The following is a 113,492-nucleotide window of genomic DNA, read 5'->3' as shown; positions in this document are numbered from 1 at the left end:
ACGCCGGCTCGTGCGCAAGCCCGCGCTGCGCGAAACGAGGACTTCCTCGAACGGCGTTCGCTTTTTTCACAATACGAGATACAATCGGCCCAACTCCGCTTGACGCGTCAACCGATTTCTCCCCCGACATGAGCCAACCCACCCCGGATTCAAAAACGTCGATCCAGGTGATCGAACGCATGATGCGGCTGCTGGACGCGCTCGCCGCGCACAGTGACCCCGTCAGCCTGAAGGAGCTTGCGCAGCGCACGGAGCTGCATCCGTCGACCGCGCACCGCATCCTCAACGACATGGTGACCTGCCGTCTCGTCGACCGCTCCGATCCCGGCACATACCGCCTCGGCATGCGGCTGCTCGAGCTCGGCAACCTCGTGAAGGCGCGCCTGTCGGTACGCGACGCGGCGCTGATGCCGATGCGCGAGCTGCACCGCCTCACCGGGCAGACCGTGAACCTGTCGGTGCGCCAGGGCGACGAGATCGTCTATATCGAGCGCGCATATTCGGAGCGTTCGGGAATGCAGGTCGTCCGCGCGATCGGCGGCCGCGCGCCGCTGCACCTCACGTCGGTCGGCAAGCTGTTCCTCGCGGCCGACGAAACGTCGCGCGTGCGCGCCTATGCGACGCGTACGGGGCTGTCCGGCCATACGCAGAACAGCATCACCGACATCGCCAAGCTCGAGCGCGAGCTGACGATCGTCCGCCAGCAGTCGTGCGCGCGCGACAACGAGGAGCTGGAGCTCGGCGTGCGCTGCATCGCGGCCGGCATCTACGACGATTCGGGCAAACTCGTCGCGGGCCTGTCGCTGTCGGCGCCGGCCGATCGCCTGCAGGATGCGTGGCTCGGCCAGTTGAGCCGCACGGCCCTCACCATCTCGGAATCGCTCGGCTACCGGCCGGCGCCGACGAAGGATGCGGACGGGCTGCAGCGGCAGGCGTAAGCCGCCTTCACCGCTCCGGTTCTCTCCAAAGAAAAAACCCCGCGATTGCGGGGTTTTTTCTTGCAGCCAATCGGCGCGGCGGCGGACCGCCGCAGGCGATCAGGTGCCGCCGTTCGGCGTGTTGGCCGCCGTCAGGCGCTCGCCGCCGCCGGCATCGAGCCAGTTGCGCAGGCGTGCCGCGTCGGCGAAGCGCGAATACTTGCCGTACGAATCGAGCAGCACGATCACCATCGGCCGGCCGTGGATCGTCGCCTGCATCACGAGGCACTCGCCCGCTTCGTTGATGAAGCCGGTCTTCTGCAGGCCGATGTCCCACGAGCCGTTGCCGCGGATCAGCGCGTTCGTGCTGTTGTAGGCGAGATTGCGCTTGCCCGTGTACACCTCGTAGCTGCGATCGGTCGAGAACTGGCGGATCGTCGGGTACTGATACGCGGCATTGACCATCTTCACCAGATCGCGCGCGCTCGACACGTTCGAGCTCGACAGGCCGGTCGAATTCTCGAAATGCGTATCGGCCATGCCGAGCGCCTTCGCCTTCGCGTTCATCGCGGCGATGAACGCCGGACGGCCGCCCGGGTAATAACGCGACAGCGCGGCGGCCGCGCGGTTTTCCGACGCCATCAGCGCGATATGCAGCATGTCCTCGCGTGAAAGCACCGAGCCGACCGACAGGCGCGAGCCCGTGCCCTTCTCGTAGTCGCGGTCTTCGTCGGTGACTTCGATCTGGTCGGTCATCGGCGACTTCGAGTCGAGCACGACCATCGCCGTCATCAGCTTCGAGATCGACGCGATCGGCACGACGGCGTGCGAATTCTTGTCGAACAGCGGCTCGCCGGAATTCTGGTCGACGACGTACGCGACGCTCGAACGCAGCGCGAGCGCATCCGGCGTGTCGTGCAGGCCGAACGCCTGGCCGACCGTCGGCCGGCGCGGCTGGAACGCGACCTGGCGCACCGCGCCGCGGTGGCCGCCGCGCACGCCCGCCGCGAGCGTCATGCGCTTGCGCGACGCTTTCGCGCGCGGCGCATCGGCCGCGGCGACCTTGGCGGATTGGCTGGATGCTGCCTTGACCGACTTCTTCTTCGCGGACGAAGCAGGAGCGGCGGCCTTTTTCTTGGCGGCTTGTTGGGTCTGCGCAGTGGCGGCAAAGGCGTCAGCGGGCGCGACGGACGCGGTGGTCGCCAGCAAGGCGACAGCGACCGACACAGCCGTGCCGAGCGTCATGCTCTGCAACAATCTGCGCGGTGAAAACGATTCGGCTTTCATTGGGGTCTGGACAAAGCGGCGGGAGGTTTCCGCAAGTGTAGTTAAAGCTTAAAAAAAGAGCAATATTAGGCACTTACCGATCGTCGTTAAACCGGAATGTAAGGGTCGGCCAACCTCAGGCCAATCGACCCTCCCGCTTCCATCGAAAAAAATCATGGCAAGCACTGCCCGACAGCGCCCGTCTCCCGATTACCACACGGTTAATTGAGATAACGTCACTTTCGGGGCAATTTAAAGCGGGGAAACTACGTATCCGGCGCCCGGTGCGCCAGGCGCGCCGGTCACGACCATGGCGGCGGCACGTCGCCACGGCACGCACATCGAAACGGCGCGTTTTCGACAGGAACAGGAGCATAACGTTCCACAGGCCTGTCAGGTTTACCTGTGCTTGATCATGGTGCGCCGCGTCTGCCCCGCGGTCGTGCGCACCATTTGGGAATGCGCGTGAAACCGATTCCGAACGGCCGCGATAACTCGTTGTTTTATCGATAATTTGCCGCGATTGTGCAATGCACAAAAAATACTTGACAACGGTTTTCTCTGCCCTAAAATACGTTTTATTGCTGCGTTGCACAAAGCACGCACATCCGAGGTTCCCCAGCGTAGTGCCCTTTACCCTGCGATCGACGCGATCGCTTTTCAGGAGCTTGACATGTCCTTGCTGACCCCCGAGCAAATCGCCGCCGCACAGAAAGCCAACCTCGAAAGCCTGTTCGGTCTGACGACCAAGGCGTTCGAAGGCGTCGAAAAGCTGATCGAACTGAACCTGCAGGTCGTGAAGTCGACGCTGACCGAGGGCCAGGAAAACGCCCAGCGCCTGCTGTCGGTGAAGGACGCTCAGGAACTGATCGCCCTGCAGGCAAGCCTGTCGCAGCCGGTCGCGGAAAAGGTGCTGTCGTACGGCCGTCACCTGTACGAAATCGCATCGTCGACGCAAGCCGAGTTCGCGAAGGTTGCCGAAGCGCAATTCGAAGAGCAGAACAAGAAGGTCCAGGCACTCGTCGACAACGTCGCGAAGAACGCCCCGGCCGGCTCGGAAACGGCTGTCGCCGCGCTGAAGTCGGCACTGAACGCTGCAAACACCACGTACGAAACGGTTCAGAAGGCAACGAAGCAAGCCGTCGAGATCGCCGAAACGAACTTCAACGCCGCTGCTGCCGTCGCAACGAAGGCTGCCACCGCCGCTGCTGCGCGTCGTTCGAGCAAGCCGGCCGCGTAAGCGTCCCCTGCTCCTGAAAGAGCCGCGCCCAGCGCGGCTTTTTCGTTTCCGGCGCCGGAAACTGCGTGAACCGGCCGCCGCTCGCTACGCTGGAACAGCCGTTGATCGCCGCGCCGGCCGCGCGCAAAAGAAAGCGCCGCCGCCCGGATTGCCCGGGCGGCGGCGCTTTTCATGACCGGCGCATGACCGGCCGTGCCGGTCGCGTTACTTCTTGCGTTGCGGCGGCAGGTCCGTACAGACGCCTTCGTACAGTTCGGCGGCCATGCCGACCGATTCGCCGAGCGTCGGGTGCGGATGGATCGTCTTGCCGATGTCTTCCGCGTCCGCGCCCATCTCGACGGCGAGGCACACTTCGCTGATCAGGTCGCCCGCGTTCAGGCCGACGATCCCGCCGCCGATTACGCGATGGGTTTCCTCGTCGAAGATCAGTTTCGTGAAACCTTCGTCGCGGCCGTTCGCGATCGCACGGCCCGAAGCGGCCCACGGGAACACGGCCTTGCCGTACTTGATGCCTTCGGCCTTGCACTGGTCTTCCGTCTTGCCGGCCCACGCCACTTCCGGATCGGTGTACGCCACCGACGGGATCTGCAGTGCGTCGAAGTACGCCTTCTCGCCGTGCGCGGCTTCCGCTGCGACGTGGCCTTCATGCACGGCCTTGTGCGCGAGCATCGGTTGGCCGACGACATCGCCGATCGCGAAGATGTGCGGGACGTTCGTGCGCATCTGCTTGTCGACGTCGATGAAGCCGCGATCCGTGACGGCGACGCCGGCCTTGTCGGCGCCGATCTTCTTGCCGTTCGGGCTGCGGCCCACCGCGACGAGCACGAGGTCGTAGCGCTGCGCTTCCGCCGGCGCCTTCTCGCCCTCGAACTTCACGTAGATGCCGTCTTCCTTCGCTTCCGCGCCGACCGTCTTGGTCTTCAGCATCACGTTGCCGAAGCGCTTCGCGTTGTACTTTTCCCAGACCTTCACGAGATCGCGGTCCGCGCCCATCATCAGGCCGTCCATCATTTCCACGACATCGATCTCGGCGCCGAGCGTCGCGTACACCGTCGCCATTTCGAGGCCGATGATGCCGCCGCCGATCACGAGCATGCGCTTCGGCAACTGGCGCAGTTCGAGCGCGCCCGTCGAATCGACGACGCGCGGGTCTTCCGGCATGAACGGCAGCTTCACGGCCTGCGAGCCCGCGGCGATGATCGCCTGCTTGAACTTGACGACCTTCTTGCCGTTTTCGCCCTGCACTTCCATGTGATACGGATCGACGAATGCGCCGACGCCCGTGACGACTTCGACCTTGCGCGCCTTCGCCATGCCGGCGAGGCCCGTCGTCAGCTTCTTGACGACGCCGCCCTTGAAGTCGCGCAGCTTGTCGAGATCGACCTGCGGCTTGCCGAACGTGATGCCGTGCGACGCGAGCGCCGCAGCTTCGTCGATGACGAGCGCCGTGTGCAGCAGCGCCTTCGACGGGATGCAGCCCACGTTCAGACACACGCCGCCGAGCGTCGAGTAGCGTTCGACGAGCACCGTCTTCATGCCGAGATCGGCTGCGCGGAATGCGGCCGAGTAGCCGCCGGGGCCGGCGCCGAGCACGAGCATGTCGCACTCGACGTCGACTGCGCCGGCGTAGCTGCCGGCTTGCGGCGCGGGTGCCGGGGCGGCTGCAGCCGGTGCCGGAGCCGCTGCTGCGGGCTTGGCCGGTTCGGGTGCTTTCGCGGGTGCGGCGGCGCCTGCCGATGCTTCGACGATGGCGATGACGGTACCTTGCGAGACTTTCTCGCCGGCCTTGACCTTGACTTCCTTGACCGTGCCGGCGACGTCGCTGGGCACTTCCATGGAGGCTTTGTCCGATTCGAGCGTGATGAGCGTCTGCTCTTTTTCGATCACGTCGCCCGGCTTCACGTTGACTTCGATGACATCGACGCCGCTGAAATCGCCGATATCCGGAACCTTGACTTCGATGAGACTCATTACTGTCCCCTTCTTGATTAGCTGCAGACAGAGGGGGAAGAAACTCGCGAACGAACTACGGCCTGACAAAAGAACGGCGACTTGGGGCAGAACCACCTTTGCCGTCCGCCCAAGGACGCGCCTTTCTTTTGGTTACTTTTCTTTGGAAGACAAAGAAAAGTAACCGCCGCCCCGCGCAGGGGCGACGCTAGCAGACCGTCATGAAAACAAGTTCAACGACGAAGCGTGGATAACCAACATAAACCCCACGCCCCCGCGAGCACCTCCCCGCTCATCAAAGAACGATGCGACGGAAATCGCCGAGCAACGCACCGAGATACGCATTGAATCGCGCGGCTTCCGCGCCATCGATCACGCGATGGTCGTACGACAGCGACAGCGGCAGCATGAGACGCGGCACGAACTGCTTGCCGTCCCACACCGGCTTCATCTGCCCGCGCGACAACCCGAGGATCGCCACTTCCGGCGCATTGATGATCGGCGTGAAGTTCGTCCCGCCGATCCCGCCGAGCGACGAGATCGAGAAGCAGCCGCCCTGCATCTGGTCCGGCTTCAGCTTGCCTTCGCGCGCGGCCTTCGACAGGTCGCTCATTTCCTTCGCGATGTCGACGAGACCCTTCTTGTCCGCATCGCGGATCACCGGCACGACGAGGCCGTTCGGCGTATCGGCGGCGAAACCGACGTGGAAGTACTGCTTGAACACGAGGTTGTCGCCGTCGAGGCTCGCGTTGAAGGTCGGGAATTTCTTCAGCGCGGCAACGACCGCCTTGATCACGAACGCGAGCATCGTGAACTTCACGCCCGCCTTCTCGTGCTCCTTGTTCAACTGGACGCGCAGCGCCTCGAGATCGGTGATGTCCGCTTCGTCGTTGTTCGTGACGTGCGGGATCATCACCCAGTTGCGATGCAGGTTCGCGCCCGAGATCTTCTTGATGCGCGACAGCGGCTTCGCCTCGAACGGGCCGAACTTCGAGAAGTCGACCTTCGGCCACGGCAGCAGGTTCAGCTCGCCGCCGCCTGCCGGCGCGGCTGCTGCAGCGCCCGGTGCTGCGCGCTGGCCCGTCATCACACCCTTCACGAAGCCCGTGACGTCGTCCTTCGTGATGCGGCCCTTCGGCCCCGAACCCTGCACGCGAGCGACTTCGACGCCGAGTTCGCGCGCGAACTTGCGCACCGACGGCGATGCGTGGCTGGCGCGGTACTCGCCCGACGGCGCTGCGGCCGGTGCCGCGGCGGCAGCCGGTGCCGGCGCAGCCTTCGCGGGTGCGGCGGCAGGCGCCGGAGCCGCTGCAGCAGCGGCCGGTGCCGGTGCGCTCGCCTGCGGTGCGGCAGCCGGTGCGCCTGCGGCTTCGAGCAGCACGATCAGCGTGCCTTCCGACACCGAATCGCCCACCTTCACCTTGATGTCCTTCACGACGCCGGCAGCCGGGCTCGGCACGTCCATCGTCGCCTTGTCCGATTCGAGCGTGACGAGCGACTGCTCCTTCTCGACCGTATCGCCGACCTTCACGCCGATCTCGATCACCGGAACGTCCTTGTAGTCGCCGATGTCGGGCACCTTCACTTCGAGCGTGCCGCCGACCGCTGCCGGTGCGGCAGCCGGTGCAGCCGCAGCCGGTGCCGGCGCTGCCGCCGGAGCCGGGGCCGCCGCCGGCGCAGCCGCGCCGTTCGGCTGTGCGGCCGCGCCGCCTTCGAGCAGGATGATCAGCGTGCCTTCCGACACCGAGTCCCCCACCTTCACCTTCACTTCCTTGACCGTGCCCGCCGCGGGGCTCGGGACGTCCATCGTCGCCTTGTCGGACTCGAGCGTGACGAGCGACTGCTCGGGCTCGACCGTGTCGCCTGCCTTCACGAGCACTTCGATGACGGGCACGTCCTTGTAATCGCCGATATCCGGCACCTTCACTTCGATCGCTTGACTCATCTGTATCTGTCTCCATGGCCGCGCGCGCTCCTCGCGGAAGCGACGCGCGACATCACACGGCGTGTGCGTTAAACGGTCATCGGGTTGGGCTTGGACGGATCGAGGTTGTACTTGGCGATCGCGTCCGCGACCACCTTGCGCTCGATCGTGCCTTCGTCGGCCAGCGCGTTGAGCGCGGCGACGGTGACCCAGTGACGGTCGACCTCGAAGAAGTGACGCAGCTTCTCGCGGGTATCCGAGCGGCCGAAGCCGTCCGTGCCCAGCACGACGAAGCGGCGATCGATCTGGCCGCGAATCTGGTCGACCAGCGCGCGGACGTAGTCGGTCGATGCGATGACCGGGCCCTGCGTGTCCTTCAGGCACTTCTGCACGTGCGACAGGCGACGCTCCTCGGTCGGATGGAGCAGGTTCCAGCGCTCGACCTGGTGGCCTTCGCGCGCAAGCTCGGTGAAGCTCGGCACGCTCCACAGGTCGGCGGCGACGCCCCAGTCGTTCTTCAGCAGGTCGGCGGCAGCGATCACTTCGTTGAAGATCGTGCCCGCGCCGAGCAGCTGGACGCGCGGCGCCTTCTTGTCGGCGTCGGCCTTCCTGAACGCGTACATGCCCTTGATGATGTCGGCCGCCACTTGCTCGCCCTGCGGAATCGCCGGGTGCTCGTAGTTCTCGTTCATCACCGTGATGTAGTAGTACACGTCTTCCTGGTCCTGCACCATGCGGCGCAGGCCGTCCTGGATGATCACGGCCAGTTCGTAGCCGAAGGTCGGGTCGTAGCTCACGCAGTTCGGCACCGATGCCGCCCACAGGAGCGAGTGGCCGTCTTCGTGCTGCAGGCCTTCGCCGTTCAGCGTCGTGCGGCCCGCGGTGCCGCCGAGCAGGAAGCCGCGCGAGCGCATGTCGCCCGCGGCCCATGCGAGGTCGCCGATCCGCTGGAAGCCGAACATCGAGTAGAAGATGTAGAACGGCACCATGATCTCGCCGTGCGTCGAGTACGACGTCGCCGCCGCGATCCAGTCGCACATGCCGCCCGCTTCGTTGATGCCTTCCTGCAGGATCTGCCCGGTTTCCGATTCCTTGTAGAACATCAGCTGGTCGGAATCTTCCGGCACGTACTTCTGGCCCTGCTGGTTCCAGATGCCGATCTGACGGAACAGGCCTTCCATGCCGAACGTGCGCGATTCGTCCGGGACGATCGGCACGACGCGCTTGCCGAGCGCCTTGTCCTTCAGCAGGATGTTCAGGATCCGCACGAACGCCATCGTCGTCGAGATCTCGCGGCCTTCACCCGTGCCCTTCAGCAGCGGCTCGAACGCGTCGAGCGCCGGTACCGGCAGCGACGTCGCCTTCTCGCGGCGGTGCGGCAGGTAGCCGCCGAGGTCCATGCGCTGCTTGCGCATGTATTCGAGTTCCTTCGAACCTTCCTCGAACTTCAGGTACGGCACGTCGGCGATCTGCTCGTCGGTGATCGGCAGGCGGAACTGGTCGCGGAACTTCTTCAGTTGCTCGACCGGCAGTTTCTTCTGCTGGTGCGTGATGTTCATCGCCTGGCCCGACTCGCCCATCCCGTAGCCCTTGATGGTCTTCGCGAGGATGACGGTCGGCGCGCCCTTCGTGTTGCTGGCTTCGTGGAACGCCGCATAGATCTTGTGCGGATCGTGGCCGCCGCGGTTCAGCGCCCAGATGTCGTCGTCCGACCAGTCGGCGACCAGCGCCTTCAGCTCGGGCGAGTTGAAGAAGTGCTCGCGAACGAATGCGCCCGATTCCGACTTGTAGGTCTGGTATTCGCCGTCGACGACTTCCATCATGCGGCGCATCAGCGCGCCCGTCTTGTCGCGCGCGAACAGCGCATCCCAGCGGCTGCCCCAGATGACCTTGATCACGTTCCAGCCGGCGCCGCGGAATTCCGATTCCAGTTCCTGGATGATCTTGCCGTTGCCGCGCACCGGGCCGTCGAGACGCTGCAGGTTACAGTTGATCACGAACACGAGGTTGTCGAGCTTCTCGCGGCTCGCCATCCCGATCGCGCCGAGCGATTCCGGTTCGTCCGTCTCGCCGTCGCCGAGGAACGCCCACACCTTGCGGCCTTCCGTCGTCGCGATGCCGCGCGCCTGCAGGTACTTCATGAAGCGCGCCTGGTAGATCGCCATGATCGGGCCGAGACCCATCGACACGGTCGGGAACTGCCAGAAGTCCGGCATCAGCCACGGGTGCGGGTACGACGAAATGCCGTTGCCGTCGACTTCCTGGCGGAAGTTGTCGAGCTGCTCTTCCTTCAGGCGGCCGAGCAGGAACGCGCGCGAATACACGCCAGGCGACGAGTGGCCCTGCACGAACACGAGATCGCCGCCGTGCTGGTCGGACGCTGCGTGCCAGAAGTGGTTGTAGCCGACGTCATAGAGCGTCGCGGCCGACGCGAACGATGCGATGTGGCCGCCGACGTTCGTGTCCTTGCCTGCACGCAGCACCATCGCCAGCGCGTTCCAGCGCGTGTACGAACGGATGCGGTGCTCGATGTCCTGGTCGCCCGGAATCTTCGCCTGGGCTTCGACCGGAATCGTGTTGATGTACGGGGTATTCGCGGAAAACGGCAGGTGCTCGCCGTGCATGCGGGCGAACTCGATCTGCTTTTCGATCAGGTAGTGCGCGCGGCCGGTGCCCACGGAGGAGATCACGCCATCGAGCGACTCCAGCCACTCAACGGTTTCTTGCGGGTCGTCGTCACGTTCGGCGGCGACATATTTCATCACTTCGTTCGGTACAGCGGACATTCTCGTCTCCTGGGTCCTGGAATGTGAGGATCGCTCTCGTGCAGACGACGCGACGCGACCGGCTGCGGGCAAGCTCCAGCGGATTGTAATGAGCGTGCGCGGGCCCGCGCAACAAAATTTTCGAATCGTGAGATCTTTTCTCGTAATGCGGAATATTGCTGCGCCGCACCCATGCTTCGGGGCTCCGCGGCACGTCCCGGCGGCATAAATCCGTTTCCGTTCAACATATCCGGTATGGGTTTTCCATGTATTGCGCTGCGCTACAATCCTGCCATGTTGACCGATCGGCTTTTCGCACGCTCGGCGCGACCGTCGGGCCCGCCGGCGGAGTCGCAGCCGTCCCGTTGGCACCACGGACCGTGGTGGTCCAATTCCTATTTGCTGACACCGCTGCTGTCGATCCTCGTGTTCCTCGTGGTGATGAGCCTCATCCTGTGGAGCCTCAATCGCCGCGAACAGCAGCAGCAGGAAGACACCCTCTTCCGTAACGTCGCGTGGGCGCAGCAGCAGATCCGCCTGTCGATGACGGGCGCGCAGGAGCAACTCCAGGCGCTGTCGCGCGATCTCGCGTCGGGCCGCCTCGACCAGAACGCGTTCCAGATGGCCGTCGCGGACGTGATGCAGACGCATCCGGAAATCCTCTACCTGAACTGGTACACATCGCCCGGCGTGCAGCGCTGGCCGGCCGTGCATCCGCCATTGCTCGGCCAGCGGCTCGCGAAGCCCGGCGACGCGCAGATGCAGGACGCCGTGCGCGGCGCCTATGACGAAGCGCGCAGCACGCGCCGCCAGGCTTATTCGCCGCTGATCTACGACGACTTCGGCAACGGCTTCATCACGCTGCAGACGCCCGTGATGCGCGGCGACCGCGAATATCTCGGCTCGATCGCCGCGGTGTTCTCGGTCGAAGGCATCCTGAAGCACGACATCCCGCAGGAGCTGTCGTCGAAGTACAAGATCTCGATCACCGACTCGAACAACCGCGAGCTGTCGTCCACGTCGACGCGCCCGCGCCTGCCGCGCGACTCGCACTACGACCTGCCGCTCGATCCGCCCGGCCAGGGGCTGACCGTGCGCGTGTACGCGTTCCCGCAGCTCACGAACCTGACCAACAACACGCTCGTGTGGCTCGTCGCGGGGCTGTCGTGCTTCGTGCTGTGGAGCCTCTGGAGCCTGTGGAAGCACACGCGCCAGCGCTTCGAGGCGCAGCAGGCGCTGTACGCGGAAGCGTTCTTCCGCCGTGCGATGGAAAACTCGGTGCTGATCGGCATGCGCGTGCTCGACATGCACGGCCGCATCACGCACGTGAACCCCGCGTTCTGCCGGATGACCGGCTGGGACGAAACCGACCTCGTCGGCAAGGTCGCGCCGTTCCCGTACTGGCCGCGCGACGCTTACCCGGAAATGCAGCGCCAGCTCGACATGACGCTGCGCGGCAAGGCGCCGAGCTCGGGGTTCGAGCTGCGCGTGCGGCGCAAGAACGGCACGCTGTTCCATGCGCGCCTGTACGTATCGCCGCTGATCGACAGTTCCGGCCGCCAGACGGGCTGGATGTCGTCGATGACCGACATCACCGAGCCGAAGCGCGCGCGCGAGGAACTCGCGGCCGCGCACGAGCGCTTCACGACGGTGCTCGAAAGCCTCGACGCCGCGGTGTCGGTGCTGGCCGCCGACGAGGCCGAGCTGCTGTTCGCGAACCGCTACTACCGCCACCTGTTCGGAATCCGCCCGGACGGCCATCTCGAGCTGTCGGGCGGCGGCTTCGACCGCGCGCAGGCATCGTCCGACTCGATCGACATGGTCGACGCGTTCGCGGGCCTGCCGGCCGCCGCGCTGACGAGCAGCACCGCCGATGCGCAGGAGGTGTACGTCGAGAGCATCCAGAAGTGGTTCGAGGTGCGCCGCCAGTACATCCAGTGGGTGGACGGCCACCTCGCGCAGATGCAGATCGCGACCGACATCACGACCCGCAAGAAGGCGCAGGAACTCGCGCACCAGCAGGAAGAGAAGCTGCAGTTCACGAGCCGATTGATGACGATGGGTGAAATGGCGTCGTCGATTGCTCACGAATTGAACCAGCCGCTCGCCGCGATCAACAACTACTGCTCGGGCACGCTCGCGCTCGTCAAGAGCGGCCGCGGCACGCCCGAGACGCTGCAGCCCGCGCTGGAAAAGACCGCGCAGCAGGCGCTGCGCGCGGGGATGATCGTCAAGCGGATCCGCGAATTCGTGAAGCGCAGCGAGCCGAAGCGCCAGCCGGCGCGCGTCGCGGACATCGTCGCCGACGCGGTCGGGCTCGCGGAAATCGAGGCCAGGAAGCGCAGGATCCGGATCGTCACGGAAATCCTCGCAAGAATGCCTATTATTTATGTCGACCCCGTGCTGATCGAGCAGGTGCTGATGAACCTGATGAAGAACGCGGCCGAGGCGATGGCCGACGTGAAGCCGGCGTCGGCGGACGGCGTGATCCGCGTCGTCGCCGACATCGATGCGGGATTCGTCGACATCCGCGTGATCGACCAGGGTCCGGGCGTCGACGAAGCGACCGCCGAACGCCTGTTCGAACCGTTTTACAGCACCAAGTCCGATGGCATGGGCATGGGGCTGAACATCTGCCGTTCGATCATCGAATCGCATCGCGGGCGTCTGTGGGTGGTCAACAACGTCGAGCCGGATGGCCGCATTTCCGGCGCGACGTTCCACTGCAGCCTGCCCATTGGGGAACCCGCTGATCTCGGCCAAGGGGGGCGCGAGGCATCGGCATCACATACCGTAACGGGAGAACTATGAATAGCCCTGTCACCACCACTCAGGAAACCGTCTTTGTCGTCGACGACGACGAGGCCGTACGGGACTCGCTGCGCTGGCTGCTGGAGGCGAACGGCTATCGCGTGCAATGCTTCTCGAGCGCCGAGCAATTCCTCGATGCATACCAGCCTGCGCAGCAGGCCGGCCAGATCGCATGCCTGATCCTCGACGTGCGGATGTCGGGCATGAGCGGCCTCGAACTGCAGGAACGCCTGATCGCCGACAACGCCGCGCTGCCGATCATCTTCGTCACGGGGCACGGCGACGTGCCGATGGCCGTGTCGACGATGAAAAAGGGTGCGATGGACTTTATCGAGAAACCGTTCGACGAAGCCGAGCTGCGCAAGCTCGTCGAGCGGATGCTCGACAAGGCCCGAAGCGAGAGCAAGAGCGTCCAGGAACAGCGCGCCGCGAGCGAACGCCTGTCGAAGCTGACCGCGCGCGAGCAGCAGGTGCTCGAACGGATCATCGCGGGCCGCCTGAACAAGCAGATCGCCGACGACCTCGGCATCAGCATCAAGACGGTCGAAGCGCACCGCGCGAACATCATGGAAAAGCTCAACGTCAACACGGTGGCCGACCTGCTGCGCCTCGCGCTGTCGAAGAAACAGGCCTGAGCGTTCGCCGGCCGCGGCGGCACTGCCCGCCCGGCCCGCTGCCGCCCCGCGCGATGCGGCCCACTCGCGCGGCGGCGGCCTTTCCTCCCGGCACGCGAGCGCCGCGGCCATGACGCTTTCCGCTTATTCGCTGTCGGACGGCAGCAGGCGAACGGTATAATTGCGTGTTTTGCTGCGGCGCTTCGGTGCCGTACGCACGCATTCCAACTTCCCGGCAGGACCCACCACCATGACAGCCCTCCTCATCGACGGCAACGCCCTTTCGAAGACCTTGCGCGCGCAGGCCGCCGAACGCGCCGCCGCCCTGACCGCACGCGGCCACCAGCCCGGCCTCGCGGTGATCCTCGTCGGCGAGAACCCGGCGAGCGAAGTCTACGTGCGCAACAAGATCAAGGCGTGCGAGGACAACGGTTTCTTCTCGCTGAAGGACGCATATCCGGCGACGCTGTCGGAAGCCGACCTGCTCGCGCGCATCGACGAGCTGAACCGCGACCCGAAGATCCACGGCATCCTCGTCCAGCTGCCGCTGCCCGCGCACATCGACAGCCACAAGGTGATCGAGGCGATCGCGCCGGAGAAGGACGTCGACGGCTTTCACGTCGCGAACGCCGGCGCGCTGATGACCGGCAAGCCACTGTTCCGCCCGTGCACGCCGTACGGCGTGATGAAGATGTTCGAGGCGCACGACATCGCGCTGCAGGGCGCGAACGCGGTCGTGATCGGCCGCTCGAACATCGTCGGCAAGCCGATGGCGATGCTGCTGCTCGAAGCGGGCGCGACCGTGACGATCTGCCACAGCAAGACGCGCGACCTCGCCGCGCACACGCGGCAGGCCGACGTCGTGGTTGCCGCGGTCGGCAAGCGCAACATCCTGACGGCCGACATGGTGAAGCCCGGCGCGACGGTGATCGACGTCGGCATGAACCGCGACGACGCGGGCAAGCTGTGCGGCGACGTCGACTTCGCGGGCGTGAAGGAAGTCGCCGGCCACATCACGCCGGTGCCGGGCGGCGTCGGCCCGATGACCATCACGATGCTGCTGATCAACACGATCGAAGCCGCCGAGCGCGCTGCCGCCGCGGCTGCCTGACCCCTGCCCGTTCAGCCGGCGCGCGGTTCCGTGCGCCGGCGTCTCGCCAGCCGCACCGCGCCGGCTGCACCACGTTGGCCACATGTTGCCCGACGGCATTCCCCCGCATCCGACCCTGCGTCAATCGCGCCGTTAGAAACTAACGATTGGAAAGCGCACGATGCGCCCCAATAATGTCGGTATCGGGCGCCATCGCGCCGTTACTCTTTTCATCCCGGTTCATCCGGCAACAGACAGGGAGTCTTATGTCCGCCAGCGCCAATACCAATCCGCTCCTCGACTTCTCCGGCCTGCCCCGCTTCGGCGAAATCCGTCCGGAACACGTGACGCCCGCGCTCGATACGCTGCTCGACGCAGCCAACCGCGCGGTCGAGGCCGCGAGCGCGCCCGCGACGCCGTCGACCTGGGCCGCCGTCGTCGAGACGGTCGAGCACGCGACGGAGCCGCTCGGCCGTGCGTGGGGCATCGTCGGCCACCTGAACGCGGTCGCCGATACGCCCGAGTTGCGGGCCGCGTACGGCGAGAACCTGCCGCGCGTGACGGAATTCTGGTCGAGCGTCGGACAGAATCTCGCGCTGTACGAGAAGTACAAGGCGATCGCCGCGAGTGCCGAATACGCGACGCTGTCCGCCGAGCGCAAGAAAATCCTCGACAACGCACTGCGCGATTTCCGCCTGTCGGGCGCCGAGCTGCCCGAGGACCGGAAGCCGCGCTTCGCGGAGCTGCAGGAACAACAGGCCGCGCTGTCGAAGGCATTCTCCGATCACGTGCTCGATGCGACCAACGCGTACGCGTACTTCGTGCAGGACGAGGCCGAACTGGCCGGCCTGCCCGGCGACGCGATCGAGGCCGCCCGCGAAGCCGCGCAGAAGGACGGCAAGGACGGCTGGAAATTCACGCTGCACTTCCCGTCGTACTTCCCGGTGCTGCAATACGCGAACAACCGCGCGCTGCGCGAGACGCTGTATCGCGCCTATGCGACGCGCGCGTCGGAACTCGGGCCGCAGTACGGCGACGGCAAGGCCGAATGGGACAATACGGCAATCGTCGCCGACGAGTTGAAGCTGCGCCGAGAAGAGGCGCAGATGCTCGGCTACCGCAACTTCGCCGAAGTGTCGCTCGCGCCGAAGATGGCCGAATCGCCGCAGCAGGTGATCGCGTTCCTCGAGGATCTCGCGACGCGCGCGCGCCCGCACGCGGACAAGGACTGGGACGAACTGCGCGCGTTCGCCGCGAAGGAACTCGGCCTCGCCGAACTCGCGCCGTGGGACGTCGCGTACGCGGCCGAAAAGCTGCGCGAGCAGCGCTACGCGTTCTCGGAAAACGAGGTCAAGCAGTACTTCCCCGAGCCGGCCGTGCTGAAGGGCCTGTTCACCGTCACCGAGACGCTGTTCGGCGTGCGGATCAAGCCGGACGACGCGCCGGTGTGGCACAAGGACGTGCGCTTTTTCCGCGTCGAGAATCGCGACGGCTCGCTCGTCGCGCAGTTCTATCTCGACCTGTACGCACGCGAAGGCAAGCGCGGCGGCGCATGGATGGACGACGCGCGTTCGCGCGCGAAGCGCGGCAGCACCGTGCAGACGCCGGTCGCGTACCTGACCTGCAACTTCTCGGCGCCGGTCGGCGGCAAGCCCGCGTGCTTCACGCACGACGAAGTCATCACGCTGTTCCATGAGTTCGGCCACGGGCTGCATCACATGCTCACGCGCGTCGACGAGCTCGGCGTGTCGGGCATCAACGGCGTCGAATGGGATGCGGTCGAGCTGCCGTCGCAATTCATGGAAAACTTCTGCTGGGAATGGGACGTGCTGTCGTCGATGTCGTCGCACGTCGACACGGGCGCCACGCTGCCGCGCGAACTGTTCGACAAGATGATCGCCGCGAAGAATTTCCAGAGCGGGCTCGGCACGCTGCGCCAGATCGTGTTCTCGATGTTCGACATGCTGCTGCACGTCGACTTCGACCCGGCGGGCTCGACCGGCGTGACCGCGTTCGCGCGCGAGATCAACGAGCGCTACCACGTGATCCCGCAGGCGGCGTTCTCGCGCTGGCCGAACACGTTCAGCCATATCTTCGCGGGCGGTTATGCGGCCGGCTACTACAGCTACAAGTGGGCCGAGGTGCTGTCGGCCGACGCGTACGCGGCATTCGAGGAAGCGGCCGCCGCGAGCGGCAGCGTGCTCGACGCGGCGACCGGCACGCGCTATCGCCGCGAAATCCTCGAGGTAGGCGGCAGCCGCCCGGCGATGGATTCGTTCAAGGCGTTCCGCGGCCGCGAGCCGGAAATCGATGCGCTGCTGCGCCACAACGGGATGGCCGCGCCCGCGCACTGAGCGCGCCGCCCCGCCCGGCCCTTCGGGCTGCATCGACAGGCACCGCTTCGGCGGTGCCTTTTTTCATGGTGCGGGCGAGTCGTCGTCGAACAGCGAGAACTGCCCGTGACGCTCGGCCGTGTCCTCGTCGATGCGCACGCCGACGCCGAGCAGCCGCACGGCCTGCGCGCGCCGCTGCAGCCCCTTCGCGAGCAGCGTGACGGCCGTATCCGCATTGGTCGCGTCGGCCACGCACTCGACCGTCGTGCGCTGGAAATCGGCGAAGCGGATCTTCACGTACAGCTTGCGGATCGACCGCGCGGCGCCGGCGCGCTCGACACGCGCATCGAGCTGCACGACGAGGCGGCGGATTTCCTCCGCGCATTGCTCGAGCGTCGTCAGGTCGGTCACGTAGGTCGTCTCGACGCTGACCGACTTGCGCTCCTGGTCGGCCTGCACGGGCCGCTCGTCGATTCCGCGCGACAGTTCGTACAGCCGCCGTCCGAACGCGCCGAATTCGCGATGCAGGTCGATCAGCGGCCAGTCGCGCAATTGCGCGCAGGTCTGGATGCCGAGCCGGTCGAGCCGCGTGGCCGTCACCTTGCCGACGCCGTGCAGCTTGCGCACCGGCAGCGCCGCGACGAACGCGTCGATCTCGTGCGGCCGCACGACGAACAGGCCGTCGGGCTTGTTCCAGTCGGATGCGATCTTCGCGATGAACTTGTTCGGTGCGACGCCGGCCGACACGGTCACGCCGACCGTGTCGTGCACGCGCTGGCGGATCTCCCGCGCGATCAGCGTCGCGCTGCCCTGGCACCGCTCGGACCCGCTGACGTCGAGGTACGCCTCGTCGAGCGACAACGGCTCGACGTCGGGCGTGTAGTCTCGATAGATCGCCATGATCTGCCGCGACGCCGCGCGGTACTTGTCCATCGCGGACGGCAGGATCAGCAGGTCCGGACACTTGCGCATCGCCAGCGCCGACGACATCGCCGAATGCACGCCGTAGCGCCGCGCCTCGTAGTTGCAGGTCGCGATCACGCCGCGCTGGTCGGGGCGGCCGCCGACCGCGAGCGGCCGGTTGCGCAGCGACGGGTCGTCGCGCATCTCGACCGACGCGTAGAAGCAGTCGCAATCGCAGTGAATGATCTTGCGCATGCGCGGCAGCGCGTCGCCCGGCGGCGGTGCGTGCGGATCGGCAGGCGGAATGGTGGTCGGGTTCACGGTGCCGATACTGTACAAAAACACAGTGCCGGTTTCAACTGTTGCGTGCGCCCGCCATCGGCCGCCCGGCCCGGCTGCGCCGTACCGGCCCGCTTTGCGCGGATCGTACCGGCCGTGCGCGGAGAGCGGCGCCTATACTCGTCTGCCGCGATACACGAAACGCAAAGGTGACGAATGAAGACGATCGGACTGATCGGCGGAATGAGCTGGGAATCGTCGGCCGAGTACTACCGGATGATCAACCGGCACTCGAAGGCGCTGCATGGCGGACACCACAACGCGAAGAGCGTGCTGGTGACGGTCGATTTCGCGGAGATCGAAGCGCTGCAGCGCACGCACGACTGGGCCGCGCTCGGCGAACGAATGGCCGGCGCCGCGCGGCAGCTCGAAGCGGCCGGTGCCGATCTCGTCGTGCTGACGACCAATACGATGCACCGCGTGCACGACGCGATCGAAGCCGCGGTGACGCTGCCGTTCCTGCACATCGCCGATCCGACCGGCAGCGCGCTGCGCGACGCGGGCGTCGAGCGCGTCGCGCTGCTCGGTACGCGCTACACGATGGAGTTGCCGTTCTATGCGGAACGGCTGCGCGGCAAGTTCGGGATGGAGGTGCTCGTACCGGACGAACGCGGGCGCGACGACGTGCACCGGATCATCTACGACGAGCTGTGTCACGGCGTCATCTCGCCCGAATCGCGCGCGACCTACGTGACGATCATCGAAGAACTTGCGCAGCGCGGCGCGCAGGCCGTGATCCTCGGCTGCACGGAAATCACGCTGCTGATCGGCGCGGACGACTCGCCGCTGCCGGTATTCGACACGACCGCGCTGCATGCGAAGGCGGCCGTGGAGTGGGCTGCGCAATAGCAACGCGCAACGACACGCGCGCAGAAAACAAAAAACCCGGCACGGGGCCGGGTTCCTGTCGACGAAGCGCGCATCGGTCACTTGCGCTGCACATCGTCTGGTGTGCTTGGTTGCGGGGGTAGGATTTGAACCTACGACCTTCGGGTTATGAGCCCGACGAGCTGCCAGACTGCTCCACCCCGCGTCAGAGAAATAAATTATAGGGTGAGGAAGTACTCACGTCAACACTTTTGTCACAATTTCTTCTCCCCTCCCCGCTATGGCGACGCGTGAGACCTTCGCCGCGTCGCGCATCGCGCGCGTTCGCACCGCGTGCTCGCGGTAAGATGGCGGCCTTCGCATTCACGCCGCACGCATATTCCCGTTCATGAAAATCGCCACCTGAAATGTGCATGCGCATAACGGGCTGTCACGATCGATCACGCGCGATCATCAGGATTCATGCTCAAACACCTGATATTTCAAGCCTTTTCACGCTCAGGCGGCGGATTTCGAGTCCTGCCCTGGGGTTTTGAACCGGTGCAAATTTGGGGTATCTTTGGGGGTATCGAAGCCGAATACCCCCTCCGACGGTACCCCCAAAATGGACAATATCTCCCGCGCGCTGACCGACGTGGAAGTGCGCAAAGCGAAGCCTGCAGATAAGCCCTACAAGATGACAGACGGCGGCGGACTGTACCTCCTGGTGCAGCCGAGCGGCGCGAAGTTATGGCGCATGAAATTCCGCCTGCACGGCAAGGAAGGGCTGTACTCCATCGGCGCCTACCCCGACGTGTCGCTGGCCGCTGCCAGGAATGAACATCGCGCCGCCAGGGAATTGGTGGCCGCCGGCACCAACCCCGTTCACGCCCGTAAGGCAGATCGCGAAGAAGCCGCCCAGGCACAACTGCGCGCCAAGGTTGGCGAGTTTTCCGCCGTGGTGGACAGCTGGAAGGAAGCGAACAACCCGAGGCTGGCCCCGCTGTCGATCAAGCAGCGTGACCGCGAGGTGAAGAATTATCTGCTGTCTGAATTCAAGGGCCGCGCCATCGAGCGCATCACGCGGCTGGATATCGCGCCGATGCTGAAAACGGTTGAAAAGCGCGTTCCGGAAGTGGCGCGCAACCTGCGCAATTACCTTTCCGCCATCTTCGAACACGCTATCGACCTGGGCCTGATTGCCGCGAACCCGGTTCCCCCTCCCCGCACGATCAAACGTAGAGCTTCCGTGTCGCACGCAGCGATGGACATGGGGCGCATCCCCGGCTTTCTGGCGGCAGTGAACGCGTCGAATGCGAACCCGGAAACGAAAACGGCCATGCAGCTGGTGTTGCTGACCGCGTGCCGCAAAAACGAAGTCACCGGGGCGCGCTGGGATGAATTCGACCTGGACGCTGCCGAATGGATCATCCCGCCAGAGCGCATGAAAGCGCGGCGCGAACACTTCGTGCCGCTCCCGCAGCAGGCTGTCGCGCTGTTGCGCGAACTGCGTGAACTGTCGGATGGCGAATTCCTGTTCCCCCACCGCAACAAGCCGAACCATCCCATGGCTGCGAACTCGCTGAACGCCATCATGGGGCGCATCGGCTACGGCGACGCGGCGACGCCGCACGGCTTCCGCAGCGTGTTTTCAACCCACTTCAACGGACTGGGCGAAAACCCAGACGTGATCGAATCGTGCCTAGCGCATGCGCGCAAGGGAGTGCGCGGCGTGTACAACAGGTATGAGTACCGCGACGAGCGCCGTGCACTGCTGCAGAAGTGGGCCGACCACCTGGATAGCTTGGCTGCCGCTCGCGCCGACACCGCGATGGCCGCCTGATCCACCAGCGCGTTTAAACGATACACACACGCCCAGCCTAGTGCTGGGCGTTGTTTTTTTGCGACATGCCATCATGAATTTTAGAGTCTCCACTCTAAAAACTGATGATGCATCGTGAAACCGCGTGAATTCTGATTATCGGCAATTAGATTTAATTACTCGCCGTTAAAATCGAGCCCTTTTGCCAATCATATTCGCCGATGTTCTAATTCAACCATCGAATTACGAACGGACTTTCCGAATATGAGCGAGAAACTTATTTTGCGCGGCGACGAAGTTGCGCGAATGGTCGGACTGGAAAGCGTGCAGACGCTAACCAATCTGGCGAAGCGCGGGGAATTCCCCGCCCCCATCAAGATCGGGCCGCGCATCAACGGCTGGCTGGTACAAGAAATCCATGACTGGCTTGAGGCGCGCAAGGCCGCACGTGGACAAGAAAAAGGCGGCGCAGCATGAACGCCCGCACCGCCCAGAAGAACACCACTCACCACAAAAACCGTAATTCAAATTATATCACTATGCTCAATTGCTTTATTCGCATTTTCACGGACTGCGACCGTCCGTTTGGCCTGTTCGCGGTGCTTGTCCTGATCGCAATTTCGAACGGGGGCCTGTGATGGGCGAAAACAACAAGGCTGCATGGGAAGCCATGATGCAGAAAATCCGCGAGCGTGAAGCGCGCGAGAAAGCGGAAATCGGAGCTGCGAGCCATTCGGTGGACGATATCCGGGCCATGACGCCGGCCGAGTTTAAGAACTGGATCGCCGCAAACGGCGCAGCCATTCTGGAAGCTCAGAAAAAGGCGCGCGACGCTGCTGCCAAAAGGGCGATGGACTACGCGCAAACGCGCGTCCTTCAGGGCGCGAGCATCCAGGACATAGGAGATAGTTATTTCCGCGATTGCGTGAACCGCAAATACTGGCCTGCAGTCTACGTAGAAGTGGCGCGCGAACTGTTCCGGCAGATTGGATGGGTTGATCGTAAGGGGGAAGAATGACCTTTACGGATAACGCTGATCTGGATGCGGTCTACCGGAAAATCATGGGCCTGGATGCCGCACCGCCAGTACCGGCATCGCAACCGAAGAAAAAGCCGAAGCCGCCACGCGCCCCGAAGCCTGAAGGACTGCTGCGATGGGAAGATGAGCAACGGGAAAAGCGGAAAGCGGCGAATGACGGCCAGCGCGAAGAAGCGCCGCCACCCGACGATGAGACCGTCGATTCCGACGTTCGCATTTCGATGATGCTGGCAGACCGCATGGCCGGCGCGTTCCTGTATGAACACGGCGGCAAGGGATGGCGCGTCTATCTCGATGGCCGCTGGATGGCGTGCGCTACCGGCGAAGAAACCGAACTGGCCAAAGTCATCGGGCCTGCGATCTTGAAGGAAGCACTGGGCAGCACCGCCAGCGACCCTGACGCTGCTGGACGCATGATCCGACTGGCAAAGCGCGCCATGTCTGCGGCCGGCGTTAGCGCGGCGCTGCAGCTGGCCCGCTCTGACCGACGACTGGCGGCGCGGCCGGATGAGTTCGACCAAGACCCCGACTTGCTGAACGTCGCCAACGGCGTCATCCACCTGCCAAGCGGCGAACTGCGCCCGCACAGCCCTGATATGCGGATGGTTCGCCAATCGCCCGTCGAGTACAAACCGGACGCGCGGGCGCCGCAGTGGCTGAAGTTCCTGGATGAAATCAGCTGCCACGACGCCGACTGGGTCGATTACCTGCGGCGCGCGCTCGCGTACACGCTTAGCGGTCGCGTGAATGAGGAAATGCTGTTCTTCATGCTGGGACGCGGCGCGAACGGCAAAAGCGTGCTGGTGAACGTGCTTCGTTCCGTGCTGGGTCCGTTCGTCGGCAGCGTGCCCACCAGTTTCCTGGCCACGTCGAAGAACGACGACAAAGAAGGCGCGTCACCGGTAAAAGCGAGCCTGCAGGGTTTGCGGATGGCGCTGGCGAATGAGGTTGAGGCCGGATCGAAACTCAGTGCGCAAACGGTCAAGGAAGTGACTTCCACCGAAGCGATTGCTGCGCGCCACCTGTACAAAGACCTGTTCAATTTCACACCGACGCACAAGCTGTGGGTTCGAGGCAACCATAAGCCCATCATCATGGACAACGATGAAGGCATCTGGCGCCGCATCGCGTTGATACCGTTCGAACGCAATTTCTCGCCGGATGAGCAGGACAAGCGACTGGAAGAACGGCTGCTGTCAGAGCGCGAAGGCATCCTGGCGTGGCTGGTGGGCGGCTATGCGGAGTATCAGCGCCACGGGCTGCGCCCCGCCAGGCGCGTTGCGGCGGCCAGTGCAGCGTATCGAGCGGAATCCGACCTGGTGGGCCAGTGGCTGGACGAAGAGGCGGAAATCGTCCCCGGCATGACGTGCCTGAAGGACGACGCCTACCAGTCGTACGTCGATTGGTGCCGTCGTGATGGCTTGGACCCGAAAACCAAGACCACGCTTACGCGCATGCTGGACGAGCGCGGGATAACGTCTGGACAGGCAAATACGGCGGGACGGCCACGCATCTACAAGGGTATGCGCCTCAAGAGCGAGAGCCGCCCGTTTTGAACTGCACGACTTGCACGACTTTGCGAGCGATTTCCGGTAAGTCTCTGAAAATTTATTACATGGGAGAACTTAGCTGGAATCGCCTCAAAACCCGTGCAAGTCGTGCAGATGCCCAAACATGCCCCACTACACCAATCCATCGAAACCATGCGCGCCCTGTCATGGGCATTGTTGAGAGCGCGCAGGTTTGGTGCGCGTGCTGCTGATGTGCTGATCCTAATGGGCGTGATGATCGGCGAGGCTGAAGGCAAGCCGCTGAGTGCATACAAGCTGGCTTACCTGGTGGGCATGCCGCGCCCGACTGTGATACGCAGGCTTGCTAGGCTCACGCGTGACGGGCTGGTGATGCGTGATCATCTGAAGAGATACACCCTGACCGACAAGGCTCGCAGGCGGGCTGCTGGCGTGGCGTGAGTGCGGCAGGTACGTGCATCGCGTCGGGTCGGTGCCGCGCACCACGACGGTGCGGGCCGTGTTGTTTCTGCGCAACAACGGGTCCTTCCGCACCGGGTGACCGTTCGGGGGCAGTCCTCCCGCCCCTCTCCATATCTGCGTGCGTTCGAAATGCGAACTTTATGATTGCGTTTGTTGCGTAAAAGCAACGCCGCACAACGAATGTTGCAACCCGCAGAAGTAAACAACAGCCCCGCCGCCGCATTACATCGACCGTTCGCAGGCTGCTGGCGAGCATCTGCCGCCGCGACCTGACGGCGCGTCGTAGATACCGCGTCACCCGCCCGCCCATCGTGAAGCGCAATGAAGCTGCGTGAGTCCTGAAACATTTCGTTACAAATATCGCGCGCAACTATTCACGTTCGTGAATACTTTTCCCTTTAAAAACAATGACTTATTATGTGTTTGCCGGTATAGTTCACGTAAACCCTGCATCAACTAACCGGACACCGACCACATGGACGAAAACCTGATTCCCGAATCGAAGCCGCTTGGCTTCATGACCGACGAGCAAGTTAGCGCCGCATTCGAACGCACTTTCAGCGGCACGCGCGGCCACGTTGAAGGCCGAGCCGTGCGGATGAACCCGCTGCACGGCGCATTCGGCGATGCCGGCCGCGCCATGCCGCCGGTCTATCAGCAAGGCAGCGGTGAGAACGCAAGATTCATCCATGTGGGTGGAGAGGCCGCGACGATGGTGCGGCTCAACCTGGCCGACTTCATCAGCAACACGATCCAGGCCGATAACGTCTATACGACGAACGCGCAGCAGGCCGGCGAAGCGCATGTGGTCGATCCCGTTGCCGAGATTTCGGCGCGCAGCGTGGCCGTGCAAGCTGGCGTGCGTCTGGTGCTGGCGCACCCGCGCAACGAAGCGATGGTGGTGGCAAGCGGCGACAAGCTGTCCGGCCTGGCGGGCTTCTATCGCGACACCGCGCTGGTGCGCCGTACCCTGCCGGCGAATTTCGCGGACGTGGCGGACGGCGCCGCAGCAGCATCGCAGGCGCTGCCCTTCAAAGACGCTCAGTACGGCTGGCCGGACGCCCCCAATGCGGCTTTCACCACGACCGTGACGCGCGCGATGGATCGCGCAGTCGGCGGCGGTGAAACCCTGTGGGCGTGCATGCTGGACGCGATCCTTGGTGGTCTTGCGCAGTACGTGGACCGCGTTTTCTTCGCGGCCCTGGCGGCGACGAACCCGACCGCGTTCAACTTCAGCAAGGTGGCCGCGCAATTCCTGCAGGAAAGCGACATTCGAGCCGTCACGAACGGCACGGGCGCGGGCTATCGCGGCGATGGCGTGTTCAGCGTGCAAGGCGTGCCGGCGATGCTGTCGGCGCAGGCTGGTGCCCCGTACATCTTCGCACCGGGCACCTGCGTGGCCGCGCTGTGGCATGACGTTGATATCAAAATCAACCGCCTGAACACGCAAGGCGACGCGCAGGTTACGTGCTTCACATCGGCGCAAGGCATCGTGCCGGATGCGAACGTGGTGTGGACGGCCGCGTAATGCTTACCCGCCTTCGCGCCCTGGTGGGCGGGCGAAAGCCCACCGCAGCGCCGGTCAACGATGAACCGCCGCTGGAGCTGCAGACCGTCATTGCCGGCGCGAGCGTCTACGAGCGCGCCAGCAATGACCCGGAGTGGAACGGCGCGCAGCGCCTGATGGTTCATACCGCGCGCGGCGCGTTCTTCGCGGACAAATCCGATGCGTGGCTGCAGTCTGGTTGGCCGACGATGACGGACGTGCAGCGCGCCCGCGCCAAGGCGATGCTGAAGGCGCACATCGCACGCTGGCAGCAGCGGCAGAGCGCCGACGCCGCAGCAGCCGGCCGTGGCCGAACGAACTACGCAAAGGATTGGTAATGAACCGACCGAAACGACAAACGATCACGCTCGCAATCGAGCAACCGACTATCGAGCGCATCGCGGCCTGGCAGGCCGAACAGCTTGAACGGCTTGGCCTGCGCTTGAGCATGAACGCCGCCGCAAACGCGATGCTTCGCGCCGGCCTGGATGCGCAAGTGCAGCGAACCGAACCCACGCAGGGTAGCGTGCCGGTCGCGTCGTAACCGGATGCGGTGGCCGACCGGCCGCACATGGGAAAACGGTCGGACTGTTTTCGTGGGAGCCTGTGATCGCCAGGTAATGTACGCGATACGCGCCACGATCTACAGCGCGCCAACAATTGATCGCACGCCGTACCGGATGCGTGTTCAAACCGGTGCCGCGCTCGCATACCGCCGGGAATAGTATGCGGTCTTTTTCGGATTACTAAATGAGCACACCCCAACTTGCGATTCAAAACGCGTCGAGCATATGCACGACGACCGCCCGCGCGCTGCTGGCGCACGGCGAAATGCTCGCGTGCGCCCGTCCAGATTCGGCGATTGTCCGGCAAGCGCAGATTAGCCTGCGACGCCTGGCTGTCGAACTGGACAACGCCGCAATTGGCCTGCAGCAGGCGCGACTGCTGGGAGGCGACGGAGAATGAAGGCCGCGCTGATAGCCCTGCTCAGGGCAGCATTCCCACCGGCTGAACCGGTCATCGCGCCGCAGCCGCGCACTGCTGGCGGCAAACGGAAGCTGAACGGCAAGCGCAAACGTCCGATGCCGAAGGGCGCGGTACGCGGCGATATCAATGGCAACCTGATCGAACAGGCCCGCCAGGCTGGGGGCGTCAAGCAATGAACGGCGTCGATCCGAACAACGTTTTTGCCCTGATCGCCGCTGCCATGGCGACGGCCGACGCGATAAACCAGGACACGCGCCAGCCGCTGGATAGTCGCGACGGCGCTGGCCGGTTGCGTGACGCGCTGCGCAGCTGGCGCGGCGTCGCCTTCGACCTGCGTGGCTGGACGCCCGCAACGCCGACCGCATCCGCAACGACTGGGGTATCCAAGCAATGAGCGCGGTACGCCTTCCGTTTGCCGCAGAGGATGCCGGCCGCGCGGTTTTCCGCCGCGACAAGGATGGGCCAGACTGGGCGGCCCTGGTGGATCGCATTTTGGGTCCCGTCGTAACCGAAGCGGACCGCGAACGGCGGCGCGCTGATGCGCTGGCGTTGTCGGCAGCCGCCATGAAAGCTGCCGAGCAAATCAAGCACTCGTAAATCTGCAATGAGCATCAACGTACTCGTATCAAACCTTGCCCGCGCGCACGCCGCGTTCATTCATAACGGCCTGCAGCCGCTGGCACTTCATCCCGACGAGCCGGACGACGAGCTGGCCCGCGACATCGAGCAAGCTGTCCAGCGGCACGCCGAGCGCCTGGGCGTGCGGTTGCCTTACTGACTGAAAGTCAACGTTTAAACGCATCTAGCTATGCGTTACCCGCCCATGTGGCGGGTTTTTCATTTGTGGGCCGGTATCGTTGACACAAGCCGAATCAGCTAGCTTCCCCTGGGCGTGGGGAGTGTGATGCAATGAACACGGCGGTTAGGCGGCTTCAGTCGGATGCAAAAGCGACTATGGCCCGTCAGGACAATCTTGCCTTTATGCGGCCTTTGAAAAGCGAGTCGATGCAGCTGATCGTGACTTCGCCGCCGTACAACATCGGGAAGAAATACGAAAAGAAATCGCCCCTGGATGCTTACGTCCAGGCCCAGGCGCAGGTGATATCCGAGTGCGTGCGCCTGCTGCACCCGCGCGGCTCGCTCTGCTGGCAGGTGGGAAATCACGTTCAAAAGGGCGAGATATTTCCGCTGGACACCGTGCTGTATCCGGTTTTCCGCGAACACGGCCTAAAGCTGCGAAACCGCGTCGTCTGGCACTTCGAACACGGCCTGCATTGCACGAACCGCCTATCCGGCCGGTATGAAACCATCTTGTGGTTCACGAAAACGGATGACTACGTTTTCAACCTGGACCCCATCCGCGTGCCGTCGAAATACCCCGGTAAAAAATACTTCAAGGGGCCGAAGGCTGGCCAGCTGTCCGGCAATCCATTGGGCAAGAACCCTGGTGACGTGTGGATTTTCCCGAACGTCAAAAACAACCACGTCGAGAAAACAGACCACCCCTGCCAGTTTCCTGTCGAGCTGGTTGAACGGCTGGTGCTATCGCTGACCAACCCCGGCGATGCGGTATTCGACCCATATATGGGCGTCGGTTCATCGGTGGTTGCGGCGGTCAAGCACAATCGCTTTGGCTACGGCTGCGACGTGGTGAAAGAGTACGTTGATATCGCCTGGGAGCGTGTCCACCAGCAGCGCGCCGGCACGCTCAAGACGCGGCCGATGGATAAGCCCGTCTACGATCCGACGAAGCCATATGGCGGCCACAAGGAACCCGGTGGCGGCGGCCAGCTGGCGTTCCTTTCGCCTGCGAAGGCTTGAGGCGGCGCGTGAAAATCGTTGAGCAGTACTCGCACCTGAACGGACTGGAATTCCTGCTGGTCCACAAGCCGAAGCTATGGGCAGAGATTCAGAGCGTCATCAAGTCGGTGGACGCGTCGAAGTGCCGGACAAAGGTATCCAAGGAAAAGCGCACCGAAGGCGTGATGCTCTACTCGCCGCGCGCGATGAACGCGGCCATTGACGAGGGTTTCTCGAAACACGGCTGGGGCGAGCGTCGAATTTCGTATTGGGTCACGTCAGACGCGAAACTAGTTCGCAAAACGCTTTTCATGGGGGCCGCGCAGCAGAAAGCGGAAATCGAAGGCGCCGGCCTGAAGCCGCTGGCGTCCTCCAACCAGACGGACTTCGTGAAAGAGCGCGTGGCCGTGGAAGTCCAGTTCGGCAAGTACGCATTCGTGGCCTATGACCTATTCGTGAAGCATCTGGCGTTCTTCGTCGGCGACGTGATCGAGGTGGGTGTGGAAATCCTGCCGATGAAAGAGCTGCAGCAGCAAATGTCGTCGGGCGTCGGCTACTACGAAGGCGAGCTGTACAACCTGATCCGCGAAGGCAGGGGCGTGCCGGCAGTCCCGCTGATACTGATCGGCGTCGCGCCCTGAGCCAACCCGCGCGCCTGCGGGCTATACTCGCGGCTTCCGTGACGGGCTATGATCGCCCGTGAAGTAGCGTGAAGCCATGAAATATTGGGGTATCCTTTGGGGTATCAGCTTCAACGCAGACCAAATAGAACCAATGAAATCAAGAGCTTACGCCATTGATTAAGATAGCCACCTGGAACGTCAACTCGCTCAACGTCCGCAAGCAGCACGTGCTCGACTGGCTCACGCAAAGCGGCACCGACGTGCTGTGCCTGCAGGAACTGAAGCTGCCCGACGAGAAATTCCCGCGAGCCGATCTCGAAGCGGCCGGCTACCGCAGCTGGTTCACGGGCCAGAAGACCTACAACGGCGTCGCGATCCTCGCGCGCGACACGCTGTCCGTCGACGAATCGGACGTCGTGCGCAACATCCCCGGCTTCGACGATCCGCAGCAGCGCGTGATCGCCGCAACGGTCGACGGCGTGCGCATCGTGTCCGCCTATTTTCCGAACGGCCAGGCGCCCGACTCCGACAAGTTCGTCTACAAGATGCAGTGGCTCGATGCGCTGCACGCGTGGCTGAGCACCGAGCTGCAGCGCCACCCGAAGCTCGCGCTGCTCGGCGACTACAACATCGCGCCGGAAGACCGCGACGTGCACGATCCCGCGAAATGGGAAGGCCAGAACCTCGTATCGCCGCAGGAACGCGCGCACTTCGCGAAGCTGATCGAGCTCGGCTTCGTCGATGCGTTCCGTCGCTTCGAACAGCCCGAGAAGACCTTCACGTGGTGGGACTACCGGATGATGGCGTTCCGCCGCAACGCGGGGCTGCGCATCGACCACATCCTGCTGTCGCCTGCGCTCGCCGCAACCTGCACGTCGTGCGAAGTCGACCGCACGCCGCGCACGTGGGAACAGCCGTCCGACCACACGCCCGTCGTCGCGGTCGTCGGCTGATCGCGCAGCCCGCGCGCTTAGCGCCGCGCGGGCGCCGGCCCGAGATGGGCCCACAGGAACCCGAATTCGGCCGCGTCGGATTCGGCGCGTTCCAAATCGTCGGCACTGCCGTGGCCGCCGTCAGTGTTCTCCCAGTACCACACCCGTTCGTGACCGAGCGCATGCATGTGCGCGGCCATCTTGCGCGCATGCGCGGGATGCACGCGGTCGTCGCGCGTCGACGTCGTCAGCAGCAGCGGCGGATACGCAACGGCTTCGCGCACGCGGTGATACGGCGAATACGCGGCCAGCGCCGCGCCCTCGCGCGGATCGTCCGGGTCGCCGTATTCGTCGAGCCACGCGGCGCCCGCGTGCAGCTTCGGATAGCGGCGCATGTCGAGCAGCGGCACGCGGCACAGCACCGCGCCGAACAGCTCCGGCCGCTGCACCATGCACGCGGCGACCAGCAGCCCGCCGTTGCTGCCGCCCTCGATCCCGAGCTGCGCGGCGGTCGTCACGCCGGTCGCGACCAGATCCTCGGCCACCGCGATGAAATCGTCGAACGAACGCTGCCGGTGTTCGCGCTGCGCGTCGACGTGCCAGCGCGGCCCGAACTCGCCGCCGCCGCGGATGTGCGCGAACGCCAAAACGCCGCCGCGTTCGAGCCACCCGATGCCGAACGCATCGCTGTAGCCCGGCAGGTTCGGGATCGCAAAGCCGCCATAGCCCGACAGCAGGCACGGCCGCGCGACGCGCGCGGCGCCGTCGCGCGCATCGGGTGCGTCCAGCGCGTCGCTCGGCCCGATCAGCGTGTACGGCACCACCGTGCCGTCGCGCGAGCGCGCGCTTGCACGACACACGACGAGCCCGGCCGCATCGAACTGCACCGGCGGCCGGTCGAGCAGCACGCGGCGCGACGGCGCATCGGCCGCGCGATCGGCAAGATCGACCAGCCAGCATTCGGGCGGATCGAGATAGGTGTCGACGTCCACGTAGACCTCGTCGTTCAGCGTCGACTCGACAGGCTCGACGTCGATCTGCGCATCGCCCGGCCAGTCGAACGGCCGCGCGTCCCACGTCCATGTGCCGTCGTCGGCCTGCCGCGGCTGCCACAGCATCGTGCGGTTGTGCACGTCGTCGAGCCAGCTCGCGATCAGCATCGTGCGCGTGTGCGTCCACGTGCACGCGGACGTCGACGGTAGCGGCGCGAACAGCGTCGTGAGCTCGCGCGACCCGGCCAGGAACGCCTGCTCGCGAATCGCGAGCAGCGAGCCGCCCGCATGGCGCACGCCGCCGCAATCCCAGTCGAGGCGCGGCTCCAGCACGAGCCAGCCTTCCCAGAACCCGACCTCGACATGCGTCGGCACGTCGTAGCGCGCCCACTCGCCCGCGTCCGTCAGCCGGTACGCATGCGCGTCGAAGAAATCGACGCTGCGCCACGCGACGTGACGCCCGTCGATCGGATCGAACCCCGCACCCGCGCTGATATCGTCGGGTTCGCCGCGAAATACGACGGGCGCGTCGGCCAGCGGCGTGCCGCGCACCCAGCGCCGCGCTTCATACGGATAGCCGGCGGCAGTCGCATGCGCTTCGCCGCGATCCCAGCTCACGCAGACGGTATCGCGGTCGATCCAGCCGATCGTGTGATGCCCCGGCTCGTCGATCGTGAAACCGCCGTCGACGAAACGGCGCTCGACGAGATCGAATTCGCGCACGACGACCGCGTCGGCGCCGCCCGGCGACAGCGACAGCAGCGCGCGATCGCCGTCCGGATACAGGATCGCGTCCTGCTCGAACACCCACGACTCGCCCTCCTCGGCGCCGAGCGCGTCGACGTCCAGCAGCGTCTCCCACGCCGGCCGGCCGGCGCGCCAGTCATCCCAGCGCGTGCGGCGCCACAGCCCCTTCGGATGGAGATCGTCCTGCCAGAGATCGTAGGCCCAGTCGCGCCAGCGGGTCGGAATCACCGGGCGTTCGCGCGGCAGATACGCTTTCGCGAGACGCGCCGTGAGCGCGCGATACGCGTCGTCGTCGCGCAGCGCGGCGCGCGTGCGCGCATTCTGCTCGTCGACCCACGTGCGGGCGCGCTTGCTGTCGAGCGCTTCGAGGAAACGGAACGGGTCGGCCCCGGCGGGCCAGCGGAAGGAATCGGACATTGCGGATCGGCGGATTGGGAAACTACGTGCAAACCGCGATTATGTCCGATCGCGGCATGCGCGATACCCGCGCATGCCGCGAATCGTGCTCAGGGCTCCAGATGCAGTTCCTGGATCTTGCGCGTGATGGTGTTGCGGCCGATGCCGAGCCGCTCCGCGGCCTCGACCTTGCGGCCGCGCGTGAAGTCGAGCGCCTCGCGAATCACGGCCGCCTCGAAGCGGCGCGCGAGTTCGTCCATCACGTCGGCCGAGTTCTCGCGCAACAGCCGCGCGACTTCAGTGCGCAAGCCATGCTCCCACACCGGATAGCCGGCCGGCGCGCCGCCGTTCGGCACGGCCGCACCGGACGCGGATGCCACCGGTGCCGCACCGATCGCCGGTTGCGCGAGCGCCGTATCGCCGCCGCTGCCGTGCGCATCCGCGCCATCGCCCGTCGCGGTGACCGGTGCGCCGGCCGGCACGAGGTCGGGCGGCAGGTCCTTGATCTCGACGGTCTGCGCGGGCGCCATCACGGTCAGCCAGTTCGCGAGGTTCTCGAGCTGCCGCACGTTGCCGGGAAACGCCAGCGACGTCAGGTACGCCAGCGCATCGTCGGACACGCGCTTCGGCTCGACGCCGAGATCGCGCGCGCTCTTCTGCAGGAAGTGGCGCGTGAGCAGCGCGATGTCCTCGCTGCGTTCGCGCAGCGGCGGCAGGCGCAGCCGGATCACGTTGAGCCGGTGGTAAAGGTCTTCGCGGAACAGCCCCTGCCGCACGCGGGCCTCGAGATTCTGGTGCGTCGCGGCGATCACGCGCACGTTCGCGCGCAGCGGGTTGTGCCCGCCGACCCGATAGAACTGCCCGTCCGACAGCACGCGCAGCAGGCGCGTCTGCAGGTCGAACGGCATGTCGCCGATTTCGTCGAGGAACAGCGTGCCGTTCTCGGCCTGCTCGAAGCGGCCCTGCCGCGTCGTCTGCGCGCCGGTGAACGCGCCGCGCTCATGGCCGAACAGCTCGGATTCGAGCAGGTCCTTCGGAATCGCCGCGGTGTTCAGCGCGATGAACGGCCCGTTCGCGCGCGGGCTGTGACGGTGCAGCGCGCGGGCGACGAGCTCCTTGCCGGTGCCCGACTCGCCCGTGATCAGCACGGTCGCGGCCGAATGCGACAGGCGGCCGATCGCGCGGAACATGTCCTGCATCGCGGGCGCCTGGCCGAGCATCTCGGGCGCCTCGGCGACGCGCTCGTCCTGCGGCGTGCCGCCGCGCAGGCTTTCCTCGACCGCGCGGCGGATCAGCTCGACCGCCTTGTCGACGTCGAACGGCTTCGCGAGATATTCGAATGCGCCGCCCTGGAACGCCGCAACGGCGCTGTCGAGATCGGAGAACGCCGTCATGATGATGACGGGCAGGCCCGGCAGCCGCTCGTGCATCGCCTGCAGCAACTCGAGGCCCGAGCCGCCCGGCATCCGGATGTCGGACACGAGCACCTGCGGCGTCTCGTGGTCGAGCGCTGCCAGCGCATCGCGCACGTTCGCGAAGCTCTTCGTCGCGAAGCTGTCCCGGGCGAGTGCCTTTTCAAGCACCCAGCGGATCGATTGGTCGTCGTCTACTATCCAGATCGGCTTCATAGGTCGGTCAGGTATGGGTGAATCCGGTGAATCGTGCTGTTACCGCTCAATGGTCGAGCGGCAGCAGAATCTGAAATTCGGTACGTCCGGGCCGGCTCTCGACCTCGATCATCCCGTCGTGCTGCTGCACGAACGTCTGCGCGAGCGTGAGGCCGAGGCCGCTGCCGTCGTCGCGCCCGGACACGAGCGGGTAGAAGATCCGGTCGCGGATCTCTTCCGGAATGCCGGGCCCGTTGTCGATCACGTGCAAGTCCAGTGCCAGCTTGTACAGGCGCTTCGCGATCGTGATCTTGCGCGCGATGCGGGTGCGCAGCTCGATCCTCGCGTCGCCCTGCGCGATCCGTTCGCGCAGCGCCTGCGCGGCGTTGCGCACGATGTTGAGCAGCGCCTGGATCAGTTGCTCCTTGTCGCCGCGCAGATCCGGCACGCTCACGTCGTAGTCGCGCTCGATCGTGAGCCCGCGCGGGAATTCCGCGAGCATCACCGCGCGCACGCGTTCGCACACTTCATGAATGTTCACGTCGCCGACGATGTGCGGATGCCGGTGCGGCTCCAGCAACCGGTCGACGAGCGTCTGCAGGCGGTCGGACTCCTTGATGATCACCTGCGTGTATTCGCGCAACTCGCCGCGCTCGCGCTCGCCGAGCTCGAATTCGAGCAGCTGGGCTGCGCCGCGAATTCCGCCGAGCGGGTTCTTGATCTCGTGCGCGAGGTTGCGGATCAGCTGCTTGTTGACCGCGGTCAGGTCGTGGATGCGCTCCTCGCGATCGGTGCGCGACTGCCGCTCGTTCTCGAACAGTTCGACGAGCACGAAATCGGGCGCGGTCTCGAGGAAGCCGACGATCGCGTGCACATGCAGCGGTTCGCGGCCGGGCCGGTCGAGCACGGTATCGAGGTGCGTCGCGTGAAAGCGCTCCTCGCCGATCGCGGTGATCGTCGACGCGAGTTCGTTCGCGTTCGGAAAAATCTCGCCCCACGGCCGCTGCGCGAGCTGCCGGCGCGAGATGTCGAGCATCGCCTCCGCTGACGGGTTCGCGAACGCGATCCGCAGCGTCTTGCGGTCTAGCACGATCACGACCGTCGGCAGCGCTTCCAGCCCGGCAAGCAGGCCCGACCGCGCGAGCCGCTCGTCGTCCGTCAGTCGCTCGGGCTGCCCCGTTTTCGCCTTGATCAGATTCTTCAGAACCATCTGCGTGCTTGTCGCGCCTCAACGGGCCAGAAAATGAAAATCGTCGGAACAAAAAAGGGACGGCCGGACGCCGTCCCCTTTCAGACTCCGCCGCCCCCGCCGCAGGCTGCGCGACGGGAACGAACCGGCAAAACGGCGCTGAATCGAAGCGCCATCGCCGATTACAGCGAGTAGTACATCTCGAACTCGATCGGGTGCGTCGTCATGCGGAACTTCGCCAGCTCCTGCTCCTTCAGCGCGAGGTACGCGTCGATCATGCCGTCCGTGAACACGCCGCCGCGCGTCAGGAACTCGCGATCCTTGTCGAGCGCTTCGAGTGCCTGGTCGAGGCCCGCGCAGACGGTCGGGATCTTTGCATCCTCTTCCGGCGGCAGGTCGTACAGGTTCTTGTCCGCTGCTTCGCCCGGATGGATCTTGTTCTGGATCCCGTCGAGGCCGGCCATCATCAGCGCCGTGAAGCACAGGTACGGGTTCGCCATCGGATCCGGGAAGCGCGTTTCGATGCGGCGGCCCTTCGGGTTCGACACGTGCGGAATACGGATCGATGCCGAACGGTTGCGTGCCGAGTAGGCCAGCTTGACCGGTGCCTCGAAGTGCGGGACCAGACGCTTGTACGAGTTCGTCGTCGGGTTCGTGATCGCGTTCAGTGCACGGGCGTGCTTGATGATGCCGCCGATGTAGAACAGCGCCAGTTCCGACAGGCCGGCGTAGCCGTTGCCCGCGAACAGGTTCTGGCCGTCCTTCCAGATCGACTGGTGAACGTGCATGCCCGAACCGTTGTCGCCGACGACCGGCTTCGGCATGAACGTCGCCGTCTTTCCGTACGAGTGCGCGACGTTATGGATGATGTACTTCGACCATTGCGTCCAGTCGGCGCGCTGCACGAGCGTCGAGAACTTCGTGCCGATTTCGTTCTGGCCCTGGCCCGCCACTTCGTGGTGGTGCACTTCGACCGGGATGCCGAGCTGTTCGAGCAGCAGGCACATTTCCGAACGGATGTCCTGGAACGTGTCGACCGGCGCGACCGGGAAGTAGCCGCCCTTCGTGCCCGGACGGTGGCCCGTGTTGCCGCCTTCGAATTCCTTGCCTGCCGACCACGGTGCTTCTTCCGAGTTGATCTTCACGAAGCAGCCCGACATGTCCGTGTTCCACTGGACCGAGTCGAAAATGAAGAATTCCGGTTCCGGACCGAAGTAGGCCGTGTCACCGATGCCCGTGCTCTTCAGGTACGCTTCGCCGCGCTTCGCGAGCGAACGCGGATCGCGCTCGTAGCCCTTGCCGTCGGCCGGCTCGACCACGTCGCAGGTCAGCACGAGGGTCGACTCTTCATAGAACGGGTCGATGAATGCGGCGGTCGGGTCCGGCATGAGCAGCATGTCCGACGCCTCGATGCCCTTCCAGCCCGCGATCGACGAACCGTCGAATGCATGACCGCTTTCGAACTTGTCTTCGTCAAACGCCGAAACCGGCACCGACACGTGCTGTTCCTTGCCGCGCGTATCCGTGAAGCGGAAATCGACAAACTTGACGTCCTCGTCCTTCACGAGCTGCATGACGTCGGCGACGGTTTTACTCATAACCTCTTCTCCTGATTGAACAATTCCGGCGGACTGGGAACCGCCTAGTTTATCGAGCTGATCGGGGTCTTGCTTTTGCGCAGCGCGCCCCGATTCGACCGAATTCTATAAAGCAGCTTCCGTGCCACCTATGCGCAAGACTGGCGCGAATCGCGCCGGCGCTCGCCGCGACGGGGCTGTGCTGCGCGATTCCGGGGCCCGGCGCCGCACCGGCCGGCAACCGACGGCACCGCAATGGTGCAATCGTCGCGACGCATCGCCCCCATGGAATCATTGTGGTGCACGCGAGCCATTCTGCACTTTTTTGGTGAACGCGTGTGCGGTACGTGCACCGTCGCGCATGCGGACGTCCGTGCCGTGACGCCGCGCTAGAATGTTCGTTTGATCGATAGGAGACTCCCTGCCATGAGTACGCTCGACCAGCTTTACGCGAAGGCCGACGAACGCCGAGCACAAGGCGCGCTCAACTACGCCGGCGCGCTGCTGCCGGTCGAGGCATTCGAACTGCTGCAGCTCGACCCGTCGGCGCGCCTCGTCGACGTGCGCACCCGCGCCGAGCTCGACTGGATCGGCCGCCCGCTCGTCGGCGACGGCCAGTACCTGCATCTCGAATGGACGCGCTACCCGGGCGGCGTGCCGAACGCCGAATTCGTCAACGAACTGAAGGCGGCCGTCGCGCCCGATACGCCCGTGCTGTTCCTGTGCCGCAGCGCCGCGCGCTCGAAGCTCGCCGCGGTCGCGTCGTCGCAGGCCGGCTTCACGAAGGCGTTCGACCTGCTCGAAGGCTTCGAGGGTGCAAAGGACGCCGAAGGCCACCGCAAGACGGTCGACGGCTGGTGCTTCCGCAAACTGCCGTGGATCGGCGCCTGACGGCGCGCGCTCCCGACCGGTTGCGACAACCTCATCGTCGAGCCGGGCGATGACATGCCGATGACGGGCAGCGTTGCGCGACCCGTCGCTTTTGGTGCGGAGGATCAGGCGCGCGGCGAGTCGGGCTCGACGACATCGCCGCCGAGCAGGTGCACGCCTTCGCGCAGCTTCACGAACGCGGCCGCGACCGCTTCCGGCTCGCCCTTCACGCCGAGGTCGATGTGACGGCGCGCGTAGATGCCGCCCCGCTCCGCGTCGCCCACGCTCGGCAGGCTGAACACGCGCACGCCCGGGAAGTCGCGCTCGATGCGCTCCATCAGCGGCGTGAGCGTCGATTCCGGCAGTTCGAACACGTACAGCGAACGCTCCGCGTGCGGCGTCGCATGATGCAGGTGCGCGTATTTCGTATCGAGCACCCATTCGATCATCGGCCAGGCCATCACCGGGAAGCCCGGCACGAAGTGCAGATCGCCGACCGAGAAGCCGGGAATCCGGTTGTAGCCATTCGGGATGATCGTCGCGCCGACCGGGAACACGCCCATGTTGAAGCGGTGCTGGTTCTCCGGCGAATCGAAGTCGACCGGCGTGGCCGGATCGCCGTGGGTTTCGCGGATCCGCTCCGAGATCAGCACCTTCGCTTCAGGATGCAATTCGAGCGGCACGCCGAGCGCGGCGGCCGCGCACTGGCGCGTGTGGTCGTCCGGCGTCGCGCCGATGCCACCCGTCGAGAATACGATGTCGCCCGACGCGATCGCGCGTGCGAGCGTCGCCGTGATGCGCGCCGGATCGTCGCCGACGTATTCGGCCCAGTCGAGCGCGAGGCCGCGCGCGCCGAGCAACTCGATGACCTTCGCCAGATGCTTGTCCTGCCGGCGGCCCGAGAGGATTTCGTCGCCGATGATAACGATGCCGATGCTCATGCCTGCCCCATGTCGATTGCGGTGGCGCGCGCGCTCGCGCGCAGGTCCTCCAGCGCGCGCAGGCAATAGTGCCCGAACCACAGCGCCGAGAAGACGAGGATGAAAGCGTAAACCCAGATCATGGCCGCCGCGACGAACGGAAACAGCACCATCATCCAGACCGACGATACCCACACGAAGGTCGGCACGGTGCCGAGCAGCCCTGTCGCGACGCCGATGCCGATCAGCGGCCAGCGATGCTGCCGCACGAGCGCGCGGCGCTCGGCGCGGCTCGCGTGCAGCGCAAGCGCATCGTAGGTCATCACGCGGTAGGTGAGCCAGCCCCAGATCACCGGCGGCAGCAACGCGAAGAACGGCGGGATCAACCACAGCGGGATCGTGACGACGAGTACGACGACGCCGGCCAGCGCCGCCCCCAGCGAATTGAACACGCTGCCGAAGAAGGTGCCGCCCCGCTTCGCCTCGAGCGCCGCGAACTGCCGGTTCGACAGGTGCTTGATCACGACCGGCATCGAAATCGTCGCGATCAGCAGCAGCACGGTCAGCACGATCAGCGGGATCGCGAGCGACACGACCACGAACGGCGCGACGACCGCATGCAGTTGCGACATGCCGATCATGTCGAACGCGCGATACAGTGCGGCCGTCAGCACGAAGCCGTCGAGCGCGCCGCGTGCGAGGTCCAGCAGCGTCTGCCACGTGAACCACAGCAGGACGCCCCACAGGACGGCCGAGACGAGGAACGGCATCAGGGTGAGCCAGAGCATGCGCGGATGCAATGCGCTCGCCAATGCCCGGATGAAGGAACGCAGCAAATCGTTCATGCGAGCCTGTATGGACGGAGAAAAACGGGGAAAGGATAAACCACGCGGCCCGCATGCGCCAAAGCGCATGCGGGCCGCGTGGGAGAGCCGCTCAACGGGAGAGTGACCAGGTCAGGCCGACGCCGCGCCGCGCTTCGCGGGGAACAGGCGCCGGAAAATCCGCACGAACGCGAGGCCGTGCTGCGCCCAGAAGCCTTCGCCGTAGGACACGCCCTCGACCTGCTCGCGGATGCCGGTCGGCTCGACCGTGCGGTTCCACGACGCGGTGCCGAACATCATGTCCCACCACGGGAACAGCACGCCGAAGTTGCAGCCGTACTTGGTGCCTTCGTGGCCGTAGCCGACCGCGTGGTGGCGCCGGTGGAAGATCGGGCTCACGAGCAGGCGCTCGCCGAGCCAGCCGAACGACAGCCGTGCATTCGTATGCTGGATGCTCTGCATGAAGTTCGTGAACGCGGTCAGCACGACGAACTGCGACGGCGTCACGCCGATCACGAGCGCGATCGACGCGAAAAAGCACGACTGGATCACGTCGTCGAGCAGGTGGTTGCGGTCGTCGCACCACAGCGACATCTGCCGCTGGCTGTGATGCACGGCGTGCAGCTCCCACCAGATGCCGAACTTGTGCTGCCAGCGGTGATACCAGTAGCCGGCGAAGTCGAGCACGACGAGATAGATCGCGAACGCGACGATCGGCTTCGAGGTCACGCCCGGCCACAGATAGTCGAGGTTGAAGTTCGCGACGCCGTGCAGGCGCAGCCATGCCTGGAAGTTGTCGAACACCGGCTGCAGCGCGAAGAAGAAGAACAGCGTGTAGATGCCGAGCTTCGAGATCGCCGTATAGATCACGTCGACGCGCACCGCGCGGCGGTTCTTCCAGCGCTCGACCGGCAGCAGCGCCTCGAGCGGGCGCAGCAGCGCGAACATCAGCACCATCTGCAGCGCACCGATGATCACCCAGTACAGCGCGTCGTAGGTGTCCTCGTCATAGTCCATCAGGTTGAACTTGAAGAGGAGCGGCTGCACGACGTCGACGTACAGCCAGGTCTGGATGTCCGACACGAACGCATCGATCAGGTGCAGCATCGTTCGCCCCCGCCCGTTACGCGCCGTTTGCCGCCTTCCACGGCGCGCGGTCGTAGAAGTAGATGCCGTGCGGCGAGCGGCCGACGGAGATCGTCTGCACCAGCTTGCGCGACGCCAGGTCGATGATCCCGACCTTCTTCGCGAAGCGGAACGTTACCCACAGCGTCTTCTTGTCGGCGGACAGCTCCATGTCGTCGGGGCCCGGCAGCAGGCCGGTGATGTCGCCGACGTTGGTGAGCGTGTTCTCGTCGATGATGCTGATCGTGTTCGCGACCCGATTCGTGATCGCGACGTGCGTGCCGTCGGCGAGCGAGCGGAAGTTGTGCGCGCCCTTGCCGGTCTGGATCGTCTTCACAACCTTCTGGTTGCGCCAGTCGACGACCGCCACGTAATCGGCGCCCGTCATCCCGACGAGCAGGTACTTGTCGTCCGGCGTGAGCCACAGGCCCGCCGGCACCTTGCCGACCGGCATCTTCCACTTGACCGTCTGGGTAGCGAGGTCGACCGCCGCGATCTCGCCGGACACCTGCAGCGACACGAGCACCGTCTTGCTGTCCTTCGTAAACGCGAGGTGGCTCGGCATCACCGCGAGCGGCAGGCGTTTCGCGATCTTCACGTCACGGCCGTCGTAGCTGTAGATGTCGAGGCGATCGAGGCGCAGCCCGGTCGACACGAACCACTTGTGATCGGGCGAGAAGCCGAGCTGGTACGGATCCTCGATGCCTTCGACCGTGCGTTGCAGCTTGCCCGTCTTCGGATCGACGAACATCAGGCTGTTCGAGACCGAATTCGCGACGATCAGCGACGAATTGTCGGGCGCCGCCATCAGATGGTGCGGCTCCTTGCCGGTCGGCATCGTGCCGACGACCATGCGGGTCTGCTGATCGATCAGGGAAAGCGTCGCTTCGGCCGAATTGAGGACGATCACGTTATTCGCGTGTGCGGCGGGCGCCAGTACGGCGGCGGCCAGCGCGAGCGTGCGGCCGAGGGAAAGGAAAGTGCGCATGAAGACTCACGTCGTGGAACAACCGTCATTGTAAAACGCTCAACCGGCCTCGCCGGTTGACCGAAATCGGCGTTGCGCCACTTCGACGCATGCCGCGGCGACCGGACAGGCCGGCGCGGCATGCGCCGTGCGGGCGGCCGGGGCCGGCCGCCGGTGCGGGCCCGGAAAACCGATGTTGCGCTAACGCTGCATCGACTCCCAGACCTTGTGCAGACGCTTGACAGAGACCGGCATCGGCGTGCGCAGTTCCTGCGCGAACAGCGAAATTCGCAGCTCCTCGAGCAGCCAGCGGAATTCCGCGAGCCGCGGGTCGGCGACGCCGCCGCGCTGCGACACCGCGCGCTGGTACTGCTGGGCAAGCGGCAGCAGGTCGGCTGACTGCTTCGCGTCGCGCGCCGGATCGGCCTTCAGCTTGTCGATCCGCAGCGCGATGCCCTTCAGGTAGCGCGGGAAGTGCGCAAGCTGCACGTAAGGCGTGTCGATCACGAAGCGCTTGCCGACCAGCGCGGCGAGCTGCTGCTGCAGATCGGCGTGCGCCTGCGCGAACGGCTTCGCCTGCGCGAGTTTCTTCACGAGACCCGCGTATTCGGCGAGGATCTGCCCGACCAGCCGCGCGATTTCCTGCGCGAGCAGGTTCAGGCGGCTGCGGCCCTCGTCACGCCGCGCGTGGAAGCTCGCGTCGTCGTCGGGCAGCGGGTCCTGCAGGCACGCGCGGTCGAGCGCCGTGTCGATCAACTGGTCGCGCAGTTCGTCCTGCGTGCCGAGCGACATGTACTGCATCGCCATCTCGCGCAGGCCCGGCAGGTTCTTCTCGAGGAACTTGATCGGCTCCTTCAGCTGCAGCGCGAACAGCCGCCGCAAGCCGGCCCGGTGGATACGCGCGGCCTCCTCCGGCGAATCGAACACCTCGACGTCGCAATGCGTGCCGCGATCGACGAGCGCCGGGTAGCCGTACAGCGTCTGGCCGCGCCGGCGGATTTCCAGCAGCTCGGGAAGCTTGCCGAAATTCCACGTCGTCAGGTTCTCGTACAGCGCCGTCGCGCCGGCTTCCGCCGCAGCGGCCGTCTGCGGCGCCGCGCCCTTGCCGGCCTTCGCGCCGCGGCCGGCGGCACCGGCCGCGGCGGCAGGCGCCAGCGCCGGCGCCGTGCCGGCTGCCGGTCCGGCATCGGCCTCGCCGCCGGTCGAGATCGTCGACGCCGCGGCGATCTTCTGGAACTGCTGCTGCGCCTGTGCGCCGAGTTCCTGGCGAAGCTGCGCGAGATTGCGCCCCATCGCGAGCTGGCGGCCGTGCTCGTCGATCACCTTGAAGTTCATGAACAGGTGCGCGGGCAGCGTCTCGAGCTTGAAATCGGCCGTCTTCATCGCGACCTGCGTCTGGCCGCGCACGTCGGCGATCAGCGCCTCGACGAGCCCGCCCGCGCCGAAGCGCTCGCGACCCATCCGCTCGACGAAGCCGGCCGCATACTCGGGCAGCGGCACGCAGTGGCGGCGCAGCTTCTGCGGCAGCGACTTCAGCAGCAACTGCACCTTTTCCTTCAGCATCCCCGGCACGAGCCACTCGCAGCGGCGCGCGTCGACCTGGTTCAGCGCATACAGCGGCACCGCGAGCGTCACGCCGTCGCGCGGCGTGCCAGGCTCGAAGTGGTACGTGAGCGCCATCTCGACGCCGGCCATCGTCGCGCGCTTCGGGAACAGCTCGGTCGTCACGCCGGCCGCCTCGTGGCGCATCAGGTCGTCGCGCGACAGGTACAGCAGCCGCAGCTTGTCCTCGGGCTGGCCGCCCTGCTTCACCTCGTCGCGATACCAGCGCTCGAACGCGACGCCCGTGTGGATCCCTTCCGGAATCGCCTGGTCGTAGAACGCGTAGATCAGCTCGTCGTCGACCAGCACGTCCTGCCGGCGCGACTTGTGCTCGAGCTGCTCGATGTCGGCGAGCAGCTTGCGGTTGTGCGCGAAGAACGCGAGCTTCGTGTCGAACTCGCCTTCGACCAGCGCGCCGCGGATGAACAGCTCGCGCGCACGCGCCGGATCCTGCTTGCCGAACGCGACGCGCCGGCGGTGGTAGATCGGCAGCCCGTACAGCGTCGCGCGCTCGTACGCGCTGACCTGCGCCGGGCGCTTTTCCCAGTGCGGCTCAGACAGCGATTTCTTCAGCAGGTGCGCGCCGATCTTCTCGATCCATTCGGGCTCGATCTTCGCGAGGCAGCGCGCGTACAGCCGGCTGGTCTCGACGAGCTCGGCCGCCATCACCCAGCGGCCGGCCTTCTTCGCGAGCACGGAGCCCGGCCACAGGTAGAACTTGATCCCGCGCGCGCCGAGATAGTGCGGATCGTCGTCGGCCTTCAGGCCGAGGTTGCCGAGCAGGCCCGTCAACAGGGCCAGATGAACCTGTTCGTAGGTCGCCTCGACTTCGTTGAGCCGCCAGCCGTGCTCGCGCACGACGGTCAGCAACTGCGAATGAACGTCGCGCCACTCGCGCAGCCGCAGGTGCGACAGGAAGTTCTGCCGGCACGCGTCGACGAGCTGGCGGTTCGACTTCTTGTGCGCGACGGCCTCTTCGAACCACGCCCAGATCTTCAGCCACTGCAGGAATTCGGAACGCTCGTCGGCGAACCGGCGGTGCGCCTGGTCGGCCTGCTCCTGCGCTTCGATCGGCCGGTCGCGCGGGTCCTGCACGGACAGCGCGCTCGCGATGATCAGCACCTCGCGCAGCGACTGCTGGTCGCGCGCGGCGAGAATCATCCGGCCCACGCGCGGGTCGAGCGGCAGCCGCGCGAGTTCGCGGCCGAGCGGCGTCAGCGCGTTGTCGTCGTCGACCGCACCGAGCTCGTTCAGCAACTGGTAGCCGTCCGCGATCGCGCGGCCCGGCGGCGGTTCGAGGAACGGGAACGATTCGATCGCCGTCAGGTGCAGCGACTTCATCCGCAGGATCACCGACGCGAGCGACGAGCGCAGGATTTCCGGATCGGTGAAGCGCACGCGCGCCTGGTAGTCGCTTTCCTCGTACAAGCGGATGCAGACGCCGTCGGCCACGCGGCCGCAGCGGCCCGCGCGCTGGTTCGCGGCGGCCTGCGAGATCGACTCGACCTGCAGTTGCTCGACCTTGTTCCGGTACGAATAGCGCTTCACGCGCGCGAGACCGGTGTCGACGACATAGCGGATGCCCGGCACCGTCAGCGACGTTTCGGCGACGTTGGTCGCGAGCACGATGCGGCGCGCGTTCGACGCCTTGAACACCTTGTCCTGGTCGGCCGCCGAGAGCCGCGCGAACAGCGGCAGGATCTCGGTGTGCGGCGGATGGTGCTTGCGCAGCGCCTCGGCCGCCTCGCGAATCTCGCGCTCGCCGGGCAGGAACACCAGCACGTCGCCGGAGCCCTCGCGGCACAGCTCGTCGACCGCGTCGACGATCGCGTCCATCAGGTCGCGCTCGGCCTCGCGCGCGGTCTTCACGCGGTCGCGGCCGGCCGTGCCTTCGGCATTCTTCACGGCCGGGCGATCCTCGGCCACCGGGCGGTAGCGCATCTCGACCGGATACAACCGCCCGCTCACCTCGATCACGGGCGCCGGGCGCTCGTCGGTGCCGAAATGGCGCGCGAAGCGATCGGCGTCGATCGTCGCGGACGTGACGATCAGCTTCAGGTCCGGCCGCCTCGGCAGGATTTCCTTCAGGTAGCCGAGCAGGAAGTCGATGTTCAGGCTGCGCTCGTGCGCCTCGTCGATGATCAGCGTGTCGTACGCCTTCAGCAGCGGGTCGGTCTGCGTCTCCGCGAGCAGGATGCCGTCCGTCATCAGCTTCACGGACGCGCCCGGCGCGAGGTTGTCGGTAAAGCGCACCTTGTAGCCGACCACCTCGCCGAACGGCGTGCCGAGCTCCTCGGCGATCCGGCGGCCGGTCGACGACGCGGCCAGCCGGCGCGGCTGCGTATGGCCGATCAGGCCCGTGCCGCCGGCACCGAGGCCGCGGCCGAGATCGAGACAGATCTTCGGCAACTGCGTGGTCTTGCCCGAGCCCGTTTCGCCGCAGACGATGACGACCTGATGACCGGCGATCGCGCGCGCGATTTCGTCGCGCTTGCCCGACACGGGCAGGCTTTCGGGGTAGCTGATCGGCGGGACGGGATTGGGCGCGACGGCGGCGCGCGGCGGACGCTCGCGGCGCGGGGGGCGTGCATCGGGCGCGTTCGTCGTGGCCGGCTGGCGCGCATCGCCGCGGCGTTCGTCGCCGCGCGGCCCGCGCGACGGCTGGTCCGCCTGCTTTTCCTGCTGCTGGCGCGGCGGCCGGCCCTGCTGCTCGCGCGCATCGGCCGCACCATCCGGGTGCCGGGCCGACGGCGCTTTGGCCCGCGTCGGCGCGGGACTTTTAGGTACATTCGACATGGGGGCGCATTATAATCCCGCCCATGAATTCCCAAACCGACCTCCCTCCCGCCCAGACCGGCGCCGCGACGCCGCCGGCCGCCGACGATTCGGCCGTCAGCCACGCGCAGTTCGTCGACTGGATGCGCTCCGTCGCGCCCTATATCCACAAGTTCCGCAACAGCACGTTCGTCGTGGGGTTCGGCGGCGAGGTGGTGCAGCAGGGGCTGCTGAACGCGCTCGTGTCCGACATCGCGCTGCTGCAGGCGATGGGCATCCAGATCGTGCTCGTGCACGGCTCGCGCCCGCAGGTCGAGGAGCAGTTGAGCCTGCATGGTGTCGAATCCGAGTTTTCGCACGGCCTGCGCATCACCGATGCGCGCGCGCTCGAATCCGCGAAGGAAGCGGCCGGCGAAGTGCGTCTCGACATCGAGGCCGCGATCAGCCAGGGGTTGCCGAACTCGCCGATGGCGCACGCGCACATCAGCGTCGTGTCGGGCAACTTCGTGACCGCGCGGCCGGTGGGGATTCTCGACGGGGTCGATTTCGCGCATACGGGCATCGTGCGCAAGATCGACGCCGAATCGATCCGCCATTCGCTCGCGAGCCGCAAGCTCGTGCTGCTGTCGCCGCTCGGTTTCTCGCCGACCGGCGAGGCGTTCAACCTGTCGATGGAAGACGTCGCGTCGGCCGCCGCGATCGCGCTGCGCGCCGACAAGATCGTGTTCCTGACCGACGGCCCCGGCATCGTCGACGACGAAGGCGGGCTGATCCGCGAAATGTCGCTCGACGCGGCGGCCGAGCTGCTCGATTCCGGCAACATCCAGGGCGACGACGCGTTCTTCCTGAAGCACTCGATCCGCGCGTGCCGCGGCGGCGTGACGCGTGCGCACCTGATCCCGCAATCGCTCGACGGCAGCATGCTGCTCGAACTGTTCCTGCACGACGGCGTCGGCACGATGATCTCGTACGAGAACCTCGAAAGCCTGCGCGAAGCGACGCCGGACGACGTCGGCGGCATCCTGTCGCTGATCGAGCCGCTCGAATCGGACGGCACGCTGGTGCGGCGCGGCCGCCACCAGATCGAACGCGATATCGACCACTTCTCGGTGATCGAGCACGATGGCGTGCTGTTCGGCTGCGCGGCGCTGTATCCGTACCAGCAGGAGAAGATCGGCGAGATGGCGTGCCTGACGGTCGCGCCGGAAGCGCAGGGCTCGGGCGACGGCGAACGCCTGCTCAAGCGCATCGAGCAGCGTGCTCGCGCGCGCGGCCTCACGCACATCTTCGTGCTCACGACGCGCACCGAGCACTGGTTCCTCAAGCGCGGCTTCGTCAAGGTCAGCGTCGACGACCTGCCGGAAGACCGCCGCAAACTCTATAACTGGCAGCGCAAGTCGCTCGTGCTGATGAAACAGCTCTGAGCGGCGCAAGACGCCCGCCCTCCCCCAGTCCGATTACAGGAGAAGTACACGATGGCCCGTATGATTCAATGCGCGAAGCTCGGCAAGGAAGCCGAAGGTCTCGATTTCCCGCCGCTGCCGGGCGAACTCGGCAAGCGCATCTATGAAAGCGTCTCGAAGGAAGCATGGCAGGGCTGGCTCAAGCAGCAGACGATGCTGATCAACGAAAACCGCCTGAACATGGCCGACCCGCGGGCACGCCAGTACCTGATGAAGCAGACCGAGAAGTACTTCTTCGGCGACGGCGCGGACCAGGCGTCCGGCTACGTGCCGCCGACGGAAGGCTGATGACGTGATGCACGGAGCCGGCCGCCTGCCGGCCGCGTGATGGAGGGAAAACGGCACCGTGTCTCGCACGGTGCCGTTTTTCGTTTGGGGACGCGGTCGATCGATCAGCGCGACTCAACCGGCCGGTTTCAGCGCGCCGCCGTCGCCCGGCTGCTGCGGCCCGTCGCTCGCGCTTTCTGCGCTTCCGCCTTCGGCACCCCATTCGGCCGCGTCGCTGCGCTCGGCGGTCGACAGCTCGTCGGCGCGATACCCGGTGCGGTTCAGCAGCGCCAGCATGCAGACGAGCGACACGAGCGCGTAAAGCCCCGACGCGACCGCGACGCCGACGATGCTGCCCGTCGCATTGAGGATCGCCTGCGCGAGCACGGGCGTACCGCCGCCGACGACGAGCGCGCTCAGTTGATACGCGAGCGACAGGCCCGTATAGCGAATGTTCGCCGGAAACACGCGCGCGAGCACGCCGCCGACCGCGCCGTAGAACATCGCGGACGGAATCGTCGAGATGCACATGCCCGCGACGGCCACCCAGTACGAGCCTGTCGCGAGCGCATGGAACATCACGGGCATCAGCACGATTTCCGGAATCAGGATCCAGCACATCGCGCGCCGCATGTCGACCTTCGACACGAACCATGCACCGACCGGCTGCATCAGGAACTGCACGACGAGCGAGATCGACAGGATGCCGAGGAACGTACCCTGCGCGTAGCCGAGCTCCTTGGTCGCCCACGACAGCGCGAACGTGCTGCGGAAATACGTGACGTTGATCACCGGCAACGTGCCGGCCGCGAGCAGCACGACCACCCAGTGATCGCGCACGACGTCGCGCAGCGGCAGCTTCACCGTGCGCTTGCGTGCGAGCACGCGCTGCATGTCGGCCGATTCCTCGAGCTTCAGCCGGATCACCATGCCGATGATCACGAGCACGGCCGACAGCAGGAACGGAATGCGCCAGCCCCACATCAGGAAGGACGGCGTCGGCAGCGCACTCAGCGCGAAGAACGCGGCCGTCGCGAGCAGGTTGCCGGTGGGCGAGCCCTGCTGCGCGAACGCCGCGTACAGGATGCTGCGGTGCTTCGGCGCGTTCTCGCTCGCGATCAGCACCGCGCCGCCCCACTCGCCGCCGACCGCGATGCCTTGCAGCACGCGCAGCACGACGAGGCCGGCCGGCGCCCATACGCCGATCTGCGCATAACCCGGCAGCAGGCCGATGCCGGTCGTCGCGAGGCCCATCATCACCAGCGTGATCACGAGCGCGGTCTTGCGGCCGACGCGATCGCCGAGATGCCCGAATACGATCCCGCCGAGCGGCCGCGCGGCGAAGCCGGCCCAGAACGTGACGAACGCGAGCAGCGTCGCGACGCCGGGGTCCATCGTGCTCGAAAAGAACACCTTGCCGAACACGAGCGCCGCGGCCGTGCCGTAGATGTAGAAGTCGTACCACTCGATCGTGGTGCCGACGAACGCCGCGAAGGCGGCGCGGCCAGGCCGCGGTTGCGCGGAGGGCGGGGATTGCGGACGGCTCATCGATGTCTCCAGGTTGGTGTTCGGGGGCGCGACTGCCGCGCGCCTTTCCCGGGTGGCCGGCATTGCGCCGCCGGCCGGCGGCGTTGTGTCGGTCGGCGGCGCCTAGTCGGGCGCCTGGCCGGGTGCCGTTTTCAGCACGCCGGCATCGAGCAGTTGCTGCTGAAGCGCGCGATCGACGCCGAGCCGATCGAGCACCGCGCGCGTGTCGCGGCCGAGCGCGGGCGGCGGTGTTCGGTAGGTGGCCGGCGTGCGCGACAGCTTCACCGGCGACGCGGTGCCGCGATACCCACCGATCTCGACGAACAGGTTCCGGTGCAGCGCATGCGGATCGTGCGCGACGTCGGCCACCGTTCGCACCGGCCCGCACGGCACGCCCGCCGCCATCAGGTCGCGCGCGAGCGGCTCGCACGCGTGCGCGGCGAGCCGCGCCTCCAGTTCGGCCTTCAGCTCGGGCCGGTGCGCGCAGCGGCTGCGGTTGTCGACGAAGCGCGGATCGGCCGCGAGCGTCGGCGCGCCGAGATGCACGGCGAGCCGCGCGAACTGCCGGTCGTTGCCGACCGCGAGGAAGATCGGCACGGTCGCCGTGCGGTAGCTGTCGTATGGCGCGATGTTCGGATGCGCGTTGCCGCTGCGCGCCGGTACGCGCCCCGAGCCGAAGAAGTTCGGCAGGTGCGGATGCAGCAGCGACACACCGCAGTCGTACAGCGCGATATCGATCGACTGCCCGCACCCGCTCTTCTCGCGCTCCGCGAGCGCCAGCAGGATGCCCGCGAGCGCGTTGAGCCCCGTGACCATGTCGACGATCGGCAAACCGATGCGCGTCGCGTCGCCGTCGCGCTCGCCGTTGACGCTCATCAGCCCCGCCATCGCCTGGATCACCGCGTCGTAACCGGGCAGCCCGCCGAGCGGACCGTCCGCGCCGAAGCCCGTCACCGCGCAGTGGATCAGGCGCGGGAAGCGCGGCTGCAGGTCACGCGCATAGTCCATCCCCCAGCGCGCGAGCGTGCCGGGCTTGAAGTTCTCGACGAGCACGTCGGCGTCTTCGAGCAGGCGCCACAGGATCGCGCGCCCTTCTTCGTGCGACAGGTCGAGCGCGAGCCCTTCCTTGTTGCGGTTGACGCCCATGAAGTACCACGCGGTATCGCCGAGGAACGGCGGCCCCCAGCCGCGCGTCTCGTCGCCGGCCGGCGGCTCGATCTTGACCACCGTCGCGCCGTGGTCGGCCAGCGCCTGCGTGCAGTACGGGCCACCGAGCACGCGGCTCAGGTCGACGACCTTCAGGCCGTCCAGCGCACCTCGCGTCGCGTTCATCGTTCGACCTCCGGCAGCAGGTCGAGCGCCGTGTCGAGCGCGATCGGCGTACCGCGCAGCAGCGCGTCGTATGCGGCCGAATCGTCGTCGCGCGACGCAGGCGCGAGCGGATCGACCGGCAACAGCTTGTGGCGCACGATCAGGTGCGCGAGCGCGAGGCGCCGGAAATCCGGCGCGAGCCGCACGCCCTCGCAGGCCATCAGCACGGCCGCGCTCGTGTAGTACAGCGCGGATGCGGCCTGCCGCACGCGTGAATCGTCGCCTTCCGCCGCGACCCGCGCGAGCGCGTCGCATGCGCGCGCGAGAACGCGCCGCAGCGCCTCGCGGCTCGCGTCGGGCAGCGGCGCCGCGCCGAGCCGGTCGCCGAGGAACGCGCGCAGCGCATCGAGCGCGTGCTCGCGCTGCGCGGCCCGCGCGACGTCGAGCGCGACGATGTTGCTCGTGCCTTCCCAGATCGAGCCGAGATGCGCATCGCGCACGACCCGCGCGTCGCTCCACTCTTCGATGTAGCCGGTGCCGCCGCGCACTTCCATCGCGTCGCCCGTCACGCGGCGCGCATCGCGGCACGCGCGGAACTTGATCAGCGGCGTCAGGATCCGCACGCAGCGCGCGGCCTGCTCGTCGCCCGCATCGGCCTGCGGCAGCAGCAGTGCGATCTGCATGAACATCGCGCGCGCGGCCTCGGCCGGCAGCAGCATCTTCATCAACTGGCGCTGCATCAGCGGCATCTCGATCAGCTTGCGGCCAAAGGCCTCGCGATGCGCGGCGACGTGCAGCGCCTCGTTCAGCGCCCGCCGCATCAGCCCGGCCGCGCGCACGCCGTTCGACAACCGCGACATGTTGATCATGTCGGCCATCTGGTGGAAACCGCGGCCGATCTCGCCGATCAGGTAGGCCTGCGCGCCTTCGAGCGCGATCTCGCCGCTCGCCATCGACCGGCTGCCGAGCTTGTCCTTCAAGCGCACGATCCGGTAACGGTTGCGCGTGCCGTCCGGCAGCGTCTTCGGCAGCAGGAACAGCGCGAGGCCCTTGATACCGTCCGGCGCGCCGTCGGGCCGCGCGAGCACCATCGCGAGATCGGCATCCGCGTTCGAGCAGAACCACTTGTCGCCCGTCAGGCGCCAGACGGTCTCGCCGTGCGCGTCGGTCTCGCGCACTGCACGCGTCGCGATGCGGCCGACGTCGGAGCCGGCCGCCTGCTCGGTCATGAACATCGCGCCCTGGTACAGCGTGTCGAAATCGCGCGACGCAAGCATCGGCAGGTAACGCGCGACGAGTGCCGGATCGCCGAAGCGGCGCAGCGTGCGCGTCAGCGAATCGGTCATGCTGACCGGGCAGCACAGCCCGAATTCCGCCTGCACGAACAGGAACGTCAGCGCGTACTTGACGAGCGGCGGCACGGATTCAGAACCGTGGCTCAACGACGCGAGCCCGAGCTCAGAATACGCGACGCGTTCGAGCGCGACATACGCGGAATCCTTGTCGATCCGCTGCACGGCCTCGCCGCGCCGGTTGCGGTGCTCGAGCACGGGCGGGTGCTTGTCCGCACGCGACGCCCATTCGTCGAGCTCGCCCGACACGCGCGCGCCGAGCGCACGGAGCTGCGGCTCGAGTTCGGCATAAAGCGCGTCGCCGAGATGCAGCTTCAGCAACGCGCCGAGATCGGGATCGGCGGTGAAGAAATCGATGCCCCGGCTGTCGGGGATGTTGGATGCGCCGGTATCCGGCGTGCGGGCGGTGTCGTTCATGCGTGTGTCTCCTGGGTTGCCGGCACGTCGGCCGGACCTGACGCCGCGGCGCCCGGCCGGCCCTGTGCAAAGCCTTCCGCTGAGCGTAGGCGCGCGATCGATAAGCGTCCAATACAGGATTTATCCGGTACGATAGATATCGCTTATCGATGCCGACGCCGGGAGGAGACACCATGGAACTGAGGCAGTTGCGCTACTTCGTGGCGGTCGCCGAGGAGCTGCATTTCGGGCGCGCGGCGAAACGCCTGTTCATCTCGCAGCCGGCGCTGAGTTTCGACATCCGCAAGTTCGAGGAATCGCTCGGCGTGCAGCTTTTCTCGCGCACCAACAAGACCGTCGCGCTGACCAACGCGGGCGAAGTGCTGCTCGGCGAAGCGCGCCGGCTGCTGCTGCAGGCGGCCGAGGCCGAGCGCCTGACGGTGCGCTCCGCGTCGGGCCTCGCGGGCCGGCTGCGGATCGGCTTCGTCCATTCGATGCTGTATCGCGGGCTGCCCGATGCGGTGCGGCGCTTCGAGGCCGACTACCCCGGCGTCGAGGTCGTGCTGAGCGAGATGAATACGCACGCGCAGGTGCAGGCGATCCAGCGCGGCCAGATCGATCTCGGTTATGCGCACTGGGGCCACTTCCCGCCCGAGGTCGAATCGGCGCCCGTCTATGCGGAGCCGTTCGTATGCTGCCTGCCGGCCGCGCATCCGCTCGCGCGCCGCAGGCAGCTCGCGGTCGCCGCGCTCGCGGCGGAACCGTTCATCCTGTTTCCACGCGACGCCGCGCCGCACTATCACGACCTGATCATCGCGCAGTGCGTGAACGCGGGATTCAGCCCGCTGATCCGCCACGAGGCGCGGCTGTGGCAGACGATCCTGTCGATGGTCGAGTTCGGGATGGGCATCGCGCTGGTGCCGCGCGTGCTGCAGCAGGTGAAAAGCGACCGGCTCGCGTTCCGGCCGCTGAAGGACGCGTCGCTCGAATCGCGCACGCTCGCGCTGAAGCGCAGCGGCACCGCCGAACCGGTGGCGCTGCGCTTCGCCGACTACGTGCGCGCATCGATCGACGCGCTGCCCGCGCTCGCGGGCTGAGCAGGAGCACGGCTCCACTGCTTCGCTACTTCGCTACTTCGCTTCAGGCTGCAGCACCGGCTGCGCACGCCGATACCAGACCGCGTACACGACCGACAGCGCGATCAGGAACGGAATGCCGAAGATCAGCGTCATGTGGAATTCGGCCGTGAAGTAGGTCGTCACCATCACCGCGAGCATCAGCCCCGCGCCGAGCAGCGTCAGCAGCGGAAAGCCGCGCATCCGGAATGCGGGCGCCGGCAGGCCGAGCGCCGCGCGGCGCCGCCGGAAGCAGTAATGCGTGACGAAGATCATCATCCACGTGAACAGCGCGCCGAACATCGACACCGCCATCATGATCGTGAACGACGCGTCCGGATACAGCACGCTCAGCACCGTCGCGAGCGCGATGCCGAGCGTCGACAGCATCAGCGCGCCGAACGGCACGCCGCGCGCGTTCACTTCGCCGAGCGCCTTCGGCGCATGCCCCGCGCGCGACAGGCTGAACATCATCCGCGTCGTGATGTAGAGCTGGCTGTTCATCGCGGATAGCGCGGCAACCAGCACGACGAAGTTGATCAGCCCGGCCGCGCCCGGCAGGTGGATCGCCTCCATCACCTTCACGAACGGGCTTTCGTCACGCCCCGCCGCCGTCCACGGAACGATCGCGAGCATCAGCGCGAGCGTGACGAGATAGAACAGCACGAGCCGCACGATCGTCGAGCGGAACGCACGCGTGACCGCGTGCTCGGGATCCTCCGCTTCGCCGGCCGCGACCGCGATCATCTCGATGCTCAGGTAGCTGAAGATCGACACGATCACCGCGACCCACATCCCCCACACGCCCTTCGGGAAGAAGCCGCCGCGATCCGTGTAATGGTGGAAGCCCGCGCGTGCCGCGCCGTCGCCGACCAGCCCCGGATTGCCGAACACGACATACGCGCCGAGCATGATGAAGCCGACGATCGCCGCGATCTTCACGACCGAGAAGCCGTATTCGACCGCGCCGAACACGTCGACGCTGCGCGCGTTGACGAACACCAGCAGCGCCGAGAAACCGACGATCCACAGCCAGCCCGGCACGCCGGGGAACCAGTACTTCATGTACAACGCGATCGCGGTGACTTCGGTGCCGACCGCGAGCACGATGCACGCCCAGTACGCGTAGCGCACGAGAAACCCTGCCCACGGGCTCACGTAATGTTCGGCGTACGCGCCGAACGAACCGGATGTCGGATGCGCGACCGTCATCTCGGCGAGACAGCCCATCAGCAGCAGCGAGATGAACGCGCCGATCGCGTAGCTGACGAGCACGCTCGGGCCCGCGAAGCCGATCGCGAAGCCGCTGCCGAGAAAGAGACCGGTGCCGATCGCGCCGCCGATCGCGATCATCGCCATCTGCCGTGCGGAAAGCGTGCGGCGCAAACCTTGCTCGCGCGCCGCGATGTGCTGGAATTGCCCTTCAGGTTGCATTGAATGACCTCGTTCGAAAGCGATTGTCTGGTCGAAGCGCCGATGGCGCGCGGCACGGCGCCGGTCCGGCCGGCCGCCGCGCGCCGCGCGCTCAGAACATGTGGCGCACACCGGCCGCGATGCCCGTCTGGTTGCCGCGGCCCGGCATCTCGGTGAACGCGCCGCCCGTGACGCGGTTGTAGTCGACCGTCGCATAAACCTGCGTCGCCTTCGACAGCGCGTACTCGGCCTCGAGCACGCCCGTATAGCGCTTGCCGCCGTTGCCGGCGATGCCGTTGACGTTGCGGATGTCGTCGTAATACGCGACGCCCGTCACCGACACGGCCGGCGTGACCTTGACGCTCGCGCCCGTGTAGAAGATCGCGTCGCGGCGCGGGTTGTCCGCGAACGACCCGTAGCTCACCTGGCGGCCCGGCGCGGTCAGCAGCGCCTCGTCGAGCACGCCCGAACGGTCGACGCCGCCGAGATAACCCGCGTACAGCGTCGCCGCGCCGAACGCGTAGCGCGCGCCAGCGCCCCACGCCTGCTGCGCACGGCTCTTCAGGTCGCGCACCTGCTGGTACGTCGCGCCGACCATCAATCCGCCCTGCGTGTACGACACGTGCGTGCCCCAGTATGCATTCGCGCCCAGGCTGCCCGCGACGCCGCCGAAGCCGTAGCTCGCGCCGACGTTCAGCCCGCCGAACGTGCCGTCGTAGCTGACGACGTTGCTCGCGCGGCCTTGCGTGAGGAAGTACGGCCACATGTTGGCCGTGTAGTTGCCGACCGTCAGCGGATCGAGGTCGCCGAACAGGTTGAACGCCTCGGTCGCCTGGCGGCCGAGCTTCACGGTGCCCCAGTCGCTCGCGACGCCAACATACGCGTAGCGGCCGAACAGCGCGCCGTCGAGCTGCCCGTTCTGCGGCTCGAAGCCGCTCTCGAGCCGGAAGATCGCCTGCAGCCCGCCGCCGAGCGCTTCGCTGCCCTTCAGCCCCCAGCGGCTGTTCGTGATCGCGCCGTTGGTCATCTGCACGCTTGCGTCGTTCGACGCGTCGGCATGCGTCGTGTAGCGGATGCTCTGGTCGACGATGCCGTACAGCGTCACGCTGCTCTGCGCCATCGCGCCGCTCGCGGCGAGCGTGCCCGCCACCATTGGCAGTGCGAATCGATAAATCCTCTTCATGTTCTCCTCCAGTCCTGTTCTCGTTTCTCGATGATTGTGGTAACTGCCCACCGCGCAACGCGGTGTTCCTGCTAGGTGCGCGCCGCGGGCAACGCGACGTACGCGACGAGCTCGACGCGCATCGCCGGATGCGCGAAACCCTGCACGCCGACACACGTACGGTTCGGATACGGTTCGCGGAAGTGGCGCCGGTATTCGGCGTCGAATTCGGGCATCGCCTTCACGTCGGACAGGTAGACGAGCACCTGCGCGACATCGTCCATCGTCGCGCCGGCCGCCGCGACGGCCTTCGCGAGATTCGCGAGCGTGATGCGCGCCTGCTCGGCCATCGTGTCGCCGACGATCGCGCCGGACGCATCGACCGGCCCGTGACCGGTGAACATCAGCCCGCCCGCGCGGGTCGCCCACGAGAACGGTTGCGCGAGCTGCGGCAAGTCGACCGGGATCGTTTCAGCCATCGTGTCCTCCTTCTGATCGGGATCGGGACGCTCAGGCGGCCCGACGCGACGCGCCACCGAGCACGTCGGCGATCGCGTTCGCGACATGGTCGACGTTCGCGTCGTTCAGGCCCGCGATGCACATACGGCCCGAGCGCAGCAGATAAACGCCGTGCGATGCCCGCAGCCGGTCCACGTCGGCCGCGCCGATGCCCGTGTAGCTGAACATGCCGCGCTGCGCGACGAGCGCGTCGAACGCGCGTGCCGGCAGGCACGTATCGAGCCGCGCCTTCAGTTCACCGCGCATCCGCTTGATGCGCGTGCGCACCTGCGCGACTTCGCCTTCCCAGCACGCGCGCAGCGTGTCGTCGTTCAGCACCGTCGACACGAGCTGCGCACCGAACAGCGGCGGGCTCGAATAGGTGCGGCGCACGCCCGCCTGCAACTGGCTCAGCACCGTCGCGGCCTCGCCCGCGTTCGCGCAGACGATCGACAACCCGCCGACGCGCTCGCCGTACAGCGAGAAGTTCTTCGAGAACGAGTTGCCGACGATCGCCGGCAGCCCCGCATCGACGATCGCGCGCACGGCCCAAGCGTCGTCGGCGAGACCGTCGCCGAAACCCTGGTACGCCATGTCGAGGAACGGAATCAGCCCGCGCCGCGCGAGCACGTCGATCACCGCGCGCCATGCATCGCGATCGAGGTCGAGCCCTGTCGGGTTGTGGCAGCACGGCTGCAGCAGCACGACACTGCGCGCCGGCAACGCGTCGAGCGTCGCGAGCATCGCGTCGACGCGGATGTCGTTGCGCGCTTCGTCGTAATACGGATACGTGTGCACATCGAGGCCGGCCGCCGAGAAGATCACGCGGTGGTTGTCCCACGTCGGGTCGCTGATCCAGATCGCGCTGTCGGGGAAATAGCGCTTCACGAATTCCGCGCCGAGCCGGATCGCGCCCGATCCGCCGAGCGTCTGCAGCGTCGCGATGCGCCCTTCCGCGAGCGCCGCGCAATCGTCGCCGAACACGAGACGCTGCACGCCCTGCCGGTAGTCGGCGAGCCCTTCCATCGGCAGATACGTGTGCGGCGCACCGGCTTCACGCACGCGCCCGGCCGCGATGCGCGTGCTGTCGAGCACCGGAATCCGGCCCGCGTCGTCGTAGTAGAGGCCGATGCTCAGGTTGACCTTGTGCGGATGCGCATCCTGCTGGAACGCCTGGAACAGCGACAGGATCGGATCGCCCGGATAGGCGGGAATGTGTTCGTACATGGCGGAATGACGGTAAAGGTTGAAGGCGGCGGCACGACCGGCGGCATCGCGTTGCGTCAGGCCGTGCGATCGAGACATGGGGCGCATGTTATCGAGGACGAAATAGAATGAGCTTCACTTTTCGATGACGAGCCGGCTCGATTGCAGTAGAGTCTGCGATTCCTATCTCCAAATTCACCGGATTCTGCGAAATGGCTCTGGATCGAACCGACATGCGGATCCTCCGGCACCTCGAACGTGACGGACGGATCAGCAATCAGGACCTAGCGAACGCGGTCGCGCTGTCGCCGTCGGCATGCCTGCGGCGCGTGAAGCTGCTCGAGGAACGCGGCGCCATTGCGGGGTATCGCTGCACGATCGAGCCGAAGAAGGTCGGCGTCGCGTTCGAGGCGCTCGTGCATGTATCGATGCGGCCGGACGTGCCCGAGTGGCACGACCGGTTCGTCGAGGCGATCCAGCAGTGGCCGGAAGTCATCGCGGCGCAGATCGTCACAGGTGGATCGAACTACGTGCTGACGGTTCGCGCGCGCGACCTCGATCACTACTCGGACTTCGTGATCAACCGGCTGCACCGCGCGGCGGGTGTGATGTCGATCAACTCGAGCATCGTGCTCGCGACGCTCAAGCGCGACGGGTCGATCCTCGATCTCGTCGAGCCGTCGATGGCCGGCTGACGGATCGTTGCGCGGATCTGAAAAAAATTTGCAGAAAGGGCTTTACGAACCCCAAAAGCTCTGACATAATTTCAGCTTCTTTGGGCGGTTAGCTCAGCGGTAGAGCACTGCCTTCACACGGCAGGGGTCACTGGTTCGATCCCAGTACCGCCCACCAAAGAATATTCCGGGGTGTTCTCGGAACATCCCGAAACCCGCTTAGCTGCAAGGCTTAGCGGGTTTTTTCATTCCAGGGAATTCCGGAAAACGCCAACGGCAGCCGGGGGTATGTAGGGGTATTTTTAGGGGTACGCGCCGCGAAATGCTGCGCCTCCGCTCGGAGATACCCCCATGCCGCTCACCGACATCGCAATCAAGAACGCTAGGGCCGGCGACAAGCCGCAGAAGCTGTTTGACGGCGGCGGTTTGTTCCTACTCGTCACGCCAGCAGGACGGCGCTACTGGCGGTTCAAGTACCGAATCGCCGGTAAGGAAAAGTTGCTCGCGTTCGGCGTCTATCCGGACGTATCGCTACAAGCGGCGCGCAAGAAGCGCGATGACGCCCGCGAGAAGCTGGCGGCCGGTATCGATCCCGGCGAAGCGAAGAAGGCGGACAAGCGCGCCGCCCGCCTCGCCGCCGCGACGAGCTTCGAAGCCGTTACGCGCGAATGGTTCAACAAGCATTCGCCCGGATGGGCAACAAGCCATTCGAGCAAGATCATCGCCCGCTTCGAAAACGATGTGTTCCCGTGGCTCGGGAAGCGCCCTATCTCCGAAATTCAGCCGGCCGAGGTGTTCGACGTTATCCGCAGGATCGAAGCACGCGGAACGCTCGACACGGCCCACCGGGCGAAACAGAACTGCGGCCAAGTATTCCGATATGCCGTCGCAACCGGTCGCGCAACGCGCGACGTAACGGCCGACCTTCGTGGCGCACTTCCGCCGATCCAACAAAAACATTTCGCGGCCATCACTGACCCCGGCAAGGTCGGCGAGTTGCTGCGAGCGTTCGACGCTTTCGGCGGAACGTTTCCGGTTCACTGCGCGCTCAAGCTCGCGCCGATGCTGTTCCGTCGCCCGGGCGAGTTGCGTGCCGCTGAATGGTCTGAAATCGACTTGGATAACGCGACGTGGGAGATTGATGGCACACGCATGAAACGCAACAAGGCGGCCAAGATGGACGGCGGAGCGCATATCGTGCCCCTACCCGATCAGGCCGTCGCCATCCTTCACGAATTGCACGCGTTGACCGGCGGCGGTCGTTATGTATTCCCCGGGGCACGCGACAGGAATCGACCGATGAGCGAGGCAACGATTAACGCCGCGCTGCGCCGGCTCGGCTACGATACACGCACCGAAATCACCGGTCACGGCTTCCGAGCGATGGCGCGTACCATCATGGTCGAAGTGCTCGGTGTCGCGGTCGAGGTGATCGAATCACAACTGTCCCATACCGTGAAAGACCCGCTCGGACGCGCGTACAATCGAACGACCTTCCTTCCGCAGCGCCGCGAAATGATGCAGAAATGGGCGGACTATCTCGACCGACTCAAGGCGGGCGCGGAAGTTATCCCGATAAGTGCATCGGCACGGTAAGCGGTCGGTTTCCACTACTCGCCTACGTCCAAGCGAAGGTGCCGTCGATTCGGCCGAACTCTCGTCGCTATGCATCCGCATAGGTAAGCGGCGGCACGCCTATCAAACGGAACGGAGGCAGTTCAACGCCCTTACCTGTGTTCGGTTGAACATCGTCCCGCATCGCGCGCAGCAAGTCGTTCAACCGCCTGTCGTGCGTTGCTCGGCTTCGGTCTGCGTTGCGATAGGTTGTTTCGTCTTGGTACGCATATAAAGCCGCGAGAACTTCGCCCGATGCGACGAGCGCCAACGCGTTCAGCGCATCGGCATACCGCTCATGGGCAGCCGCCGGGATGCTTCTACCCTCGATTACGCCGGAAAGTGCCGCGACGTACTCTCGATAGTGTTCCAACTTCGTTTTGCGCCAGTCCGCGTCATGCTCTCGTTTCCGAGTCAAATATGACGTTAGGATGACCCCTACAATCGCCAAACAACCCGTAACGACGCCGGTCAGCAAGGCGTTCATTGCGACTCTCCTTATGCGCCCCCGCGCCTATCCGAAAGTTTAAGCGACAAACTGCGCATTCCAGCGTACCCGCCCGGCCGGCGCACTCGGCGACTACAGATTTAGCACGCCCGTGCTTAATTTCGCGGCGGTAAAAATTCGCTTTGCGCCACGATCTCCGGCGCGATCCGGTCAGGGATTGCCCCTCCCCTAGTGGGGGCGTCACGACGCCGTGCAGACCCGTCACGCGGGCGCTGTCCGTCTCGCACGAGGGCCGCGCATAAGGCGGGTTATGAGCGTGCACGTCGACCGCTTAAAACGCCTGAAATCGGTCTCCCTCACCGCGCGCTGCCTCGTAGCTAGCGAAACAAAACGTTACGCCGAAGAATCGAGAAATTCCGCGTTTTCCTGCATCTTCAATCAATTGCGGCCGAACACCTAGGAATAGCCGGCGAGGAACGACCCATCGCTCGCACGCTCAACGGGGACCCTCGGGTACCGGGTCGCCCGCGTTAGCGGAATTGATAGTGAAGGAGCCCCCACATGCGCTAGAGTACCAACCCGTAGCTCGGTAACAATGTGTTTGTAAAAATCGAACGAGGAGAACCGTATGGCTGACTACATTTATATCGATAACTCGAATCTCTACATCGAAGGGCGACGGGTGAGTGCTGTTAAACAAGGACTTGCCCGCACGATTCGAGAGGCTATGGATGACGGAATTTTCGATCATGGTTATACGATCAGCTTCGGGAAGCTCCACGAGTTCCTGACTGGGAAAGATTTGGGCAACATCAAGCGAGCCGCGCTCTTTGGTTCGCGCCCGCCGCCGAATGATTCAATTTGGCAGCATGCGGAGAAGGCGGGGTTCGAGTTGCATCTGGAAGACCGGAATGTCAAGAACAAAGAGAAGAAGATCGACACCGGGATTGCCACGCTACTTACAAAAGATGCATACAAAAACGGCGATCCCAAAACAGACACCTTTGTACTAGTTGCAGGCGATGCTGATTATGTGCCGACGATCAATGAACTTAAAGCTGACGGATATTCGGTTCAGGTCGTATTCTGGAGCCACGCGGCCAAGGAATTGATTGCCGCCGCATCGAAGTTCATTCCGCTTGACGAATACCTCGAAAATCTTCGCATCTAACCTGTTGAGCGCTTGTGGAACGGCAAGCGGCACGAAAGAACGGCACATGCCGTCGAAGCATGCCGCCTGCCGATGTCCAGCTTAGGAGCCTGCGACTTCGGCCAACAGGTCGCTATGCGGTCGCGAACGGCGAGTTTCCCACTTCTGACGCGACACGAAGTCGAACAGCGGTTCGAGCGCCGCATCTACGAGCATCCGTACCCGCGATACCAGTTCCTCGCTTGGAATCGACCCGTCATGAACAAGCGCGCGAACGTCGCGTTGTGCCTCGGCGATTTTCGCGCGAGCCGCCTTGATTTGGGGCATGTTCGTCGTGACATTGCCGACGCGAGCGCCCAGCCAGTTCTTCTCCGTGAATACGTCGGTCCGAACTGCGGCGCGCAACAAATCATCGGCGCTCGACAATTCGTCGAGCGCCTCGCCGACTTCGGGCGGCGCGGTGCGTTCGAGTTCGGTCAGGATGCGTTCGCGCGCGCCGCTATCAGCCATCGTCCAAACCGCGAGGCGGCCGCGCGTTTCAAGCATCGACTTTTCAGCTTCGTAACATGCAGCCTTCGCCGCAGCGAAGGCAACAGCCGCGCGTTCGGCCTCAGTGGTCAACGCGGACCGTTCGCGTTTCCGGTCCGGCAGCGACTTCAGTTCGTGCGCCAGTTCCGCTCGGCGCTCGTCAACCTTGGCGCGCTGTTTCGCCTCAAGTTCGCCGGTGAGGCCGGCATCGTTAGCGAGCGCTTCAAGGGCTTCGAGGCGTTCGGGCAAGGGGCGCTTCAACGGGTTCATAGCCATTCTCCAAAAAGGCGCGTTAGCGCGGGATCAAGACGATGTAATCTTCGGGACAAATTTCGACGCGGTACTTCACCGGACCGGGCTTTACAACTTGGTATGGCGCCCGGCCGTCCGGACCGGGCCAAAGGAGAATGCTGTAACTGCCATGCGCGGCGTCAAAATGCAACCGCTCCAGAAGCCTTTTCGGTACAGATACTTTCATAATTTCGCATTCCTATTTACTTAGGCAAAACACCTTCACAGTACGGGCTGCCCCGCGCCTACAAATCGTCTTGCATATCCGACGTGTCGCCGCGGTAGAAGGCCGTTGCTTGTCCGGAACCGTCCATAGCCGGCCGCCCGCTCCCGCGTTCGTCACCGTCGTTCGAACCTTGCATAGTGGCCCGCTTGCGCTTCACGTGGTAAGCGGTCAGCACGGCGTGCGCGACCATGTCGAGCGCCGGTTTAGCGTCGCCGCTTCGGTCGGTCCAAACCTTCGGGGTCAACGTGCCGGCCAGCGCGACGGAATCGCCGTCATCGAGTGCCATCAGACCGGCCTTCGCGCCGTCCGAGAATGCAATCACGTTCACGAATAGCGCTTCGCCGTCACTAACGGCAGCGCGCACCTTCGCCGTGACGAACGACCTGCCGGTCGCGCCCGTGCGCTCGGTCGCTTTTCCGAGCATTTTGCCTGCAATAAGACCGTCGATCATTGTTGCTCTCCGGTTTGCGGGGTGTTGCCCAACGACTTGTCCACGTCGGATACGTTGGACACGTGGACAACTTGGTCAACATCCTGTTGTCCATCTTGACCAACTTGGCCAAAGTTGTTCATGTTGTCCATATTGGCCATGCTGTTGTGTGTGGACGGGACGGTGTCGGGTTTAGCCTTCTTCGGCAAGCTCCAGTACCATTTTCCCCCCACGCCGGGACGCTTTTTCACCTGAAGCTCTTCAGAGGCTCGGCGCAAGGTGCGACCGGCGATACCCGCGAGCTTCGCTTCGGCTTCTACCGCCTTGCTCGGAACCATATCTTCGCGCAGCGCCGCACGCAGGAATTCGACCGCCTTCGAAAGCGCGCTTTCATCTTCTCGGGTTTCCTCATTCGGATCGGTGAGCAGTTCGCGCGCCGTACCCTCCACCGGTTTGCCCCATGCGATTGACGAGGCGGAAATTCCTGGCAACGGTTCGGACTGTTGTAGGCGATATTCAAATCCGCCGCCATCCGGTCCGATGTTCGACTTCGCTCGGGCAAAAATGCGGCGGTCGTCGTCCTCTTCCGACTTCACCTTGGCGGCCACCATCACCACCCGGGGCACACCAGCGAACGCAATCGAGCCGTTGAGACGTTGCGCCGGGTCGGCACCTTGACCACCCTTGCTGAAATGCGTGATGCCGATGAGGGCGGCGCGCATGCTAGCTGCAAGGTCAACCAGCGGTTGCAGCGCGCGGCGCGTTTCCGTGTTTTTGTGTGAGTCGCCGGTCACAGCGGACACGATTGGGTCAACGATAATCAGGCGAATGTTACCGATTCGGTCGGCTGCTTCCTGAAACGCCAGCATGTCGCGCGCCGGATCGAACGAATGCACTTCGCCGTTTACGCGCGCGCCCGTCACGAAGTAAATCCGGTTCCGGTCGCCACCCGATGCCAACAGGCGGGGCAGCAGCGTATCCGCGGGGTCGTCCTCGCCCGACCAAATGAGCACGTTTCCATGTTCGCATTGCGAGCCGTCCGGCCAGCATCCGCCGCATGTCACCGTCGCGGCCAGTCCGAGCGCAATCGTGGTTTTACCCTGTCCCGGCGGACCCGCGAGAATGTGCACTTTGCCGCGAGCGAGCCACTCGTACCACAGCCAGCTAATCGGTTCCGGCTTCAGGTCGGAACCGTTGACGAGAATCACGCCATCCCGCACCGGCTCAGTTTTCTGAGCGTGCTTGCCGTTCGCAATGGCCAGTTGAACGGCCTCTGCGCCGCCGCTCACGGCAAGGTCGTTCAGGTCAAGTCCCATAGCTCACCTCTACAACTTCGCGGCCCGCGTTGGACCAGCGTTGCGCGCACGCAGCGGCGGCGACCTTGCCCGCCGAGTCATCGTCTACAGCGATGATCAGCGATTCAATTCCGGCCAGCACCGGGAGCGCCTGCAGGTTGCCCGCATCGATGCATGCCCAAACCGGCGCATAGCCGTGCGCGAGCGACAGCGCCGTTTCGATGCCTTCCGCGATGCCGAGCCCGCTCGTTACGGCCTCGTCGGGCCACAAGCGAATGACGCCACCCGCCTTGCGATGCCCGCCGAGCAACAGGCGCGGCGGATCAACTTCAGCCTTGCGGCCATCGGTCCGAATCCATGTTTTGTGCAAGGTCATGGATTCGCGCGTTACCGCGTGCGTCACGAGCCCGACGAGCGCCGGGCCGGCATAGCCGTTCGGATGCTTCAGCGACGGATGCCAGCGCAAATCGCCATCGGTCGGCGGGATGCGGCAGTGGCGAGCGTTGAGATAGGCCAGCGCATCCCAAGAAACGACGCGACACGCGTTCCAAAGGTCGAGCCCATAGTCAGACAGGGCGTGATGCTTCACGAATGGCGTAACGACCGGAGTGCGCGCCATGCTATGCGCCGAGCCGTACACACCACGTTCGGGGCGGTACGTTTCGGTGTAGTCGCAGCGGAAACAGTGCGCGACGCCCGCACCGCTTGCGGCGATGGTCAATCCGAGCGTCTTGTCGCGTTCGCCGCGCCCGCAAACGGGGCAACTCACGCGGTAGTTACCGGTCGCGTAATGGCTCCATGCAATCGCGCTCATGCGACCTCCCGCGCGTTGAGCCAGCGGGCGACCTTGCGGCGGTCGGTGGTCGTGAGGCGATACACGCCGCGACGCACTTCACATCCGTCGCGGTCGATGTACGGGACCCGCACACACGGCAACGCGAGGCCCTTTGCGCGCAGGCTTGCGATGAGAGCGGGGGAATTCGAGCAGCCGGTGAAATGGTCGAGTTCTTCACGCGGCATCGGGCGGCGTTGCAGCACAGTCAGCGCGCGCAGGTGACGGGGGTTTTTCGTTCCGGTAAACTTGCTGCGTTGGTTCGCGCTCGTCGGCTTCGGTTGGCGGGCGTTTTTCTTTTTCATCGCCTCAGCCCTCGACGCGATAGCCGGCCGGATCAGCGATCCACGCATCAACATCAACGCGCCGCCATGCGACCGAACGAGTGCCGATACGGACGTTTCGCGGGAACGTGCCGGCTCGCATCTTCGCGTAAATCGAGGAACGAGGCAGGCCAGTTTCAATCTCGACCTGCTTGCGGCGGACGAGCGCCTGTTTGATGATCTCGGCCATTTGGGGCTCCGTAAGTACGTTCCGGGCCATTCCCGGTACACGGAACCAAGGCTAGAGACGAACAAACGGAAAGAACCCAATATTGGGGTTCAGCGTTCCCAATATTGGGGTTTAGGACACGGGCGCGTCAGGGGTTGGGGTTGCGCCGGTCGATGTATTGGGCTGCTTCCTTGAGGCGGTCGCGCAACGTCTGCTCGCTGACGCTGACACCGATACCGGCCAAGTCCGACAGGATTTCCCCGATACCGTCGAGTCGATCAGCGTGAATATCGAGCCCGTGCCCGGTCACGGTGAGACCGCCGATAAGCTTGAGCGCCATCGTCCGACTTTTGCCCTGCAATTGATCGACCTCAAGCACTTGAATCTTCGCGTTCGCTGCGTCAAGCGACGCCGTCAGGTTCGATACGACACCGTTCAGCGCGTCAATCTGCTCGCGAAGCTGCGTGCGGTCGTCAGTGATGGCCGACGCTTGAGTCAGTTGGCGTTTCAAGCTTGCGCATTCCGCTTCGGCAACGCGCAATCGCTCCAACAGCTCCGCGTCAGTGGTCGGTTTCGGATTCGGCTCGGGAATCGGCCAGACGTGCCCGCGACTAGCGCACCATGCGCGGATATCGTCATGCGACAGCATCTGTTCGCCTCGATCAGCGCCCCAACTTCCGGCGGCGATTTCCTGATGTTCGATGGCATCGATCAAGGCATCTTGCCACTTGCCGATTTCTGCACCTTCGTCGTCGCTGATAAATCCCGATGCATCAAGGTCAATCCCGGCGAGAATCGCCGCTGCCCAGCGAAGAGAAACTTGATACCGACCGATAAACGGCTTGGACCAAACAGCGACGGACGTTTCGACCTGTTCGACATCGTGCCCGGCTCCTTCAGACCGTTCAAGAACGATTCCACGGTCGGCAAGGAACTCATAGATCGCGTCTACTTTGAAACCCAAACGGTCGTAATCAGAACGGTATGTCATCTGGGTCGAGCTCCCAATCCGGTGCAAATGTCCCGTGGGTAATCACGTATTGCAGTGCGCGTTGGGCATCTGCGACACGATTTCCACTGATTTGGAGCAAGCCCCGCCCCGGTGCAAGTTCATACCATTCAGGTAGCTCAATTGCGTGCGCGTTGTACAACTCTTCCGAAAGCCACGTGGCGGCATCCTTGAGGCTTACTGCTTGCGCTGCACACAACCCCTCAAGGATCTTGCGGAGGCTCACAAAGCTCGCTTCCCGTTCGGCCAAATCTTCTTTGATGCCCATTGCGCTCCCACACGCAAGACCCTTGGGTTAGAAACCGCGCCCGCCCGGCAAGGGGACCGGTCTTGGCGGAACAGCCGGGCACGACCGCTCGCCCAGCCACAGGGGCGACAATGGCCGGCACAGTCCATTGCGCCCGTCCGTACAGTACCAAGGAAGGCTGGCCCTGCTCAAGACTTGTAGTAGGAATGACAACAACGAAGAACGCATCCAAGTGCGCACGAGGGACGCAGCGCGTGACATCCGGGGGTACTTTTGGGGGTATGTCTCAGCCTATCAACTATCTCCCGCTTGCAGAGAAAGGAACACGTCCATCAATTCAAGGGAAGTACCGCCACCAAAGAATTCAAGGGCCTGCGTCTCACGACGCAGGCCCTTTTCGTTTTGGCGCCCGGCATACGCTGCCCGCCCATCTCGACTGGCGGCATACGCTCGAGACGAATCCGTTGCCTCGAACTCGACCGGCAGGCTCGCTGCAGTTGCCGTCGCGTTCATGCGACCTGCAGGATATCAATGCCGGCCCGGCAAACTCGTCGAAGCCGTGCGATTTCCGGACAATAGCGAGATACCGCCAATCGAAATCCTCCCCAAGAACGACCTTGCGTAAATGTTGCCTGACAACTGATGCGGCGCAATTCGTCAAACACGAATAGCTTGCGTCGGCGATACAAATCAGACAAATCGACCATCAGTCGCAAAACACCCTATTTCTTCGCCAAACAAGCACCGCAGGACCGGCGCCATCCACCTTCCGGCATCCGCACAATGCTCAGATATTTCATTCAACCATCACCCTGCTTTCGGCACGAAAGAACGAAAATCGCCAGCGTAATTTTTGGTAATTTTTATGTAACATCTGCCGAAATACGGATGCATAGAATCGTTGCGCCATATAACAGCCGGCCGAATCGGCATCGCATTCAGGCACGGAATCACGACTTGCGATGGTGAGCTGGCGATAGAGATTGCATACCCATGTCATCAGAGAAGAATGACTACACACTGTGGCTTACCGGTCTGAGCGGCGCCGGCAAGTCAACCCTCTCGCGCGAAATTGCCAGGCAGTTGCGCGCGCGCGATATTCCGACATGCATACTCGACGGAGACGAATTGCGGGCGGGCGTTTCTCCCGATCTCGGCTTCACGCGAGAAGATCGCACCGAAAACTGTCGTCGCACCGCCGAAATCGCGAAACTACTCAATGCCCAGGGTTTTACCGTAATCGTCGCGCTGATCTCGCCTTACGAAGCCGACCGGCGGCGGGCACGGCAAATTGTCGGTGAGGACCGGTTCGTCGAGATCTACTTGAAAACCGATATCGCGACCTGTTCCGCACGTGATCCGAAGAAGCTTTACGCAAAAGCGATCACCGGCCAGACGACGCAATTTACCGGCATCTCGGATCCATACGAAGTACCAACCGCTCCCGATCTCATCGTTGAAACTGGAACGATGGATATCGCCTCTTCGGTAGCGCTCGTCATGGATTTCGAGCGGCAGCGCCTCACGCACGCATAATCCCGGTCCGTCGTCATTGCACATCCGGGCGGCGCGCTGTTCACTTCCCGGCGATCGGACCGGCTTCAGAGGCCGGCCCGGTGCCGGGAACCCCAGACAGCATCGCCCGGAACCGCCCGCCGGTCCGGCCTGGCGAAAATCTCGAATCTCCGTCGAAAAAGACGCAATCTGCTCCACGCAAGCGCCGGGTCCATCGTCGCGCGACTACCCCACCCGCTCCGCCGTCGCGTCGAACGCACGCGTCGCCTTGTCGACGATCTCGTCGACCTCCGCCTCGCGGATCACGAGCGGCGGCGACAGCAGCATCCGGTCACCCGTCGCGCGCATGATCAGGTTGCCGTTGAAGCAGAAGTCGCGGCAGATCGTGCCGATATCGACATCCGCGCCGAACCGCTCGCGCCGGCCGCGGTCGCGCGCAAGCTGAACGCCCGCGACCAACCCCGTTCCCGCGATCTCCCCGACGATCGGATGGTCGCCCAGCGCGTCGCGCAGCCGGCGCTGGAAATACGGCCCGATGTCGTTCTTCACGCGCTCGACGATCCCTTCGTCGCGCAGCACTTTCAGGTTCGCGACCGCGACGGCCGCGGCCACCGGGTGACCCGAGTACGTGAGGCCGTGGTTGAATTCGCCGTTGTCGATGATCGGCCGCGCCACCCGCTCGTGAATGCCGACCGCGCCCATCGGCACATAACCCGACGTGAGGCCCTTCGCCATCGTGATCAGGTCCGGCTCGAAGCCGAAGTGCTGGTGTGCGAACCATTCGCCGGTGCGGCCGAAGCCGCCGATCACCTCGTCGGCGGCCAGCAGGATGTCGTACTTGCGGCAGATCCGCTGGATTTCCGGCCAGTACGTCGACGGCGGGAAGATCACGCCGCCCGCGCCCTGGAACGGCTCGCCGATGAACGCCGCGACGTTCTCCGCGCCGAGCTCGAGAATCTTCGCTTCGAGCTGCTGCGCACGCGCGAGGCCGAACGCCTCGGGCGTCTCGCCCGGCTGCGCTTCGCCGAAGAAATACGGTTGATCGATATGCACGATGTGCTCGACCTTCGACGGCATCTGCTCGTGCATGTAGCCCATCCCGCCGAGCGTGGCGCCCGCGATCGTCGAGCCGTGATAACCGTTCTTTCGCGAGATCACGTACTTCTTCTGCGGCTTGCCCTGCACGCGCCAGTACTGGTGCACGAGGCGCAGCACGGTGTCGTTGCCTTCCGAGCCGCTGTTGCAATAGAAGAAGTGGTTGAAGCCGGCGGGCGTCACTTCCGCGAGCATCGCGGAAAGCTCGATCACCGGCGGGTGTGTCGTCTTGAAGAACGTGTTGTAGAACGGCAGTTCCTGCATCTGGCGATACGCGGCGTCGGCGAGTTCCTTGCGGCCGTAGCCGACGTTCACGCACCAGAGGCCGGCCATCCCGTCGACGACCTTGTTGCCGTCCGAGTCCCACAGGTAGACGCCGTCGGCCTTCACGATCACGCGGCTGCCCGCGCGGTTCAGCGCACCCATGTCCGAGAACGGGTGGATGTGGTGCGCGGCGTCGAGCGCGCGGTATTCGGCGGTCGTGTGCGCGGCCGGTCGCGGTGAAACGGCTTCGTTTCGATCGGTCATGTTTCCTCCGTAAAACCGTGCCGCAAGCTCATACGTGCAGCAGCAGATGCCGGCGTTCCCACGAACTGATCACGCGGAAGAACGCTTCGTATTCGGTTTCCTTCAACGCCAGGTAGGCCTTCACGAACTTGTCGCCGAGGATGCCGGCGAGCGGCTCGCACGCGGCCATCAGCGAGATGCCTTCCTCGAGATTGCGCGGCAGCTGGTACGGCAGGTTGTAGCCGTCCGATGCGATCGGCTCGGTCGGCGCAAGCTGCTGCGTCATGCCGAGATAGCCGGCGGCGAGCGTCGCCGCGAACGCGAGGTACGGGTTGCAGTCGACGCCCGGAATCCGGTTCTCGATGCGTCGAGCCACCGGGCTCGACTGCGGGATGCGGAAGCCGACCGTGCGGTTGTCGTAGCCCCACTGCACGTTGATCGGTGCGGCCATGAAGCGCGACAGCCGGCGATACGAGTTGATGTACGGCGCGAAGATCGGCATCAGCGCCGGCGTGTATTTCTGCAGCCCCGCGAGATAGCTGCGGAACAGCGGCGACACGGCGCCGTCTTCGTCGGCGAACAGGTTGCGCCCCGTGCGCGCATCGGCAAGGCTCTGGTGGATATGCATCGCGGAACCGGGCTCGTTTTCCATCGGCTTGGCCATGAACGTCGCGTACATGTTGTGACGCAGCGCCGCCTCACGCACCGTGCGCTTGAACAGGAACACCTGGTCGGCCAGCGGCAGCGCGTCGCCGTGCACGAAGTTGATCTCCATCTGCGCGGCGCCGACTTCGTGGATCAGCGTCTCGATATCGAGGCCCTGCATCTCGCAGTACTCGTAGATGTCCTCGAACAGCGGATCGAACTCGTTGACGGCCTCGATCGAATACGACTGGCGGCCGGTCTCCGCGCGCCCCGTGCGGCCGACGGGCGGACGCAGCGGCAGGTCGGGATCGGCGTTCATGTCGACCAGATAGAACTCGAGTTCCGGTGCGACCACGGGTTTCCAGCCCTTCGCGTTGTACAGGTCGAGCACGCGGCGCAGCACGTAGCGCGGCGAGATCTCGACGGGAGAGCCGTCGAAATGCACGCAGTCGTGGATCACCTGCGCGGTCGGATCGACAGCCCACGGAATCAGGCAGATCGTCGACGGATCGGGCACGCACACCATGTCGGGATCGGTCACGCCGGTCAGCGAGCCGTCCTCCGGATAGTCGCCGGTGACGGTCTGCACCATCACGGCCTGCGGCAGCCGCATCGATTCGCCGGACTCGAATTTGTTGCGCGGGATGATCTTGCCGCGCGCGATGCCGGCCATGTCGGGAATGATCGCCTCGACCTCGGTGATACGGTGTTGTCGCAGGAATTCGCTCAGTTCGGGTTGCATGATCGGCCTCTTTCAGTCGACGTCGGATGCGGCCGGCGACGGCGTCGCGCCGCCGGCCGCATGAATGCGGTGCGTCATGTGCGCGCGGCACGCCGCGCCGAATGCCGCGAAGATGTCGCGCGACAGCGGCTGTTCCGCGAAGCGCCATTCGGGATGCCACTGCACGCCGAGCGCGAACGCGCGCGCGCCGCGCACGCTGACGGCCTCGACCAGTCCGTCGGGCGCGCTCGCTTCGACGACCAGCCCCGCGCCGAGACGCGCGATGCCCTGGTCGTGCAGCGAATTGACCATCGCGTCGTGCGCGCCGCGCGCGACCCGCTGCAACAGCCCGCCCGGCGCGAGCTGCACGACGTGCGAGGGGCCGTACTGCCGTTCGAGCGGATCGGCCAACCGCTCGCGATGGTCGTCGAAGCCGGTCGTCGCGTGCAGCCGCTGATGCAGCGTGCCGCCGTACGCGACGTTCAGCTCCTGCATGCCGCGGCAGATCGCGAGCACCGGCACGCCCGCGTCGATCGCCGCGCGGATCAGCGGCAGCGCGGTCGCATCGCGCGCGGGATCGTGCAGCGTGTCGGGCGCACTCGCAGTGCCGCCGTAATGATGCGGCTCGACGTTCGAATAGCTGCCGGTGAACAGCAGCCCGTCGACCGCCGCGACAATCGCATCGGCCGGCTGGCGCGCGCCGAGCGCGGGCAGCACGAACGCAAGCGCGCCTGCGCCGTCGACGAGCGCGGCAAGGTACTTCTCGCCCGCCGTGTGATTCGGATGCGCACCGCGCAGGATGCGGTCGGCGGTGACGGCTACGATCGGGCGAGCACGCATGGGCGCCTCTCCGGTGATCGCGCGCAGCTCGTTCGCGCGCGGGACGATGAAGGTCCGCGGTTGCGCCGCACGCGCGCGCCAGGATGCGTCGCATGCGCGATCCCGCCGCGCGAACGATGCGGCAACAGGCGATGCGGCCCGGAACGAAAGCGGAAAAGGACGCTAGGGCAACAAGGATGCGCTGCCGTCGCACTGCACCGCGCTGAACACGTGCGCGGTCACGAGGTTGAAGCGGCGCAGGCCGCGATGGGAAACAGCGAAGAAACGAGGCTCGCGTAAAAGGGCGGCACGCGTGCCGCGATCAGCATGCCGGATCGGCCCGGCCTGAGGCGGCGCGCCCGCCGACGGACTTCGCGTCCGGCGTATCGAAGGGCTGGCGGCTTTCAAGATCGTACTCGACTGACTGATGGATGCAGGACACGTGTCGCGGTGAAGCGCATGCGGCAATGCCGCGCGGCGACCCGTCGGCAAGGGGTGTCGCAACGGATTCCGGCGCGGTGCGGCCACGATCGATGGCTCCGCCGCCGGTGCGCGCGCGACGACTTCCTGACATTCAGCTTATATCACCTAAGAATTGCGTCAAATTTTCGGGTGCCGATGACGATATCGATCAGACAAAAAAAACGGCATCGATCGCCGGGATCGATGCCGTGTTGTGCATTGCGTCGGTGCGCACGCTGCGCGCCTACGGACGGCCGCCCATTGCTCCGCCGCGCCGCCGCAAGCGGGTGGCCCGTGCTCAGCGATGCGCGAGCGCGGTTTCGACGAGCGTCTGCAGCAGCGGCACGATCCGCGCTGCACGCGCTTCGTCGTACGCGTAGGGGCGCGTCTCTTCCATGTAGGTGATCTGCGACAGCTCGAGCTGCACGGCTTCGACACCGGTGTCGGGTACGCCGTAGTGACGCGTGATGTAGCCGCCCTTGAAGCGCCCGTTCGCGACGGCCGTATAACCGCCATGTGCGAGCACGCGCTCGGCCAGCGCCTCCGCGAGACCCGGTGCCGCGCTCGCGCCGCCCGACGTGCCGAAGTTGAAGTCCGGCAGGCGGCCTTCGAAGAAGCGCGGCACGTGCGAGCGGATCGAATGCGCTTCCCACACGAGCACGCGGCCGTGCTCGCGCTTCAGGCGCGCGACTTCGCGTTGCAGCGCGTCGTGATATGGACGCCAGTAAAGGTCGCGGCGACGCATGATCTCGTCGCTGCCGGGCAGCGCATTCGCCGGATACAGCGGCGCCTTGTCGAACGTATCGACCGGCACGAGCCCCGTCGTGTCCTGCCCCGGATACAGGTTCTCGTTATCGGGCGGACGGTTCAGGTCGACGACGTAACGCGCATGCGACGGCACGAGGATCGATGCGCCGAGGCTCGCCGCGAACCCGTACAGCCGCTCTAGATGCCAGTCGCAATCGTCGACGAAGCGCGCGTCGGGCGTCATCGTCGCGGCGATGTCGTCGGGGATGTGCGTGCCTGCGTGCGGAATCGAGATCAGCAGCGGCAGCGTGCCCTGCTTCAGCGTGAATACAGCCGGTTGTTCAGTCATGTCGCATCACCGTTAGAGTCTGCCGGCGCACGCATGCGGCGTGCGCCGGTTGCCGCGCGTCAGCGCAGCAGTTGCGCCAGCGCGGCGCGGTAGTCGGCATACGCGACGGCTTCGTCGCGATGGCGGCGGCCGCTCACGACGCGCTCGCCGCCCGTATAGACGTCGAGCACGGGTGTCTCGCCGTGCTCGGCGAACACGACGCCCGACAGCCAGGATGCGCTGCCGTGTTCGGCGATCGCCGGATGATCGGGATCGAGCACGAGCCAGTCGGCGCGGCAGCCTTCGCGCAGCGCACCGACGCGCCGCCCGCTGGCCTGCGCGCCGCCCGCGAGCGATGCATCGAACAGGCGATCGGCGACATGCGCCTGCGTGTCGCTCGCCAGCACGTTGCGCGCGCGGTGCACGAGCCGCTGCCCGTATTCGAGCAGGCGCAGCTCCGCGCGCCAGTCGACCGATGCGTGGCTGTCCGAGCCGACGCCTATCACGCCGCCCTGCGCGAGATAGTCGACGGCCGGGAACACGCCGTCGCCGAGGTTTGCTTCGGTCGTCAGGCACAGGCCGGCGACCGCGCGACGCTTCGCGAGCGCTGCGGTTTCGGCCGCGTCGATGTGCGTCGCGTGCACGAGGCACCAGCGCGCATCGACGTCGAAGCGATCGAGCAGCCATTGCACGGGGCGCGCACCGTATGTACGGACGCAGTCGTCGACTTCGGCCGTCTGCTCGGCGATATGGATATGCACGGGCGCGTCGTCGGGCAGCCCGTCGAGCAGCGCGCGCAGCCCGTTCTCGGACACCGCGCGCAGCGAGTGCGGCGCGACGCCGTAGCGCAGCCCGCCGTGCTCGGGCGCGGCGCGACGCATGGCGTCGAGCAGTTCGAGCAGGCCTTCGGGCGTGTTGATGAAGCGGCGCTGGTCGTCGCGCGGCGGCTTGTTGCCGAAGCCCGCGAACTGGTACGACACGGGCAGCATCGTGATGCCGATGCCGGCCGAGCGCGCGGCGTCGACCACGCGCGTGCCGAGTTCCGCGATCTGCGGATAGCGCGAACCGTCCTGCGCGTGATGCACGTAGTGGAATTCGCACACCGACGTGTAGCCGCACTTGAGCATCTCGACATACAGCCAGCGCGCGACCGCCGCGAGCGCGTCGGGCGTGATCTTCAGTGCGAAACGGTACATCAGGTCGCGCCAGCTCCAGAAGCTGTCGGCGGGATTCGCGCGGTATTCGGTGAGCCCTGCCATCGCGCGCTGGAACGCGTGCGAATGCAGGTTCGGCATGCCGGGCAGCACCGGCCCGGCCGCGCGCGCGACGCCTGCCGGCGCGTCGGTGTCGGGCGTCACTTCGGTCAGCGTGCCGGTTGCGTCCCAGCGCAGCAGCACGTTGCGGCGCCAGCCATCGGGCAGGTAGGCATGGTCCGCGAACAACAGGGTGTCGGTCATTGCGATTCCTTATTGACCAGAATCGACGCCGCAGCGTTTGGTCTGGTCCCATTCCACGGTTGGCAGGGGCCGGCGTATCGGCGCTTGCTCATGCCCCGTAGTAGTCGACCGGACCGCAACACGCTTCAGCGCTGGGTCCGGTCCCATGCAAAACTATCCGTTCATCCGGCGAAACACGGTCGTACCGCCGCGTACGACCCGCTCGCACAGCGGCCGGCCGATCCAGTAAGCAAGCTCCGACAGCGAGCCGACCGACCATGCGGCGAAGTCGGCCTGGCGGCCGACCTCGAGCGCACCGTGCCGATCCGCGCGGCCGAGCGCCGCGGCCGCATGGCGCGTGACGCCCTGCAGCACCTCGGGCACCGTCATGCGGAACAGCGTGCAGCCCATGTTCAACGTCAGCAGCAGCGATTCGAGCGGCGACGTGCCCGGGTTGTGATCGGTCGCGAGCGCGATCGGCACGCCGTGCTTGCGCAACAGCGCGATCGGCGGCATTTGCGTTTCGCGGATGAAGTAGTACGCGCCGGGCAGCAGCACGGCGACCGTACCGGCCGCCTTCATCGCCTCGATGCCGGCTTCGTCGAGAAATTCGAGGTGGTCGGCGGACAGTGCCCGATAGCGCGCGGCGAGTGCCGTGCCGCCCGCGTTCGACAGTTGCTCCGCATGCAGCTTCACGGGCAAACCGCGCCGCGTCGCGGCCTCGAACACGCGCTCGGTCTGCGCGAGCGAAAAGCCGATGCGTTCGCAGAACACGTCGACCGCGTCGACGAGCCCCTCGTCGGCCAGCGTCGGCAGCATCCGTTCGCACACTTCGTCGATGTACGCATCCGCGCGGCCCGCATATTCGGGCGGAAGCGCATGCGCGCCGAGGAAGGTCGTGTAGACGGTGACCGGGAAGCGCTCGCCGAGCTGGCGCGCGACGCGCAGCATCTTGCGCTCGCTCGCGAGGTCGAGCCCGTAGCCCGACTTGATCTCGATCGCGGTCACGCCTTCGGCGAGCAGCGGCTGCAGGCGCGCCGCGGCCTGCACGAACAGCGTCGTCTCGTCGGCTGCGCGCGTCGCGCGCACCGTCGACACGATCCCGCCGCCCTGCCGCGCGATTTCCTCGTAGCTGACACCCGCGAGGCGCTGCGCGAATTCGTCGGCGCGCGCGCCGCCATATACGAGGTGCGTATGGCAGTCGACGAGGCCCGGCGTCACCCACGCGCCGTGCAGATCCTCGCGCTGCCAGTGCGCATGACCGTGCGGCAGCGCGGACAACGCGCCGAGCCAGACGATCGTGCCGGTTTCGTCGACGGCGATCGCCGCGTCGTCGATCGTCTCGTCGGGATGGCCGTGCGGACACAGCCTCAGGTGATGCCAGACAGTCGGTTTCATGCGTTCAGCCTCGTTCGCCGACGGCGAGCGAGACGGCAAGCAGCGCGCCGCCCCCGCTCACGACGACGTCAAACGCACGCCGCGGCCCGTCGAGCCGCAGCGTGTCCATTTCTTCCAGTGCGTAGTGCGTGCCGTCGATTTCGACGCCGACCGCGCCGACCGCGCAAAACAGCAGCACGGTATCGGCACGCTCGATGCGGTGTGCGCCTGCGCGCCATACGTCGAGCGCGCCGCGCGCGGCCGAACGGCGCGTCATCAGGTTGAAGTCGCGCGTCGCGCCGTCGTGCAGCGTCGCGTCGATCGCCGTCTCGCCCGCGAAATTCGCGCGCGCCAGCGGCGTATCGAGCACGTGGCGTGCACCGCCCGCTTCGGCGAGCGTCATGCCCGCGCCGGACAGCAGCACGAGCGTGCGGTCGATCCCGTCGAAACGCGAGAACGGCCCGGCCGTGCCGACGTCCGCGACGCTCACGCGCCACGCAAATGCGTCGAGCGCGGCGCCGGGCGGAAAGGCGCCGATCTCGCGCGTCACGCCGCCGCCGTTCTTCCACGGCAACGCGACGAGATCCGCGGCGCGGATCATCGCGGCGGCCAGCGTCGCGTTCACCGGCGCCTGGTCGAGCGCCGTCATGCTCAGCGGCCGAGCATCGGCAGCTTCAGGCCGGCTTCGCGGGCCGTCTGCTGCGCGAGTTCGTAGCCGGCATCCGCATGGCGCATCACGCCCGTTGCCGGATCGTTCAGCAGCACGCGACCGAGACGCTCGTGCGCGTCAGCCGTACCGTCGGCGACGATCACGACGCCCGAGTGCTGCGAGAAGCCCATGCCGACACCGCCGCCATGGTGCAGCGACACCCACGATGCGCCGCCTGCCGTGTTCAGCAGTGCATTCAGCAGCGGCCAGTCGCTGACCGCATCCGAACCGTCCTTCATCGATTCCGTCTCGCGGTTCGGGCTTGCGACCGACCCCGTGTCGAGGTGGTCGCGGCCGATCACGATCGGTGCCTTCAGTTCGCCGTTCTTCACCATCTCGTTGAACGCCTGGCCGAGGCGGTAGCGATCCTTCACGCCGACCCAGCAGATCCGTGCGGGCAGGCCCTGGAACGCGATGCGCTCGCGTGCCATGTCGAGCCAGTTGTGCAGGTGCGGATCGTCGGGGATCAGCTCCTTCACCTTCTGGTCGGTCTTGTAGATGTCTTCCGGATCGCCGGACAGCGCGACCCAGCGGAACGGGCCCTTGCCTTCGCAGAACAGCGGGCGGATGTACGCCGGCACGAAGCCCGGGAAGTCGAACGCGTTCTCGACGCCCATTTCCAGCGCCATCTGGCGGATGTTGTTGCCGTAGTCGAGCGTCGCCGCGCCGCGGTCCTGCAATGCGAGCATCGCGCGCACCTGAACGGCCATCGACTGCTTCGCGACCTTCACGATGCTCTGCGGATCGACCTTCTGCGCTTCGCGCCATTGCGCGACGGTCCAGCCCTGCGGCAGGTAGCCGTTGATCGGGTCGTGCGCGCTCGTCTGGTCGGTCACGCAATCCGGCGTGATGCCGCGCTCGACGAGTTCCGCGAACACGTCGGCCGCATTGCCGAGCAGGCCGATCGACACGGGCTTGCCCGTGCGCTTCGCTTCGTCGATCATGCCGAGCGCCTCGTCGAGCGTCGTCGCCTTCTTGTCGACGTAGCGCGTCTTCAGGCGGAAGTCGATGCGCGTCTCGTCGCATTCGACCGCGATCATCGAGAAGCCCGCCATCGTCGCGGCGAGCGGCTGCGCGCCGCCCATCCCGCCCAGGCCGCCCGTCAGGATCCAGCGGCCCGACGGATCGCCGTTGAAGTGCTGGTTCGCGACCGAGAAGAACGTTTCATAGGTGCCCTGCACGATGCCCTGGCTGCCGATGTAGATCCAGCTGCCGGCCGTCATCTGGCCGTACATCATCAGGCCCTTGCGGTCGAGTTCGTGGAAGTGATCCCACGTCGCCCAGTGCGGCACGAGGTTCGAGTTCGCGAGCAGCACGCGCGGCGCATCCTTGTGCGTGCGGAACACACCGACCGGCTTGCCCGATTGAATCAGCAGCGTCTCGTTCTCTTCGAGATCCTTCAGCGACGCGAGGATCTGGTCGTAGCATTCCCAGTTGCGCGCGGCACGGCCGATGCCGCCGTACACGACGAGCGCGTGCGGGTGCTCGGCGACTTCCGGATCCAGGTTGTTCTGGATCATCCGGTAGGCCGCTTCGGCCAGCCAGGTCTTGCAGGTCTTCTCGCTGCCGCGCGGCGCGCGGATCGTGCGCGTCGGATCGAGACGGGGATCGATGTGTTTCGGATGGTTCATGACGACTGCTCCCGAAGGAAATGAATATCAAATAGGAATCAGAAATGCCCGGTGAAGCGATAACGGCTGCCGGGATGCCACAGATTCGCCACCGAGGCGACGACGCCCTGCGACCAGGTGCGCCGATGTAAAACCAGACACGGCTCGACGTCGTCCATCCGCAGCTGCTCGCGCCGCTCCGGCGCCGGGGCCGCCGCTTCGATCCGGTACTCGACGCGCTGCAGCGGAGCCGCGCGCATCAGGTACAGGTTCGGCGTCGTGTTCGTGAAATCCTGCTCGGCGTAATCCGGCGCGACCGCCGGATTCACCCATCGTTCTTCGAGCTGCACCGGCTCGTCGTTCTCGAAGTGCAGCACCTGCGAATGAAACAGCTTCGCGCGCACGGCCACCTGCATCTCGTCGGCGAGCGCCTCGTCGGCGCGGACCGTCTCGAGGCCGAGCACACTGGCGTGATACGCATGCCCGCGCGCGCCGACCTCCTCCGAGATGCTGCGGATCGCCACCAGCGTCGATTCGTACTTCGGCCGCGCGACGTAGGTTCCCGCGCCCTTCATGCGCGTGAGCACCTGCTCGGCCGTCAACTCGCGCAGCGCGCGGTTGACGGTCATGCGCGCAACCTTGAACTCGCGCGCCAGCTCGTTCTCGGACGGCACCTGGTCGCCCTCCTCCCACTCGCCGGCGTGGATGCGGCCCAGGATGAAATCCTTGATCTCCTGGTAGACCGGCGCGCTCATGGGCTTACTGTTCCGATGCGAACGAGAACGGGCTGATCTTCGCGAACGCGCGCTCGCCGACGAGCTTCGCGATCGCCGCGATGTCCGGCGCGAAGTAGTGGTCGAGCTCGTAGTGTGCAACCTTGCCGCGGATCGCTTCCATCGCGGGCGCCAGCTTCGGGCTCGTGTGATACGGCGCGCGCAGGTCGACGCCCTGCGCGGCGGCCAGCAGTTCGATCGCGAGGATGTGCTTCGTGTTGTCCGCGATGTCGGCGAGCTTGCGCGCGGCGAACGTCGCCATCGACACGTGGTCTTCCTGGTTCGCCGAGGTCGGCAGCGAGTCGACCGACGCCGGGTGGGCAAGCGTCTTGTTTTCCGACGCCAGCGCGGCAGCCGTCACGTGCGCGATCATGAAGCCCGAGTTCACGCCGCCGTCCCTCACGAGGAACGGGGGCAGGCCCGACAGCGTCGCGTCGATCAGCAGCGCGATGCGGCGTTCGGCCAGCGCGCCGATTTCCGCTGCGGCCAGCGCGAGGTTGTCGGCTGCGAACGCGACCGGCTCGGCGTGGAAGTTGCCGCCCGACAGCACTTCGCCGGTGTCCGGGAAGATCAGCGGGTTATCCGACACCGCGTTCGCTTCGATCAGCAGCACGTCGGCCGCATGGCGCATCTGGTCCAGGCACGCGCCCATCACCTGCGGCTGGCAGCGCAGGCTGTACGGATCCTGCACCTTGTCGCAGTCGCGGTGCGACTGGTTGATCGGCGAGCCTTCGAGCAGGTCGCGGTACGACGCGGCCGCGTCGATCTGGCCTTGATGGCCGCGCAGTTCGTGGATGCGCGCGTCGAACGGCTTCACCGAGCCGGCGGCCGCGTCGACCGACAGCGCACCCGCGACGAGCGCGGTGCGGTACAGGTCTTCGATCGAGAACATGTTGTCGAGCGCCAGCGCCGTCGATGCCTGCGTGCCGTTCAGCAGCGCGAGGCCTTCCTTCGCCTGCAGCGTCAGCGGCGCGAGGCCCGCGACGCGCAGACCGTCGAGCGCGCTGGCACGCTCGCCGCGGATGAACACTTCGCCGACGCCGAGCAGCACGGCCGACATGTGCGCGAGCGGCGCGAGGTCGCCCGATGCGCCGACCGAACCCTTCACCGGAATCAGCGGCAGCACGTCCGCGTTGAACAGCTTGATCAGCGCGTCCATCACTTCGCGGCGGATGCCCGAGTGGCCGCGGCCGAGGCTCGACAGCTTCAGCGCCATCAGCAGGCGCACCGACGAGCGCGCCATCGGCTCGCCGACGCCGACCGCGTGCGACAGCACGAGGTTCTTCTGCAGCAGTTCGAGCTGGTCGTGCGGGATGTGCGTGCTGGCCAGGCGGCCGAAGCCCGTGTTGATGCCGTACGCCGGCTCGCCCTTCGCGGCGATGTCGGCGACGGCCTTCGCGCCGGCGTCGATCTTCGCGAAGCTGGCCGGGTCGAGCGTCAGTTGCACGGATTCGCGCGCGATCCGGCGCAGTTGCGGGAGGGTCAGATGGCCGGGGGTCAACGTAATCATGTGAGCAATCCTGTCTAGACAAGTTCGGAATGGATTGAAGTGTAGCCAGCCAAACTTGTCTAGACAACCCGTTTTTCGCCGATTTCGACTTGGGAGTTTCCCTGATGTCCGGCATGGCCTGACGGGCCGGCCCGACGAACCCGGTCATTAACATATGTTGCAGTTATTTTGTCTTTGGCAACATACGGATCATCATTCACCAAGGAGCCCCGCCATGACCTTCCCGCCGCGGTTCGCCGCCCTGTTCCGCCGCAGCCTGCTCGTCGCCTCGTGCACGCTCGCGTGCGGCGCATCGCTCGCCGCCGAGCCGCTGTCGGGCACGCTCGAGAAGATCCGGCAGAGCAACCTGATCTCGATCGGCCATCGCGAAACGTCGGTGCCGTTCTCCTATGTCGACGCGAGCGGCAAGGTAATCGGCTTCTCGCAGGACCTGTGCGACCGCGTGATCGCCGCGGTGAAGGCGCGCACCGGCAAGCCCGACCTGCAGGTGCGCTTCATCCCGGTCACGTCGCAGAACCGCATCCCGCTCGTGCAGAACGGCACCGTCGACCTCGAATGCGGCGTGACCACGAACCTGGCCGCGCGCCATGCGCAGGTCGCGTTCTCGACCACCTTCTTCGTCGCGACGACGCGCCTGCTCACGCGCACGACGTCGGGCATCCGCGACTTCCCCGACCTCGCCGGCAAGACGGTCGTGACGAACCAGGGCACGACGTCCGAACGCCTGCTGCGCAAGATGAACGAGGAAAGGAAGCTGAACATGCAGATCATCAGCGCGAAGGACTACGGCGAAGGACGCCTCACGCTCGAATCGGGCCGCGCGGCCGCGTACATGATGGACGACGTGCTGCTCGCGGGCGTGCGCCAGCTCGCCGCGAAGCCGGCCGACTGGCAGATCGTCGGCACGCCGCAGTCGTCGGAGGCCTACGGGTTCATGCTGCGCAAGGACGATCCGCAGTTCAAGGCGCTCGTCGACGGCGTGCTCGTGCAACTGATGAAGCGCGGCGAGATCGACGCGCTGTACGACAAGTGGTTCATGAAGCCGGTGCCGCCGAAGGGGCTGTCGTTCGACTTCCCGATGAGCGACGTGATCAGGGCGCGCTACGCGGCGCCGAACGACACGCCGCTCGAATGAACGCCGCCCGTTGACGCCGGTTCACGCGCGCGTCCACGCGACGCATGCCGCGTAGCCGGGCGCCGCGTCGACCCACGCCGCGTCGAACGCCGCGACGCCGGCGGCGGGCACGGCCGGCTCGACGATCGTCGTCGCCGGTGTCGCCGCATCGCGCGGCGGCACGACCGCGAACGCGCGCAGCCCGCCGCCGATGCCTGTGCCGAGCGCCTTGAGCAGCGCCTCCTTCGCGGACCAGACCCGCATGAATTCGCCGGCGCGCGCGTCGGGCGGCAGGCCATCGAGATACGCGGCCTCGGCCGGCGCACAGACTTCGCTCGTCAGCGCACGCCAGTCGGTCGTGCGGCTGCAGGATTCGATGTCGACGCCGACACGGCCCGCGGGCACCCACGCGAGCAGCGCATGATCGCCCGCGTGCGATACGTTGAAATCGAGCGTCGTGCCATGCGCGGGGTCCGGCGACGGCCGCCCCGCTTCGTCGACGACGATCGCGACCGCGTGCGGCGCGACACCGAGGGCCGCGCCGAGCACGTCGCGCAGCGCGGCGCGCGTCGCGGCGCTGCGCACCGCATCCTCGTGCCGCATGAAGCGCGCGGCCCGTGCACGCTCGGCATCGCTGAGCGCCGCATACGCGGGCGACGCCAGCGGCACGCGCCAGTCGAAATCGATGCGCGCGATCCGCACGCCGGCGCGGGACGCGGCGGCCGGCACGTCGAGCGCTTGCATGCGCCACGCACGGGGGGTGTCGACTGGGGAAGCGGAATCGGACGGAATGGACATCGGCACGCGGCAGCCTGGGCTGTGGAATGAAACGTCCGATGTTAATCGATCGCGCCGGCGCACGAACCGGCGCGTGCGCGGATTGCCGCGCCCGCATCGAACTCCTCGAGGAAGCTGCCGTGATCCGCGCGGCGCTGCCCGCGCGCTTCGCGGGGCTGTCTGCGCCGATGCTCGCGATCGGTACCGAACGACGGATGCTTCACGAACGACATTCGAAGGCCGCGCGCGGCAACGTGCCGCGTAGGCACCGCATTGCGCGGCCGCCCCGCTTCATCCGTTCGCGGCAACGCCCGGCACGCCGCCACCCGTCAACCGCGCACGCGACGCCGGATGAAGCGCGTGCACGCTGCCCGGCGCATCGGCCGGCAGCACGCCGTGTTGCAGCCAGTACAGTGCGACGGGCCACAGCGTGTCGGTGAAGCGGCTGTGGAAAAACGCGAAATGGCCGATCGCGTCGACGCCGATGTCGGCTGGCGCAATCCGCAGGTGCGTGACGTCGCTGCCCGTGTAGTAACCGACCAGCCGCTCGATCGCGTCGATCGTGCCGAACGCGTCGTCATCGGTACCGATCGCGAGCATCGGCGCAGACAGCCCCGCGAAGCGCGCGGGCAGCGCCGCACGGCTCACGGCACCGTCCTCGAACAGGCCGCCGACGTAGCCGTCCTCGAAACGCGGCCGCGAGCGCGCCCACGACAGCGCGATGCCGCGCGGCGTGTCCTCCATCCAGCCGAGCCGCTTCGCGGGCACGTAGCCGAACACGGCCGCGAGCGCCGGCATCGCGACATGCCACTTCCACCACATGCGCCGCCGTTCGGCCGGCAGGTAATCGCGCCAGTACGCATACTGCGCGCCGACGGTCACCGCATGCCGCACGTGCACGTTCGATGCCGCGAGCCCGAGCACGCAGCCGCCGATGCTGTGCGCGACGACGTCGATCGGCTGCCCCGGAAACGCGTCGCGTGCGTATTGCAGCGCGGCCTCGCAATCGAGCTGCCCCCAGTCGAGCCAGTTCGCGCGCAGCTTCGCGAGCCGCGCCGGGCGCGACCCGCCGATACCGCGATAGTCGTAGACGAGCACGTCGCGCCCCTGCGCGAACAGCCAGGCCGCGAAACGGAAGTAATAGTCGCAGCGCACCGACGTCGCGCAATTGACGACCGTCACGGGCCGCGCCGCACCGCCGCCGCGATGGCGCCACACATGGCCGCGCAATTCAAAGCCGTCGGCCGCGCGCAGCGTCACGGGCTCGGGTGCCAACGCGCCCGCCGCGCGACTGCCCGGTGCCGCTCCGTCTCCTTCGTTCGAAATCGTCATCCTGTCTCCTGTCGACCAGAGTTAGCGCTTACTCTGGTCCCATGCTTCGCGGTCGACCAGAGTTAGCGCTTCAGCGCTTACCCTGGTCCCATGCTTTGCGGTCGGCCAGAGTCAGCGCTTCAGCACCCGCTCCGGCCCCGTGCTTCACGCTCCGAGCCGCCGCCCGCGCCCATCGGCCAGCCTCCATTGAACTTGACGCGTGCCGCGTTCTCAACCAATCTTCCTGCTCCGTTCGCATGAGTCACGCGCATGTCAACGCCTCTCGTCCGTCTCCCGTCGCTCGACCTGGTCCGCGGTTTCGTCGCCGTCGGCCGCCGCATGAGCATCACGCTCGCCGCGCAGGACCTGTGCGTCACGCAGTCGGCGGTCAGCCGCCAGGTGCATGCGCTCGAAGCGCATCTCGGCGTCGCGTTGCTGCAGCGCGGCTACCGGAAGATCGCGTTCACGCCGGAAGGCGAGCGGATGTTCCGGGTCGCGGATGCGGCGCTGCACAGCCTGCAGGACACCGTCGCGTCGCTCGCCGCCGCGCGCGAACGCCAGCCCGTCACGATCACCGCGAGCATCGGCGTCACCGCGCTGTGGCTGCTGCCGCGGCTCGGGCGGCTGCAGGCGTGCCTGCCGGAGATCGACCTGCGCGTCGCCGCGAACGACAAGGTACTCGATTTGCGCGCCGAGGGCATCGACCTCGGCATCCGCTATTGCCCGCGCGATCGCGCGCCGGCCGGCGCGCTGCGCCTGTTCGACGAGATCGTCGTGCCGGTCGCGCATCCCGCGCTCGCCGCGCGGCCGGTCACGAGCGCGGCCGCGATCGCCGACCACGTGCTGCTCGAGTTCGACGGGCCGCCGCAACGGCAATTGCAGTGGCGCACGCACCTGCATGCGGCCGGGCTCGGCGACGCGCGTCCGAAAGGCGTGCTGCGCTTCAACCAGTACGACCAGGTGATCCAGGCCGCGATCGCGGGCCAGGGCGTCGCGCTCGGCCGGCTCGCGCTGGTCTCGCCGATGCTCGCGGACGGGCGGCTCGCGGTGCTCGGGCCGCACACGCAGGCGCTGTCGGATGCGTACGGCTACTGGCTGTTCCAGCACGATCCGGCACCGCGCCGCGAAGTCGCCGACGTGCGCGACTGGATGCTCGCCGAAGCGGCCGAATGCGATGCCGCGATGCGCGCGCACGACATGGCGTCGACGTAAGCCGGCGCCGGCTGTTCGGATACCCCTGACCACGCACGGCCGGAAATTGCCGCCCCGGCCGCCCCGTCACATTCCCCGCACGCATGCCAACCTGACCGAATGATCGCTTGAGCGACGCCGGGCCCGATCGTCTAATCGGATCGAGCGCGGCCGTTCGCCGCGCGCCTACATCCGGAGACACGCATGACCCCGATCGAGCAGGAAGTCCGACGCCGCTGGCTGCCCGTGCTGGCCGGCGGCCTGATCATGGGCGCCGCGCTCGGCATCCGCCACGTGCAGGGCCTGTTCCTCGCGCCCGTATCGCTCGACCATGGCTGGTCGCGCGAAGCGTTCGGGCTCGCACTGGCGCTGCAGAACCTGATCTGGGGTGTCGCGCAGCCGTTCACGGGGATGGTCGCCGACCGCTTCGGCTCGGTGCGCGTGATCGTCGCCGGGATGCTGCTGTATGCGGCCGGGCTCGTCACGATGGCGCATGCGGCGTCGACCGGCATGTTCACGGCCGGTGCCGGGCTCGTGATCGGCATTGCGCTGTCGGGCTCGGCGTTCGCGTCGATCTACGGCGCGCTGAGCCGCCTGTTTCCGCCCGACCGGCGCGGCTGGGCGCTCGGCGTCGCGGGCGCGATCGGCGGGCTCGGCCAGTTCTGCATGGTGCCCGTCGCGCAGGAACTGATCGGCGGTATCGGCTGGCGGCACGCGTTCGTCGCGCTGGCGCTCGTCGCGGCGCTGCTCGCGCCGCTCGCCGTGCTGCTGCGCGACCGGCCCGCGCAGGCGTCCGGCACCGCCGCCGGCCCCGATCAGTCGATCGGCGAAGCGGTGCGCGAGGCGTTCGCGCATCGCGGTTTCTGGCTGCTGAACGCGGGCTTCTTCGCGTGCGGCTTCCAGCTCGCGTTCATCGCGACGCACCTGCCTGCTTACCTGCTCGACCACGGGCTGCCGGCGCGCCACGCGAGCGTCGCGCTCGCGCTGATCGCGCTGACCAACGTGGCCGGCACCTATGCATGCGGGCATCTCGGCGGGCTGCTGCGGCGCAAGTACGTACTGTCGGCGCTGTACCTCGTGCGCGCGCTCGCGATGGCCGCATTCGTCGCCGTGCCGCTGTCGCCCGCGAGCGTCCATGTGTTCGCGGCCGTGATGGGGTTCACCTGGCTCGGCACGGTGCCGCTGACGAACGGCGTGATCTCGCAGGTGTTCGGCGTGCGCTACATCGCGACGCTGTTCGGTTTCGTGTTCTTCGGGCACCAGCTCGGCAGCTTCTTCGGCGTCTGGCTCGGCGCGCTCGTGTACGACGCGACGCATTCGTACCTGCCGCTGTGGATCGGCTCGATCGCGCTCGGCGTGCTCGCGGCGCTCCTGCACCTGCCGATCGACGACGCGCGTATCGCGCGTCCGGCATCGCGCAACGCGGCATGGGCGTGATCCGCGCGGCGCTGGCGGCCGGCATGCTCGCGTTCGTCGCGTGGTGCGGCGCGGCCTACTTCGATTCGGGTATCGCGTACGCGCTGCTCGAACACGTCGCGTTCTGCAACTGACGCGGCAAACCGTGCCGCGCGGGCAGACGGTCAGCGACGTTTCGGCAATGCGGCCAGCGCATCGAGCGCGCGAACTCGCGCGGCGGCGTGATCGACGAGCGGCGCCGGATAGTCGACGCCGAGCCGCACACCGGCCGCGTCGAGCTGCAGCGGCGACGCTTCCCACGGCGCGTGGATCGACGCGGTGTCGAGGCTCGCGAGTTCGGGCACCCAGCGCCGCACGTATGCGCCGTCCGGGTCGAACTTCTCGCCCTGCGCGACCGGATTGAAGATGCGGAAATACGGCGCGGCGTCGGCGCCGCAGCCGGCTACCCACTGCCAGCTCGCCGCGTTGTTCGCGGGATCGGCGTCGACCAGCGTGTCCCAGAACCATGCTTCGCCCGCGCGCCAGTCGATCAGCAAATGCTTGACGAGGAACGACGCGACGACCATCCGCACGCGGTTGTGCATCCAGCCGGTCGTCCACAGCTCGCGCAGGCCCGCATCGACGAGCGGATAGCCGGTCCGGCCGCGCTGCCACGCGCGCAGCGCCGCGGCATCGTCACGCCACGGCATCGCGTCGAACTGCGCGCGGAAGTTGTCGGTCGCGAGCGCCGGGAAGTGATACAGCAGCGCGTAGCTGAACTCGCGCCAGCCGAGCTCGCTCAGGAACTTGTCGGTGCCCGCAACGTACGCCGCGCCGCCTGCATTCGCGGCGCCCTGCACCGCGTGCCACACCTGTCGCGGCGATACGTTGCCGAAGCGCAGGAACGGCGACAGCCGGCTCGTCGCGGGCCGGTCGGGACGATCGCGCGCATCCGCGTAGCCGGCGAGCGATACCGTCAGGAACGCGTCGAGCCGTTCATGCGCACCGGCCTCGTCGGGCGCGGGCCATGCGTCGCGCAGGCCGCCGGCCCAGTCCGGCACGGGCGAGCGCAACGCGAGCGCGTCGAGCGCCAGCGCACGGCCACGCACGTTTTCCGGCCATGGTTGAAACACGATCCGTTCCGGCTCCGGCAGCGGCGCGGCGACCGTGCGTTCGCGGCGCACCGCGCGCCAGTATGCGGTGAACACCTGGTACGGCGCGCCGCTGCCCGTCAACACCTCCCACGGCTCGTTCAGCAGGCTGCCGTTGCTGCTCTCGACCGCGACGCCGCGTGCCTTGAGCGACGCCTTCAGCGCCGCGTCGGCGTCGCGCTGCGGCTGCGCGTAGCGGCGGTTCCAGTACACGGCGGCCGCGCCCGTGTCGTGTACGACGCGCTCGATCTCGCGCTGCGCGTCGCCGCGCAACAACAGCAGGCGCCCGCCGTGACGCGCGAGTGCGGCGTCGAGCCCGGCCAGCGACCCGTGCAGCCACCAGCGCGCCGCGCCGCCCAGCGGGCGCCCCGAACCGGCGCCCGTATCGTCGACGAACACGCACACGAGCGGCCGGCCTGACTCGACCGCGCGCGTCAGCGCGGGCTGGTCGGTCACGCGCAGATCGTCGCGAAACCAGACGATCGCGGGAGCAACGGACGACTTGGCGGGCACGGGCACCTCGATGCGGAACGCGGAACAGGATGCATATTGTCGCGGCTGCACCGCGCGGTGTCGACGTGCGGTGTCGCCGTGCGACGTTCGGCGTGCCGATGACGGCCACGGCCATGGCACCGTGTCGCGCGCCCGGCAAAACGCGTTGGACCATTCCGACGATTCTTCGCCGCGTCCGCCGGCCTACGCTCGATGTCGGGTGCACGTGCACCGCGATGCGCGGCACGTGCCGGCCATGCTCGCGGGTGCGACCGGCTGATTCGGCTGACCTGGCCACGACGCGCACCGCGCAACGGCTGCACGGCGCGCGTCGCCGATCGCTTCGTCAATCGAGCCGGAACGCCGCCTCGAAACGCGCGGCGAATGTGTCGAACTCGGTTTCCGGCAGATGGTTGATGCCGCCCGCGCGCTTGCGCCCGCCGCCGGTCGCAAAGCCACGGCAGAACTCGTCGGCGCCGAGCGGCCGGCCGTCGGGCACGCGCACGCTGACGACGAGCCCGCCATCGGCGCGCGGCGACAGCACCGCGAGCGCCGCATGCGGCGCGTTGCGCATCCGTTCGTTCGCGAGCATCCCGGTCGCGCGCCGCGCCCACGGTTGATCAGGCATCCGTACCAGCGTCGCGCCCGGCACCTCGCGCAGCGGCGCGAGCGCGCATGCGCGCGCCATGTCGTCGCGGTAGCCGTCGCGCAGTGCGGCGAACACGGCGGTCTCGCGCACGAAATCGAGCGGATCGACGCACGGCAGCATCGCGTCGGCGAGCGCCGCCGGATCGAAGTGCAGATCACCGACGCAATCGCCGTATGCGTTGTAGTTCAGGTAGAGCCCGAGTTCGGCGAGCGTGCAGCGTTCGGCTTCGTCGATCCAGTGCTCGCGCGCGAGCGCGTCGCCGAGCGCCGGCAGTTCGTCGCCGTACGCCGCGACGATCGCCCAGCGCATGTACCGACCGCCGAGATGGCAGTTCACGAGCGCACTCGTGCAGACATCTGCCGCCGTGTCGATATGCGCGTGGAAGCCCGGATCGGCGGGCAGTTCGCCCGCGAAGTGATGATCGAAATAGCGGACTGCCGCGCCTTCGCGCAGCAGTCGCGCGCACGCGTCGCGGTTCTGGTCGTGCGACACGTCGAGCACGGTGACACGATCGCCGGCCCGCGCATCGATCCGCTCGAGCAGCTTGATGTCGCGCTTCACGCCGGTCACGAGCGTGCCGCGCACGCCTTCCGCGAGCCGCAGTTGCTGGAGCGCGCACAGGCCATCCGCATCGCCGTTGAACGCGAAGAAGTGCCGTCCATGGTGGTTGTCCTGCATGTTCCGTCGCTCCGTCTTCAGCATGAAATCGCCGCCGTTCGCGCGCATGCGATGCACACCGAGCGCGCGAGCCCGGTATTTTGCCGCGACCGCGCGCGCGCCTCGATACAGCGTAGCCGGATTCACCTGCAAATGGCTTGCAGCGCACATGCCCACGATAGTCATACGTCATCAGACATGATCGAACATCCAACCGATCTCATGACATTCACCAATATCTGGGAAATTTCCGGGTAAACCCGTGACGTCTCCATTAGCACTCAGGCGTACCATGTCATACGACGACATACTACATAAACCACCACCCAGACGCCGACGCGGGCTGCCGCCCCGTCCACCGCCCAACCGGAGACACCGTTGAACCCGCCCTCGCCCGCGCTGCCCGGCCGCGACCCGCTCGCGTCCGCCGTCTCGAAAGTGAAGTGGCACGTGCTGCCGCTCGTGCTGATCATGTTCATCGCGAACTACATCGACCGCGTGAACGTCGGTTTCGTCGATCGCCACCTCGAAGCGTCGATCGGCATCGGCGCAGCCGCGTACGGGCTCGGCGCAGGGTTGTTCTTCGTCGGCTATGCGCTGTTCGAAGTGCCGTCGAACCTGCTGATGCAGCGCTACGGCGCACGCGTGTGGCTTGCGCGGATTATGGCGACGTGGGGCATCGTCGCGGCCGCGATGGCGTTCGTGTGGAACGACACGTCGTTCTACGTGCTGCGCTTCCTGCTAGGCGCAGCCGAGGCCGGCTTCTTCCCCGGCGTCGTGCTGTACCTGTCGCAATGGCTGCCGCCGCAGGAGCGCGGCAAGGCGATGGCGATCTTCCTCGGCGGCTCCGCATTCGCGTCGGTGCTGTCCGGGCCCGTCACCGGCGCGCTGCTGTCGATCCGCGGCTTCGGCCTCGAAGGCTGGCAATGGATGTTCCTGATCGAAGGGCTGTTCTCGGTCGCGCTGTGCGGCGCGAGCTGGCTGTTGCTGAAATCGCACATCCGCGACGCGACGTGGCTCACGACCGACGAACGCGCGGCGCTCGAAAACGCGCTCGACGCGGAGCGCGCGACGCGCGACGTTCGCTCGAACGTGCCCGTGCGCGCCACCGCGCTGCTGCGCGATCCGCAGATCATGCTGTTCTGCTTCCTGTACTTCTCGATCCAGCTGACGATCTACGCGGCCACGTTCTGGCTGCCGACGATCATCCGCAAGATGGGCGGCCTCACCGATTTCCAGGTCGGCCTGTACAACACGATTCCGTGGATGATCGCGATCGGCGCGATGTACGGCTTCGCGGTATTGTCCGCGAAATGGAAACATCCGCAGCGCTGGCTCGCGTTCGCGCTCGTGCTCGCCGCCTGCGGGCTGTTCGCGTCGACGTCGCACGATCCCGTGTGGTCGTTCGCGTCGATCTGCTTCGCCGCGCTCGGCTTCAAGGCCGCGGCGTCGCTGTTCTGGCCGATCCCGCAAGGCTATCTCGACACGCGCGTGGCCGCGGCCGTGATCGCGCTGATCAACTCGGTCGGCAATCTCGGCGGCTTCGTCGCGCCGACGGCATTCGGCTATCTTAAGCAACATACGGGTTCGATCACGGGCGGGCTGTATGCGCTCGCGATCGCGTCCCTCGTCGCCGCGGTCGCCGCGCTGTTCGCGCGCACGCACCGGCGCAGCGATCCGCCGCGCGGCCTGCCGGCCGACGAATCCTTCACGAACGCCACGATGCTCCGCCATGCCGAACACTGACCGCCTGACCGTCGTCGTCTCGAATGCCGCCGACGGCGACCTCGCCACGTTCTCCCTCGCGAGCGACGGCACGCTCGCGCCGCTCGCCCGCTACCCGGCCGCCGACGTCGCGATGCCGATCGCCGTGCAGGCCGACCACGCGCGGCTCTACGTCGCGACGCGCGGCGAGCAGCCGACGATCGTAGCGTTCCGCGTCGCCGCGGCCACGGGCGCGCTCGCGCGCATCGGCGCGACCGCGATCGACGCGAGCCATGCGTACCTGTCGCTCGACCGCAGCGGCCGCTGGCTGCTCGGCGCGTCGTACGGCGGGCATTCGCTGAGCCTCTACGACGCCGCGCGTGTGCGCGACGGCGACGGCACGCCGCTGCAGGTGGCCGGCGGCATCGCGAACGCGCACGCGGTGATCGTGTCGCCGGACAATCGTTTCGCGTACGTCAGTTCGCTCGGCTCGGATCGCGTGTTCAGCTTCGCGCTCATCGAGGACGCAGCCGGCCTGCGCTTGGTCGAACACGGCGAAACGCGCGTGCCGGCCGGCTTCGGCCCGCGCCACCTGCGATTCGCGCGCGACGGCCGCGCGCTCGTCGTCGTCAGCGAATTCCAGGGCACGCTCGCGACGTTCGCGCGCGATCCCGACACCGGCAGGCTCGGCGACGCGCATGTGAGCGCGCGCCACCCGGCCGCCGCCGGGCTTGCGCAAGGCCATGCACGGCCGCCCGCGCCCGCCGAACCTTCGGTGTGGGCCGCCGACCTGCACCTGACGCCCGACGAGCGGTTCGCTTATGTCAGCGAACGCACGTCGAGCCAACTGCTCTGCTATCGCCGCACCGCCGACGGTACGTTCGAGCCGGCACACGCGACAACCACCGAGACGCAGCCGCGCGGGTTCGCGATCGATCCGTCGGGGCGCTGGCTCGTCGCGTGCGGCGAGCAGTCGGAATACGTGTCGGTGTATGCGATCGCGCCGGACGATGGCGCGCTGTCGCTGCACGCGCGGGCAGCGGGCGGGCGCGGTGCGAACTGGGTCGAGATCGTCTGACGAAGCCGCGCCGGGCGCAGGATCGGGAAGGCTGCAGCAAAGATCCGTTCGCCCCCGCGCTCAGCGCCGCTCGCTCGGCGCAACACCCGTCCAGCGCTTGAACGCGCGCGTGAAGTTGGCGCGGTCCGTATAACCGACGCGCGCCGCGATCTCGTCGACCCGCAGGTGCGTGCCTTCCAGCAACCGCAGTGCATCGCGCAGCCGGATCTCGTCGAGCAGCGCCGAATAGGTCGCGCCGTACTCGGCGAGCTTTCGCTTGAGCGTGCGCGCCGACACATACAGCTCGCGCGCAACGTCGTCGACCGACGGATAACCGCCGTCGCCGCAGATCAGCAGGTTGCGCACGCGCTCGACGATGCTCTCCGCATAACCGAGCCGCGCGAGTTCGGCCTCGCATTGCTGGACGATCATCTGCGCGGTCTGCGCGTTCGCGGTGCCGATCGGCTCGTCGAGCAGCGCGGCGTCGCAACGGATGCGGTTCGCGCTCGCGTCGAAATGACAGCGCGGCAGCCGCGCGCGATAACGCTCGAACCACGGCGGCTCGGGCCATTCGAAATGCAGTTCGGCGCGCGACTGCAGCGTGCGCCCCGGCGCCGGATACAGCAGCGAATTGAACAGGATCGCGGTCTCGACCAGGAAGTTCTCCACTGCAAACTGGCGTAGCCGGCCGAGCGGAAACGCTTCGAGCACGTCGATGTCGACGATCCCGTCGAGCTGCGCGAGCCGCACCGAGAAGAACGGCACGCGCGTCGGCAGATAGCGGATGCCGAGCGCGATCGCCTCGCCGAGCGTCGCGCAGCTCATCAACCCGAAGCCGATCAGCCCCGCTTTCGTCAGGCTGCTGCGCAGGCCGATCTCGATCGCGATCGACGGGTCGTCGGTCGCGTCGAGCAGGTTGAACACGATCGCCGCCTGCTGCAGCGGCGTGATGCGCGCATCGGGCTGCGCGAGCCGCTCGCGCTCGACGCCCGAGCCGGCGAGAATGCGGCCGCCATCGATGCCGCGCTCCTCGGCCAGCATCAGCATGAACAGCGCATACGCGGACGACACCGTCGCCTTGTTCAACTGGCGCGCGGCATCCGGGACGGACAGGGCCATGCACAGGGCTCCGGAGCGGTTTCGGCGGATTGTAGCGTCGCTGGCCTGCAATGACACCGCGGCGGCACTCTAGCCGCGCGGCGCACCGTCGGATGCCCGCTCGCCGGCCATCGCGGCCCGAAATGACACCACCATTGGCACCGGCGGCCCTCGCGTGCGGTGCGGCGCGCGCCTATGCTTGTCACATCGGCATAACGCCCCACTCTTTCCGCACGGATTCCGGTCGATGAGCCAACCCGCACGAACCGTCTTTCGCAACGACGCCGACAAGGTCGCGTACGTCCGCCGCGAGGTCAATGCCGCGAGCGATGCGATCCGCGCGCGCTTTCCGCTGCTCGACAACCAGAACCTCGTCGGCGCGACCGTGATGGCCGTGTCGGTAGCCGCGATGCTCGCGATCGCGTGGCTGTATGCACGCGGCACGATCGCGTGGTACGTCGCGCTGCCGCTCGCCGCGTTCGTCACGTCGCTGATTCACGAGCTCGAGCACGACCTGATCCACCTGATGTACTTCAAGAAGACGCCGTGGGCCTATCACCTGATGATGGCGCTGTGCTGGCTCACGCGGCCCGGCACGATCAACCCGTGGACGCGCCGGCGCATGCACCTGCATCACCACAAGGTGTCGGGCGGCGAATCGGATCTCGAGGAATTCGGCATCACCAACGGCGAGCGCTGGGGCGTGAAGCGCCTGCTGATGATCGCGGACGGGATGCTCGCCGTCGTGCTGCGGCCAGCCGCGATGCGCCGCAAGGTGAAGCAGTACGTGGCCGCGCAGCCGGTGCAGGATCGGGCCGAGCGCATGCAGTTGCGTGTCGAGCAGGTGTCGTCGTACATGCCGGTCGGTCACGTGTACTACGCGCTGTGGCATGCGTTCATCGTCTATCACGTCGGGCTGTTTGCACTGCATGCGCTCGGCTATGCGGTAACGGTGCCGGCCGTCGTCGAGCGTGCGATGAATGTCGTCGATTTCCTGGCGGTCGTGTGGCTCGGGCCGAACTTCGTGCGCAGCTTCTGCATCAACTTCGTCAGCTCGAACATGCATTACTTCGGCGACATCGATTCGCGCAACGTGATCCAGCAGACGCAAGTACTGAATCCGTGGTGGATGACGCCGTTCCAGCTGTTCTGCTTCAATTTCGGCAGCACGCACGCGATCCATCACTTCGTGGTGCGCGATCCGTTCTATATCCGGCAACTCACCGCGCGAACCGCGCATGCGGCGCTGCGCGAAGTGGGCGTGCGCTTCAACGACGTCGGCACGTTTGCGCGTGCGAATCGCTGGGGCGCTTATCGTCCTTCGCGCGGCACGCGCCACGCGCGGGCCGACGCGTAATACCTGCGCCGGCTGCGCGCCGCATCAATCGCCGATCAGCGGCATCGCTCCCTGCCCGCGAATCCACGACCAGTTCGCGAGTTCGGCCATTTCCTTGTCGCCGCGGCTATCGCCGTACGCGAACAACTGCTTCGGCGGTCGGTTGCCCCACCACCCGCGCAGCCGCACGACCTTCTGCGGCCCCCAGCAATTCTCGCCGTCGAGCCGCCCGGCGAATGCGCCGCGCTCGAACGCAAGCCGCGTCGCGAGCACCGCGTCGAAACCGGCCGTCTTCGCCCATTTCTCCAGATACAGCGACGGCGACGCGCTGACCAGCACGACTTCGTGTCCGCGCGCCCGATGCTCGCGAATCCGCTCGAGCATTTCGGGACGCACGAAGCGCGGCAGGGTCGTATCGACGAACGTGCATGCCAGCGCATCGAGCGCGTCCTCGCGAACCGGCCCGAACGCGAACGACGCGAACTTCGCTTTCGCGTCGCCGCGCGACAGCAGCCCGGCCTTCATCGCGACGATCCACGGCAGTGCGCGCAGCCCCGCCCACGCGAAGCGCGGCGTGCCGACCGCGTAGCGGACGAAGTGACGGAAGCTGTCGGTGGTCGTGATGGTGCCGTCGAAATCGAACGCGGCGACGATGCGGTCAGTCATGGAGAATCGGCGGGAAAGCGATGAGATGCCCGGGAAGATAGCAGACTCGCGGCGGCATGCGCGAAACGGCATGACGAAGCGTGGCCCAGGCAGCGACCACGCATGCGGAAGCGCACGTGGCCGTCGTGCCGTTCGCTCAGCGCTGCGGCCGCGCCGCCAGCGCCGCCGGCAGCACGACGTTCATCAGGTGATCGGCGCGCGACAGCAGATCGGTCACGCGCTCGTCGAGCCCGCGCAGTTGCGCGGGCTGCATCCGGATCTGCTGGACGGCCTGCCCGACGATGTTGCGGCGGTCGAACAGCGTGCGCTCGACACCCGCGTCGTCCGGCACGCGCACGACGTCCGCCACCGCGCTCAGCGCCGCGAGCACGACCACGAGGTTTTCTTCCGCATGGCGGACCTTCGCGGCAAGCTCCTCGGTGCGGCGCGGGAAGAAGCCGAGCGACTGCTTGAGCGCGCCGAGCGCCGCGCGGTAGTCGACATGGCTCGACGCCGCGCCGAACCAACGTTCGAACATGCCGGCCTTGCGCGTCGCCTGCGCGAGCATGCCGGCCATCATGTCGGCCGCGCCGAGCTCGTTGAATTCGCGCGTCGTCGCCGCGACGGCTTCGACGAGGTTGCCCGCCGTCTCCAGCGCGCCGTCGCCGATCGTCGCGACCGTCGCGAGCTTGAGCGGGACCAGTTGCCGGATGTGCCGCTCGATGCGCGGCGCATAGTCGGGATAGAGATTCGGGAAGCTGGCCTGCGCGGCGCGGAAGCACGATTCGAGCAACGGGTGGTTCGAATCGCCGAACAGCGCACGGCCGACCGCATCGGCGGGCGCCGCGCGCATGGCCTGGTCGGCCGCCGGCCCGAAGTCGAGCGCCTGCGGCGCCGGGCGATCAGGCGCACGCGCGGCCGGCGCACCGGCCGTGGCCGGCACGTCGAACGCAAGACGCCCGGGCGTGCGCTCGGGCGTCGTATCGAACTCGAGCCGCTTCGGCTCGTCGGACGGATTCGTCATCGCTGCATCCTGCCCGGCGCGGCGGTTTCCCGCACGCCGGGCTGCCGCCAGTCAGACCGCGCCGCCGTACGCGCGCACGAAGTCGCCGAGGCCACGGTTGTAGCCGGCGCCGACCGCCTTGAACATGAAGTGGCCGTCGCGGCGATAGAAGCTGCCGACCTGCACCGACGTCTCCATCGAGAAATCCTCTTCCAGCGCATACTTCGCGATCACCGCACCCGACACCTCGTCGGCGATCTGGATGTAGCTGTTGCGAACCTGCCCGAAATTCTGGCGGCGCGCTTCGGCCTGGTCGATCGTCACGACCACCGAGATTTCCTCGACGTCGGCCGCGAGCTTCGTCATGTCGATGAAGATCACTTCGTCGTCGCCGCCGCCGCTGCCCGTGCGGTTGTCGCCGCTATGCACGACGCCCATGCACTTCGACGCCGGCATCCCGCGCTTCGGGAAATCGTCGCCCGGCTGGATGAAGGTTTCGTTGCGGTCCATCGTGCGCACTTCGCTGTTGTAGAACACGAAGTGCTGATCCGAGATCAGCTTCGGATTGGTCTGCGCATCGTACTTGCACAGGAACACCGACACGTCGAGATCGAAATCCGTGCCCGTGTCCGTCGCGTTTGCGTCCCAACCGAGACCGATGCGGAATTTCTGCGTGCCGGGCGCTTCCTTCGACAGGTTGACGCGACCGCCTTTCGACAAATTGATCATCTGAACCTCTTCTGCTGGAACCGCCGTTGCGCCGGCGGCAATGCCGGGCCGCCCTGCGCGGCCCCTCGTAGATGGTTTCCGTGCCGCGTGTATTACTTGCTCGCCACCGCGGTCCGGTCTTCCTTGCGCTGCACGACGATCGACGACCACACGGCCGCCGCGATCATCGCCGCGCCGATCAGGCCCGTGACGACCTCGGGCACCTCGAACTTCACGCCGAGGAACATGATCGTTGCGAGCGCACCGATCGCCCAGAACGCACCGTGTTCGAGAAAGCGATACTGCGCGAGCGTGCCCTTCTTCAGCAGCACGAGCGTCATCTCCCGGATGTAGGCCGCGCCGACGCCGAGGCCGAGCGCGATCAGGAAGATGTTGTTCGACAGCGCGAACGCACCGATCACGCCGTCGAAGCTGAACGACGAATCGAGCACTTCGAGATACATGAAACCCGCGACGCCTTCGCGCACCACGCGCGTGCCGGTGTCCTCGCCGCCGACCAGGTCGCCCACGCCGTGCGCGATCACGAAGCCGATCACGCCGAACGCGCCCGCGAGCAGGAAGCTCACCTGCTCGGCCGCCGGCACGTAGAACGACGCGACGATCACGATCGCGAGCGTCAGCGCCACTTCCAGCGCCGTGATGCGGCCGAGATGGCGCATCGGGCCTTCGAGGAAACCGATCCAGTGCTCGTCCTTCTCGGTGTCGAGCATGAACTTGAAGAACACCATCAGCAGGAATGCGCCGCCGAACGCCGACACCTCGTGATGCGCGGACGTCAGCACTGCCGCGTACTTGTCCGGCGATTCGATCGCGAGCGTCAGCGCGTCCCACAGGCCGATGTGGCCGATCACCGCGACGATCAGCAGCGGAAACACGAGCCGCATGCCGAATACGGCAACCGGCAGGCCGAACACCATGAAGCGGTTGCGCCACTTCTCCGACCAGTTCTTGAGCACCGATGCGTTGACGACCGCGTTGTCGAGCGACAGCGAAATTTCGAGCACGCACAGGACCGCGACGATCAGCATGTCCTTCACGCCGCCGAGGAGATAAGCCGCGATCAGCGCGAGCACCGTGAGCGACAGCGGGATCTTGAAGTCTTTCAACATGATGGGGGGTAGTCGAGTTTTGAAAAATGGTCGTGCGGGCCGCGCTTACTTCGCGCGCACCCAGTCGCAGAATTCCTGCGTGATCAACTGTTCGTAGATCTGTTCGTCGCTGATGTCGAGCGATTCGAGATGCAGGAAGCCGACGTTCGGCATTTCGTCCGCGATTTCCGCGAGGAAGCCGAATTCGCTCGGATCGCCTACGCCGACGAGCGACCAGTACAGCGGGAAGTGCTGCGACTCGGCCAGCAGCTGGCGCACGCGCTTGCGGTCGTTCTTCGGGTTCTGGCCGTCGGTGACGAACAGCACCCATGCGGGCAGATGGCCGTTCACCGGCGCGGAGGCGGCCGGCGCGGGCGTTTCGTTCGCGCCGCCGAACAGCCGGCTCAGGAAGCCGCGCTTTTCTTCGCGTTTCGGCTCCGGCGCGCGGAAGAAAAAGTCGACGATGTCGTTCATCACCGGCGCGTACTGCGTGCCGCCCCACTTGTCGATCCGCGCTTCGAGCACGTGATCGGAGATATACGAGCCGTAGTTGTCCGGCGTCGCGGTCGGCAGGCGGTCGTAGCCTTCGGTGAAGGTCCACGTGTCGACTTCGCCGTTGTCGTCGAATTTCAGCGCAATGCCGAGAATCCGGTCGTGCGTGTCCTGGATCACGCCCGACTGGTAAAGCGGCTTCGCGGAACCCGAGATGTCGAGCGCCGCGCCGACACGCACGACGGGCGGCTTCAGGATCTGGCGTTTTTCGAGGACGATCGCGACCTTCGCCGCGCGTTTCTCAAGCGTAATCATGCGGTGTTCCTTAGTTATGCTTCGGAGCGAATCGGGTGATCAGGTCCTGTTCGAGCTGGCGCAGGCGCGGCGCGTCCTGCTCGCGCTGGCGCTTGCCGTCGGCGATGATCTGCGTGATGTCGTCGAACGCGCCGAACAGCTGCTGCTGCGCGTATTCGAACGTGTCGATCGAGATCACCGGGCGCTGGCCGAGCTTCGCGACTTCCTGCGCGTTCTGGCGATTCAGGTCGGCCTGCGCGCGGATCGCCTCGTCGGCCGCATCGTACGTCGCGTTCGCGAGCGCCGCCGCACGCTTCGTGCCGAGCTGCTCGAGGTAGAGCGCGAACGCGTTGGTCCACGCGGGGATCAGCACGGTCTTGATCGTCATGAACTTCGACGTCAGCGTGCGTTTCTGGTCCTGCTCCATCCGGATCTGCGGCGCGAGCTGCTTCGACATCAGCATCGCGCGGTCGAGGTCGTCGAGCTTGCTTTCGAGCGCGTCGACCTTGCGCTTCACGTCCAGCAGGCGCTGCGCGGCGAACGCGTCGTCCGCCGGCTGCTGGCCGGCCGCGAGATGCGCGCGCAGCGTCGCGAGCGCCGTTTCGCCGTGCGCCTTCGACTGCGCGAGCTCCTGGTGCAGCGCGTAGTTGTCGTTGTACATCCGCTCGAGCTCGTCGATGCCGGCCTTCTGGCGCTGCGCATGGTTTTCGAGCTCGACGACGAGCGTGTCCATCCGCTTGCTCACCGACTCGTATTGCGACAGCAGCTTCTCCTTGGTCGAGCGGAACAGCCGCGTGACTTGCGTGATGAAGCCGCCCTTGTCGGCACCGCGCGGGTCGAGTCCTTTCGCGGTCGAAATCAGTTCGTTGAGCTTGTCGCCGAACTGGTCGGCGTCGGACGCACGGACGCTCGCGAGTATCTGCTGGGAGAAGGCGGCGATCCGCGTACCCTGCGTCGCGCCGAGCTGGTCGATCTCGTCGACGGTGATCAGGCGCGCGTGCTCCGTCGGCTGCGCTGCCGGCACGACGGCGGCGGCAGGCACCGCGACGGGTGACAAAGACGGGGTGGAAGGACGATCGCTGACCGCATCGGATTTCTTGTCGTCGAATAGCGGCTTCATGTGGCTACCACGTTTCCTTTTCTGCTTTTTGCTACGTGTCGTCGTGCGCGCGACGCGCACATCCGCGATAACCGCCGTGCTCTCTCACGGGCGGCAGACGGACAATAAATGGCACGGGCACATCGCGTCAAGGGAAGGAATTCTTTCAATTTCCATTCATTTTGTAATGTCGCGTGCGGACGCGATGCCCGAACATCGCCGTTCCTGCCGCCATGCGCGCGGACCATGCAAGATCAGCACGCGCCGAAACTTACATGTCTGATCAATGCGAAAGAAAAATGAAACCGCTGGTTCTGGCGGATTTCAGACGGTGCACACGCACGCATGACGCGCTCGCGGCAGTCGATCGCGCACTACCGATCCTGTGCGCGATGCATGCCGAGCCGAGGCAGAATGAACGGCACGGATCGGTCACGAATCGTGAAATCCCATCGCCCGTCGATATCCACGAACGTCGCGCTGAAATGCCGGTCGTCGGCCCACGTGATGTCGTCCAGATGGCACGACGCGTACATCGCACCGACCGTGCGCTGCGCGCGCACCTTCAGCGGATTCTCCGACACGAGCGTGAACGTGACGGCTTCCTCGAACGGGCAGTCGTAGTCGGTGACGAGCAGATATGCGGCCGGCATCTCGAACTGGCGAAGCAGCACATAGCCGGAAATGGCGAGACCGCAGCGCACGCCATCCACGAGCACATGCGTGCGTGACGGCCACGATTCGTACGGACCATCATGCGTTTCGAGTGTAAAGCGCTCGACCCGCTTCATTGCCGCGCCGACTTCAGCGTGCCGCTTTCCCGATGTATCGCCGCATCAGTTCGCGGTCTTGCGATACAGCGCGACGTACCCCGCGAGCATCAGCAGCAGCGACCCGCTGACCCGGTTCAGCCACTTCTCCCCGGCCGCTTTCCATACGCGCACCGAATGCACGCCGAGCAGCGCGTAACCGGTCATCCCGATGACGTCGATCGCGACGATCGTCGCCGCAAGGATCGCGTATTGCGGCGCGATCGCGTGCGACCGGTCGACGAACTGCGGCAGCAGCGCGGACATGAACAGGTAGTACTTCGGGTTGCTCATCGCGACGAAAAAGCTCTTCAGGAATGCAGTCCGGCGATCGGGCGTCGGGTGCTCGGGTTCCTGCGCTGCAGTGGAATGGTCGCTCGACACCAGCATCCGGATGCCGACATACGCGAGCCATGCCGCGCCGAGCAGCTTCAGCGTCACGAACGCCGTTTCCGACGCGTCGAGCAGCACGCCAAGGCCGAGCCCGACCAGCGCGACGAGCACGACGTCGGCCGTGACGGCGCCGAGCATGCCGACCATCGCGTGACGCAATCCGTATCGCGAGCCGTTGCTCATCGCGAGCAACACCGTCGGGCCGGGCGTCGCGACGCCGACGGACAGGATCAGGGCAAATGCGAGCAACGCGGAGAGCGACATGATGTGGCGTTCCTTCTGATGGGAGCGGTGCGAACCGATTGCATCGTCTGGGTCGGCCACGCGGGGCGCAACCGGCAGGTCCGATTTGTTACGACGAGTGCGGACGGTCAATGATCGCATGTTCATCCCGATGCCCGCTCGGCGGCTATGCGGCGTCGATCTCGCATGGCAACCGAAGCCCGGCTTCGTCGAAACCATGTGTCGACTTGGGCGGATTTTCCGGCTCTGCGACCTGTTCGGCGCCGACGGCACGCAACGACACCGCGGCGTCGCGACGGCCGGTGGCGAACCGTGGCTATCTGACGCGAGGCGATCCGCGGTCCGTGTGGCTGTCGATGACGACCGATTTCTGAAGTGTATGCAAGGGAGTGGCGGCCCGCCGCCAGAGTTTGCTATACTCTCGGTCTTCCGGAGAGATGGATGAGTGGTTTAAGTCGCACGCCTGGAAAGCGTGTATAGGTTAATCGCCTATCGGGGGTTCGAATCCCCCTCTCTCCGCCAGAATGCCTTTTAAGCCCTTGATTTCAAGGGCTTTTTTATTTTCTATTCTCGTCTACCCATACGGCTACCCATACGGCGCTGGTGGTGTTTTCACCAGAAATTCGGCGTGGCAGGATTGTTGGCTACAATCGTAGCGGCATTGTTCTTGAGGGGCAGAGGTGGCCGATACGAAAGAAACGACTCGTCGTCTTGTCGATGCTGGGCTGAACCGGCGCCAGGCGATGGCGCTTGCTGGCGTGCTTCACGATGCGCACCAGCAACCAGGCGCAACGAAAGCTGACCTAACCGCGTCGGCATCCATGCTGACAAGGACGTTGGTTCGCACCAAGGCGCAATGGATCACGTGGCAATTGATCCTCGCTGTTACCCTGTTCGTGGCGCTCCGGCTCATTCACTGACCAAGAATCAAAGGGCTACCGGAAGTTCTATAACCCTTGGCTTCGAGGCTATGGCTTCGAGCCGAAATCAGAAGCCCCAAGTCATACAGGCCAGAACCGACACTTGCGACAGTCGGCGCATCCCAGTTTTTTCGTTACGTCGATGCTCAGATTCGTGCCGAACTGGCCAAGCTGCTGGCGGAAAGTCATGTGACGCCGGCAGTTGTCCGTTGCCGGTAGCTACTCTTCGCGGCAGCCGACAGCTGCGATGCGTTACCACCAGTCCCCAAGAATGATTTCGTTTTCGACCAGGCATCGCTAACATATAGTCGGCGGACCCGCATTGTTGCAAACGCCTCGGCCAGGGCGAAACGCAACATCGGCTGCCACTGCGGGGTTGCCGGTCATCCTGGTACATCGAAAACCGGTCGAAAAACGAAACCACACACCTTGCGCGCCGCTTCGGAAAAGAAATGACGATGAACTCCACCCCGATTACCGTTTTTATTAGTTATTCACATAAAGATGAGCGGTATAAGGAAGCGTTAGAAGAGCATTTGTCCGTGCTTCAGCGTCATGGAAAAATAGCTAGCTGGTCAGATCGAAAGATTAGTCCGGGCTCATCTTGGAAATCTGAAATAGACAGGAATATCGAGAAGGCGGATATTATCCTATTGCTCGTAAGCTCCAGTTTCATAGCCTCTGGCTACTGCTACGAAAAAGAATTGGCTGTGGCTCTCAGTCGTCAAGAAAATGAGGATGCGGTTGTAATCCCGATCTTTGTGCGCCCAGCCGATCTGAGCGATGAGCCCCTAATGGGTTTGCAGGGCCTACCCAAGGACGCGGTTTCTATTTCGGAATGGGAAAATGAGGATCTGGCTTGGCGCGACGTAGCGAAGGGAATCCGGTTGGTAGTCGACGCCATACAGCAGCGGAACTCCCGAAAAAACGAGCCAAGCGAGATGAGTTCCCTGGGTGAAACGTTGACTGCACTCGTAGACGACATCGACCAGATCTATCAACCAGGCTCTCACACTAGCGGCATATCGACGGGTTTTTCTGATATTGACCGGGTAATTGGTAATCTTCGCCCTGGTCAATTGATAACGATTGCCGCTAGACCAGGAATGGGCAAGACGAATTTCGGATTAAGCATAGTAGGCGCCGTGGCGGCACGTGAGCTCCCGGCGCTCGTTTTCAGCACGAAAACGTCAAAAAAAGAGGTTATGAGTCGCCTTGTGACAATCACAGGCCGACTCTCGCATACGCGGCTTCATTTTGGCTCGATGCGGGACGATGACTGGCCAAGGTTGACCCTGGCCGTCCAAAAACTATCAAATAGCGAGATGTGGTTTGATGATAGCACTGCGCTGAGTTTAGACGACTTACGTGAAAAGTGCTTCAAAGCAAAGAGCAAATTAGGGGCAATCGGCATCGTTTTAGTCGACTCGGTAAATTATTTGCGTACTGCAAGCGACGATGCCACACGAGGTGACTTGATAGCCCGAGAGCTCAAGAGTCTGGCGCGAGAGCTTAATTGTGTGGTAATGGTAACGGCCCCCGTTCAACGCGCAGTGGATTCGCGCCCAAATAAACGACCGGTCCGGTCAGACCTCGGAGATTGGCACGACCTTGGCGATGAGTCGGATATTCTCGCGTTTATTTATCGTGATGATTATTACAATCCGGAATCTGTCCTTCGAGGGACTGCAGAAGTTTTATTGGACCGTAACCAATACGGGCCAGTGGGCGCCATCCGCATTGCATACGACCGTGAATGTGGGGTTTTTTCAGACTTTGGGGGCGCACCCGAGCAGGGAATGTGAGTGGAAGCGATATTGTCCAGGTTTCTTTCCCAAGACATTGTCGGCAGCCCTTTTTCCTTCAAGAATGCCCCGATACTTCCGGCGTCGGGGCCAGCGCGAAGGAAAGCCGATTCGGTGTGATTTACCCGTCACACCTCCCCTCGGCAAACAGGGTCCATCGGGGCAGGAAGTTGTTACGCTGCGTTCACGGCTTCCAGGCCGCGTGCAATCAGGCGGGCAATCATCCAGCTACGCGAAACCTTGATGCCGGTATCTTCATGCACGACCTTGCGGTGTTGATCGACTCGCGCCATAAGGCCCGGGTCAGCGGTGAAACAAAAGCTGGCGCTCTTGGCGGCGGTTGCGGTGGCTTGCGTGTTTTGTTGCATGTTTAGAAATCTCGGGTGGTTTGGATGGTGGGGTTTGCTCGGCCGTCCGTAATCCAGCGCTTCTTCGGGCGGCCTGGTCGCTCAGTCATTGCGCGAACCGCCGCGATGCATCCAGCGTCGATATGTCGGACAACGCGATTTATCTGTACGTCGTCAAGTTTGGGCCACACGCGCTCAATGCGTTCCGTAATGTCTTCGCCACCTTCGCCGCCCAGCATGATCGAACCCAGGGTGGGAATTGTCGCCACGACACGCGGAAAGCCAGCGTCGTCCGGGGGGCGCATCCGATAGTTGGCGGCTGCTAATGCGTCTTCGATGTGACGCGGCAGCACTGAAGGCGACTTTTTCCGCTCGCGTCCGACAGGCTTAAGCCCTTTGTCGGTGCATCCACGACACTGGTAAACGTGGCGGCTATGCTTGTCGTTGCTATCGTCGTCGCTGACTGCGGTGACGCGGCTGGTGATGGACTTGCAATTGCCGCATCGGCCAAAAATGCTCAGTCTCATCACGCCCCCACCGTCCAGAAGCGCGACGTGTCCGGCAGCAGCGGCTGAAACTCGGCCCATGCCTTGAACTCCATCGAACCGTCGATATTCACGCGCTCCGCGATCACTTCCACGGTGCTGCGGATCATGATAGCCGACCGTGAGAAGGCGCCCACGATAGTGGCGGCCATGTCCGGCGTCAGTTCAGCAGCGATACCCGGCAGTACTTTCAGCTCGCCTTCCTGGTTGACTACCGCACCATTGCCTGCCGTGCCGACCAGTGCGCGCAGCTCGCCAAAGCGTACTGCGGCAGCAGCAGCGGCAGACAGGGAAAACGGAGCAGGCGCTGCGGCAACAATGGCGCCCAGCAGTACGGCGTCGGCGGTGCGTGCCAGGCCATGCGTCATCGAATGCGTGATCGCGTTTGCAAGGCCGGAGTAGGTCTTAATGTCCCTTCGAGTAACTGCGAAGCGGACGCCGTAAGCGTTCGTGTTGGTCTGCGGCCCCCAGGCAGAATCGACGTTGATTTGCGCACGCTTGATAGGCAGTGGCGTAACGGCGATGTCCGGCTGCGTGCCGTTAGGCAGCACGTCAGGAAGCTGCGAGAATGGCGCAGCTTCGATGGTTTCGAAGTAGGTCGGCTTGCTCACCATAAGCACGTCGCCGGTAAGCCCCGTCGAAATAGCCTGGGTCGGGTCTTTCCAGATAATGACTTCCGCGCCAGCCTGGGCAACCAGGGATTGCTTGATGACTTCCGCGCCAATCGTCGTCACTTCAACCGCAGGGCGGCCGACCGGCGGCCGCTTCAGGCTCGTGCCATCGTTGCTTTCGATGTTCGGCAACAGGTCGCCGTGCAGGTCGATCATGCTGCGCACCACGGGCTTGCCGGGAATCACCGCGCGCACGTCGCCGTAATGGTCGTAGAGATGGGTGTTGCCTGGCTCGTCGCGCACGCGCTCGAAAAGTGCGATGAGAGGATTCGGTTTTGTCATGGTTCGTTTAAACGTTGCGGAAAATTTTCCATTGGGCCACCAGAACTTCGTCGGCGGCGGCGAGGTGCGGATGATCCTGGTGGACGAACAGCCATTCGAACAGGCCGAACAGATCGGTTTTTCCGGCCGGGTTCACGGGGGCGCCTGCGTCAGCCAATTTGTTGACGACAGGGGGAGTTGTACCGATCGTTGCGCACAGCTCGGCAACGGTCATTTGCGGGGATACCGGCTTGCTGTCCTTGGCCTGTTTGATCAAGTCTTTAAGCTCTTGGAGTGTCATATTGAGTAGTAGTGCGAATCAGTGTGAGTTCATGGAGATTATGCGATCTGCATGGTTCTAACTCCACGTGCGGGTTTTCAGGACGCGCAGTGCGTCAGAAGAATGGCCTTCGTGTCGCAAAAGGCGAGCGCTTCGTCTAGCGCGGCGTCGAACGCTGGGCGGCTGAATCCATTGCGCTCGAACATGCCGGCGAAGGCGTGAACATCGTCGGTTTCCATGTCTTCGCCGATACAGTGGAGCCAGCCGAGCGCGACAGTTGCCGGCACCGACAGCGCCGCCAGCTCACCTAGCGCCATGCGCTGCCCGCTGGCCAGATTGAGGAGCCAAACGGCGTCGAATCGGTTCCCGGCGAGCCTGGGCAGCATGCCCTGGTCGGCATACAGGTGGATGGCCTTGACCGGGATTCCGAACAGCTCGGCGATTCTCTCGGCGGTGCAGGAATAGGCTGGAAATTCTTCGGGAAGGCCCTGGGTTGCTGCATTTTCCATCGTTTCACGTCCTTGTTTTACGGTTACTGCACAATGTAGACTACTTCCGGAAAGCTACTTTCTCCTTTTGCTTCAGGTGTTTACGTTGGTGAACATAGTCGTAGTCCGCGCTTCAAAAACCCACTCAGATTTTGAAAGTCGCGGTGCTTTGATCCCCGCACCCATCCCCCTCGCGGAAGTACCTTGAAAGTTATCCACAAAGGGGTAGGCGCGTACTACCATCTCGCGAAATTAAAATGAGTTGCAGATGGCCAGCGTTTCGCAGTTACGCTTAGTCAACTCAATTGCGATAATGCTTGATATGCGTGTTCGCGCTTCTTGATCCAGAGCGCACTTCGAAAAATTGAATCCGGATTGCTGCATCAGACTTTCGAGAATCGGGTGCGCTTTCGTGACAAATTCATCTGCGAGCATGGCCAGGTCGATAACTTCCGGACGTTTCATGTTTTGTGTTCCTGTATGGGTGAATTCAGATTGCATATCGGTTATGCGGGATGAATCGTAATGAATAGCCCGCCGCTCGAATAGTCTTTACCTAAGTAAACACACGCCTGTAAATGCGTGTTTCTTAAGATGAATTTCGGGGTTTGTTTACATAGGGAAACACGCAAATATTTTTCAGCGTTGCATATGGACAACAGGGTGCGATTGCTTGGCGGTAACCGGTAACCAAGGGTGGAAACCGCTGAAACCCTTATCCAGAAAGGATTCCAGCCAGGCGGTTACCAAGTTACCAGTTACCGCCGCCATTTCTATACTTTCCCCTACAGCTCCATATCCGTTTTCTTTGCTAGTAGGTGGTAACGGTGGTAACCCGGTAACGTGCCTTATGCCGCAAGGGATTCAACGGTTACCACATGGGCGATGGCGGTAACCTAGCGCGGTAACCAGGCAACAAAAAACCCGCCGCAGCGGGTTTGCATTAGAAGGGGGCGTCTGGCTCGGGTTCGTCCTTGATCCATCGCTTTACGGCTTTGCCAGCGCGTTTCACCGTCTTGCGCTCGTATCCGAGCGACTTGAGGACTCGGCCGGCGCGTGCCTGCTCGGCCTTGCCTTGTTTTGCTAGGTCAACACCGACGACGTGCAAAACGTCCGGAATGGATACCTCAGTGTGGCCTAGGCAGTAATCCGCAATCGACGCTTCCCACGCATCGTCTTCGCGCCGCGCGTCCGTGTGCTCTCGATGCGCCTGCTCGGGGATTTCCCACCAGGTAGCACCGCCCTGGTACTGCTCCATGGCTTCCGCGAATATCTGCTCCCGGTTCTGCCGCAGCCAATCCAGGTTCACGTCACCGACCAGCGCTGGCCAGAATCGGCGGGCGCCCGTGGCATCGCGCAGGTAGTCGCTTTCATTGGTCGTGCCGGCGAACACGGTGCGGCGCGGGCTGTCGATGGAGTGCTTCCCGTATGGCGGGCGAAAGCGATCAACCTGCGCGCTGAGGGCTTGTTTGATGCGCGTGACTTCGGTTTTACGGAACGCGTCCAGCTCGGCAATCTCAACGAGCCACTTGCCCTGGATCGACACGAAAAAGTCTTTGCTGTCGAGTGGGTCGGTCAGCTCTGCATAGAATTTGCCGCCCAGCACCGAAAGCAACGTTGATTTGCCTTTACCCTGGCTGCCTTCAAATACGGGCATCGTGTCCACCTTGCAACCTGGCGCCAGGCCGCGCGCGACCATCGAAATGATGAAGTTTCGGGCGATGGCAGTGTGGTATTCGTCTTGCGGCACGCCGGCAGCATTGGCCAGCCAGGCATCCAGGCGGGGCGTCTCGTCCCAGCGCAACGACTTCAGCCAATCGCGCAGCTCGTCGCGCTGATTCTTCATCGCGATAACCATCACTGCCTGTTCAACCAGTTCAGGCGTGAAGCGGAACAGCCCCATTTCGCCCTGCAACACATCAGCAATGGCGATGCGATCCACGTCAGCCCAGCGGCGCGGTTCGCTACCGTCCCAGGTCGTGAAGATTTCCTGGTGGAACGTGTCGAGCCAGAAGCGCCCCGCAAATCGCGGATGCTTTTCCAGCACTTCGCGCGCGTTCGCCACGGTGCCCATCGCTTCGCCGCGTCCATTCGGCTGGACGCTTACGCCAAGCGCGGCGAGTCCATGAATAACGATCATCGGATTGATGGCAATGCCGCTCATGCTGTTCGCGCTCGTGGCGCGCGGATCGGTCATTCGCGCTCCCGTTTCGGTTTCCAGCCGACTTGCACAAGGGTGTCGCGCGCCGCATTCACGAAGACAGCAGGTTGCCGGCTGCGCTTTGCGATCCCGATGAACCGGTCGCCAGCCTCATCCAGGGAGAAACCTTTCCGCATTTCGCGCATCACGAAGCGGAACACGTTCTGTTGCGCATCATTTCGCAGGCGGGCATCGTTCGCCAGGCGCTTGGCCTGTGTGGATTCCAGCCACGCCTTAAAATTTTCGCAGTTTCGTTGTTTTGCTTGAGGGAGGGTCATGTCCGTGGTTCTCCCTTTTATTGCCCGCGAGCGGCGGCAATGCGCTGGTTGAGCCAGTCGTTAACTTCCTGTTCGACCCAACCGGCGTATCGCGGCGAGATTCGCACTGAAGCGGGAAAATCGCCGCGCCGGATCATCTGGTAGATGAATGGCTTCGACAGGCCCGTGCGCTCCAGGACAGTTGCGATGCGAATGATCTTCGTCGGCTGTTGTTGTGTTTGCATGGTCGTTATCCACGTTGTTGTTACGGTATGCATCGAATTTTGAAGACCGGTGCATACCGATTCCACGTGCGGGTTTTTTGTACCGACCAGTTAATTGCGCAATGCGGCGTGGCAGATAAAGAAAAGCCCGTTTAAACGGGCTGCGTGGTGGGTGTTAGGCTTGGCGCTGGAGCGGAGTAACGGTGCCAGATTCGCGCTTCTTCGAACAGTATGCGGCCCAGGCGTCCATCATTTTGCCGCGTTTGGCCAGCAAATCGCCGCGTTGATAGGCCGCTTCCACCTCACTACGAACTGCGTGGGCAAGTGCCTTTTCGGCCAACTCGCGCGGGAAATTGGTGCATTCGGCAGCCCAATCGCGGAACGTCGAACGGAAGCCGTGCACGGTCAAGTCGGGGCGCCCCATACGCTTCAAGACGGCAAGCAGGCTCATGTTCGAAAGACCACTGCCCTCCCGCATGCCTGGGAACACGTAATCACCGTGGCGCACGGACTCCATTTCCTTCAAGATCGAAACTGCGCGCTTGCCCAAAGGTACGCGGTGCTCCTTCTTCATCTTCATCCGCTCGGCTGGGATCGTCCACAACTTTGCGTCCAGGTCTATTTCGCCCCAATGGGCGCCAATGATTTCAGACGTGCGCGACGCATTGAGAATGCCGAACTCAAGCGCACGGGCGGCCACGCCCTCCATTGCGCGGACACACTCCATGAATTCGCCAAGCTCGTCATACGGAAGGGCTGCGTGGTGTTCTTCTTTCTGAACCGCGCTAGGCTTCGCTAACAGAGTATCAAGGTGTCCCTTCCAGCGGGCAGGATTCTCGCCGCTGCGCAGGCCGCGCGTGGTCGCCCATGCAAGCACCTTTTCGAGGCGACCGCGAACACGCGATGCGGTTTCGTTCTTTTCCGTCCAGATCGGCTCAAGCACCCGCATTACATCGTGAGTATCAACCAGGGCAACGTCTTTCTTTCCGATGACTGGCCCGGCATATGTGGCGAGAGTGTTGGTCCACTGGTCCACGTGCTTTTCGTTCTTCCAGCCATGCTTGTGGGCTTCGATGTAGGCCGTTGCGCACTCGGCGAAAGTCATTTTGGCCGCGATCTTGGCACGGTCGGCCTGGCGCATGGCCAGAGGGTCTTCCCCGTTCGCAATGGCGCGACGCATCCCGTCTGCCTTTTCTCTCGCGACCTCCAGGGAAACACTAAGGTACGACCCCAGCCCAATGTCGGTGTGCTTCCGTTTCCCATTTTTCGTCAGAACGTCACTGCGCGAATAACGGAAAATCCACGACTTGGTGCCGGACTTGCTTACCTGCAAATATAGACCGCCGCCGTCCGCATAGTAGCCTGGCGCCTTCTCCTGTCTGACTTTAACAGCTGACAGCTTTTTGATTGGTCGAGACATATTCTCCGCCCACTTTATCTACCCATACACTTACCCATACATCCAACGCCGATGGTAGCACACTCAAGCAAACTCATGAATACGATGAAGCCTTGTAAATAAAGGGGTTTCTGCGAATGACGGAGAATCTCGCACACTCAAGGATACTCGACTCCAGCGGACCCTCTCTCCGCCAGAATGCCTGAAGCCCCTTGATTTCCCGATAAATCAAGGGGCTTTTCGTTTTGGGCGTTTGGGGCGCCGACACCCTCCCCATCCTCCCGCGTCACGGATGCCTGATGTAATCCACCAACGCCCGCGTATATTCATCCGGCCGCCGATCGCACAGACTCACCGCAATCGCCACCGCAAATCCCGCCGGCACGCCGAACACCCCTGAACTGATCGACTCGATCCCGAACCACGTGCCCCCCGCGAACCCCGTCAACTGCGTGAAGTACGGATAGGTCGACACGATGTAGTACACGCACACCGCGAGTCCCGTCACCATCCCGGCGATCGCGCCGCGCGTCGTCGTGCGCTTCCAGAACACACCGAGCACGAGCACCGGAAAGAAGCTCGATGCCGCCAGCGAGAACGCCGCGCCGACGAGAAACAGGATCTTCCCGGTATTGAGCGACGCGACATACGACGCGAACAGCGCGACACCGAGCAGCAGCACCTTCGAGATCGTCACGCGCCGCTGGCTCGACGCATCCGGCGCGACCATGCAGTAATAGACGTCGTGCGACAGAGCGTTCGCGATCGTCAGCAGCAGCCCGTCCGCGGTCGACAGCGCGGCGGCAAGCGCACCGGCCGCAATCAGCCCCGACACGACATACGGGAGCCCCGCGATCTCCGGCGCGGCCAGCACGACCATGTCCGGCTGCATCTGGATTTCCGACCAGTGCACGATGCCGTCGCGAATTACCTCGACGACGCTGATCAGGTCGGGTTCGAAGTGATGCCATTGCGTGACCCACGCCGGCAATTCGGCGAACGGCCGCCCGACGAGGTTCGCCAGGATCTCGTACTTGATCAGCACCGCGAGCACCGGCACGCTGAGGTAGAACAGCGCGATGAAGAACAGCGTCCAGCCGACCGAGCGGCGCGCCGACGCAACCGACGTGGTCGTGTTGTAGCGCGTCAGGATATGCGGCAGGCTCGCGGTGCCGAGCGACAAGCACAGCAGCAGCGCGAGGAAATTGCGCTCGCGCGGCTTGCGTTCGTCGTCGCTCGCGGCGGGAAACGGCTCGTGCATCGGCACGGGCGGCTCGGCACGCGCCAGCATGTCGTCGCGCGCCTGCGTCCACACGACGCGCGCCGCCGCCGGATCGCGCGGGAAGTCGGCCAGCTCGCGCTCGCGCTGGCTGATCTCGCGCAGCGGCCCGTTGTGGCGCCGCAAGTCGGCGAGCTGGTCGACGAGATACCTGCGCGCGTCCGCATAGGACGCCGGCAACCGGTCGAGCCGCGTCTGGATGTCCGCGGCTTGCCGCCGGTATGCGTCGCGCACCTTCTGCTCGTCAGCCGCATCGCGCACCTGCGCCTCGCGCGCCGCAACGCGCTCCATCAGCTTGCCGTAATTGAACTGCGGCACGGGGCCGAGCCCGTTCTTCATCGCGATCAGCGACACCGGAATCAGGATCGCGCTGATCAGGATGATGTACTGCGCGACCTGCGTCCACGTGACCGCGCGCATCCCGCCGAGAAACGAGCACACGAGAATGCCCGCGAGCCCGCAGAAGATCCCGATCGCGAAATCGACGCCGATGAAGCGCGTCGCGATCAACCCGATCCCCTGGATCTGCGCGACCAGATACACGAACGAACACAGGATCGCCGCGCCGGCCGCGAGCGCGCGCACGGCCGTGCTCGAGAAGCGCGTGCCGAGAAAATCGGGAATCGTGTAGCGCGCGAGCTTGCGCACATAAGGCGCGAGCAGGAATGCGACGAGGCAGAATCCGCCCGTCCAGCCCATCACGTACGCCAGCGCGTCGTAGCCGGTCGAGTAGAGCGATCCGGCCAGGCCGATGAACGACGCGGCCGACAGCCAGTCGGCCGCCGTCGCCATCCCGTTGAACGCGGACGGCACGCGCCGCCCGGCCACGTAGTATTCGACGAGATCGGACGTGCGCGACAGCAGCCCGATCACCGCGTACACGGCGATCGGCACGAACAGGAACACATAGCCGATCCAGACACCGGAGCCGGTCGCGCGCTCGATCCGCCACATCAGCAGCACGAACCCGAGAAAGCCCAGCGTGTAGAGCGCGTATGCGCGTATCAGTCGATGCGTCAGCATGAATCAGCGCCCGCCGTGCGCATTGCCGGTGCGCGCCGCATGGTCGTCGTACGCGCGGCGCAGCGTGCGGTCCGCGCGTTGCATCAGCCCGATGTAGACGACGATCAACACGAGATACACGAGAATCGCACCCTGCGCGCCGACATAGAACGGCAGGCTGAAGCCGGCGAACCGGACCCCGGCGAGCGCGGGCCCGAAGAACGGCACGATGAACGACACCGAGAAACCGATCGCCATCAGCACCGCGATCAACGCGACGTTGAAGCGCCAGTAGCGCGCGTGCGCACGCGCGAGCGGCTCGGGAACGGGCGGCGGCGCGACAGGCGCTGGACGGGTCGGAACGGTCATGCCGTTGTTTAGCAAAAAGCCCCTGCGCGGACAATCGGGATTGCCGCGCAGGGGCTCATGCGCGCGTGGCGCACGACGGGTGAGATCAGCGCACTTCGGCGAGTTGATCGAGGATGGCCGGATTCTCGAGCGTGGACGTGTCCTGCGTGATCGCCTCGCCCTTCGCGAGCGAGCGCAGCAGGCGGCGCATGATCTTGCCCGAGCGCGTCTTCGGCAGGTTGTCGCCGA

108 protein-coding genes and 3 tRNA genes are annotated in these 113,492 nt (G+C 65.3%); 44 read left to right on the top strand and 67 right to left on the bottom strand.

Annotated features, from left to right (window positions below; genetic code table 11):
* Positions 1–128: 128 nt before the first annotated feature.
* Entirely contained in the window at positions 129–938 is an 810-nt protein-coding gene (locus GD429_RS11240; RefSeq protein ID WP_027786965.1) for an IclR family transcriptional regulator, read from the top strand.
* 99 nt (positions 939–1,037) lie between these two features.
* Here GD429_RS11240 and pbpG read toward each other — a convergent pair whose 3' ends face one another.
* Positions 1,038–2,204, bottom strand: coding sequence for a D-alanyl-D-alanine endopeptidase (gene pbpG, locus GD429_RS11235; RefSeq protein WP_152857004.1), 1,167 nt, complete (start codon positions 2,202–2,204; stop codon positions 1,038–1,040).
* 652 nt (positions 2,205–2,856) lie between these two features.
* Between pbpG and GD429_RS11230 the strand changes: the two genes are divergently transcribed.
* On the top strand, positions 2,857–3,423 hold the full coding sequence (locus GD429_RS11230; RefSeq protein ID WP_152857003.1) for a phasin family protein: 567 nt from the start codon (positions 2,857–2,859) through the stop codon (positions 3,421–3,423).
* Positions 3,424–3,627: 204 nt separating this feature from the next.
* On the opposite strand, the gene lpdA is transcribed toward GD429_RS11230, so the two are convergent.
* The 3 genes from lpdA to aceE all read right to left on the bottom strand — a co-directional run bounded on the left by lpdA (position 3,628) and on the right by aceE (position 10,083).
* Entirely contained in the window at positions 3,628–5,394 is a 1,767-nt protein-coding gene (gene lpdA / locus GD429_RS11225; RefSeq protein ID WP_152857002.1) for a dihydrolipoyl dehydrogenase, read from the bottom strand.
* A gap of 274 nt (positions 5,395–5,668) precedes the next feature.
* A complete protein-coding gene (aceF, locus tag GD429_RS11215) occupies positions 5,669–7,318 on the bottom strand; it encodes a dihydrolipoyllysine-residue acetyltransferase (RefSeq protein ID WP_152857001.1) in 1,650 nt (549 codons plus the stop codon).
* A gap of 68 nt (positions 7,319–7,386) precedes the next feature.
* Entirely contained in the window at positions 7,387–10,083 is a 2,697-nt protein-coding gene (aceE, locus tag GD429_RS11210; RefSeq protein ID WP_152857000.1) for a pyruvate dehydrogenase (acetyl-transferring), homodimeric type, read from the bottom strand.
* A 273-nt stretch (positions 10,084–10,356) separates the two neighbouring features.
* Here aceE and fixL point away from each other — a divergent pair, with 273 nt between their 5' ends.
* The 4 genes from fixL (at position 10,357) to GD429_RS11190 (ending at position 16,931) form a co-directional block, all read left to right on the top strand.
* Positions 10,357–12,873, top strand: a complete 2,517-nt coding sequence (fixL, locus tag GD429_RS11205; protein WP_034183547.1) for an oxygen sensor histidine kinase FixL — start codon at positions 10,357–10,359, stop codon at positions 12,871–12,873.
* A complete protein-coding gene (fixJ, locus tag GD429_RS11200; protein WP_006493245.1) occupies positions 12,870–13,508 on the top strand; it encodes an oxygen response regulator transcription factor FixJ in 639 nt (212 codons plus the stop codon). Before fixL ends, fixJ begins: the two co-directional genes overlap by 4 nt.
* Before the next feature lie 229 nt (positions 13,509–13,737).
* Positions 13,738–14,598 (top strand): bifunctional methylenetetrahydrofolate dehydrogenase/methenyltetrahydrofolate cyclohydrolase FolD, encoded by an 861-nt coding sequence (gene folD / locus GD429_RS11195; protein WP_131945853.1) that lies wholly within the window; start codon positions 13,738–13,740, stop codon positions 14,596–14,598.
* Between the two features lie 245 nt (positions 14,599–14,843).
* Positions 14,844–16,931 carry a M3 family metallopeptidase gene (locus GD429_RS11190; protein WP_152856999.1) on the top strand — a complete coding sequence of 696 codons (2,088 nt, stop codon included), beginning with the start codon at positions 14,844–14,846 and terminating at the stop codon, positions 16,929–16,931.
* Between the two features lie 63 nt (positions 16,932–16,994).
* On the opposite strand, the gene dinB is transcribed toward GD429_RS11190, so the two are convergent.
* A complete protein-coding gene (gene dinB / locus GD429_RS11185; protein WP_321574527.1) occupies positions 16,995–18,158 on the bottom strand; it encodes a DNA polymerase IV in 1,164 nt (387 codons plus the stop codon).
* 150 nt (positions 18,159–18,308) lie between these two features.
* Between dinB and GD429_RS11180 the strand changes: the two genes are divergently transcribed.
* On the top strand, positions 18,309–19,001 hold the full coding sequence (locus GD429_RS11180) for an aspartate/glutamate racemase family protein (RefSeq protein WP_152856998.1): 693 nt from the start codon (positions 18,309–18,311) through the stop codon (positions 18,999–19,001).
* Positions 19,002–19,108: 107 nt separating this feature from the next.
* On the opposite strand, the gene GD429_RS11175 is transcribed toward GD429_RS11180, so the two are convergent.
* Positions 19,109–19,185: transfer RNA gene (locus GD429_RS11175), tRNA-Met, on the bottom strand.
* Positions 19,186–19,584: 399 nt separating this feature from the next.
* Here GD429_RS11175 and GD429_RS11170 point away from each other — a divergent pair.
* The 17 genes from GD429_RS11170 to xth all read left to right on the top strand — a co-directional run bounded on the left by GD429_RS11170 (position 19,585) and on the right by xth (position 29,720).
* A complete protein-coding gene (locus tag GD429_RS11170) occupies positions 19,585–20,802 on the top strand; it encodes a tyrosine-type recombinase/integrase (RefSeq protein ID WP_152856997.1) in 1,218 nt (405 codons plus the stop codon).
* Positions 20,803–21,045: 243 nt separating this feature from the next.
* Positions 21,046–21,258, top strand: coding sequence for a helix-turn-helix transcriptional regulator (locus tag GD429_RS11165; protein ID WP_152856996.1), 213 nt, complete (start codon positions 21,046–21,048; stop codon positions 21,256–21,258).
* The gene (locus GD429_RS40420; protein WP_193727099.1) at positions 21,255–21,419 is read left to right on the top strand and encodes a hypothetical protein; all 165 of its coding nucleotides are present in this window, start codon (positions 21,255–21,257) and stop codon (positions 21,417–21,419) included. The genes GD429_RS11165 and GD429_RS40420 overlap by 4 nt, the downstream gene beginning before the upstream one ends.
* The gene (locus tag GD429_RS11160; RefSeq protein ID WP_152856995.1) at positions 21,419–21,799 is read left to right on the top strand and encodes a hypothetical protein; all 381 of its coding nucleotides are present in this window, start codon (positions 21,419–21,421) and stop codon (positions 21,797–21,799) included. Before GD429_RS40420 ends, GD429_RS11160 begins: the two co-directional genes overlap by 1 nt.
* Positions 21,796–23,376 carry a phage/plasmid primase, P4 family gene (locus tag GD429_RS11155; protein WP_152856994.1) on the top strand — a complete coding sequence of 527 codons (1,581 nt, stop codon included), beginning with the start codon at positions 21,796–21,798 and terminating at the stop codon, positions 23,374–23,376. The genes GD429_RS11160 and GD429_RS11155 overlap by 4 nt, the downstream gene beginning before the upstream one ends.
* A 108-nt stretch (positions 23,377–23,484) precedes the next feature.
* The gene (locus GD429_RS11150; RefSeq protein ID WP_152856993.1) at positions 23,485–23,790 is read left to right on the top strand and encodes a helix-turn-helix domain-containing protein; all 306 of its coding nucleotides are present in this window, start codon (positions 23,485–23,487) and stop codon (positions 23,788–23,790) included.
* A gap of 538 nt (positions 23,791–24,328) precedes the next feature.
* On the top strand, positions 24,329–25,339 hold the full coding sequence (locus GD429_RS11145; protein WP_152856992.1) for a hypothetical protein: 1,011 nt from the start codon (positions 24,329–24,331) through the stop codon (positions 25,337–25,339).
* Complete coding sequence (locus tag GD429_RS11140; RefSeq protein WP_152856991.1) at positions 25,339–25,695, top strand: hypothetical protein; 357 nt, start codon at positions 25,339–25,341, stop codon at positions 25,693–25,695. The genes GD429_RS11145 and GD429_RS11140 overlap by 1 nt, the downstream gene beginning before the upstream one ends.
* On the top strand, positions 25,695–25,901 hold the full coding sequence (locus GD429_RS11135) for a hypothetical protein (protein WP_152856990.1): 207 nt from the start codon (positions 25,695–25,697) through the stop codon (positions 25,899–25,901). Before GD429_RS11140 ends, GD429_RS11135 begins: the two co-directional genes overlap by 1 nt.
* A 206-nt stretch (positions 25,902–26,107) precedes the next feature.
* Positions 26,108–26,323, top strand: coding sequence for a hypothetical protein (locus GD429_RS11130; RefSeq protein WP_152856989.1), 216 nt, complete (start codon positions 26,108–26,110; stop codon positions 26,321–26,323).
* Positions 26,320–26,520 carry a hypothetical protein gene (locus tag GD429_RS11125; protein WP_152856988.1) on the top strand — a complete coding sequence of 67 codons (201 nt, stop codon included), beginning with the start codon at positions 26,320–26,322 and terminating at the stop codon, positions 26,518–26,520. The genes GD429_RS11130 and GD429_RS11125 overlap by 4 nt, the downstream gene beginning before the upstream one ends.
* Complete coding sequence (locus GD429_RS11120) at positions 26,517–26,738, top strand: hypothetical protein (RefSeq protein ID WP_152856987.1); 222 nt, start codon at positions 26,517–26,519, stop codon at positions 26,736–26,738. Before GD429_RS11125 ends, GD429_RS11120 begins: the two co-directional genes overlap by 4 nt.
* Complete coding sequence (locus tag GD429_RS11115) at positions 26,735–26,941, top strand: hypothetical protein (protein WP_152856986.1); 207 nt, start codon at positions 26,735–26,737, stop codon at positions 26,939–26,941. The genes GD429_RS11120 and GD429_RS11115 overlap by 4 nt, the downstream gene beginning before the upstream one ends.
* A 7-nt stretch (positions 26,942–26,948) precedes the next feature.
* Positions 26,949–27,122, top strand: coding sequence for a hypothetical protein (locus tag GD429_RS40415; RefSeq protein ID WP_193727098.1), 174 nt, complete (start codon positions 26,949–26,951; stop codon positions 27,120–27,122).
* A gap of 131 nt (positions 27,123–27,253) precedes the next feature.
* Positions 27,254–28,165 carry a DNA-methyltransferase gene (locus GD429_RS11110; protein WP_152856985.1) on the top strand — a complete coding sequence of 304 codons (912 nt, stop codon included), beginning with the start codon at positions 27,254–27,256 and terminating at the stop codon, positions 28,163–28,165.
* An 8-nt stretch (positions 28,166–28,173) separates the two neighbouring features.
* Positions 28,174–28,785 (top strand): BglII/BstYI family type II restriction endonuclease, encoded by a 612-nt coding sequence (locus tag GD429_RS11105; RefSeq protein ID WP_321574526.1) that lies wholly within the window; start codon positions 28,174–28,176, stop codon positions 28,783–28,785.
* Positions 28,786–28,943: 158 nt separating this feature from the next.
* Positions 28,944–29,720 carry an exodeoxyribonuclease III gene (xth, locus tag GD429_RS11100; protein WP_321574538.1) on the top strand — a complete coding sequence of 259 codons (777 nt, stop codon included), beginning with the start codon at positions 28,944–28,946 and terminating at the stop codon, positions 29,718–29,720.
* Positions 29,721–29,737: 17 nt separating this feature from the next.
* Here the strand turns inward: xth and GD429_RS11095 are convergent, their stop codons facing one another.
* The 4 genes from GD429_RS11095 to glnA all read right to left on the bottom strand — a co-directional run bounded on the left by GD429_RS11095 (position 29,738) and on the right by glnA (position 36,228).
* Complete coding sequence (locus tag GD429_RS11095; protein WP_152856982.1) at positions 29,738–31,855, bottom strand: prolyl oligopeptidase family serine peptidase; 2,118 nt, start codon at positions 31,853–31,855, stop codon at positions 29,738–29,740.
* Between the two features lie 89 nt (positions 31,856–31,944).
* On the bottom strand, positions 31,945–33,462 hold the full coding sequence (gene ntrC, locus GD429_RS11090; RefSeq protein ID WP_152856981.1) for a nitrogen regulation protein NR(I): 1,518 nt from the start codon (positions 33,460–33,462) through the stop codon (positions 31,945–31,947).
* A gap of 46 nt (positions 33,463–33,508) precedes the next feature.
* A complete protein-coding gene (glnL, locus tag GD429_RS11085; RefSeq protein WP_193727097.1) occupies positions 33,509–34,651 on the bottom strand; it encodes a nitrogen regulation protein NR(II) in 1,143 nt (380 codons plus the stop codon).
* A gap of 161 nt (positions 34,652–34,812) precedes the next feature.
* A complete protein-coding gene (gene glnA / locus GD429_RS11080; RefSeq protein WP_047898511.1) occupies positions 34,813–36,228 on the bottom strand; it encodes a type I glutamate--ammonia ligase in 1,416 nt (471 codons plus the stop codon).
* Between the two features lie 405 nt (positions 36,229–36,633).
* Here glnA and GD429_RS11075 point away from each other — a divergent pair, with 405 nt between their 5' ends.
* The gene (locus GD429_RS11075) at positions 36,634–37,098 is read left to right on the top strand and encodes a rhodanese-like domain-containing protein (RefSeq protein ID WP_152856980.1); all 465 of its coding nucleotides are present in this window, start codon (positions 36,634–36,636) and stop codon (positions 37,096–37,098) included.
* 104 nt (positions 37,099–37,202) lie between these two features.
* Here the strand turns inward: GD429_RS11075 and GD429_RS11070 are convergent, their stop codons facing one another.
* The 5 genes from GD429_RS11070 to hrpA all read right to left on the bottom strand — a co-directional run bounded on the left by GD429_RS11070 (position 37,203) and on the right by hrpA (position 45,311).
* Positions 37,203–38,018, bottom strand: coding sequence for a competence/damage-inducible protein A (locus GD429_RS11070; protein WP_152856979.1), 816 nt, complete (start codon positions 38,016–38,018; stop codon positions 37,203–37,205).
* Positions 38,015–38,842: an EI24 domain-containing protein gene (locus GD429_RS11065; protein WP_152856978.1), complete on the bottom strand. Its 828-nt coding sequence runs from the start codon at positions 38,840–38,842 to the stop codon at positions 38,015–38,017. Before GD429_RS11065 ends, GD429_RS11070 begins: the two co-directional genes overlap by 4 nt.
* Before the next feature lie 111 nt (positions 38,843–38,953).
* Positions 38,954–39,928 carry a sterol desaturase family protein gene (locus GD429_RS11060; protein WP_152856977.1) on the bottom strand — a complete coding sequence of 325 codons (975 nt, stop codon included), beginning with the start codon at positions 39,926–39,928 and terminating at the stop codon, positions 38,954–38,956.
* A gap of 16 nt (positions 39,929–39,944) precedes the next feature.
* Positions 39,945–40,934 carry a beta-propeller fold lactonase family protein gene (locus tag GD429_RS11055; protein WP_152856976.1) on the bottom strand — a complete coding sequence of 330 codons (990 nt, stop codon included), beginning with the start codon at positions 40,932–40,934 and terminating at the stop codon, positions 39,945–39,947.
* Between the two features lie 180 nt (positions 40,935–41,114).
* On the bottom strand, positions 41,115–45,311 hold the full coding sequence (gene hrpA, locus GD429_RS11050) for an ATP-dependent RNA helicase HrpA (protein WP_152856975.1): 4,197 nt from the start codon (positions 45,309–45,311) through the stop codon (positions 41,115–41,117).
* Between the two features lie 23 nt (positions 45,312–45,334).
* Here hrpA and argA point away from each other — a divergent pair, with 23 nt between their 5' ends.
* Both argA and GD429_RS11040 read left to right on the top strand, forming a co-directional pair.
* Positions 45,335–46,714, top strand: a complete 1,380-nt coding sequence (gene argA, locus GD429_RS11045) for an amino-acid N-acetyltransferase (RefSeq protein ID WP_034183531.1) — start codon at positions 45,335–45,337, stop codon at positions 46,712–46,714.
* Between the two features lie 51 nt (positions 46,715–46,765).
* Complete coding sequence (locus tag GD429_RS11040; protein ID WP_006478357.1) at positions 46,766–47,041, top strand: oxidative damage protection protein; 276 nt, start codon at positions 46,766–46,768, stop codon at positions 47,039–47,041.
* A 114-nt stretch (positions 47,042–47,155) separates the two neighbouring features.
* Here GD429_RS11040 and GD429_RS11035 read toward each other — a convergent pair whose 3' ends face one another.
* From GD429_RS11035 to GD429_RS11025, 3 genes are all read right to left on the bottom strand, one after another.
* Complete coding sequence (locus GD429_RS11035) at positions 47,156–48,568, bottom strand: MFS transporter (protein ID WP_152856974.1); 1,413 nt, start codon at positions 48,566–48,568, stop codon at positions 47,156–47,158.
* Between the two features lie 102 nt (positions 48,569–48,670).
* Positions 48,671–49,879 carry a CaiB/BaiF CoA transferase family protein gene (locus tag GD429_RS11030; protein WP_152856973.1) on the bottom strand — a complete coding sequence of 403 codons (1,209 nt, stop codon included), beginning with the start codon at positions 49,877–49,879 and terminating at the stop codon, positions 48,671–48,673.
* Positions 49,876–51,627, bottom strand: a complete 1,752-nt coding sequence (locus GD429_RS11025; protein WP_152856972.1) for an acyl-CoA dehydrogenase family protein — start codon at positions 51,625–51,627, stop codon at positions 49,876–49,878. The genes GD429_RS11030 and GD429_RS11025 overlap by 4 nt, the downstream gene beginning before the upstream one ends.
* A gap of 173 nt (positions 51,628–51,800) precedes the next feature.
* Here GD429_RS11025 and GD429_RS11020 point away from each other — a divergent pair, with 173 nt between their 5' ends.
* A complete protein-coding gene (locus tag GD429_RS11020) occupies positions 51,801–52,703 on the top strand; it encodes a LysR substrate-binding domain-containing protein (RefSeq protein WP_152856971.1) in 903 nt (300 codons plus the stop codon).
* 33 nt (positions 52,704–52,736) lie between these two features.
* On the opposite strand, the gene GD429_RS11015 is transcribed toward GD429_RS11020, so the two are convergent.
* The 4 genes from GD429_RS11015 to GD429_RS11000 form a co-directional block, all read right to left on the bottom strand.
* The gene (locus GD429_RS11015) at positions 52,737–54,155 is read right to left on the bottom strand and encodes an amino acid permease (RefSeq protein WP_152856970.1); all 1,419 of its coding nucleotides are present in this window, start codon (positions 54,153–54,155) and stop codon (positions 52,737–52,739) included.
* 91 nt (positions 54,156–54,246) lie between these two features.
* Complete coding sequence (locus GD429_RS11010; RefSeq protein WP_415748933.1) at positions 54,247–55,317, bottom strand: porin; 1,071 nt, start codon at positions 55,315–55,317, stop codon at positions 54,247–54,249.
* Positions 55,318–55,388: 71 nt separating this feature from the next.
* Entirely contained in the window at positions 55,389–55,775 is a 387-nt protein-coding gene (locus GD429_RS11005; protein ID WP_152856969.1) for a RidA family protein, read from the bottom strand.
* 31 nt (positions 55,776–55,806) lie between these two features.
* The gene (locus tag GD429_RS11000) at positions 55,807–57,021 is read right to left on the bottom strand and encodes an amino acid aminotransferase (protein ID WP_152857043.1); all 1,215 of its coding nucleotides are present in this window, start codon (positions 57,019–57,021) and stop codon (positions 55,807–55,809) included.
* Between the two features lie 191 nt (positions 57,022–57,212).
* Between GD429_RS11000 and GD429_RS10995 the strand changes: the two genes are divergently transcribed.
* From GD429_RS10995 to GD429_RS10985, 3 genes are all read left to right on the top strand, one after another.
* Positions 57,213–57,695 carry an Lrp/AsnC family transcriptional regulator gene (locus GD429_RS10995; protein WP_152856968.1) on the top strand — a complete coding sequence of 161 codons (483 nt, stop codon included), beginning with the start codon at positions 57,213–57,215 and terminating at the stop codon, positions 57,693–57,695.
* Between the two features lie 82 nt (positions 57,696–57,777).
* Positions 57,778–57,852, top strand: a tRNA-Val gene (locus tag GD429_RS10990).
* A 173-nt stretch (positions 57,853–58,025) separates the two neighbouring features.
* Positions 58,026–59,270: a tyrosine-type recombinase/integrase gene (locus GD429_RS10985; protein ID WP_152856967.1), complete on the top strand. Its 1,245-nt coding sequence runs from the start codon at positions 58,026–58,028 to the stop codon at positions 59,268–59,270.
* A 67-nt stretch (positions 59,271–59,337) separates the two neighbouring features.
* On the opposite strand, the gene GD429_RS10980 is transcribed toward GD429_RS10985, so the two are convergent.
* Positions 59,338–59,775: a hypothetical protein gene (locus GD429_RS10980; protein WP_050376386.1), complete on the bottom strand. Its 438-nt coding sequence runs from the start codon at positions 59,773–59,775 to the stop codon at positions 59,338–59,340.
* A gap of 589 nt (positions 59,776–60,364) precedes the next feature.
* On the opposite strand from GD429_RS10980, the gene GD429_RS10975 reads away from it, so the two are divergent.
* Complete coding sequence (locus GD429_RS10975; protein ID WP_152856966.1) at positions 60,365–60,907, top strand: NYN domain-containing protein; 543 nt, start codon at positions 60,365–60,367, stop codon at positions 60,905–60,907.
* A gap of 81 nt (positions 60,908–60,988) precedes the next feature.
* On the opposite strand, the gene GD429_RS10970 is transcribed toward GD429_RS10975, so the two are convergent.
* The 9 genes from GD429_RS10970 to GD429_RS10930 all read right to left on the bottom strand — a co-directional run bounded on the left by GD429_RS10970 (position 60,989) and on the right by GD429_RS10930 (position 66,749).
* The gene (locus GD429_RS10970) at positions 60,989–61,684 is read right to left on the bottom strand and encodes a hypothetical protein (RefSeq protein WP_152856965.1); all 696 of its coding nucleotides are present in this window, start codon (positions 61,682–61,684) and stop codon (positions 60,989–60,991) included.
* 266 nt (positions 61,685–61,950) lie between these two features.
* Positions 61,951–62,382, bottom strand: a complete 432-nt coding sequence (locus tag GD429_RS10965) for a single-stranded DNA-binding protein (protein ID WP_152856964.1) — start codon at positions 62,380–62,382, stop codon at positions 61,951–61,953.
* On the bottom strand, positions 62,379–63,677 hold the full coding sequence (locus tag GD429_RS10960) for an AAA family ATPase (RefSeq protein ID WP_152856963.1): 1,299 nt from the start codon (positions 63,675–63,677) through the stop codon (positions 62,379–62,381). The genes GD429_RS10965 and GD429_RS10960 overlap by 4 nt, the downstream gene beginning before the upstream one ends.
* Positions 63,667–64,470, bottom strand: a complete 804-nt coding sequence (locus tag GD429_RS10955) for a toprim domain-containing protein (protein WP_152856962.1) — start codon at positions 64,468–64,470, stop codon at positions 63,667–63,669. Before GD429_RS10955 ends, GD429_RS10960 begins: the two co-directional genes overlap by 11 nt.
* On the bottom strand, positions 64,467–64,793 hold the full coding sequence (locus GD429_RS10950; RefSeq protein WP_152856961.1) for a hypothetical protein: 327 nt from the start codon (positions 64,791–64,793) through the stop codon (positions 64,467–64,469). Before GD429_RS10950 ends, GD429_RS10955 begins: the two co-directional genes overlap by 4 nt.
* Before the next feature lie 4 nt (positions 64,794–64,797).
* Positions 64,798–65,001 (bottom strand): helix-turn-helix transcriptional regulator, encoded by a 204-nt coding sequence (locus tag GD429_RS10945; protein WP_089484276.1) that lies wholly within the window; start codon positions 64,999–65,001, stop codon positions 64,798–64,800.
* A gap of 127 nt (positions 65,002–65,128) precedes the next feature.
* Positions 65,129–65,971 carry a hypothetical protein gene (locus tag GD429_RS10940; RefSeq protein ID WP_152856960.1) on the bottom strand — a complete coding sequence of 281 codons (843 nt, stop codon included), beginning with the start codon at positions 65,969–65,971 and terminating at the stop codon, positions 65,129–65,131.
* Positions 65,955–66,257 carry a hypothetical protein gene (locus tag GD429_RS10935; protein WP_089484278.1) on the bottom strand — a complete coding sequence of 101 codons (303 nt, stop codon included), beginning with the start codon at positions 66,255–66,257 and terminating at the stop codon, positions 65,955–65,957. Before GD429_RS10935 ends, GD429_RS10940 begins: the two co-directional genes overlap by 17 nt.
* Before the next feature lie 273 nt (positions 66,258–66,530).
* Positions 66,531–66,749 (bottom strand): hypothetical protein, encoded by a 219-nt coding sequence (locus tag GD429_RS10930; RefSeq protein ID WP_152856959.1) that lies wholly within the window; start codon positions 66,747–66,749, stop codon positions 66,531–66,533.
* A gap of 480 nt (positions 66,750–67,229) precedes the next feature.
* Here GD429_RS10930 and cysC point away from each other — a divergent pair, with 480 nt between their 5' ends.
* A complete protein-coding gene (gene cysC / locus GD429_RS10925; RefSeq protein ID WP_152856958.1) occupies positions 67,230–67,772 on the top strand; it encodes an adenylyl-sulfate kinase in 543 nt (180 codons plus the stop codon).
* A 204-nt stretch (positions 67,773–67,976) separates the two neighbouring features.
* On the opposite strand, the gene GD429_RS10920 is transcribed toward cysC, so the two are convergent.
* The 10 genes from GD429_RS10920 to hutH all read right to left on the bottom strand — a co-directional run bounded on the left by GD429_RS10920 (position 67,977) and on the right by hutH (position 80,490).
* Positions 67,977–69,374 carry an aspartate aminotransferase family protein gene (locus GD429_RS10920; protein WP_152856957.1) on the bottom strand — a complete coding sequence of 466 codons (1,398 nt, stop codon included), beginning with the start codon at positions 69,372–69,374 and terminating at the stop codon, positions 67,977–67,979.
* A 28-nt stretch (positions 69,375–69,402) separates the two neighbouring features.
* Complete coding sequence (locus GD429_RS10915; protein WP_152856956.1) at positions 69,403–70,740, bottom strand: glutamine synthetase family protein; 1,338 nt, start codon at positions 70,738–70,740, stop codon at positions 69,403–69,405.
* Positions 70,741–70,752: 12 nt separating this feature from the next.
* Positions 70,753–71,559, bottom strand: a complete 807-nt coding sequence (locus GD429_RS10910) for a gamma-glutamyl-gamma-aminobutyrate hydrolase family protein (protein WP_152856955.1) — start codon at positions 71,557–71,559, stop codon at positions 70,753–70,755.
* Positions 71,560–72,298: 739 nt separating this feature from the next.
* A complete protein-coding gene (hutG, locus tag GD429_RS10900; RefSeq protein ID WP_152856953.1) occupies positions 72,299–73,096 on the bottom strand; it encodes an N-formylglutamate deformylase in 798 nt (265 codons plus the stop codon).
* Between the two features lie 59 nt (positions 73,097–73,155).
* The gene (locus GD429_RS10895; RefSeq protein WP_152856952.1) at positions 73,156–74,532 is read right to left on the bottom strand and encodes a formimidoylglutamate deiminase; all 1,377 of its coding nucleotides are present in this window, start codon (positions 74,530–74,532) and stop codon (positions 73,156–73,158) included.
* Positions 74,533–74,685: 153 nt separating this feature from the next.
* A complete protein-coding gene (gene hutI, locus GD429_RS10890; RefSeq protein ID WP_152856951.1) occupies positions 74,686–75,909 on the bottom strand; it encodes an imidazolonepropionase in 1,224 nt (407 codons plus the stop codon).
* Between the two features lie 4 nt (positions 75,910–75,913).
* Positions 75,914–76,537 (bottom strand): HutD family protein, encoded by a 624-nt coding sequence (locus GD429_RS10885; protein ID WP_152856950.1) that lies wholly within the window; start codon positions 76,535–76,537, stop codon positions 75,914–75,916.
* A gap of 2 nt (positions 76,538–76,539) precedes the next feature.
* Entirely contained in the window at positions 76,540–78,228 is a 1,689-nt protein-coding gene (hutU, locus tag GD429_RS10880) for a urocanate hydratase (protein ID WP_152856949.1), read from the bottom strand.
* Between the two features lie 38 nt (positions 78,229–78,266).
* Positions 78,267–78,962, bottom strand: coding sequence for a histidine utilization repressor (gene hutC, locus GD429_RS10875; protein WP_152856948.1), 696 nt, complete (start codon positions 78,960–78,962; stop codon positions 78,267–78,269).
* Between the two features lie 4 nt (positions 78,963–78,966).
* Positions 78,967–80,490 (bottom strand): histidine ammonia-lyase, encoded by a 1,524-nt coding sequence (gene hutH / locus GD429_RS10870; RefSeq protein ID WP_152856947.1) that lies wholly within the window; start codon positions 80,488–80,490, stop codon positions 78,967–78,969.
* A gap of 214 nt (positions 80,491–80,704) precedes the next feature.
* Between hutH and GD429_RS10865 the strand changes: the two genes are divergently transcribed.
* Entirely contained in the window at positions 80,705–81,625 is a 921-nt protein-coding gene (locus GD429_RS10865; protein WP_152856946.1) for a glutamate/aspartate ABC transporter substrate-binding protein, read from the top strand.
* A 21-nt stretch (positions 81,626–81,646) separates the two neighbouring features.
* Here the strand turns inward: GD429_RS10865 and GD429_RS10860 are convergent, their stop codons facing one another.
* Complete coding sequence (locus GD429_RS10860; RefSeq protein WP_152856945.1) at positions 81,647–82,402, bottom strand: 4'-phosphopantetheinyl transferase family protein; 756 nt, start codon at positions 82,400–82,402, stop codon at positions 81,647–81,649.
* A gap of 270 nt (positions 82,403–82,672) precedes the next feature.
* Complete coding sequence (locus GD429_RS10855; RefSeq protein ID WP_152856944.1) at positions 82,673–83,713, bottom strand: alpha/beta fold hydrolase; 1,041 nt, start codon at positions 83,711–83,713, stop codon at positions 82,673–82,675.
* Positions 83,714–83,962: 249 nt separating this feature from the next.
* Here GD429_RS10855 and GD429_RS10850 point away from each other — a divergent pair, with 249 nt between their 5' ends.
* The 3 genes from GD429_RS10850 (at position 83,963) to GD429_RS41605 (ending at position 86,433) form a co-directional block, all read left to right on the top strand.
* Positions 83,963–84,904 (top strand): LysR substrate-binding domain-containing protein, encoded by a 942-nt coding sequence (locus GD429_RS10850; protein ID WP_152856943.1) that lies wholly within the window; start codon positions 83,963–83,965, stop codon positions 84,902–84,904.
* A gap of 183 nt (positions 84,905–85,087) precedes the next feature.
* Entirely contained in the window at positions 85,088–86,320 is a 1,233-nt protein-coding gene (locus GD429_RS10845; RefSeq protein ID WP_152856942.1) for an MFS transporter, read from the top strand.
* Entirely contained in the window at positions 86,311–86,433 is a 123-nt protein-coding gene (locus GD429_RS41605) for a hypothetical protein (RefSeq protein WP_265334672.1), read from the top strand. The genes GD429_RS10845 and GD429_RS41605 overlap by 10 nt, the downstream gene beginning before the upstream one ends.
* 30 nt (positions 86,434–86,463) lie before the next feature.
* Here the strand turns inward: GD429_RS41605 and GD429_RS10840 are convergent, their stop codons facing one another.
* Both GD429_RS10840 and GD429_RS10835 read right to left on the bottom strand, forming a co-directional pair.
* Positions 86,464–87,942: a deoxyribodipyrimidine photo-lyase gene (locus GD429_RS10840; protein WP_321574536.1), complete on the bottom strand. Its 1,479-nt coding sequence runs from the start codon at positions 87,940–87,942 to the stop codon at positions 86,464–86,466.
* 325 nt (positions 87,943–88,267) lie between these two features.
* Positions 88,268–89,248, bottom strand: coding sequence for an acetyltransferase (locus GD429_RS10835; protein ID WP_152856941.1), 981 nt, complete (start codon positions 89,246–89,248; stop codon positions 88,268–88,270).
* Between GD429_RS10835 and GD429_RS40410 the strand changes: the two genes are divergently transcribed.
* The 3 genes from GD429_RS40410 to GD429_RS10820 all read left to right on the top strand — a co-directional run bounded on the left by GD429_RS40410 (position 89,231) and on the right by GD429_RS10820 (position 92,009).
* Positions 89,231–89,485: a hypothetical protein gene (locus tag GD429_RS40410; protein WP_193727096.1), complete on the top strand. Its 255-nt coding sequence runs from the start codon at positions 89,231–89,233 to the stop codon at positions 89,483–89,485. The genes GD429_RS10835 and GD429_RS40410 overlap by 18 nt on opposite strands.
* A gap of 120 nt (positions 89,486–89,605) precedes the next feature.
* On the top strand, positions 89,606–90,973 hold the full coding sequence (locus tag GD429_RS10825) for an MFS transporter (protein ID WP_152856940.1): 1,368 nt from the start codon (positions 89,606–89,608) through the stop codon (positions 90,971–90,973).
* A complete protein-coding gene (locus GD429_RS10820) occupies positions 90,960–92,009 on the top strand; it encodes a lactonase family protein (RefSeq protein WP_152856939.1) in 1,050 nt (349 codons plus the stop codon). The genes GD429_RS10825 and GD429_RS10820 overlap by 14 nt, the downstream gene beginning before the upstream one ends.
* 60 nt (positions 92,010–92,069) lie before the next feature.
* On the opposite strand, the gene GD429_RS10815 is transcribed toward GD429_RS10820, so the two are convergent.
* Positions 92,070–93,107 (bottom strand): AraC family transcriptional regulator, encoded by a 1,038-nt coding sequence (locus tag GD429_RS10815; protein ID WP_152856938.1) that lies wholly within the window; start codon positions 93,105–93,107, stop codon positions 92,070–92,072.
* Between the two features lie 226 nt (positions 93,108–93,333).
* On the opposite strand from GD429_RS10815, the gene GD429_RS10810 reads away from it, so the two are divergent.
* Positions 93,334–94,443 (top strand): fatty acid desaturase, encoded by a 1,110-nt coding sequence (locus GD429_RS10810; protein WP_152856937.1) that lies wholly within the window; start codon positions 93,334–93,336, stop codon positions 94,441–94,443.
* Between the two features lie 24 nt (positions 94,444–94,467).
* Here GD429_RS10810 and GD429_RS10805 read toward each other — a convergent pair whose 3' ends face one another.
* From GD429_RS10805 to GD429_RS10770, 8 genes are all read right to left on the bottom strand, one after another.
* Positions 94,468–95,088: an HAD family hydrolase gene (locus GD429_RS10805; protein ID WP_152856936.1), complete on the bottom strand. Its 621-nt coding sequence runs from the start codon at positions 95,086–95,088 to the stop codon at positions 94,468–94,470.
* A 136-nt stretch (positions 95,089–95,224) separates the two neighbouring features.
* Positions 95,225–96,091, bottom strand: coding sequence for a hypothetical protein (locus GD429_RS10800; RefSeq protein WP_152856935.1), 867 nt, complete (start codon positions 96,089–96,091; stop codon positions 95,225–95,227).
* A gap of 51 nt (positions 96,092–96,142) precedes the next feature.
* Complete coding sequence (locus tag GD429_RS10795; RefSeq protein ID WP_152856934.1) at positions 96,143–96,799, bottom strand: TerD family protein; 657 nt, start codon at positions 96,797–96,799, stop codon at positions 96,143–96,145.
* 92 nt (positions 96,800–96,891) lie between these two features.
* Positions 96,892–97,908 carry a DUF475 domain-containing protein gene (locus GD429_RS10790; protein ID WP_152856933.1) on the bottom strand — a complete coding sequence of 339 codons (1,017 nt, stop codon included), beginning with the start codon at positions 97,906–97,908 and terminating at the stop codon, positions 96,892–96,894.
* A 45-nt stretch (positions 97,909–97,953) separates the two neighbouring features.
* Positions 97,954–98,694: a VWA domain-containing protein gene (locus GD429_RS10785; RefSeq protein WP_152856932.1), complete on the bottom strand. Its 741-nt coding sequence runs from the start codon at positions 98,692–98,694 to the stop codon at positions 97,954–97,956.
* Between the two features lie 10 nt (positions 98,695–98,704).
* Positions 98,705–99,793 (bottom strand): toxic anion resistance protein, encoded by a 1,089-nt coding sequence (locus tag GD429_RS10780; RefSeq protein ID WP_152856931.1) that lies wholly within the window; start codon positions 99,791–99,793, stop codon positions 98,705–98,707.
* Positions 99,794–100,146: 353 nt separating this feature from the next.
* A complete protein-coding gene (locus GD429_RS10775; RefSeq protein ID WP_152856930.1) occupies positions 100,147–100,563 on the bottom strand; it encodes a hypothetical protein in 417 nt (138 codons plus the stop codon).
* Between the two features lie 45 nt (positions 100,564–100,608).
* Positions 100,609–101,238, bottom strand: a complete 630-nt coding sequence (locus GD429_RS10770) for a LysE family translocator (protein ID WP_152856929.1) — start codon at positions 101,236–101,238, stop codon at positions 100,609–100,611.
* Between the two features lie 410 nt (positions 101,239–101,648).
* On the opposite strand from GD429_RS10770, the gene GD429_RS10765 reads away from it, so the two are divergent.
* From GD429_RS10765 to GD429_RS10755, 3 genes are all read left to right on the top strand, one after another.
* Positions 101,649–101,739: transfer RNA gene (locus GD429_RS10765), tRNA-Ser, on the top strand.
* 158 nt (positions 101,740–101,897) lie between these two features.
* Entirely contained in the window at positions 101,898–102,137 is a 240-nt protein-coding gene (locus tag GD429_RS10760) for a hypothetical protein (RefSeq protein ID WP_152856928.1), read from the top strand.
* Between the two features lie 452 nt (positions 102,138–102,589).
* The gene (locus GD429_RS10755; RefSeq protein WP_152856927.1) at positions 102,590–103,942 is read left to right on the top strand and encodes a DnaB-like helicase C-terminal domain-containing protein; all 1,353 of its coding nucleotides are present in this window, start codon (positions 102,590–102,592) and stop codon (positions 103,940–103,942) included.
* 173 nt (positions 103,943–104,115) lie between these two features.
* Here GD429_RS10755 and GD429_RS10750 read toward each other — a convergent pair whose 3' ends face one another.
* The 12 genes from GD429_RS10750 to GD429_RS10695 all read right to left on the bottom strand — a co-directional run bounded on the left by GD429_RS10750 (position 104,116) and on the right by GD429_RS10695 (position 113,264).
* Positions 104,116–104,310 (bottom strand): hypothetical protein, encoded by a 195-nt coding sequence (locus tag GD429_RS10750; protein ID WP_152856926.1) that lies wholly within the window; start codon positions 104,308–104,310, stop codon positions 104,116–104,118.
* Positions 104,311–104,312: 2 nt separating this feature from the next.
* Complete coding sequence (locus GD429_RS10745; RefSeq protein WP_152856925.1) at positions 104,313–104,816, bottom strand: hypothetical protein; 504 nt, start codon at positions 104,814–104,816, stop codon at positions 104,313–104,315.
* A complete protein-coding gene (locus tag GD429_RS10740) occupies positions 104,816–105,787 on the bottom strand; it encodes a hypothetical protein (protein WP_152856924.1) in 972 nt (323 codons plus the stop codon). The genes GD429_RS10745 and GD429_RS10740 overlap by 1 nt, the downstream gene beginning before the upstream one ends.
* A gap of 7 nt (positions 105,788–105,794) precedes the next feature.
* Entirely contained in the window at positions 105,795–106,043 is a 249-nt protein-coding gene (locus GD429_RS10735) for a hypothetical protein (RefSeq protein WP_152856923.1), read from the bottom strand.
* A 101-nt stretch (positions 106,044–106,144) separates the two neighbouring features.
* Positions 106,145–106,555, bottom strand: coding sequence for a hypothetical protein (locus tag GD429_RS10730; RefSeq protein ID WP_152856922.1), 411 nt, complete (start codon positions 106,553–106,555; stop codon positions 106,145–106,147).
* Positions 106,556–106,786: 231 nt separating this feature from the next.
* On the bottom strand, positions 106,787–106,999 hold the full coding sequence (locus GD429_RS10725; protein WP_152856921.1) for a hypothetical protein: 213 nt from the start codon (positions 106,997–106,999) through the stop codon (positions 106,787–106,789).
* A gap of 478 nt (positions 107,000–107,477) precedes the next feature.
* On the bottom strand, positions 107,478–108,731 hold the full coding sequence (locus tag GD429_RS10720; RefSeq protein ID WP_152856920.1) for a virulence-associated E family protein: 1,254 nt from the start codon (positions 108,729–108,731) through the stop codon (positions 107,478–107,480).
* Positions 108,728–109,012, bottom strand: a complete 285-nt coding sequence (locus tag GD429_RS10715; protein WP_152856919.1) for a hypothetical protein — start codon at positions 109,010–109,012, stop codon at positions 108,728–108,730. Before GD429_RS10715 ends, GD429_RS10720 begins: the two co-directional genes overlap by 4 nt.
* 17 nt (positions 109,013–109,029) lie before the next feature.
* Positions 109,030–109,236: a helix-turn-helix transcriptional regulator gene (locus GD429_RS10710; RefSeq protein WP_059457969.1), complete on the bottom strand. Its 207-nt coding sequence runs from the start codon at positions 109,234–109,236 to the stop codon at positions 109,030–109,032.
* A gap of 154 nt (positions 109,237–109,390) precedes the next feature.
* Positions 109,391–110,635 (bottom strand): tyrosine-type recombinase/integrase, encoded by a 1,245-nt coding sequence (locus GD429_RS10705; RefSeq protein WP_152856918.1) that lies wholly within the window; start codon positions 110,633–110,635, stop codon positions 109,391–109,393.
* A 265-nt stretch (positions 110,636–110,900) separates the two neighbouring features.
* Positions 110,901–112,916, bottom strand: a complete 2,016-nt coding sequence (locus GD429_RS10700; RefSeq protein WP_152856917.1) for a sodium:solute symporter family protein — start codon at positions 112,914–112,916, stop codon at positions 110,901–110,903.
* Positions 112,917–112,919: 3 nt separating this feature from the next.
* Entirely contained in the window at positions 112,920–113,264 is a 345-nt protein-coding gene (locus GD429_RS10695; RefSeq protein ID WP_034183498.1) for a DUF4212 domain-containing protein, read from the bottom strand.
* Between the last annotated feature and the right edge of the window lie 228 nt (positions 113,265–113,492).

The organism is Burkholderia sp. BE17 (assembly GCF_009362305.1).
Classification (GTDB): Bacteria; Pseudomonadota; Gammaproteobacteria; order Burkholderiales; family Burkholderiaceae; genus Burkholderia; species Burkholderia pyrrocinia_C.
Note: the sequence above shows the minus strand (reverse complement) of the source record. Positions and strands in the feature narration are given on the sequence as shown.

Bases quoted from the DNA above. Each gene is read 5' to 3' on its own strand.
- GD429_RS10940 (WP_152856960.1), bottom strand. From the start codon at position 65,971: ATGACATACCGTTCTGATTACGACCGTTTGGGTTTCAAAGTAGACGCG.
- folD (WP_131945853.1), top strand. From the start codon at position 13,738: ATGACAGCCCTCCTCATCGACGGCAACGCCCTTTCGAAGACCTTGCGC.
- GD429_RS11190 (WP_152856999.1), top strand. From the start codon at position 14,844: ATGTCCGCCAGCGCCAATACCAATCCGCTCCTCGACTTCTCCGGCCTG.
- lpdA (WP_152857002.1), bottom strand. From the start codon at position 5,394: ATGAGTCTCATCGAAGTCAAGGTTCCGGATATCGGCGATTTCAGCGGC.
- GD429_RS10965 (WP_152856964.1), bottom strand. From the start codon at position 62,382: ATGATCGACGGTCTTATTGCAGGCAAAATGCTCGGAAAAGCGACCGAG.
- GD429_RS10915 (WP_152856956.1), bottom strand. From the start codon at position 70,740: ATGCAACCCGAACTGAGCGAATTCCTGCGACAACACCGTATCACCGAG.
- GD429_RS11020 (WP_152856971.1), top strand. From the start codon at position 51,801: ATGGAACTGAGGCAGTTGCGCTACTTCGTGGCGGTCGCCGAGGAGCTG.
- GD429_RS40420 (WP_193727099.1), top strand. From the start codon at position 21,255: ATGAACGCCCGCACCGCCCAGAAGAACACCACTCACCACAAAAACCGT.
- argA (WP_034183531.1), top strand. From the start codon at position 45,335: ATGAATTCCCAAACCGACCTCCCTCCCGCCCAGACCGGCGCCGCGACG.
- GD429_RS11160 (WP_152856995.1), top strand. From the start codon at position 21,419: ATGGGCGAAAACAACAAGGCTGCATGGGAAGCCATGATGCAGAAAATC.
- GD429_RS10845 (WP_152856942.1), top strand. From the start codon at position 85,088: ATGACCCCGATCGAGCAGGAAGTCCGACGCCGCTGGCTGCCCGTGCTG.
- glnA (WP_047898511.1), bottom strand. From the start codon at position 36,228: ATGAGTAAAACCGTCGCCGACGTCATGCAGCTCGTGAAGGACGAGGAC.
- cysC (WP_152856958.1), top strand. From the start codon at position 67,230: ATGTCATCAGAGAAGAATGACTACACACTGTGGCTTACCGGTCTGAGC.
- GD429_RS11120 (WP_152856987.1), top strand. From the start codon at position 26,517: ATGAACGGCGTCGATCCGAACAACGTTTTTGCCCTGATCGCCGCTGCC.
- hutC (WP_152856948.1), bottom strand. From the start codon at position 78,962: ATGAGCGCGCCGGTCTACCAGGAGATCAAGGATTTCATCCTGGGCCGC.
- aceF (WP_152857001.1), bottom strand. From the start codon at position 7,318: ATGAGTCAAGCGATCGAAGTGAAGGTGCCGGATATCGGCGATTACAAG.
- GD429_RS11060 (WP_152856977.1), bottom strand. From the start codon at position 39,928: ATGCTGCACCTGATCGATGCGTTCGTGTCGGACATCCAGACCTGGCTG.
- GD429_RS11070 (WP_152856979.1), bottom strand. From the start codon at position 38,018: ATGAGCATCGGCATCGTTATCATCGGCGACGAAATCCTCTCGGGCCGC.
- aceE (WP_152857000.1), bottom strand. From the start codon at position 10,083: ATGTCCGCTGTACCGAACGAAGTGATGAAATATGTCGCCGCCGAACGT.
- GD429_RS11095 (WP_152856982.1), bottom strand. From the start codon at position 31,855: ATGTCCGATTCCTTCCGCTGGCCCGCCGGGGCCGACCCGTTCCGTTTC.
- GD429_RS10750 (WP_152856926.1), bottom strand. From the start codon at position 104,310: ATGCAACAAAACACGCAAGCCACCGCAACCGCCGCCAAGAGCGCCAGC.
- GD429_RS10980 (WP_050376386.1), bottom strand. From the start codon at position 59,775: ATGAACGCCTTGCTGACCGGCGTCGTTACGGGTTGTTTGGCGATTGTA.
- GD429_RS10995 (WP_152856968.1), top strand. From the start codon at position 57,213: ATGGCTCTGGATCGAACCGACATGCGGATCCTCCGGCACCTCGAACGT.
- GD429_RS10935 (WP_089484278.1), bottom strand. From the start codon at position 66,257: ATGGGCATCAAAGAAGATTTGGCCGAACGGGAAGCGAGCTTTGTGAGC.
- GD429_RS10920 (WP_152856957.1), bottom strand. From the start codon at position 69,374: ATGACCGATCGAAACGAAGCCGTTTCACCGCGACCGGCCGCGCACACG.
- ntrC (WP_152856981.1), bottom strand. From the start codon at position 33,462: ATGAAGCCGATCTGGATAGTAGACGACGACCAATCGATCCGCTGGGTG.
- pbpG (WP_152857004.1), bottom strand. From the start codon at position 2,204: ATGAAAGCCGAATCGTTTTCACCGCGCAGATTGTTGCAGAGCATGACG.
- GD429_RS11005 (WP_152856969.1), bottom strand. From the start codon at position 55,775: ATGGCTGAAACGATCCCGGTCGACTTGCCGCAGCTCGCGCAACCGTTC.
- GD429_RS10895 (WP_152856952.1), bottom strand. From the start codon at position 74,532: ATGACCGACACCCTGTTGTTCGCGGACCATGCCTACCTGCCCGATGGC.
- GD429_RS11030 (WP_152856973.1), bottom strand. From the start codon at position 49,879: ATGAACGCGACGCGAGGTGCGCTGGACGGCCTGAAGGTCGTCGACCTG.
- GD429_RS10805 (WP_152856936.1), bottom strand. From the start codon at position 95,088: ATGACTGACCGCATCGTCGCCGCGTTCGATTTCGACGGCACCATCACG.
- GD429_RS10950 (WP_152856961.1), bottom strand. From the start codon at position 64,793: ATGAAAAAGAAAAACGCCCGCCAACCGAAGCCGACGAGCGCGAACCAA.
- GD429_RS11150 (WP_152856993.1), top strand. From the start codon at position 23,485: ATGCCCAAACATGCCCCACTACACCAATCCATCGAAACCATGCGCGCC.
- GD429_RS10955 (WP_152856962.1), bottom strand. From the start codon at position 64,470: ATGAGCGCGATTGCATGGAGCCATTACGCGACCGGTAACTACCGCGTG.
- GD429_RS10985 (WP_152856967.1), top strand. From the start codon at position 58,026: ATGCCGCTCACCGACATCGCAATCAAGAACGCTAGGGCCGGCGACAAG.
- GD429_RS40415 (WP_193727098.1), top strand. From the start codon at position 26,949: ATGAGCATCAACGTACTCGTATCAAACCTTGCCCGCGCGCACGCCGCG.
- GD429_RS10810 (WP_152856937.1), top strand. From the start codon at position 93,334: ATGAGCCAACCCGCACGAACCGTCTTTCGCAACGACGCCGACAAGGTC.
- hutU (WP_152856949.1), bottom strand. From the start codon at position 78,228: ATGAACCATCCGAAACACATCGATCCCCGTCTCGATCCGACGCGCACG.
- glnL (WP_193727097.1), bottom strand. From the start codon at position 34,651: ATGGTTCTGAAGAATCTGATCAAGGCGAAAACGGGGCAGCCCGAGCGA.
- GD429_RS40410 (WP_193727096.1), top strand. From the start codon at position 89,231: ATGGTGGTTGTCCTGCATGTTCCGTCGCTCCGTCTTCAGCATGAAATC.
- GD429_RS10930 (WP_152856959.1), bottom strand. From the start codon at position 66,749: ATGAACGCGACGGCAACTGCAGCGAGCCTGCCGGTCGAGTTCGAGGCA.
- GD429_RS11055 (WP_152856976.1), bottom strand. From the start codon at position 40,934: ATGCGCACTTTCCTTTCCCTCGGCCGCACGCTCGCGCTGGCCGCCGCC.
- GD429_RS10730 (WP_152856922.1), bottom strand. From the start codon at position 106,555: ATGGAAAATGCAGCAACCCAGGGCCTTCCCGAAGAATTTCCAGCCTAT.
- GD429_RS11140 (WP_152856991.1), top strand. From the start codon at position 25,339: ATGCTTACCCGCCTTCGCGCCCTGGTGGGCGGGCGAAAGCCCACCGCA.
- GD429_RS10820 (WP_152856939.1), top strand. From the start codon at position 90,960: ATGCCGAACACTGACCGCCTGACCGTCGTCGTCTCGAATGCCGCCGAC.
- GD429_RS10960 (WP_152856963.1), bottom strand. From the start codon at position 63,677: ATGGGACTTGACCTGAACGACCTTGCCGTGAGCGGCGGCGCAGAGGCC.
- GD429_RS10835 (WP_152856941.1), bottom strand. From the start codon at position 89,248: ATGCAGGACAACCACCATGGACGGCACTTCTTCGCGTTCAACGGCGAT.
- GD429_RS10800 (WP_152856935.1), bottom strand. From the start codon at position 96,091: ATGACGAATCCGTCCGACGAGCCGAAGCGGCTCGAGTTCGATACGACG.
- GD429_RS10855 (WP_152856944.1), bottom strand. From the start codon at position 83,713: ATGACGATTTCGAACGAAGGAGACGGAGCGGCACCGGGCAGTCGCGCG.
- GD429_RS10780 (WP_152856931.1), bottom strand. From the start codon at position 99,793: ATGAAGCCGCTATTCGACGACAAGAAATCCGATGCGGTCAGCGATCGT.
- GD429_RS11035 (WP_152856974.1), bottom strand. From the start codon at position 48,568: ATGAGCCGTCCGCAATCCCCGCCCTCCGCGCAACCGCGGCCTGGCCGC.
- GD429_RS10945 (WP_089484276.1), bottom strand. From the start codon at position 65,001: ATGGCCGAGATCATCAAACAGGCGCTCGTCCGCCGCAAGCAGGTCGAG.
- GD429_RS11040 (WP_006478357.1), top strand. From the start codon at position 46,766: ATGGCCCGTATGATTCAATGCGCGAAGCTCGGCAAGGAAGCCGAAGGT.
- GD429_RS10725 (WP_152856921.1), bottom strand. From the start codon at position 106,999: ATGAAACGTCCGGAAGTTATCGACCTGGCCATGCTCGCAGATGAATTT.
- GD429_RS10775 (WP_152856930.1), bottom strand. From the start codon at position 100,563: ATGAAGCGGGTCGAGCGCTTTACACTCGAAACGCATGATGGTCCGTAC.
- hrpA (WP_152856975.1), bottom strand. From the start codon at position 45,311: ATGTCGAATGTACCTAAAAGTCCCGCGCCGACGCGGGCCAAAGCGCCG.
- fixL (WP_034183547.1), top strand. From the start codon at position 10,357: ATGTTGACCGATCGGCTTTTCGCACGCTCGGCGCGACCGTCGGGCCCG.
- GD429_RS10695 (WP_034183498.1), bottom strand. From the start codon at position 113,264: ATGACCGTTCCGACCCGTCCAGCGCCTGTCGCGCCGCCGCCCGTTCCC.
- GD429_RS10910 (WP_152856955.1), bottom strand. From the start codon at position 71,559: ATGCGTGCTCGCCCGATCGTAGCCGTCACCGCCGACCGCATCCTGCGC.
- GD429_RS10785 (WP_152856932.1), bottom strand. From the start codon at position 98,694: ATGATTACGCTTGAGAAACGCGCGGCGAAGGTCGCGATCGTCCTCGAA.
- GD429_RS11115 (WP_152856986.1), top strand. From the start codon at position 26,735: ATGAGCGCGGTACGCCTTCCGTTTGCCGCAGAGGATGCCGGCCGCGCG.
- GD429_RS10705 (WP_152856918.1), bottom strand. From the start codon at position 110,635: ATGTCTCGACCAATCAAAAAGCTGTCAGCTGTTAAAGTCAGACAGGAG.
- GD429_RS10885 (WP_152856950.1), bottom strand. From the start codon at position 76,537: ATGACGGCGCTCGACCAGGCGCCGGTGAACGCGACGCTGGCCGCCGCG.
- GD429_RS11065 (WP_152856978.1), bottom strand. From the start codon at position 38,842: ATGAACGATTTGCTGCGTTCCTTCATCCGGGCATTGGCGAGCGCATTG.
- GD429_RS11125 (WP_152856988.1), top strand. From the start codon at position 26,320: ATGAAGGCCGCGCTGATAGCCCTGCTCAGGGCAGCATTCCCACCGGCT.
- GD429_RS11180 (WP_152856998.1), top strand. From the start codon at position 18,309: ATGAAGACGATCGGACTGATCGGCGGAATGAGCTGGGAATCGTCGGCC.
- GD429_RS10790 (WP_152856933.1), bottom strand. From the start codon at position 97,908: ATGTTGAAAGACTTCAAGATCCCGCTGTCGCTCACGGTGCTCGCGCTG.
- GD429_RS11025 (WP_152856972.1), bottom strand. From the start codon at position 51,627: ATGAACGACACCGCCCGCACGCCGGATACCGGCGCATCCAACATCCCC.
- GD429_RS11155 (WP_152856994.1), top strand. From the start codon at position 21,796: ATGACCTTTACGGATAACGCTGATCTGGATGCGGTCTACCGGAAAATC.
- hutG (WP_152856953.1), bottom strand. From the start codon at position 73,096: ATGACTGAACAACCGGCTGTATTCACGCTGAAGCAGGGCACGCTGCCG.
- GD429_RS10860 (WP_152856945.1), bottom strand. From the start codon at position 82,402: ATGTCCATTCCGTCCGATTCCGCTTCCCCAGTCGACACCCCCCGTGCG.
- GD429_RS10770 (WP_152856929.1), bottom strand. From the start codon at position 101,238: ATGTCGCTCTCCGCGTTGCTCGCATTTGCCCTGATCCTGTCCGTCGGC.
- GD429_RS10795 (WP_152856934.1), bottom strand. From the start codon at position 96,799: ATGATCAATTTGTCGAAAGGCGGTCGCGTCAACCTGTCGAAGGAAGCG.
- GD429_RS10815 (WP_152856938.1), bottom strand. From the start codon at position 93,107: ATGGCCCTGTCCGTCCCGGATGCCGCGCGCCAGTTGAACAAGGCGACG.
- GD429_RS11240 (WP_027786965.1), top strand. From the start codon at position 129: ATGAGCCAACCCACCCCGGATTCAAAAACGTCGATCCAGGTGATCGAA.
- hutI (WP_152856951.1), bottom strand. From the start codon at position 75,909: ATGAAACCGACTGTCTGGCATCACCTGAGGCTGTGTCCGCACGGCCAT.
- GD429_RS10745 (WP_152856925.1), bottom strand. From the start codon at position 104,816: ATGAGACTGAGCATTTTTGGCCGATGCGGCAATTGCAAGTCCATCACC.
- GD429_RS11075 (WP_152856980.1), top strand. From the start codon at position 36,634: ATGAGTACGCTCGACCAGCTTTACGCGAAGGCCGACGAACGCCGAGCA.
- fixJ (WP_006493245.1), top strand. From the start codon at position 12,870: ATGAATAGCCCTGTCACCACCACTCAGGAAACCGTCTTTGTCGTCGAC.
- GD429_RS11230 (WP_152857003.1), top strand. From the start codon at position 2,857: ATGTCCTTGCTGACCCCCGAGCAAATCGCCGCCGCACAGAAAGCCAAC.
- GD429_RS10715 (WP_152856919.1), bottom strand. From the start codon at position 109,012: ATGACCCTCCCTCAAGCAAAACAACGAAACTGCGAAAATTTTAAGGCG.
- hutH (WP_152856947.1), bottom strand. From the start codon at position 80,490: ATGATTACGTTGACCCCCGGCCATCTGACCCTCCCGCAACTGCGCCGG.
- GD429_RS10700 (WP_152856917.1), bottom strand. From the start codon at position 112,916: ATGCTGACGCATCGACTGATACGCGCATACGCGCTCTACACGCTGGGC.
- GD429_RS11000 (WP_152857043.1), bottom strand. From the start codon at position 57,021: ATGTACGAACACATTCCCGCCTATCCGGGCGATCCGATCCTGTCGCTG.
- GD429_RS11165 (WP_152856996.1), top strand. From the start codon at position 21,046: ATGAGCGAGAAACTTATTTTGCGCGGCGACGAAGTTGCGCGAATGGTC.
- GD429_RS10755 (WP_152856927.1), top strand. From the start codon at position 102,590: ATGACGATGAACTCCACCCCGATTACCGTTTTTATTAGTTATTCACAT.
- GD429_RS10740 (WP_152856924.1), bottom strand. From the start codon at position 105,787: ATGACAAAACCGAATCCTCTCATCGCACTTTTCGAGCGCGTGCGCGAC.
- GD429_RS11130 (WP_152856989.1), top strand. From the start codon at position 26,108: ATGAGCACACCCCAACTTGCGATTCAAAACGCGTCGAGCATATGCACG.
- GD429_RS10850 (WP_152856943.1), top strand. From the start codon at position 83,963: ATGTCAACGCCTCTCGTCCGTCTCCCGTCGCTCGACCTGGTCCGCGGT.
- GD429_RS11135 (WP_152856990.1), top strand. From the start codon at position 25,695: ATGAACCGACCGAAACGACAAACGATCACGCTCGCAATCGAGCAACCG.
- GD429_RS41605 (WP_265334672.1), top strand. From the start codon at position 86,311: ATGGGCGTGATCCGCGCGGCGCTGGCGGCCGGCATGCTCGCGTTCGTC.
- GD429_RS10710 (WP_059457969.1), bottom strand. From the start codon at position 109,236: ATGCAAACACAACAACAGCCGACGAAGATCATTCGCATCGCAACTGTC.
- GD429_RS10975 (WP_152856966.1), top strand. From the start codon at position 60,365: ATGGCTGACTACATTTATATCGATAACTCGAATCTCTACATCGAAGGG.
- GD429_RS11015 (WP_152856970.1), bottom strand. From the start codon at position 54,155: ATGCAACCTGAAGGGCAATTCCAGCACATCGCGGCGCGCGAGCAAGGT.
- GD429_RS11110 (WP_152856985.1), top strand. From the start codon at position 27,254: ATGAACACGGCGGTTAGGCGGCTTCAGTCGGATGCAAAAGCGACTATG.
- GD429_RS11145 (WP_152856992.1), top strand. From the start codon at position 24,329: ATGACCGACGAGCAAGTTAGCGCCGCATTCGAACGCACTTTCAGCGGC.
- GD429_RS10720 (WP_152856920.1), bottom strand. From the start codon at position 108,731: ATGACCGATCCGCGCGCCACGAGCGCGAACAGCATGAGCGGCATTGCC.
- GD429_RS10970 (WP_152856965.1), bottom strand. From the start codon at position 61,684: ATGAACCCGTTGAAGCGCCCCTTGCCCGAACGCCTCGAAGCCCTTGAA.
- GD429_RS11010 (WP_415748933.1), bottom strand. From the start codon at position 55,317: ATGAAGAGGATTTATCGATTCGCACTGCCAATGGTGGCGGGCACGCTC.
- GD429_RS11170 (WP_152856997.1), top strand. From the start codon at position 19,585: ATGGACAATATCTCCCGCGCGCTGACCGACGTGGAAGTGCGCAAAGCG.
- GD429_RS10865 (WP_152856946.1), top strand. From the start codon at position 80,705: ATGACCTTCCCGCCGCGGTTCGCCGCCCTGTTCCGCCGCAGCCTGCTC.